The following is a 109,518-nucleotide window of genomic DNA, read 5'->3' as shown; positions in this document are numbered from 1 at the left end:
TGTACCAGCCGAGCCTGGTCGCCTCGCGCTGCAGTTCGGCGTACCGCTGCTCCAGCGCCTTCACCGACTCGCCTTCCAGCCGGGTGCGCTGGATGGTGCGCTGGACGTGCCGCATCTCGTTGATGTGCTTGGCCAGCACCGGATCCTCGATCACCGGCAGCGGTTCGTACCGGTAAACCTGCGCCCGGGTGCGTTCGAGCCAGGCGAACATCCGGCGTGCGCCGGCCGCGTTCCGCCGCGCGCGCCGCAGCACGAGCCGCATCGCCAGCCTGCCGAGTTCCTCGCCGTGCACGGCCGTGCCGCACAGCAGGTCGAGCCCGCCCATCCGGTCGCGGATCGTGCCGAGTTCGCGCAGTCCGGCGCGGGCCTGCGCGAGCGCGGCGCGCGGCCGGTCTTCGGCCACAGCCAGTTCCGCCCTGCACAACCGGAACAGCATCCGGTGGTCGACCGGCGACGTCGCGCGCGGGGCGGGCACGTGGGTGAGGACAAGCGAAGCTTCGGCGATTTCCTTGCGGCGGATCAGCAATCGCACCGCGAAGAGTCGCGCGACCGCCGCCTCGTCCCGCAGTCCAAGCGCGGCCAGGCGTTCGGCGATCGAGACGAGTTCAGCGGGCAACCGCGAGGTAGAGCGCCCTTCGCGGTCTGACAGGACCTGCTGCGCTTCCGCCCGGAACCGCGCCAGACCGGCGATCTCGGCCCACGTTCGATTGCCGCGACGGAGAAATCGGCGCCGCGCGTCCGACGCGGACTTTCGCGCCAACGCGAAATCGCCCTCCAGCAACGCGGCCGCGGCCCGCGCGACCTCGGCTTCCGCGATGTGCTGGCCGGATCCGTTGGCGCGCAACTCCGGCAGCGCCTCGTCGAGGTGCCTGCCCGCCTCGTCGGCGAGACCCGCGGTGAGCAGCGCGCGGGCCTGGTCGAGCCGGATCAGCGGGATCGAACCGGGCGATTCGGTGACGAGGATCCGCGCGGCTTGTTCATAGCTGGACAGGGCTTGCGGGACGTCGCCGATGAGCTGTGCGTGGTCGCCGAGGTTTTGCCGGATCTTGCCTTCGAGCAGGGTGTGCCCGTTTTCGCGGGCGAAGCCGAGCGCGCGCTCCAGGTCGGCTTGCGCGGCGTTCGGATGGTTGAGCGCCATCTGCACGAGCGCGCGGTTCAAGAGCATGACGACCAGCGTGCGGCGGCTGTCGTCGAACTCGGCCTCGATTCCGGGGATGACGGCGTCGTACACCGACAGCGATTCGCTGAACCGGCCGCCGCGCATCAGCACCACCGCGCGTTGGCCGGTGACCAACAAGCCGAGCTGGCGGGCGACCTTGCTCTCCGGGAGCTGGTCGCGAAGCTGCCGCGCGGTTTCGAGGTGCACGAGACCGGCGTCGGTGGAGGCGACCTCGGCTTCGGCCGCGCCGAGGCTCACCAGGACGCGGACCTGCAGTTCCCGGTGTTCGGGCAGCGGATCGGCGACGCGCGCCAGCCGCGTGAGCGCGCTGCGGAACAACCGCACCGCGATGCCGGGCCGCTGGTCGGACGCGGCGGCCCGGCCGCGCGCGTACAGATCGGACGCCGCCGCGATCGTTCGATCATGGACGGGCGCGGACACGGACTCTATGGGAGCACACCTCCGCCACTCTCCATAACGCCCGTCCGGGTTTCTCAGAGCACGACGGTCGGCGTGACGACGGTGCGGCGGTGCGGGCCCGCGCCGAGGTGCACGAGGATTTGCGTGGTTCCGCAGGGGACGCGTTCGAGCACGAACCGGCCGCCCTCGTCGGTCGCCGTCGCGAACGTGCCGTGATCGGCGACGCGGACCTCCACGTCGTACTCGCCCGCGGGCGCGAGCCAGCCGTCGATCCGGTGCACCTTCCCGATTTTGGTCAGGTTGATCATCACGGTCAGGTCGCTGACGGTGAACGTGATGGTGCCGGTCGCCGTGCTGCGCACGCCGGCCAGTTCGTCGAGCCGTTCCCAGCGCGCGACCTCGACGTCGAGGTTCTCGAGCTCGAGCGCGAACTGGACCCGCTGCACCAGATCGTCCGGCGGCGGGTCGAGTTCGTCGAGGAACCGGCCGATGTCTGCCAGGATGGCCTCGTCGTCCGGAACCGCGTGGCCGTGTCCCGGCCTGCCGATGTTGTCGCTCACCGGGCACCCCCTTCTCCTGCGAGCAGATCGCGCATCGAGTCGAGGCAGCGGCCCCTGGTGGGCCCGACGCTGCCGCGCGGCATCTGCATAGCCTCGGCCACCGCCCGGTACTCGGCGCGGCCGGCGAGAACGGTCAGCCGCAGCAGCTCCTGGCAGCGTGCGGGCAGCCGGAGGAAGGCGCGCCAGACCCGGCGGTCCCGGTCGGCGCGGACGGCTTCCTCCTCAGGCGCGGGATGATCGCTTTCCAGCGTCGCGGCGACCTCGTCCGACAGCGGCACCGGCTGGGCGCGCCTGCCGTAAGGACGGGTTGCCTCCCGGCGAGTCGTGGTGATCAGCCAGGCAGCGAGCGCACGGGGGTCGCGCAGCTTCGCGAGCTGGCTGAACAGAGCGAGCCACACGGTCTGGACCACGTCCTCGGCCACTTGCCGGTCGAGCCCGTTGGCGCGCGCGACGTGCCACACGAGCGGCGTCAGCTCGTCGACGAGTTTCGCCATGGCGCGCCGATCGCCGCCCCGCGCCGCTTCCATGCACGCGGCGTGCAAGTCGGCGCCGGTCAAGCCTTCCCAGGGCGGGTCTACCTCGGTGGTGTGCACGTCGGTCACCGTAGCTGCCTCACTCCGGAGGTGGGCCGACCTGGGCGAGCAAGCCTCCGGTCGTGTCGGCACGTCCGGGCCCGTCGCGGGTCGCCTCTCCGGTCGGGTACCGGATCGATCGTGAATGGTGCGCGCTCTTTCGGTGGTGCGGATGGTGTCCAGGGGCACGGTGTGTGCCCCGTGGGTGGGCTCTTGGTTGAGGAGCAAACAGCTGGCTCTGGGATACATCAATCTCTGACTTTTTCCGGGTGAGTTTTTTTCACGAAGCCGATCGGGCGGCTGGTGGTGCGGTTTTGGTGCTGTTCGGTTGTGGGTTTGCGCAGGTCAAGCGGTACCCAGTTCGGCGGGGTGCCGGGACACGACCGGCCGGGCTCCCCCTCCAGCACGGCCGTGTCCCGACAGCTCCACCGGACCCGATGAGTCCCCCAACGACCCATCGCGCCCCGCCGGACCGGTGCGGCCAGACGGATCCCTCCCCTGAATCCGCCCGTCCGCACCCAGCCCGGAAGCTGTTTTGTCAGTCCGGACGCGATCCCTCCCCTGGATCCGTCCGGTCCGTCTTGCCTGTCGATCGAGCGGATCCCTCCCCGCCCAGCCGATTCAGGCCAGCTCACCGGTTCGGTCCGGTCAGGCGGGTTCCTCCCCGAACCCGTCTGACCGGACCGAACCGCGAGCCGACCCCCAGCCGGACCAGCTCGCACACCCGCCGACCTCGCGAACCCCTCCCCGAAGTCCGCTCAGCCGGACAGGCAAGCCAATCCGTCAGTCCCACTCCAGCCCGTGGAGCCAGCCAGCCGGAGAAGTCCTCCCGGACCGTCCCGCCGCGCCAATCCGCCGGTCCCGCCGGACCGCGAACCCGCCAACCGGGCAATCCATCCGGACCTGTCCGGCCTCGCCAATCCGCCGGTCCCGCCCGAACCAACTCGCGCAACCCGCTAGCCGGACAGGCCCTCCCCGAACCCGTCTAACCGCGCCAGCTCGCGAGCCGGTTCGCTCAGAGCTGGTCGTTGCCGCTGGTCCGGTGGGCTCGGCGGCTGGTCGGGTCCCCTCCGAACCCGTCCGGCCGGGGCCGGGTCCCCCAGACCCGGGCCGAGCTGAACCGGACCGGCGGTGTGACCAGTCCCTGTCGTCACGTGCGTCAGTCGCTTCGCACTCGTCGGCGGCCTGCTCGCCCCCTTGTGCCGAGCAGGTCGCCGGGCGCGTGCGTTCGTGCGGGTGCGCACCGGCCGGCGTGAGCTGTTCGCCTGCGCCGACCGGTGCTTCCCGCCCCCAGGGGAGCCCGCTCCCCCTTTCGGGCTCCGCCAGAGGGGATTCCTCCCCGAACCCCTCCGGCCGACGACGTCCGGCAGCCCCCTCGGCTCCCGGGCGCCGCCCGTTTGGCTACTTGGCAGTGCCGGTGTCGTCGAGCGGTTCGTGGTTGCCGTCCGGCTGCACTCCCCGGTTCGCCCCCGGCGCGGGGCTCGTCTTGACGGGCGGAACGGTGGTTCCCGGCTGCCGCTCGTCCTTCTGATCCGCAGGCATGTGGCCCTCCCTTTCCTTGGTTCGCCCCATAGGACGCATCCAGGGTGCGCCTAGATACACGGAGCGCCAAAGTTTTTGGGATTTTTGTGAACCTGCCGGTCAGGATGGCCGTCCCACCTCCCCCGGATGCCAACCGTCAGTGACGATCGGTAACCCCTCCGAGAGCGCGGCGGCCCAGGCGCGGTAACCGATCGGGCCAGGGTGGAAACGGTCAGCAGCGAACATTCCCGGACGGAGCAATCCCGGCGCCAACGGGATGTGCGTGACCCCGGGAAGCCGGGTCAGCCCTCGCGCCGCCTGGTCGAGCGCGACCGACCGCGCGCCCAGCAAGTCCCGGAGCGGCCGGGGCAAGGACGGGAAACTCGCCAGCGGGGGCACGCCCGCGAGAACGACCGGGATGTCGCCGACCCTTCGCCGCACCTCGACGATGATCGACAGCAGATCCCGCCGGTACCGCGCGGCCGAGTGCAGCTCCAGGGTGTCGTTCACGCCGAGGACGACCACCACGACGTCCGCCTCCTGCACGCGCGGAACCAGCTCGTCGAGCACTACCCGCGCCGACGCGCCGGTGATGCCCAGCGCGTGCCACAGCACCTCCCGGTCCGGGTACGCGCGGGCGAGCCCCACCGCGAGCTGGCCGGTGAGCGCGTCGGCGTGGGTGAGCGCGCCGACGCCGTCCACCGTCGATTCGCCGATGACGGTGAGCCGCAACGGACGCCCGGTGCCGAGAGCGCCCTCGATCGGACCCGTGGCCCCGGGAAGCCGCGGAGTCGCCCGACGCACCCGCACCGCCTGCGCGACAAGCACGGGTGCCATCAGGAAAAGGAGGAACAGCCGAAGAACTGCCATGCCTCCGACAGTAACGAGGGGCTACGACAGATCCGGGTGCGCGAGGGGAGTTGTCCACAGGGGATGTGAGTTGTGGACAACCCTGGGGATAGTTTGGGGAAACCCTCCGCCAGCAGCATGTCTGCACCTGCAGACAGAACCATCAGACACGGGGCGGCAAGGGCTTCGGGAAATTCCGCCGCGGGGCCGCAGGGGTGGCGGACAACCCTTTCGCGGGCGGCAGGGCCGAGGACAAGCCCGCCATGCACGGCAGCATCTGCGAGCGAGCCCGCCGCAGGTGTCGGCAACTGCAGACAGGCCCGTCACTGCGCGATAGACACCGTCTTCCCCACCAGAGCGTCATCCTCAGCCGCGTCCAGCAAGAAGCGCGCCACGTTCGCTCGCGGGATCTGGAACCGCCTCCGCACGTCCCGGCCCACCTCGCTGCGCACCTGCTCCCGGGCGGGCTTGTTCGTCAGCCTCGTCGGGCGCACGATCGTCCATCGCACGTCTGGGGCACCGTGCAGGATCGACTCCATTCGTTGCAGGTCGGCGTATCCGTTGCGCAGCACCGCACCCAGCAGCGGCTTCACCAGCAGCTTCGAGAACAGGCTGTCGCCGTCCCCGGGCAGGCCGGATGCGCTCACCACCACGAACCTCGTCTGGGAGCCGCGCAGGGCGGTGACCACGGAGCGGGTGCCGTCGGAGTTGACGGTTGTCGGCTTGAGGTCTGCGGGGCCTAGGGCCAGGACGACGGCGTCACGGCCGGTTACCGCGTCGGCCAGGCTGGGGTCGGTCAGGGAGTGAACCGCGACGTCCAATCGGGGGTGTGCGGGGACGGTCAACCGCGCGGGGTCGCGGACGACGGCGGTGACGTGCCATCCGCGGGCCAGCGCTTCCCGCACCGTCAGGCCGCCGATTCGGCCGCTCGCGCCCAGGACGGTGATCTTCATAAGAGGCCTCCAAGGAGGGGGGTGAGTAAACACTTACCGGCTAGGGTAAGTGAACACCCACCACACTGAGAAGACCCTCAGGGAGCACGCATGGGAAGCCGCGAGGAGATCGTCGCCGCGGCAGCGACGGTCATGCGGGAGCAGGGGTACGCGCACGCCACGACCAAGGCGATCGCGCAGGCCTCTGGCTACTCGGAAGCCTTGCTGTACAAGCACTTCCGCGACAAGACGGCGCTCTTCCTCGCGGTGCTGAAAGAGGAGTTGCCCGACCTGGTCACCACGGCGGCGAGGCTCACCGAACATCCGGAGAAGGCCGATCTCAGCGACAATCTCGCCGAGTTGACCACCACGGCACTGGCCTTCTACTGCGCGAGCTTCCCGATCTCCATCTCGATCTTCTCCTCGCGCGACCTGCTCCGCGCCCACCGGGACAGCCTCGAAAACGGCCCCGACCTGCCGACCCAGCACGTCGCCGGCTATCTCGCCGCCGAGGTCAAGCTGGGCAGGCTGCGCGCCGATCTCGACGTCGAGGCCGCGGCCCGGCTGCTGCTCGGGGCTTGTTTCCAGGAGGCGTTCCTCGCGTCCTTCGAGGAACGCCCGCCGCGGCCAGACCTCGCCCAGCGGCTCGCCGCGACCCTGGAGAAGCTCGGCTAGTCGCGGTTCTTCCGCAGTTCGTGCCACCGGTCGTACAGGTTGTTGACCTCGACCAGCATGAACGCCAGGAAGTCCCGCATCTCGGCCAGCCGTTTGCCAGCGGGAGTGTCCGGGCCTAGCGCGTCGATGCCTTCGGTGGCCGCGTCGCGCCACATGATCAGGAAGCGGTCGCGTTTGAGGAAAGTCGCGTACCAGAGGTCGTCGTAAAGCTGGTAGTGGTCGCGGCGCTCGCCGGGCTCGCGCACTTTCCGCACCAGGCCGATCTGGTCCAGATACCGCACCGCACCGGAGATCGCGGCCGGGCTCACCGACAGCTGCTCCGCCAGTTCGGCAGCCGTCAGCTGCCCCGAGTCGGTCGTCATCAGCGCCGCGAACACTCGCGCTGGCATGCGCTGCATGCCGATCTGGGACATCACCAGCCCGAGGCTTTCGACGTATCGGCGGACGGCGTCTTCGTCTCTCTTCGTCTCAGGCGTCGTCATCCGTCCATCCTCTCCCACGAGTGCCTGGACGATCACTCGGTCCAGACGTTTTCTTAACTTCACAACTTCATGAAAAGAGTGTAGCTTCCCGACCATGGGAAACGCCATTGCGATCTCCGGCCTGCACAAGGCATTCGGCCGGGTGAAGGCCCTTGACGGCCTTGATCTTCAGGTTCCCGCGGGGGAAGTACACGGATTCCTCGGCCCGAACGGCGCCGGGAAGTCCACCACGATCCGGGTCCTGCTCGGACTGCTGCGCGCCGACGCCGGCGAGGTCCGGCTGCTCGGCGGCGACCCGTGGCGCGACGCGGCGAGCCTGCACCACCGGCTCGCCTACGTGCCCGGCGACGTCAACCTCTGGCCCAACCTGTCCGGCGGCGAGGTCATCGACCTCCTCGGCAGGCTGCGCGGCGGGCTCGACCAGAAGCGCCGCGAGGAACTCGTCGAGCGCTTCGACCTCGACCCGCGCAAGAAGGGCCGCACGTACTCGAAGGGCAACCGGCAGAAGGTCGCCATCGTCGCCGCGCTCGCGTCCACTGTGGACTTGCTGCTGCTCGACGAGCCGACCTCGGGCCTCGACCCGTTGATGGAGGCTACCTTCCAGGAGGTCATCCAGGAGGAACGCGCGCAAGGCCGCACCGTTTTGCTGTCCAGCCACATCCTCGCCGAGGTGGAAGCCTTGTGCGACAAGGTGAGCATCATCCGCAACGGGCGCACGGTCGAGTCCGGCACGCTCGCCGAACTGCGCCATCTCACCCGCACGTCGATCACCGCGGAGCTGTGCGGACCGCCGAACGGCCTGGCCAGGCTTTCCGACGTGCATGACTTGAAGGTCGAAGGCAACCGCGTCCGCTTCGACGTCGAGACGCGCTCGCTCGAGGACGCACTGCGCCAGATGACCGAGGTCGGCGTGCGCAGCCTGGAGAGCAGGCCGCCGACCCTCGAGGAACTCTTCCTGCGCCACTACGCGGACGAACTCGAGGCCGGGAAATGAGCGGCGCGCTCAACGGCACCGGGCCGCTGATCCGGCTCGCCCTGCGCCGCGACCGGATCATCCTGCCGATCTGGATCGTCCTGCTCAGCCTCATCCCGGTGGCCACGATCAGCAGCTACGACCAGTTCTATCCGACCGCCGCGAGCCGGGCCGGACTCGTCGCGTCGGCCGCCGCGAACCCGTCGTTCGCGCTGCTCTACGGCCCAGCGTTCAACCTCGGCACGGCGGGCGGGTTCATCGCCTGGCGGATGGGCGGGTTCCTGGCGCTGCTGACCGCCCTGATGGCGGTCTTCACGCTGACCCGGCACACCCGCGCGGAGGAGGACACCGGCCGCGCCGAACTGCTCGCGTCCACTGTGGTCGGTCGGTACGCGCCGCTCACCGCCGCGCTCGCGGTGACCGGCGGGGCGAGCGTGCTGATCGGGGTGCTGCAAGCGGTCACGCTGGCGGCGAAGGTTCCCGCGGCGGGTTCCGTCGCGCTCGGCGCGAGCACTGCGCTTGCTGGGCTGGTTTTCACCGGCGTCGCCGCGGTCGCCGCGCAGCTCGGCGAGTACTCGCGCACCGCGAATGGCATCGGTACGGCCGTGCTCGGCGTCGCGTTTCTGTTGCGTGGCGCGGGTGATTCGACCACCGACGCGCATTGGCTGTCATGGCTGTCGCCGCTCGGCTGGGCGCAGCAGATCCGGCCGTTCGCCGAAGAACGTTGGTGGGTCTTGATTTTGCCGGTCGCGACCACGCTCGTGCTGTTTGTCGTGGCCTACGCGCTGCTGCCGCGTCGTGACGTCGGCGTCGGTCTGCTTCCGCCTCGGCTTGGGCCGAGCGAGGCCGCGCCGTCGCTGCGGTCGCCGTTTTCGCTGGCCTGGCGGCTGCAACGGGGTCCGTTGTTCGGCTGGCTGGTCGGGCTCGCGGTCGGCGGTGCGTTGTTCGGGACGATCGCGCAGGGCATTTCCGGACTTGTCGGCGGCACCGAGCAGAGCAGGCAGATCTTCGAACGGCTCGGCGGATCGCACGGACTGGTCGACGCTTTCCTCGCGACGATGGTGAGCCTGTTCGCGATGCTCGCCTCGCTCTACGGCGTGCAGGCGACGCTGCGGATGCGCACCGAGGAAACCTCGATCCGGCTCGAACCGCTGCTGGCCACGCGGGTCGGACGGCTGCGCTGGGCCGCGAGCCACCTCGTGTTCGCGTTCCTCGGCAGCGCGTTGCTCGTGCTCGTCGGCGGCGTGCTGCTCGGGCTGTCGAACGGGCTGCGCGGCGGTGACGTCGGCCGCTCGGTCGGGAACATGGTCGCGGCCGTCGCGGTGCAGGTGCCCGCGGCGTGGGTGATCGTCGCGGTGGCCGCGCTGATCTTCGGGCTGCTGCCGAAACTGGCGACCGCCGCGTGGGGCGTGGCGGCGCTGGCGTTGCTGATCAGCATGTTCGGGCCGGTCGTCAACGCGCCGCAGGTGCTGCTGGACGTCTCGCCGTTCCAGCATCCGCCGAAGGTGCCCGGCGCGGTGTTCACCGCGGTACCGCTGGTGGTGTTGCTGGCGGTCTCGGCGGTGGTGCTCGCGGTGGGGCTGACCGGCTGGCGACGGCGCGACGTCGGCTGAGGTCAGCGTTCGTCGCGGACGAACCCGCTGGTCGGGCCCAGCGTGGTCGGCGGGGGTGCCGACGGGCTCGACGGGGTCGGGGTAACCGACACCGTCGCCGTGGTCGTGCGCGGTGGCGGGGCCGGGGGTGCCGGCGGGCGGTGGGTCACGGTGATCGGCGGCAGAGGGAGGCCGGTCACCGTGACCGTCACCTGCTGCACGGGCGGCGGGGTGGGCGGCGACGACTCTCCGGCCGGACGCGGAGTGCGACCGGCGACCAGCAGCGCGGCGACCAGCAGTCCGCCTGCCAGTCCGGCGAGACCGGTCACGACGACATAACCCCAGGTGGGAGCGGTGTCCGACATCCGGCACCTCCTCGCCGCACGGTCACTCGGCTACGAGGGTTCGTCGCGTTGATCATAGGTGCCGTTACGCAGTGTGCAACTTGATATATCTCGACTCAACTTATGTCACACTGGCCTTATGAGGGGGATTCTCCGCTCGCCGGACTTCCGGCGGCTCTGGCTCGCCGACGGCCTCAGCCAGGTCGGCAACCGCATCGACTTCCTCGTGATCCCTCTATTGGCGACCACCACGCTCGCCGCGTCCGTGGCCCAGGTTTCGCTGCTGCGGACGCTGAGCACGCTCCCGTACCTGCTGCTCGGACTGCAGGCGGGCGCGTGGTGCGACCGGATGCGCAACCGGCCGGTGCTGATCACCGCCGACCTCGCCCGCGCGGTGCTCATCGGCTCGGTGCCGCTTGCCGCGGTGTTCGGGTCGCTGACGCTGGGCCATCTGTACGTCGTCGTGCTGCTGGCCGGCGGGTTCACGGTTTTCTTCAACGTCGCGCACCAGACCTACCTGCCGAACCTCGTCGAACGCCGCGAACTGCCCGCCGCGAACGCCCGGCTGCAGACGAACCTGTCCGTCGCCGCGATCGCCGGGCCGGGGCTCGGCGGGATGATCGTGCAGTTCATCGGCGGCGCGGGCGCGATGGCGGTCGACGCCGTGACTTACCTGTGGTCCGCCGCGTGGCTGCGCCGAATTCGCACACCGGATGTGCGGCCCGAGCCCGCTGAGCGGAACCTTCGCCGCGAAATCGGCGAAGGGCTGCGGACAGTTCTGCGCAATCCGCTCCTGCGGGCGATCGCCCTGCACGGTGCCGCGTCGAGCCTGTTCCAGTCGATGTTCATGGCGGTGTCGATGGTGTTCATGGTCCGCGACCTGCGCGTCGCACCGTTCATGATCGGCTTGCTCGGCACGATCTCTCTGTTCGGTGCCCTGTTCGCGAGCGGAGTCGCGCGACGGCTCGGCGCTCGCTTCGGTGCCGCGCGGGCGTTGTATTTCGGTGCCGCGGTGTACAGCGTTTCGTTCCTGTGCAACGCTTTCGCGACCCAAGGCTGGGGCCTCGCCTGGTGGGTGGCGGGCGGTTTCGGGTCAAGTTTCGGGATCATCGTGCTCGGCGTGTTCGAGACGAGCTTCCGGCAGGCGATCACCCCGCACGAACTGCTGGGCCGGGTCTCGTCGGTGTCGCAGACGGTCGTTTTCGGCATCGCCCCGCTCGGCAGTCTGCTCGGCGGCTTGATCGCGGAACTCACCACAACCCGGGTCACGCTGTACGTGTGCGGCATCGGAATCCTTGCCGCGTCAGCGATTCTCATTGCTTCGCCGCTTCGCAAGATGCGCGATCTGCCGATCGCCGAGAGTGCGGTCAAGAACGATTAGCGGGACAGCAAGCGCGGCTAGCACGGCTCCGATGAGGCTGACCCACGTGAGGGCCGTGCCTTGGGTCAGCGCGGCGGCCGCCAGGATCGGAGTAGCACTGATCCCCAGTTGGAAAGCCGAAACCGTGGTCGCCCCAGCGAGTGTCGGGGCGTCGGCGGCGATCGCGAAGACCCGGCCGTAGATCGCGGGATTCAGCACGAAAGCCGCTATCCCGAGCAGGAAAACAGTGGGCAGCACCGCCCACGTGTGATGGATCGCGAAGATCAGGACGACCGAAAGCAGCACGATCGCGACGGCTCCGGCGAGAAGCGCGGCGTGGGGTCGCCGGTCGGAGATGCGTCCGCCGATGGAGAGGCCGACGAAGGCACCGATGCCGAAAAGCGCGAGCACCGCGGGAATCCAGACCGTGGGGACGCCGGTGATCTCGGCGAGCATGGCGGAGAGGTAGTTGAACGTGATCATGTACGCCGCCGTCGTCAGGATCGTGATCCCGAAAATGCCCCAGAGCCGCGGTTTACGGATCGTGGCGAGCTCTCGCGACACGCTTGGTCGTGCCGTCGACCGGGTCGCCGCGGGGATCCCGAGCGAGCACGCGACGACTCCGGCGAGCGTCTGTGCCACGACAGCCCAGAATCCGCCGCGCCACTGGGTGAAGTGGCTGAGCAAGGTGCCTGCCGGTCCGCCCGCGACCATGGCCACGCTCAGGCCGCTGACCACGACGCCGGAGGCGCGGGCGTTGCGGTCCGGGGTGACGAGGCTGATCGCGGTCACCGACGCGACGGCGAAGAAGCCCGCGTACGCGACGCCCGAGACGACCCGGCTCACCAGCAAAACCTGGTAGTCGCCCAGCAATCCGGCGGCGACGCTCACCGCGAACACCCCTTGGGTCGCGATCAGCGCGGCGCGACGGGGCCAGCGCAGGCTGAGCACGGCGAACGGCGGCCCGCCGAGGACGACCCCCAGCGCGAACGCGGTGATGAGAAATCCGGCGGAGGACAGCGAAACCTGGAGATCGTCAGCCACCGCGGGCAGCACGCCCGCCAGGAGAAACTCCGCGCTGCCCATCGCGAACAGACTGAAGGCGAGCAGGTACACGCCGACAGGAAGTCGGCTGCCGCTCGAGTCGGCGCGCACACTGTCGGCGGTGGCAGAGGTTGTCGGATCCATGGGGACAACTTCCGCGACCAGGATCGGAAGCGGCAAGAAACGTTGCTGTTTCCGGGACGCATTGGTTGACTGCGCCGCATGAGCGACCAGCCCACCGTCGACAGCGTGCTCGAGCAGATCGCGCCACGGCTGCGACAGGCTCGGGACAAACAGGGCGTCAGCCTCGCCGACCTCGCGCGAGCCACCGGCATCTCGACCAGCACGTTGTCCCGACTGGAATCCGGGCAGCGCAAACCGAGTCTCGAACTGCTGTTGCCGATCACCGCTGCGCTGGGCGTTCCGTTCGACGAGATCGTCACCGCGCCGCGGATCGTCGACCCGCGCGTGCCGCAGCAACCCGCGAAGAAGGACGGGCGCGTGCTGATCGCGTTGTCCCGGCACCAGGGAGAAATCCGCGCCTACAAACAGCTCATCCCGGCGCACGACGAAGAACCCCACCTGCGCACCCACGACGGGCACGAATGGCTCTACGTTCTGCGCGGACGCCTACGCGTGCGCTTGAGCGATCACGACTTCATCATGGGTCCCGGCGAAGCAGCCGAATTCGACTGCCACATCCCGCATTGGTTCGGCGCCGCCGGCAAGGGCGACGTCGAAATCCTCAGCCTCTTCAGCAAGTCCGGCGAGCGCATCCACCTGCGCACCGGTCGCCGCTAGACCTTGCGCAGACCGTCCAGCAGTACGCGCACCAGGTGTCGGCTGTCTGGCGTAAACCGCTCCACCGCGAGCGCGCCGACGATGAGCGCGCGCAGGTCTTCGCCGTCGATGTCCGTGCGTACAGCGCCCGCGGCTTGCGCGCGTTCCAGAAGCGCAGTGAGGTTCACGCGAAACCGCTCCGCTGCTTCGGCCTTGTACGCGGAACCGCTGGTCTCACCGAGCGCTTCGCAGATCGCGCGGTTACGCGACGCCTGCTCGATGACGCGCGTGAAGTAGTCGTAGAACGCTTCGCCGGGCGCGTCGGAGTCGATCAACTCCTGCGCCTCGACGCCGTACTGCTCCAGCCGTTCCACGACGACGGCCTGGAACAGCGCTTCCTTGCTGGGGAAATGCCGGTAGACAGTGCCCGCGCCGACGCCAGCCAGCCGCGCGATGTCGTCGAGGGGCACCGAAAGCCCGTCGACGGCGAACGCTGCTTCGGCGGCAGCCAGCACACGGGCGCGGTTCCGGCGCGCGTCCGCGCGGAGCGCAGGCTTCTCCACCGGCTGTCTCCTCTGCTCTCAAAGTGGTGCGGTCGTCCGATTCTTCCTTGGAACGATCTGCGCCGCTGCCGACCGTGTCTCAGATCTCCAGCCCCTCGTTGACAACCGGAGTATCGGCTCCGTATCGTCGTAAGCGGGTGCCCCGTTCCGATTATCCCCCGTCTTCCCGAGTGAGGTTTCCGATGCCCCGCACCGTGTCCGAAGTGGCCGAGATCGTCGCGAACGCGCTGAGCGCCTTCGACGCCGCGCCGCTCGCCGACGTTCTCGCCGAGGACGCCGTCTACGAAATCCCGTTCACCGGCCACCGCTCGGCCGGACGGGACGCAGTGCTGGCCACGCTCGGCGCGGGCAGCGCCGTCGCGGCCCGGATCGGCCTGGAGAAAGTCGAGGTCACGACCACGGAGACGGCGGACGGGTTCGCCGTCGAGCTCGTCGCCGAGGGCCGCAACCCGCACACCGGGCACAGCTACCGGCTCCCGTCGTCCGCCGGGCTGCTGACCGTGCGGGACGGCGAGGTCACCCGGTACCGCGACTATCCGAACCACGGCGCGGCGACCGCGTTGCACGGGACGAAGGAGGTCTTCCAGCGTTTCCTCGACGCGGCTGTCGACAACCGCTGGGACGATCTCGCCGACCTGTACTCCGACGACGTCGTGATCGAAATCCCGTTCGCGCCGGCCGGGGTGCCGAAGGTGACGCGCGACCGGGAGGAGTTGCGCAAACGCTTTCACGAGGCAGGAGAGCGCCGCCGGATCACTAAGGCGGACCGGGTCGTGGTGCACGAGACCAGCGATCCGGAGGTGCTGCTGGCGGAGTACGACCTGCACGGCGAGTACGAGGGCAAGCCGTATGTGTCGACGTACGCGATGGTGCTGACGGTGCGCGACGGCCGGATCGTGCACTCCCGCGACTACTCGGGCGCACCTAGGTTCGAGGAGTAATCCCGCGGACGTCGTGGTCCGCGTCAGGAGCCGCGAACTTCAGCAGGAGCGAACCTTCGGTCTCGACCTCGGTGCGTTCGGCGGCGGTCAGCGGCCGGAACGGCTCGATCTCCAGCGTCGCGGACGTCTTGTCCTGCCGGAGCTTCCACGCTCCGGCGACCTGACCGTCCACCAGGAAAGTGGCGCGCATCCCGTTGCCGGTCATGACGCGTTTGCGGTCTTCGGCGGAGATCACCCGGGTGCGGTCGGCGTGCGAGGCCAGCAGGTTGTCGTACTCCGGCAGGAAGCGGACCGGCGCCGGAGCGTCGGCGGCGGGGCGGGGTGCGTCCGGCAGGTCGAACAGCTCCGTCCCGCCTTCGTCCCGGAAGACCGCCAGCCGCGGCCGCAAGCTTTCCAGGACCGGACGCAGCCGGGTTCGGCCTGCCCAGGTCTGCACGTCGGCGGCCGAGGCCGGGCCGAAGGCGGCGAGGTAGCGCAGCACGATCTGTTCGGCATCGGCGGCGGAGGCCGGTTCGGTTCCGGTCCAGTCGGCCGCCGCCGCGTACCGGGTGGCGCCGCCGATGCCCCAGACCGCCCGCGGCGGCACTTGCACCAGCGGCACGAGGTTGCGCACGACGGTGGCGAGCGCGTGCGGCTCGCGGTCAGGCCACTGTTCGTGCAATGCCGCCCGGAGTTCCTTGGGGGTAAGCGGCCGGGCGCGAAGCAACGCCCGGCCCGACTCCGCCACGGCCGCGCGGTCCACCCCTGCCAGCGGCGCCTTGAACGCGGTGTCGAGTTCGCGGTCGAGCGCGTCTTGCGACCACGGACGCAAGGCGCGATAGTCCGCCACAGTGACCAGGTGAACGGTGCTGCGCATCAGGGCCACCCGCACCAGCCGGCGTTCGGTCAGCGCGTCCGCCAGGTCGGCGGTGCGGAACGCCCGGATCCGGCTCCAGAGCCCGAAGTAAGGCGCGTACGGCGCCTGCGCTTGCATGCCGACCAGCCGCGCGACCGCCTCCTCGACGGTCGCGTCGGCCCGTTCCAGCAGCCACTGACGAGCCAGCAGAGCGCGTCCCAGCGTTCGCCGCCCGAGCGTCATGGTGCGGTCCTTCCGGTTGTCGATCAGTTGCTGAAGTCGGCTCGGTGATCCGCGGCCCACTGGGCGTAGGTGCGGGCCGGGTGCCCGGTGATCTGCTCGACGATGTCGTTGACCGGTGCGGGTTTGCCGACCGTCTGTGCCATGAGGTCGAACAGGGCGGCCAGGAATTCCGGGTCCATGAACTGGCTCATCTGCTCCCGGACTGGTTCCGGGTCGAGGTCTTCGACAACGAGCGGACGCCCCAGCGCCTCGCCGAGGACGCGAACCTGGTCCGCCTGGGTCAGCGAGTCCGGGCCGGTCAGATCGTAGGCCTGCCCGGCGTGCCCGCCGCCGGTCAGGATCCGCGCGGCGACCTCCGCGACGTCCCGTTCGTGCACGGCGCTGAACGCCGCTTCGGCATACGGCACGCGGATGACGTCGCCGTGCGGAAGCTGCATCGCGAACGTCAGCGAGTTGATGGCGGGGAACAACAGCCGCAGGAACGTCCACTCGATGCCGGTCTCCTCGACGGCCCGCTCCACGTCACGGTGGTACTGGGCGATCACGTCAGGCTGGTGTTCGGCGCCGGGAACGACCGCTCCGGAGGACAGCAGCACCAGCCGCCGCACCCCGGCCTTGACCGCGGCCGCGAGCAGCGGAGCGACGTCCATCCCGTACTGGAGGACCAGGAACGCGGCTTCCACCCCGGCCAGCGCCGGCGGCAGAGTCTCGGGCTTGGTCAGATCTGCGCGGACCACGTCGACCCCTTCCGGGAGTCCGGCCCGCTCCGGGGCGCGGGTCAGCGCCCGCACCGGCGCACCCGCGGCGACCAGTTCTTCCACTGCCTGACGTCCGAAGTGGGCGGTGGCTCCGATGACGAGATACATGCGTGGTTCCTCCGTGCGGTTCCGTTTTCCGACTTGTCCCCACCGTAGGAGCCGATTAGGCAAGCTACGTTCCTATTCGCGAGGGATACTGAAAAAATGCTGGAAACCTCGGCGCGGTTGCTGCGCTTGCTCTCGCTGCTCCAGACGCCCCGCGAATGGACCGGAGGCGAACTGGCCGAACGGCTGTCGGTCAGTCCCCGCACCATCCGCAACGACGTGGAACGCCTGCGCACCCTCGGCTATCCGGTGCACGGCAGCCGCGGTTCGGTCGGCGGCTACCGGCTCGGGGCCGGGGCCGCGCTGCCGCCGCTGCTGCTCGACGACGAGGAAGCGGTCGCGGTGGCGATCGGGCTGCGCACCGCTGCCGGAGGCACGATCACCGGCGTCGAGGAGACTTCGCTGCGCGCGCTGGCCAAGCTGGAGAAAGTCCTGCCCGCCCGGCTTCGGCGGCGCGTCGACGCCATCCAGCGCTACGCCGTCGCGGTGCCCCGGGACGACCTCGGCCCGCGGGTGGACGCGGGCGTCCTCAGCACCCTCACCGCCGCCTGCCGCGACCACGAACGCGTGCGCTTCGACTACCTCGGCCACGACGGCACCGAGAGCAGGCGAGACGTGGAGCCGTACCGGCTGGTCAACTGGGGCCGCCGGTGGTACCTCGTCGCGTTCGACACCGCACGGGACGACTGGCGGACCTTCCGGGTGGACCGGATCAGCCCGCGCACCCCGGCCGGGCCCCGGTTCCCGCCCCGCGACCTCCCCGAAGAGGCCGTCGACCAAGTCCGCCGGGGCGTGTCCTCAGCCGCGTGGCGGTACCGGGCGCGAGTCGTGGCGCAGGTGTCCGCGGACACGCTGGCCGAGCGGATCAATCCCGCGATCGGCGCTGTCACGCCGCTTGACGACAACCGTTGCGTGCTGGATACGGGTGCGGACAGCGTCGAGACTCTTGCGGTTCATCTCGGTTCGCTCGGGGTCGACTTCACGGTGACGGAACCGCCCGAACTCGTCGAGGCCGTGCGTGCGCTCGGGGATCGGTATCAGCGCGCCGTCCGGTGAGTCTTACTGAGTCGCGGTCTGCGAAGCCGATGGCGTGAACAGGTGCTCCACCGTGGCGACCGTCCAGTCCCACACCCCCGGCACCAGCAAGATCCCCACCAGCGCGAACACCGGGAACACCAGCCGCGTCTCCACCTTCTTCCCGGTGTGCAGCCGCAGCGGTTTCGGCGGGCGGAGTTCGTACCAGGTCTCCCCCGCGATCGGCAGCGGGAACAGGAACGGGCAGCCCGACTCGGTGAGCGAATCGCCGAGACAGTGCACGAAACAGCCGGCCGCGACGGCCACGCCGAGCCAGCCGGAGATGTCAGCCAGCTGAGCTACCCGGTCATCCGGCGCGGTGAAGTACCACCAGGCCACCGCTCCGCCATAGGGCAGCAGCAGCCAATCGCCCAGAGCCGCGACCGCGAGCAGCAAGCCGAAGAGCAAGACGCCCAGCACGGCCCAAGCCCCGCCGGCGGTACAGCCGGCGGAGGTAGCCGCGCCGAGGGCGACAGCGAACAAGAGGGTGTGCGACAGGTGCCGGTGCGTGCCGGTCACCTTTTCGTCGCGAGGGCCCTTCGTCAGGGCGTATACAGCTGCAGACACCCGGCGCAGCAGCCACGACAGCGCGCCGGTCAGCCAGCCGAACAGCCGGGTCGCGCTGGCGCTGGGATGGTCCAGGTCCGGCAGCAACGCGAAGCCGGCCGTGGTGGCCGCGAAGACCACCGCCTGGTGCACCGAGCCGACGCCGACCGCGGGCGCGAGGGCGAGCCCCGCGCACCAGCCGGTCAGGGCGTGTGTGCGCCCCATCATGATGGTTATCCCCCAGGTCGCGGACCATTTCAGAGTCCGCGCGACCGTATCGGGAGATCAGGCCGGAGGTTCCTCCGACACGCTCAGGTGTTCGGCCACGCCGGTGAGCTCGATCACCCGGCTGACCGCCGGGCTCGGCACGACCTCGAGTTCGACGTCCTGCTCCCCGGCCTGCCGCTGGGCGTGCAGGACGACGTTCAGCGCCGATGAGTCGAAGAAGGTCACCCCGGTGAGGTCGGCCACCACGCGACGGGAATTCTTGTCCGCGATCAATCCGGCAAGAGCTTCCTGCAGCTGCGGGCTGGTGAGCAGATCGAGCTCACCCGTGACCACGACCCTCGGCTCGGCGGCCGCGGTGTCCAGCGTGATGCCGAATCCGGGCGGAGTGGCGTTCTGGTCGGCTGCGGGCATGCAGTTTCTCCTCGTCAGGCGCTGCTCCTGCGCCGGTACGCGCCTGTTGTCTCAAGAGGCAACCGTGTCACGGTCCCAAGCATCTGGAGACCCAACCCTAACCCAGTGGGTGACTGAGTCCGCGTCGGCACATGGCAACACCCTTGGCGCGCGGGCGACGGCGGACGCACAGCACCCCGCGCGCCGCAGGTGGGCGCGCGGGTCGCGGGGGTCGGTCAGCTCAGGCGGACACCGTCTTGCGCTTCGCTCGCCGTTCGCGCATGAAGAGCTCGCGGCGCTCGATCTCGCCGAGCCCGCCCCAGATCCCGTACGGCTCTTCGACGGTCATCGCGTGCTTGCGGCACTGGGCCAGCACCGGGCAGGTGTGGCAGATCGCCTTGGCACGGGACTCGCGGCGCTCGCGCGCGGAACCGCGCTCATTGTCGGTATGGAAGAACAGGCTGCTGTCCGCTCCGCGGCACGAGCCTTGAAGCTGCCACTCCCACTCCTCGGCCACCACGTTGGGCAGTCGGCTCACGTCAGCCATGTCGTCCCCACCTTTCCCGGGATCAGCACACTCGACGGCTACATGCCCGCCGGTCGCGGCGGTCAAACGCGGGTTTGGTTTGCTCACCCCCCGGGCATGTGGCAGATCGGGCACGAAAGACTGGCGTGGCACGCCGGAGAGAGGACAGCACGTGGAGGAGAACGCCCCGCTCGAGCGCGAGGACGCACAGCTCATCGAGGTGCGGACGGCGGCTATCCCGCACGTGGTGCCCACCCTGCGCACCATCGTCGCCGACATCGCGATGCGCCAGGACTTCGACCTGGACGCGGTCGAGGACCTGCGGATGGCCGTGGACGAGGCCTGTTCGATGCTGTTGCCCTCGGCCGCCGACGGCAAGCTGACCTGCGTGTTCTCCTGGCTCGAGGGCCGGATCGAGGTCACTGTGTCGGTGGTCTCCGACCGGGCCGAGCACGGCGACGAGACCGGTCTGTCCTGGCAGCTGCTGACCGCGCTCGCGACCTCCGCGCGGCGCACCGTGACCCCGGCCGACGGCCGGTACCTCTCCCGGGTGCAACTGGTCCGGGAGAGTGAGGCGGCCAGCTCGTGACGAACCCCGCCGGCGGCGACAAGCCCACCGACGTGGCAGCACTGTTCCACGAGCTGACGCAGCTGCCCGAGCACGCGCCGCGCCGCGAGGAGATCCGGGACCAGCTGGTGCGCGAGCATCTCGAACTGGCGCGCAATCTCGCCCGGAAATTCCGCAACCGCGACGAGGCGATGGACGACCTCGTGCAGATCGCGACCGTCGGGCTGATCCACGCCGTGGACCGCTACGACCCGGCGCAGGGCACCGATTTCCTCGCCTTCGCGGTGCCGACGATCTCCGGCGAACTGCGCCACCACTTCCGCGACAACAGCTGGTCGGTCCGGGTGCCGAGACGGCTCAAGGAACTCAACGCGACGATCTCGGCCGCCCGCGAGGAATTGACCGTGCGGCTTTCGCGCGCGCCGAAGCCCAGTGAGATCGCGCGGCATCTCGGCGTGCCGATCGAGGACGTCTACGAAGGCCTGCGGGCCGGTCAAGGCCGTTACGGGGCCTCGCTGGACAACCTGCTGGAGAACTCCGCGCACACGCGCTTCGGCGCGCCGGACGCGAACCTCGGCCAAGCCGAACTGCGCGAGGCGCTGCGGCCGATGCTGGACAGTCTGCCCGAGCGCGAGCGCAAGATCGTGGCATTGCGGTTCGGGTCCGGGATGAGCCAGTCGGACATCGCGCGCCGTGTCGGGGTTTCCCAGATGCAGGTGTCGCGGCTGCTCGCGGCGACGCTGAAAAAGCTCCGTACCGGACTGGCCGAGACTGACATCACCGAGGGCACCTGATTCGCTTTCGGCCGGGTTGGGTAAACACCACATGCGAGCACAGCGGCCGGGAGGTGCAGAAGCCATGACGACGTCGAGGATGCCGACCAGGAGCACCGGGGCGACTGCCGCCACCGTGCTTCTGGAGCTTCCGGACGACGTCACCGCGCCCGCCATCGCGCGGGCCCAGGTTCGCGCCGCGCTCGCCCAGCTCGACGTTCCCGCCCAGCTGCGCGACGACGTGCTGCTGGCGACCTCCGAGCTGGTCACCAATGCCTTCGAGCACGGCGACCGGCCGGACCGGCTGGAACTGCGGCTCGAACACGGCGAACTGATGGTGCGGGTCTTCGACACCTCTGCCTCCATTCCGCAGCTGAAGGAACCGGTCGCCCCGTCCGCGGCGCGCAGCCGGGGGCTGCAGCTGGTACGCGCGTTGTCCCGGCGCTGGGGTTACGACCCGGCTGAGGGCGGCAAGTGCGTCTGGGCGGCGTTCGGCCTCAGCTGACGGCGGCCGCCCACCACGAGTCCGGCCGCGCCGAGCACCCCTAGCCCGACTCCCAGCCAGCCCACGATCATGCGCGGCCGTTCGGCGGCCGCACAGCCTTCCGCGCCGTGCGCCTCGGCGATCAGCCAGCTCTCCGGGGTGCTGAGCGCCGTGCCGCAGCCGATCCGGACGCTCGTGGTGTCCGTCGGCGGATCGCCCTGGCCGAACATATTCGCCGGAAGCCCCAGCATCTGGTCGCTTCGCGTGCCGTAGATCGCCCGGACGTCGGTCGGGTTACCGGCGTCGTCGAGGTAATAAAGGGCAGTCACCGGCAGCAGGAAGAACACGATCCCGGTGATGAAGCAGGCCGCGGACGCGAGTCCGATCCACAGCGCCGGACGCCGGGCGAGCGGTTTGCGCGATCTTCCCGGGAAGGCCTGGTCATCCGGGCCGGGAGAAGTCGCGGGGCGGGGATCGTCGGTCATCGTCGAGCCTCCTGATCGGGGACGGCAGGCTCGGTTGTAGTCCGGTTCGCCGGGACTGGTCCCCGGCGGGCGCTGTCCGGTTTTGTCTCGTTCGCTCCCGTTGCCGGTGCCTTACGCTCGCCGGATGCTGGACGCAATCGGGGTGACTGGGGAGGAAGAGCGGGTCTACCGGCTCCTCGTGGGGATGTTCGACGCCGGACCGCGGCAGGTCGCCGAGCAGTTGGGGCTGAGCGCGGCGCAGGTGTCGGCGATCCTGCGTTCGCTGCACGCCAAGGGGCTGGTCAGCCTGGTCGCCGGAGACGAGCCGCGGTACGCGCCGTCGCCGCCGGACGTCGCGTTCGGGCCGTTGCTGATGCGCGGGCAGGAATCCCTGGAATGGGCGCGCACCGCGGTGAGCCGGATGGCCGAGGAGTACCGCGGCGGTGCGCGGCGGCGGGACGCGACGCAGCTGGTCGAGGTGATCACCGGGAGCGCGGCGATCCGGCAGCAGCTGACGAACATCCAGGTCGGCGCCCGGCACGAATTGCTGTGGTTCTGCCGGGCCGGGCACATCGCGATGGCGTCGGGCGAGAACGCCGACGAATACGACGCGCTGGCTCGCGGCGTGCGGTACCGGGTCGTTTACGAGCGGGCGATGCTGGAAGAGCCCGGCATGATCGAGAACGTCGCGCACGGGATCCGGCACGGCGAGGAGGCGCGGTCGTCCACCGTGGTTCCGGTGCGGCTGGCGATCGCCGACGGCACCATCGCGTTGTGCCCGCTGGTGCAGAATCTCGACGGCTCCGGCGAACCGACCGCCGCGTTGATCCGCGAGAGCAGTCTGCTGGCCGCGCTGATCGCGTTGTTCGAAAGCTATTGGGAACGCGCGTGGCCGCTGCGCGCGGACGGGACTCCGCAGGACGCTCCCGGCGGCGCCGGTCCGGACCGCGACGAACTGCACCTGCTGTCGCTGCTGGTCGCCGGGGTGACCGACAAGGCGATCGCGACGCGGCTCGCGGTGAGCCAGCGGACCGTGCAGCGGCGGATCCACGACCTGATGACCCGGATGAACGTGCAGACCCGGATGCAGCTGGCGTGGGAGGTCAGCAGGCAGGGCTGGCTCGACGAGCCTGCGGCAGCCGGATAACCGCGGGGGTTATCCGGCTGCCTCTTTCTCAGGAGAGCCCGTAGGCCCGGATCACCGTCTGCTGCACTGCGTTCCCGTCTCCGTCGGATCCGTGCACGCGCAGCGCGACGAACCCGTTGGTGCGGTCCAGCCGCGGATGGTCGACCACGGCGCGGAAGCGGCCGCCGCCGAGGCTGTCCATCCGCTTGACGTTCGTCCACGTGCGACCGTCGTCATAGGACACTTCGACGGTCAGCCGCGGATTCTTCGGCGCGGCCATGCCGTCCTGGTTGCGGACGGTGAACTCGACCGGCAGCGAACGCCCGGCGCGTGCCTGCTGCGCCAGATCGGTCTGCACGCCGTAATCCACCTGCAGCAACGGAAGCAGGTCCGTTTTGCCTTCGGCGGGCCGCTTCGACCCGAAGGTCCACGACGTTTCGGTGTGCGTTCCGTAGGCCCAGTCCGGAGTGGACTTGGTCAGCGCCAGGTCGAGCCGGTACTTCGCCGGGTCCGCCGAAGCGGGGAACTTGCCCCACGCCGCCGGGCCTTCCTTGACGAGTTTTCCGTCCTGGTAAAGCTTCGCGCTCACCTGGTCCGGCTGCTCATCGCCCAATTCCGCTTCGGAGAACGCGTAGTGCGAGGTTTCCGGGTCGGCGAACTCCGGGACGCGGAAGGCGAAAGTGTCGCCGGTGCGCGAAGTTTCCAGCCCGGCTCCGCGCGGGATCGCCGGGCGGACCACCGGCGCGTACCAGTTTTCCGTCGTCCGTTGCCCAGGGCTCAGCGTATGCGGCTGTTCGAGCATGCCGACCCCCAGCGGCTGGAAAGTGTCCCAGCTGAGCTTGTTGTTCACCCGGTGCTGCCAGATCGTCTCGTCGGTCGAAACGATTTCCTCGCGGGCGGTTCCGGTGTGCGCGTACCGCTGATACTGGTTGATCGCGGTCTTTTCCCACGGCCGCCAGCCGAACCGCTGCTCGGAAAGCCACTCGTCCTTGCCGGTCGCGTGGTAATTCGCGGTGACCGTCGCGGTGTTGCGCTCGCTGACCTGGTAGACGATCTTGTCCGGAATCTGGTCGTGCGTCACCTGCATGATGTCGTACAGGTACGGGCTCACCGGCGTGCCGTGCAGGAGCATGCTCGTGAAACCGAATTTCGCCCGGTCGGCCAGTTTCATGCCTTGTTCGTTCGTGACTCGCACGGCGGGAATCGGCAACCGCTTGCCGCGCGGCTGCCAGTGCGCGTACGTGTGCTCGTCGGGCAGGCTGACGACCATCACCATCGCGGCTCCCGCGGCGGCGGCCAGCTTCGCCGCCTCTTCCGGGTTGGTGCCGTCCTTCGCGGGGGTCACCACCGCGATTTTCCCGCGTGCCTTGGCGTATTGCTCCGGCTTGTTCGCGTCGACCGGGACGACGTCGAGCCATTTCATCCCGGAAATCGTCGGGGACGAGGCGTAGTAGAACAGTTCGGTCTTGACGCCGAGCCACGGCAACGTGGTCGCGGTCAGCATCGGCGCGGTGAGCTGCCACCGGGAGCCGAATTCGAACGTTCCGTTCTTCACCTTCTGCGTCGGCGTCACGTAGATGTGCCGGACGCCGGGGAATTCCATGACGTAGTTCGAGATCTTGCGCGAGCCGAATTCGCGGTGCGCGTAGCTGCTGATGATGTTTTCCAGCGTCGACGGCCGCGGCGTCTTGATCTCGACCGGCACCGCGTTCCGCGCGTCCAGCACCAGGTTCAGGTCCTTGGTGATGGTGAACTCGGGCTTGAGCACGATCGCGAGTTCCTCGTCCGGAGCCAGCCCGGTGTGGAACATCCCGCGGGCGTAGTAGGTGCCCTCCGGGAGTTCGGTGACGAACGGGTGGTCGCTTTGGATGGTCCGGACGATGTCGTACCGCATGTCGTCGCCGAAGAGCTGCAGATCCATCGGGTACGCCTTGCCGTCGCGCCCGATGCCGGTGATGCTCACCTTGTGCTTCGGCGGTTCCTTCACCAGGCCGACCGTCGTGTGCACGGCACCGACGAGAACGCTGCCGGTGTAGTTGCCGGGCACCAGCGCGGCCGAGTCGACGGTGATCGCGACTGTCGCGGTCCCGTTGGCCGGAACCTCCACAGTGGACTTGTCGAGCTTCACCGCGTCGCCAGGAGTGGCCCCGTCACCGCGGCGCAGGTCGAGCTTCGGCGTGAGAGTGACCGGCGCGGAAGTCGTGTTGGTGTAAGTGATTTCCTTGCGCACCGGACCGCTGTCGTTGGTGACCGGGCCGAGGTTCAGCGTGCCGGTCGCGAAGACTCCGGGACGCACCGCCGCGGCCGCGACGTCCACTCGTCCGCCGCCCTGCTGGAACGCGTTCAGCCCCGCAGAAGGCTTCGACGTGCTGGCCAAGCCGTCCTTGAGCTGCTGAGCGGTCCACTGTGGATACCGCTGCGCCAGAATCGCCGCCGCACCAGCGACATGCGGAGTCGCCATCGACGTGCCGGACGCCGCGGTGTAGTACTGATCCACCACCTCGCCGAGCGAAGTGCCGGCCGCGCGCGCCGCGACAATTCCCACGCCGGGCGCGGTGATGTCCGGCTTCACGGCCTGGTCGCCCTGCCGCGGGCCCATGCTGGAGAACGGAGCCAGCTCGTCCTTGCGGTCCACCGCGCCGACGGTCAGCGCGGAATCCGCGGTGCCCGGCGTGCCGATGGTCGACGCGCCTTCCTGGCCGTCGTTGCCCGCGGCGACCACGAACAGCGCGCCAGTGCGGGCGGTGAGTTCGTTGAGGCCGACGCTGAGGTCGTCGGTGCCGTCGGTCGCGCCGCCGCCGAGGCTCATGTTGATCACCTTGGCACCGGAGTTCGCGGCCCACTCCATCCCTTGCAGGACTTCGGAAGACGAGGCCGTGCCGTCGTCTCCGAGCACCTTGCCGACATACAGCTTCGCGCCGGGCGCCGCGCCCTTGCGCGTGCCGCCCGCGGCCGCGCCGGTGCCCGCGATGGTCGCCGCGACGTGCGTGCCGTGGCCGAACCGGTCGACGACGTCCGGGCTGGTCGAGAAGTTGGCCGACTTGGCGACCTTGCCCGCGAGGTCCGGGTGGTTGGGGTCGTAGCCGGTGTCGAGCACGGCGACCGCGACGCCGGATCCGTCGAATCCGGCCGCCCACGCCTCCGGTGCCCCGATCTGCGGGACACTGCGGTCGAGCGACGCGTGCACCTTGCGGTCCAGCGTAATCCGTTCCACCGCACCGGAAGCCGCGTGAGGACCGGTGAAGGACTTCCAGAACTCGCCGGCGCGCTTCTTGTCTTCCCGCACCGCACGGCCGTTCACGCTGGGCAGTTCGGCGCCCTGCGTGGTGGCGGCGAGCGCCGGCGCGGCAGCGATCGAGACGCCCTTGGCGTAGTGCGCGATCATCGGCACCGTCGGGCTCGACTCGTCGGCGTACCCCTGCGCGATCAGGTCGGTGACGTTGAACAGGGCTTTGTCGAGGCGCTTGTCCGCGACGAGCGATACCGCGTCGGCCGGGATGACCTGCAGTTTTCCGTCCACTTCGGACTGCGTGAAGCGGATGTTCTCCCGCCCCTTGCCCGGCCGGACCGTCGCGATCTGCCTGCCGCCTTGGACGCTTTCGACTTGCACGACGTCACCGGTGAGCAAGGTGACCGTGTGCCGTTCACCGGGACCAGGCGCCGGTGAACCGCTCGTGGGCTCGGCCGCCGCGGGCGCCGCGTGGCCGAGTGCCGCGACCAGTGCGCCCGTGCAGCCGAGAGTGATGGCTCGTGATCTCCACGTCATCGCACAAGATTCGGGGCGAGCCGGGGTTCACGTCACTACCTCGCGGTGTCGCCGTTGCGACATGTCGCAACTGGGACAGCGCCTGGTTAGCCAGCCACCGTCGCGTAATACGCCATTAGGCGGTCCGCCAGTTCGTCCGGACGGCTCAGCAGCGCGAGATGGGAGCCGGCCATCTCGTCCGCGTCCACTCCCAACCGCTCGCGCGCGACCCGACGCAGCAGATCCGCGGCGAAGAACTGGTCGTCGCTGAACAGCAAGACCTTCGTCGGCACGTCCGGCAGCCGCTCGCCCGGCCACGGAACGCTGTACTCGGCGCTGTTCTGATCCCGGCCGCGCCGCTCGTTTTCCTCCGCCAGCTCGGCCGGGACGTCTGCCATGAACTGCTCGGTGACGCTCAACCCCTCGGTCGATTCGAAGCCGACGTTGCCCCACCACTCCCCCGGAGCTTCGCCCGGCGCGGGCACCATCCCGGCGACGAACACGAGAAGCCGCGCGCCGACTCGTTCCGCCACGAGCGGCGCGGTGAACCCGCCGTAGGAATGGCCGACCACGACGACGTCCTGCGCGTCGCCGATCGCCGAGACGACGGTGTCGGTGAACTCGGTCAACGTCGCTTGCGGGTTCTCGATGGGCAAGTCCGGTGCCACGACCTCGTGGCCGGACGCCTCGAGCCGCGCGGCGACCAGGTGCCAGTCCCAGCCGCTGCCGCCGCCCCCGTGGATCAGTGCGAAGGTCGCCATGGGGCCCAGCTTGTCACGCTGGACAGCGCTTCAGCATGTCCTGCAGCGCGTTCTTCTCCATGTCGGTGATCGTCAGCCCGTAGTAGTGCTTCACCGTGACCCAGTCGGTCGCGTAGGTGCACCAGAACGACACCAGCGGCGGCTTCCACTCGTCGGGAGCCTTGTCGCTCTTCTGCCGGTTCACGCTCGCCGTCACCGCGAACAGCTGCGGCCGGGTGAGGTCGTTCGCGAACTGCTCGCGCTTCTCCTGCGTCCAGTCGCGCGCGCCGCTCACCCAGGCCTGGCCGAGCGGGACCATGTGGTCGATGTCGAGCTGGGTCGCCTTGGTCCAGGTCTGGCCGTCGTACACGCTGAGCCAGGTGCCCGACGTCGGCTTGCAGTCGCTGCCCGCCTTGACGTCCTTGCCCGCGCGCTTGAGGACAGCCTCGCGGGTGTCGCAGTTGTCGCCCTGGCTGTCCCAGTGCTTGAACTTGTCGCGCGAATAGCCGGTCATGGTGCCGCGCGCGCCGATCTTCAGCTCGGACAGCTGCTTCGTCGCGTCCGCGGCGGACGCGGGCGCCGCCTCGGACTGGGTGTTGCCGACTTCGCGCTGGCCGTACCAAAACCCGACGACAGCGATGAGCAGCACGACCGCGAGCAGCACGGTGCGCTTGGTGGGGAACGGCCGGGCCATGGTGCGCGGGATCCTCTCGGGCGGGGACTTCGGGGAGCCGGAGTATGCCTGTCGCCGGGCCGGTAATCGCGCAGACACTCTCGGCAGCGCTCGAGCCGTGGCAAGGACCACGTCGGGCCAGTTGTTGCCGGTCAACGAAAAAGCCCAGATCAGCGGGGGTGGATAACGCTCGCGAAGGTGTCACGCGGGCGCGTCGCGAAACGATTGACTTGAGTGGGGAGCCGGAAAGGAGCGGGTGCGAGATGCCCGGGCGGCTGCGGAAGTGGAACACACGAGTCGATGACTACCTGCGCCGGAAGGCGGCGGAGGGCGGCAACGTCGTAGCGATGACGCGGGTCGCTGCTGACCTGCGCGAACGCGGCGATGCGGCGGAAGCCGAGGAGTGGTACCGGCGGGCCGCGAACGGCGGCGACCGGATCGCCATGACCGCGCTGGCCCACCTGCTCGCCGAACGCGGCGCAGACGAAGAAGCCGCCCGCTGGTACCACGAAGCCGCGCAGGCCGGCGAACCGCACGGGATGGTCGGATACGCCCGTACCTGCGAAAACCAGGGTCGTCTCGGCGACGCCGAGCACTGGTACGCCGCCGCGTTCCAGGCCGGCGCGACCGAGGCGGCCGGACTGCTGGGCCACCTGCTGGTCCAAGACGGCCGGTACTCCGACGCCGAGGGCTGGTGCCGCGCGGCCGCCGAGGACGGTGACGCGACCGCGATGCTGGACCTCGGCGCTGTCCTGCGAGAACTCGGCGCGCCCGAGGAGATGGCGCACTGGTGGCGAGCCGCGGCGGACGCGGGCGAACTCTCCGCGACCTGCTTGCTGGGCCGGGAAGCGGAACGGGCCAACCGGGAGGGCGACGCCGAGCGATGGTTCCGTCGCGGCGCGAAGGGCGGGCACGTCGAGGCGAAGGTGCGGCTGGGGCTGTTGCTGCACCGCCGGGGCGACCTCGAAGAAGCGGAGACCTGGTACCTCGAAGCCGCCGAGGCGGGCGACGCGGCGGCGATGACCAACCTCGGCGTCCTCGCCCGCAATCGCCGAGACGACGGCGAGGCCGCGGCCTGGTACCGCAAGGCCGCCGAGCACGGCAGCATCCCCGCGCTCACCAACCTGGGGCATCTCGCCGAGGCCCGCAGCGACCTGGCACAGGCCGAACGCTGCTTCCGGGTCGCCGCGGAAACCGGCGACGTCCAGGGCATGCTGAGCCTGACCCGGATGCTGCGCGCCCGCGGCGCGACCGCCGAGGCCGACCACTGGCAGGCCCTCGCCGCCGACCGTCCACAGTAGACGCTTTCTCGGGGTCGATCTCCGGGAACTTCCCCGATGTTCCCAGGCGCCGGCGCGGCTAGCGTCGATCGAGTGTTCCGACGCGTGCTTCTCGCCATCCTCGCCGGTATCGCGGTGTTCCTGGTGCCGTGGACCGTCTACCTCGGGCTGACCCTGCCCGAGCACTTCGACACGAGCCAGTGGCGGGTCGCCTGGGTCGGCTTCGACATCGTTCTGCTGTTGTGTTTCGCCGCCTCCGTGCTGCTCGGGATGCGCCGCAGCCGCGCCTCGGTGCCGATGCTGGCCGCGACCGCCGCGCTGCTGTGCTGCGACGCGTGGTTCGACGTCGTCCTCGACTGGGGCGGCCCCGACCAGTGGGCCAGCCTCGGCACCGCGTTGCTCGCGGAGGTGCCGATCGCGGTGTTCCTGATGCTGCGTGCGCGTGCGCTGCTCGCCGGCAACGCGCGACCGCGGCCGTTGACCATGCGCGACATCGCCGTGCACACGAACCCGAACTACCAGCGGTTGCTCCGGTTGCTGCCCGCCACGTCGGCCGAACTGCGCACGCAAATCCCGTCGATCGACGTCCCGGCCGCGCTGCTGACCCTCACCCACGCCGGATACACGCGCCGCGCCCGCGACGGCCGCTGGCACTCCGTCCCGCAGAGCACGAACGAAGCCAGGCCGGAGGACTTCCCCGAGGAGGACCGGCCGAAGCTGGCCGCCTACCTGGACGCGAAGTACGACCGCGAGGTGCGCCTGATGGCCTGGGCCGCCGAACGCCGCGACACCTTCGACGGCTGGACCGCCGGGAGCCGCGCCGGCATCCGGCTGAGCCACAAGGACTTGAAGGAGTTCGAAGCGGAGTACCTGGAACTGGTGCACCGCTACGCCGCGCGCAAACCCGGTCCGTCCGACGAGGCGCGTGATCTGGCCGTGCGGTTCTACGCTTTCCCGGAGCCGAAACCCGCTGAGCTGGCGTAGGTTTCGAGGCATGATCCATCACGTGCAGGTCGCCTGCCCGGCGGGCGCGGAGGACGACGAACGCGCGTTCTACACCGGTGTGCTCGGCTGGCCGGAACTGCCGAAACCGCCGCTGCTGGCGGCACGCGGCGGCTGCTGGTTCCAAGTGCCCGGCGTCGGCGGGCCGGACGGCGAACTGCACGTCGGCGTCGAGGCGGACTTCCGTCCGGCGCTCAAGGCGCACCCGGCGTTCGTGGTCGACGTGGATGCGGTCGCCGCCGCGATCGAAGCCTCCGGCCGGTCCGTGACGTGGGCCGACCCCGCGGAAATCCCCGGCAGGCGGCGGTTCCACACCTTCGATGCGGTCGGCAACCGGCTGGAGTTCCTCGAGGGCTGAGCCGCTTACAGTGGGGGGATGAGCCAGGAGGCGGAAGAAGCCGAGCAGCGGATCACGCGACGATTGCGCGAGCTTCGCCTGGAACGCGGCCTCACCTTGGACAAGGTCGCCGCCGCCGCGGACCTCACGCCGGGCTATCTGTCCCGGGTCGAGAGCGGCCAGCGGGTGCCCAGCCTCGGCACGCTGGTGGTTCTCGCGCGGGCGCTGGACGTCAGCGTCGCCGATCTCGTCGCCGCCGAGGAACGCCGCTCGCCGATCGTCAAGCGCGAGGACGCCGTCACGTACGGCACTCGCGGCGCTTCCATGACCCACCTGTCCCCGCCGTCGTCCGCGCTTGAGGCGACGCTCGTGACGCTGCGGGGCAAGTCCGTCCCACCTCGTCCGACCCGGCATCGCGGCGAAGAGTGGCTGCACGTCGTCAGCGGTCAGCTCGAACTGACCCTGGCCGGCGAAACCCATCTCCTGGCCGCGGGCGACTCCGCGCAGTTCCCCGGCAGCACCGACCACACCCTGCGCGGCGCCCCGGACGCGGAAGTCCTCGTCGTCATCGCTTGACTCCCGTTGTGCCTCCGAGGCACTCTTGTTGCCAGACAGGCAACATTGGGAGATGCTGATGACCGACGCCCCGGTAGCCGAACTCGACCTCGACACCCTGCCCGAACGCCTGGATTCCGTTGCCGCCGAACGCGCGCACCGCAAACGCCAGCTCGCCGTCGCCTTCCGGCTGTTCGCCCGGTACGGCTTCGACGAGGGCATCGCCGGGCACCTCACCGCGCGCGACCCCGAGTTCCCGAACCGGTTCTGGGTCAACCCGTACGCGGTGCACTTCTCCCGGATCAAGGTCAGCGACCTGATTCTCCTTGACGAGAACGGCAAAGTGGTCGAGGGAACGCGGCGCACGAACAAGGCCGCCTTCGCCATCCACTCGACCATCCACGAAGCCCGCGAGGACGTCGTCGCCGTCGCACACGCGCACACGATCCACGGCCGCGCGTGGTCGGCATTGAATCGTTTGCTGGACCCGATTATCCAGGAATCCTGTGCCTTCTACGAAAACCACGTGCTTTTCGACGAGTACAAAGGCTTGGTCCTGGAACGTGACGAGGGCGTGCGCATCGCCGCCCGGCTCGGCTCGAAACGCGCGGCAATCCTTCGCCATCACGGATTGCTGACCGTCGGCCGAAGCGTCGGCGAGGCGGCGTGGTGGTTCATCACGATGGAACGCGCCTGCCAGATGCAACTCCTCGCCGAAGCCGCCGGTACGCCTCGCGTGATGACCGCCGAGGAAGCCACGCTCGCCGCCCGGCAATTCGGCAGCGCGAACATGGCGCGCAACAACTTCCGCCTGCTGGAGGACCTGATTGTCGAGGAGGAACCCGACGTGCTGGACTGACGAGATTCAGTCGCCGACCGCGTCCCGCCCGCGCTTCACGATCAGCGGATCCGGTTCCCCGACGATCTTTTCGTCCTTGCCCTCGTAGTCGAACCGGGACAGGAAGTAGCGCATCGCGTTGATCCGGGCGCGCTTCTTGTCGTTGCTCTTGATCGTGATCCACGGCGCGTGATCGTTGTCCGTGCGGAGGAACATCGCCTCCTTGGCCGCGGTGTAGTCGTCCCATTTGTCGAGCGACTGCAGGTCCATCGGGGACAGTTTCCACTGCCGCACCGGATCGACCTGCCGGATGATGAACCGGGTGCGCTGTTCGGCCTGGGTCACCGAAAACCAGAACTTCGTGACCGTGATCCCGCTCTCCACGAGCATTTCCTCGAACAGCGGCACCTGGTGCATGAACTGCTCGTACTGGTCGGGCGAGCAAAACCCCATCACCTGCTCGACCCCGGCCCGGTTGTACCAGGACCGGTCGAACAACACCATTTCGCCGGCGGTCGGCAAATGCTGGACGTAGCGCTGGAAGTACCACTGGTGCGCTTCCCGGTCGCTGGGCTTGGCGAGCGCGACCGTACGAGCGTGGCGCGGGTTGAGGTGCTCCATGAACCGCTTGATGGTGCCGCCCTTGCCCGCGGCGTCGCGCCCCTCGAAGAGAATGACGTGCCGGCTGCCGGTCTCGCTGATCGAGTTCTGCAGCTTGAGCAGTTCGACCTGGAGGAGATACTTGGTCTCGTCGTACTCTTCGCGCGGCATGCGCTCGTCGTACGGATAGTTCTCCCGCCAGGTGTCGACAGCCTTGCCGAACGCGTCGATCAACACCGGATCGTCGTCGTGATCCTCGGCGACCGAATGCCCGTCGATCCCGAGCCGATCGATGTACTCCCGCACGTCCCGCAACATGCGGCCGACCTTAAGCAGGGCAGGTGAACGGGAGGTGTCTCCGGCTTCGCGCTTCCGGTGCGGGAGCCATGGCCGTGGTTAGCGCGCCTTGACCAGGTACAACTCCGCGCGCCCGTAGAGCGGCGCGGAAATCGTCCAGTGCGCAAGGTAATCCGGCGGCGGCGGACCCCAAACCCGCTCCAACGCGAGGTCCAGCTTTCGCGGCCGCGCGGTGTAGTCGAAGAAGGCGAAGTTCACCCGGAGCAGCCCACGCGACAGATGCCCGGCCCGCGCCTCCAGTTCGGCGATCGCCCCCGGCATGCGGCCGCGGTCAGAGAAGACGTCGATGATCGCGCAGTCGCAGGTGTAGGCCAACACGCCGATCTCGTCGGCGGTGCCGACCGTTCTCCCAGCTGCCAGCCTGCCCACTTCACGGCCGATCTCGGCATACTGCGCGCTCGTGGTGTAGTTGGACGTGAACGGAGCGAAATCCCGCGGCAGACCGGCCCCGGCATAGCCGACCACACTGGCACCGACCAAAGCCACGACGATAGCTGTCCCGGCTACGCGCTCGATTCGGTGGGCGGAGCGAGCCACGACCGCACAGACGAACAGCGTCGCCGCGACGATTCCGGGGCCGTAATACCAATGGTACGGCGGCACTTTCAGCTGAACGTACGCCAGGCTGTGCCCCGCTCCGGCCACCGCGAGCGCGGCGAACGGGAGCAGTCGACGGCAGGCCGCGTCACCGCGCAACGCCAGGACCAGCCAGCGCAACCCGGCCAGCGCCGCCAACCCGACGCACAAGAACGCGAGCACCGTTTGTCCCGGCAGGTTCTGCCAGTACAGTCCGACACCGTTGCCGAATTCCCATTTCCCCCAAGCTTTTCGCGCGCCCTGCAGGGTCTTGATGACCAGCGTGTCCGGAACGGCGGCTCCCAAGACGACCCAACTGAACGCGAACCAGGGCACCGCGACGAGCGCCGCGCCTTGCACGCTGCGCAGGCCGTCGACCCAGAATCGCCGCCGGAACAGGAAAATAACTCCGGCGAAGAGCAGCAGATCGACCCTGACGAGGCTCAGCGCACCAGCCACCAGCCCGAACGCGAACGGCCGCCGCTCCGCTGAAAAGACCAGCAGCCAGCCAAGTCCGGCCGCGCCGAGTTGCACTTCCATGCCGATCGACGACACCAGCAGCGGATTCACCGTCAACGCGGCGGTCGCGAGAACCGGGAACCAGCGAGGCAACCCGGTTATCGTGCCCAGCCTCCGCAGCGCCAGCACCAGCAGCACCTGACACGCCACATACAACACGCCCGCAGCGAGAACCGCGTCCCGCAGCACGAACGTCAACGCCGCCAGGGAAAGCACATTCAGCGGCGAGGTTGCCGTATTCGAGGTGCTGTCGGCGAGCAATCCCCAATTTCCATGGAAAGCGAGATTGCGAGCGTAGCTCAAGGTGATATAGGTGTCGTCGATCAGATGACCGTGCACCACAATAAAGACCAACGTCGACGCGGCCGCCACGCCGAGAAGCAGCCAATCCACCCGTCTTCGGACAGAAACCGGCCGCGCCTGACCTGATCGAGGCGTCGTCAAACCCAGTGCCATTATTACGTTTCCCCCAGCAGTCTTCGCGCGAAGACAGGTCCGGTGCTATCTCCCCGGAACGTCGCGGACTTGCCCGTCGCGCATAGTCACCCGGAATTTTCGGCTGTAATCGTCATGCGGAGAATCGCCCTCGACGAATTTCACGACGAAAGTGCCGTCCTTCAGCAAGGCGGGCGTCATCGCGTCGTCCGGCCCGTACAGCTCCACTTTGGCCACGTCGGGGCTGGCGACCCCGAACACGACGCTCGGCTGGCGGGGATTGACGACGCTGCTGAATCCGCAGATCGGGCGGGCGGCGCTGAGGAAGGCGTAGCTCTCGCGCCCGTGCACCCAGTCCCTGTTGTCGGTGACCATCAGGCCCGCGTTGCTGTCGGAACGCTGGCCGTGGTCGAGAACGCAGACCGCCGCGAGCGAAGCATTGCGGATGACGAGGTAACCCCGATTCGCGTCCTGATCGACCCTGAGCGTCGAGCGCCAACTTCCCGGGTCAGACAACGCGACTCCGAAAGAGGGTGAGCTGTCGAGACAGGCCTTGAGAACTCGCGCGTCGCTGGCGGCCGGCTTGGCGCCGACCGGAACCCGCGTCACGCCCGGACTGGCATCGTGCACCGGCGAGAACACCAGCGTCGCGCCCAAAGCCAGCCCGCCGACTCCCGCGGCGACCGCCAGTGGCAGGCCCAGTTTCCGCCGCCGCCGTGCGCGCAGTTCCGGAACGAGCCGGTTCCACATGGATTCCTTCAGGAGATCCGGCATCGGCCGTTCGGGCGGCAGGTTGAGATCGTCGGCCATCAGAACTCCTCCCCAGCCAATACGTCGTTGTCTCGCAGGAGCTCCCGCAACCGGGCGCGCGCCCGCGAAATCCGCGCCCGCACGCTCGGTTCGGCGATCCCGAGCACCGCGGCGCCCTCCGCGGTCGACAAACCGCCAAGCAGGCAAAGCTCGACAGCCCGTCGTTCGGCCCGAGGCAGCTTCGCGACCGCGGTCAGCACGACCTTCAGCCGTCGGTCCGCGTCGATCTGACCGGCCACGTCCTCCGCGTGATCGCGCACGACGGTGGTGCGTGTCAGCCGCGGCAGCGCAGCCGCGAACCGGCCGAGGCGGCGCTGTTCCCGGCGAGCCAGGTTGGCGGTCACCGTGAACAGCCACGGCCGGGCGCTGTCGTTCACCAACGTCACCTCGCCGAGGCGACGCCACGCGGTGAGGAAGGTCAGCGAAGCCAGGTCCTCGGCGGTGGCCCAGGACCCGGTCAACCGGTACGCGTAGTTCCACACCGCGCTGACGTGCCGGTCGAACAACTCCGAGAACGCCGCGACGTCGCCCGCCGCGGCTCGCGCCCACAGCTCCTGGTCGCCACCGGGGGTGTCCGGGACGTCGTCCTCGGCCGACATCCCCCACCCCCGCCCCTGATCCGAAACTGTCGTCACAACCCCATGTCCCCGCTCGCCACGACAGCGTTGCATCGGACCCGGGACGAGAGTGATCAGTGTCTCGCCTCGGCGGAAGCGGATGGATATAGTCGGGCCGAGCCAGGCTGGGTCGCCCGGTTCGCTGGGCGGAGGGCTGCGGGGGATGACCGACAACGGGCGCGAAGAGCCGCCGACGAATCCTTTCGCCGCCGTCGGTTACGGATACCCGCCGCCTCCTCCGAAACCCCGGCGGACCGGCTGGATCATCGGCGGGATCGCCGCGCTGGTGGTCGTGCTGGGTGCCGGGATCGCCGTCGGAGTCGTGGCCGGGCAGTCTTCCGATCCGCCGCCGAAGCCGGTCGCCGCGCCGGGTTATTCGATGAACAACGTCGCCAATGCTTGCGATCTCGTCGATCCCGCCGCGTTGAAGAAGTGGTCGCCCACGCCCAAGGGCCAGCCCGAGCATAAGGAAGTCCGCCCGAGCGAGCACGACGCCGGCAGTCTGAGCTGCCAGCTCCGCTACACCAGTGACGATCTCCTGAACTCCGCCGAAATCCTCCTCGACGTCGATTTCACCGAGGGCACCGCGCCGTCGTCATATGAGAGCTGGAAACGCGGCACCCTGGCCAAGACTGGCGAAGGCAAGGCATCCGGGCCGATCACCGGAGTCGGCACCGAGGGCTTCTGGCACTCCGAGGTCTACGGCGAACTGGTCGCGAACACGCGCTACGTCCTCTGCGCAGTGGACCAGAACGTCTCGGTCCGCGTCCGGCTCAACTTCAGCCGTACCCGGGAGGTCGCGCAGATGCACCGCGCCGAGGTCCAGCCGATCGCCGAAGCACAGGCCCGGAAGGCGTTGAACGGGCTGAAAGGGATTCGATGACCCACTCGCCTGGCAATCATCCCGTTGCCGGACAACCATATCCGCCGCCCGGCCAGGGATTCGGTTATCCCCCGCCGACGAAACCGCCGGGCGCCAAGCCGGGAGTGATCGTGGCGGGCGCGATCGGACTGGTCGTGATCCTGGGCGTCGGAATCGCGATCGGCCTGTCCCTCAGCGGCGGCTCGCCCGCTCCGGAAGCCAAGCCGACCCCGTCCGCCGCCCCGACCCCGTCCACCACCGCCTCGCCCACCGCGCCGCCGGGCAAGTACTCGATGAGCGGGATCTCCAACGCCTGCGATCTGCTGGACCCCAAGCCGCTGGCGAAATGGTCCGCCACCCCGATCCCGCCGGTCCACCGGGAAGGCCAGCCAAGCGACGGCTACGGCGGCGACCTGAGCTGCAGCCTCCGCTACACCAGCACGTCCAAGACCGACGGCGTCGCCACGAACGAGGCAGGGATCGCCGTCCGCGCCGAGTTCGCTTCGCTGGACCGGCCGCCGGCGTACGAGCAGTGGAACACCAAACCGTCGCAGGGCTGGACCTCCGGCACGATCGCCGGACTCGGCACGCGCAGCTATTGGCGCGCGGGCAGCACCACGGAAACCGGCCCGGGCGCGAGTTACATCGTGGGAGTGGAGGACAGCAACGTGACGGTGGAAATCCAGGTCGCCGTCCACCGGGCTCCTGGCGAGGCCCCGCTGAAGATGGATGATCTGTCGTCGATCGCGCAGACCCAGACGCGTGCGGTGCTGGCTCGGCTGAAGAAGCCGTAAGCCGTTTCGGGCTCACTCGCCCTCCGGCACCCCGCTGTCCACCAGCTCCTCCGCTTCGAACTGCGCCGAATCCTCTTCCGCGAATCCTTGGTCGATGTCTCGCTGGACTGCTTTCCCGATCGCCGCCTCGACCATCTTGCACAGCGATTCCCGGCGAGCCGCGAAGTAGGCGTCGAAGTCATCCGCACGGAGATACCCGGCCGGCACCACGTGCGTGGCCAGCCGTTCGTCAAGACGGGCAGCGTCTATCTGCGCCCTGGACTCGATGGTCGCCAGGTACCGGGAAGGCGCCACCCCACCGATGACCCGGTTCGTCCGGGCGCTGATCGTGGTCTTGTTGACGATGCTTTCCCGATGCTCGTCGTCGATGCCGTTCTCGTTGCACCATTTCTGGGGGAAGATGTGGTGGATGTCGACGGCGAGGTCCGCGTGCTGGATCTTGTCGAGCGCCTTGTCTTCCATCCAGTCCCGGGCACCGCCTGCCAGGATCAGCGCGGCGATGCCCTTGTAGGCGGCTGCGTTCCGGGTGCGAAGCGAGTGCAGCCGGGATTCCGTGAAGTTCGCGTCCAGCACGGTGCGCGGTGTCGGATTCGCGTCGTCCACCGCCCACGTCGGCACCATCTCGATGTCCCGTGCGAACCGGCTTTCGATGGCGGAGCCGTACAGCTCGCCCAACACCCCGCACCAGTACCAGCGGATCAGCCGGTCGCTGACGCCGACCAGGTCCGCGTCTTTGCCCAGCACCACCTTGATCGCCGCCAGCGGCACCAACTGCTTGGGGTAGGGCACATCGCGTGGCGCGAAGATGTGCCGGTCAGCGAGGAAGGTCGCGGCCCACACGAAGGCTTCGCGGAGGGGTTCGCGCCACTCCATGTAGTCCTTGAGGGTCAGCTTGAGCACATCCTCGCGCTTCGCCGAGATCGCCGGCGGCCGATCCGAGGCGTCGGCCAGATTCCGTTTGCGAGTGGCCAGCATGGTCACGGCCTGCAGGAAATCGGTGTTCTCCACCGCGGCGAGGACCGGATGCGGCGACCATTTCAGCTGCGTTTCCTTCCAGTCGTCGTTCAACCGGAAGTCCTCGCCGGTCCGCTCGTAGTAGTCGGCGTCGCCCGCGAAGACGGCCGTGAGCAGTTCGAACACGTTGAGCGGCAGACCGCCGATGTTGACCTTCTCGAAAACAGTCGCGACCGCAGCCTTGTCGGTGCTCTCGTCAAGGACGATCGCCGGGATGTCGTAGGTGGCCGCAGGCTTGATGTACCGCTCGTGGAACTGTTTGCCCAGGTCCCGGTCGCCCAGTTCGAGCAGCCAGCTCATGTAGTCGCCGTACAGCAGGTGCAGCGGGAAGAAGCCCTGGTCGCGCTGTTTGTCGTGATCGCTCAGGTCGAGGACGACGTCCTTGCCGAAGTTCGAGCGGATCACGCCGTCGACCGGAATGCTGACAATGGCCTCGTCGACCCGATTGCTGTCGCTCAACGCGGTCGCCATGTGGACCAGGTAGCGCCGGTTCAACAGTTTCCCGCGGCTGTCCTTGGTGGCCACGGCACCGTCACCGCTCAGCGCCTGGGTCAGCGAGGTCAACCGCTGCTGGCCGTCCAGCAACAGGAATTTCGCCTCGGTGCCCGGCGGCAGGTCGACCCCCTCGATCGCCCGCGGCTTGAACCGGACCAAGGCGTTCCCGGTCTTGAGCAGCATCACCGCGCCGAGCGGATGCCCGCGCAGCACGGTCACCAGCAGTTGCCGGATCCGTTCGTCTTCCCATTTGTAGCCGCGCTGGAAGTCCGGCAACTGGATCTCGCCGGTCCGCGTCCAGGTGAGGTACTCGCCCAGCTCGTACATCGGTGTCAGAAAGCCCACGGCCGTCCCTCCGCGAATGCGTTGCGGCGGCAAGCGTATCGAACCGGGCGAGCTGGACTGCCGCGGCGGAATCCGGGAGTCCGGGAGTGAGAAATTGTGAAACGCCCTGTCGCGAGAAACAGGTCAGGGGCCTCGCTCCACGAGTGGAACAAGGCCCCTGACCTGGTTTTACTGTCTCGACCAGACAGTGCGCCCGAAGGGATTCGAACCCCTGACCTTCTGATCCGTAGTCAGATGCTCTATCCAGCTGAGCTACGGGCGCGTGTTCAGTTGTTAACCTAGCACCTGCCGAAACAGGCACCAGCGGAGGCTCCGGGATTTGAACCCGGGAGGGGGGGTTACCCCCAACCGCATTAGCAGTGCGGCGCCATAGACCAGACTAGGCGAAGCCTCCTGGGTCCTAACGACCACTGCTCAGATAGGTTACACACCCCTCCAGCCCCTCCGGAAGGCACCCCCCTCAACGCTGCAGCACCCGCCGCAACCAGGGAGAACGGCCGCCGAGGCCCTCGGCTTCGAAGGTGGCGATGCCGACGCGCGGGAGGGATCCGACGCCGGGGTAGACGAGATACCGCGGGACCCACCGGGGCTGGAACTTGGCGTTGAACCGGTAGAGGCTTTCGATCTGGATCCAGCGCGAGAAGAAGTGCAGGACTTTCGCCGAAAGGCGCGCGACCGGGCCCGCGCCGATGCGCTGGCCCTGTTCCATCAGGGCGCGGAAGGCGGCGAAGTTCAGCGACACGTGGTCGATGTCGTGCTCGCGGGAGTACAGCAGCAGCTCCGAGATCATCAGCTCGTTCACGCCGTTGTCGACGGTGCGGTCGCGGCGCATCACGTCCAGCGACAGGCCTCGCTCGCCCCACGGCACGAACTGCAGCACGCCTCGGACGCGTCCGCCCTGTTCCGCGGTGACGATCACCGAACCCGGGTCGCCCATGCGGCCCAGCGCCATCGAGAACCCGCGTTCGGTTTCGGTGCCGCGCCAGGTGGCGGCCAGGTGCACCAGTTCGGGCAGCTCGCCCGGACGCAGGTCTTCGGCCCGGCGCACCAGGACCTTGTAACCGGCCCGCTTCGTCCGCGACGCCGCCTGCCGTACGCCGCGCATCACGCGGCCTTCCAGTGTGAACGTCTGGGTGTCGACGACCGCCTCGTCGCCGATTTCCAGTACCTCCAGGCCGAACCGGGCCCACACCGTCGCGCCCAGTTCGGACGCGCCCATCGCGGCGGGCACCCAGGCGTTGCGCTGGCAGATGTCCAGGTACTCCTCGATCGCGCCGGGCCAGGCCTCGTGGTCGCCGAGCGGATCGGCCGAGGTCAGCGCGACGCCGGCGATCACGCGGAACGTGACGGCCGCCTTGCCGGTCTTGGAGAAGACCGCGAACTTGTCGCGGCGCAGCGCGAAGTAGCCGAGCGAATCCCGTTCCCCGTGCTGCTTCAGCAACTCGTGCAGCCGCGCGAGTTCGTCGTCGGACAGCTCCGGCGCGGGTTCGGCCGAGCGCAGCAGGAAGTACGCCGACACCAGCACGCCGGTGATGCTGAAGATCAGCCCGATCGACGCGGACAGGTCCTCGAACCACATCTCGTGGAACACCGCGGGCCCGCTGACGCCGGTGAGCGCGAGCGCGGACTGGGACAGCCGGTCGGCGAAGCTCAGCGGGTCGAGCATCCGGGCGGGCGCGACCGACAGCAGCGCGAAGTTGAGCACGAACCCGGCCAGCACCAGTTGCAGCAGGACCCGCAGCGCGCGCCAGCGGCCGACGGTCGGGTCCGGGCGGGCGATGAAGTACCGCCGCGTGCCGAGAAGCCCGGCGAGCAGCACCATCGACACCACGCCGGCGCCGAAAACGTGCCGCAGCCCGAGGTGGGACAGCGCCAGCAGCGCGGCGAAGCCGACCGCCAGCTGCCAAGCGCGGCGTTTGCGGCGCCGGAGCCCGGCCGCGAGCATGATCAGCAACACACCGGTGACCAGTGCCACAGCGGCCGCCGCGGTGGTCGCTTCGCTCGGCAGTTCCAGCCATTTGGCGACGTGCCCGCGCACGTCGCGGCCCACGGGGACGACCGTGGACACGATCGCCAGCAGCCCGGCCAGCCTGGTCACCCACGTGATCGCGACGACCGACGTGACGCCTGCCGCCTGCCAAGTGTGCTGCGCGCGTGTCCCCGTCACCACGCGTGCAACACGCACGGCCCTGCCATGCTTCCCCCCGTTGGCGCGTTCACTCCGCGGCGAGCTCCACAAAGGGGGCCAGCGCGGCCGGGTTGGCCAGCGCGTCCGTGCTCACCGCCCTCTCCGGCGCGACTCCGGAGAGAATCCGCTTCACTGGTACTTCGCACTTCTTACCGTTCAACGTACGGGGAATCTCGGAAACGACCAGGAACCGATCGGGTACGTGTCGTGGCGACAGCGCACCGCGAATCTCTTTCCGCAGGTCAGGCTCTACCTCTTCGAGCTTCGCGCCCGGCGCGAGTACCAGAAAACACAGCAGCTGCCCGTCGTCGTTGCCCGCCGCCGACGTGTCGATGACGAGCGAGTCGGCGACCGTGGCGAACCCTTCCGCGACCCGGTAGAACTCGGCGGTGCCCATCCGGACGCCGCCGCGGTTGAGCGTCGAATCGCTGCGGCCGTAGACCACCGCCGAACCGCGGCGCGTGATCTTGACCCAGTCGCCATGCCTCCAGATACCCGGGTATGTGTCGAAGTACGCCTCGCGCAGCCGGGAACCGTCCGGGTCGTTCCAGAACGAGACCGGCATCGACGGCATCGGTTCGGTGATCACCAGCTCGCCGACCTCCTCGACCACCGGCTCGCCGTGGTCGTCGAACGCCGCCGCGGCCACGCCGAGCGCGCGGCAGGACAGTTCGCCGAGCCACACCGGCACGTCCGGCGCGGCCGCGACGATCGCCGCGCACAGGTCGGTGCCGCCGGAGACCGAGCAGATCTGCACATCCCGGCCGATCGCGTCGGCGATCCAGCGGAAACCCTCGGAGGACAACGGCGAACCGGTCGAGCCGACCACGCGCAGCGCGCTGAGGTCGTAGCGTTCGGCCGGGGCGAGACCCGCCTTGAGGCAGCTCTGGATGAACGGCGCGGACGTGCCGAAATACGTGACGCGGTGCTGTTCGGCCAGATGCCACAGCGCGTTCAGGTCCGGATGGCCGGGACTGCCGTCGTACAGCACGATCGTGGCCCCGACGAGAAGCCCGGAGGCGATGAAGTTCCACATCATCCAGCCGGTGGTGGTGAACCAGAAGAACCGGTCCCCCGGCTCGAGCCCGCTCTGCAGGCCCAGCGCCTTGAAGTGTTCGACAACGATGCCGCCGTGGCCTTGCACGATCCCCTTCGGGAGCCCGGTCGTGCCCGAGGAATACAGGATCCACAAGGGATGCGCGAAGTCCACCGGCTCGTACGCCAGCTCGCCGCCCGCGTGCTCGGCGAGCATCGCGTTCCAGTCGATGACGCCGTCCAGCGTCCCGTCGCCCAGGTATTTCACCAAAACGGTGGCTTCGATCGACGGAATCTGGTCGCGCAGCTGCTGAACGGTGTCCCGGATGTCGAATTTCCGTCCGTTGTAAGCATATCCGTTCACCGCGATGAGCACCTTCGGCTCGATCTGGGTGAACCGGTCGGCGATCGCGCGGATCCCGAAGTCCGGGGAACACGACGACCAGATCGCGCCGAGGCTGGCGGTGGCGAGGAAAGCGATGAGCGTCTGCGGGCAGTTCGGCGCGAGCGCGACGACGCGATCTCCTTTGCCGACACCGAAAGCACGCAACGCGGCGCGCGCGGCGGCGACGTGCGCGCGGAGGTCGCCGTAGGTGAATTGCTCGGCGAGCCCGTCCTCGCGATGGAAAATCACCGCGAGTTCGTCGTCGCCCTTCGTGGCCCCGCCGGTGCCCGGGCTCAGCGAGTGCTCGGCGTAGTTGAGCGTGCCGCCGTCGAACCATTTCGCGTCCGGCATCGCGCCGGACAGGATTTCCCGCGGCTGTTCGTGCCAGCGCACGCCGAAGAACTCCGCCACCGCGGTCCAGAACTCCGGAACGTGCTCGACCGAGTAATGCCACAGGTCGGCGTAATCGGCCAGGTCGGCGCCGCGCTGCTCGCGCAGCCATCGGCGGAAGGCCTCGATCTTCGAGTCAGCGACCCGGTTCGGGTCGGGTCGCCAAAGCACCTCGGGAACAGCGGCGTTCTCGGTCACTCGCCGATGCTAACCCCGGCATGCGCGCAAAGTCCTTTTTCGACCGTGCCCACCCCGGACAGCAGCGCGCGGACGACGTCAAGGACGAACTCGCGGGTCAGGTCCTGGTGCCCGAACAGCGCGCGGAACACGACAGGGGCGGCGAACAGGTCCAGCAGCAGGTCGACGTCCTGGCCGGGCCGGAGGTCCCCGCGCTCCTCGGCCTTGCGCAGGGAAACGACGCAGGCCTCCCGGCGCGGGGCCCAGAACGAGGTCAGGAAGTCCTCCCGCAGCTCCGGGTCGTCCGCCAGGTCGACGGCCAGCGCCGGGAGGACGCGGCCGAAGACCGGGTCCTCCAGGCCGATCCGGAGTGCGTCGAGGTGGCCGACGAGATCGCAGCAGGTGCACCCGGTGTCGATCTCCGCGACTCCGGTGCGCGCCTCCGCCAGCGCGGCGACCACCACGTGCTTCTGGCTCTTCCACCGACGCCGGATGGCGGGTTTGGTGGTGCCCGCGCGCTGGGCGATGGCCTCCATGGTCAGCGCCGAATAGCCGGATTCCCGGACCAGTTCGCACACCGCGACCAGCACGGCGTGGTCGATCCGCTCGTCGCGTTGGCGCGCCATGAATTCTCCCGCTATCCGTTGAGCAGCACGACCTTACCGAACGATTTCCCCTGCTCCACGTGCTGGAGGGCAGCCGCGGCATCGGCGAGCGGGAACGTTTGGTCGCGCACGGCGGCGAGCTGACCGTCTTCCACGAGCTCGAGGACGCGGTCCCACGACTTCCGACGGTCTGCCGACGACACCGAGGTCAGGCTGAACGCGAACAACGTCGGCGACTTGTGGAAATCGCGCATCAGCGGCTCGAACGCTTCCGGTTCCGGGACACCCGCGGTTCCTCCACAAAGGACATAGCGACCGTTGGGGCGCAACAGTTCCAGATGCTCCCGGACCTGCGGGCCAGCCGCGGTGTCGATGATGAGGTCGTAAGTCTCCTCAGGACGCTCGCGGGTGCGGTCGACGATTTTCGCGGCACCGAGAGTACGGAGCCGTTCGCCGTACTCCGCCGAGGACGTCACTGCGGTGACCTCGGCACCGCGAGCGTGGGCGATCTGGGTCGCGAGCACGCCGATCCCGCCGCTCGCGCCGCGGACGAGCACCCGTTCGCCAGGTGCCACCCCAGCCCGATGCACCGCGCTCTCGGCGACCATCGCGTTCACGCCGAGAGCGACCGCGTCGGCCGGATCGAGGTTTTCGGGCACGGGGTACAGCTGGTCCGCGTCGGCGACGACCTGCTCGGCGTAGCCGCCGGAAAGGACCAGCGCCAGCACTCTCCGCCCGTCCCGCACCCGGCCGACGACCTCGACACCCGGCACTGAGGTGGCGCCATTCCGCAGATTCATGATGTCGAAGTAGCCGACGCCGATGGCCTCGACCTCGACGGCGGCTTGCCCTGGGCCAGGAGCCGGGTCAGGGGTATCGGCCAGGACGAGTCGCTGCTGGGGTTCGACAAGCACCGCTTTCACAGGTGGTTCCTCTCGCGTTAACGTTTCGATCCGGATCGGAACGTTATGCGAGTGCGCAGCGACCCGTCAAGGGTGCTGCCGAAGATCAGCGGAGGTGCGCGTTGAACCAGTCGAGGGTGCGCTGCCAAGCCTCTTCCGCCGCGCTGGGATCGGCGTCGAAGCGGTGGTTGGCACCCGGATAGTGCACGACGTTCGTCGCGACTTTGGCCGACGCCGCGGCCTCGCGCAGCTGCTCCACCTCGGCCTCGCCCGCCTCGTCCCCGGCATCGCCGTACATGCCGAGCCACGGACTGGTCACGCGTCCGGCAATTTCCAGCAGCTTCGGCAGTTCCGCCACCGCCTGGCCGCCGACGCTCACCGCCGCGCCGAACTTGCGGTGCGAGGCGACTACCAGCGCCGCCGTGCCGCCGAGGTCGAAGCCGACGACGCCGCGCAGGTCAGCCTCGACGCCGCGGTCGGTGAGCCACTCGAGCGTGCGGTCGGTGGCGTCGAGCAGGTCGCGCTGGGTGAGCTTTTCGCCGGATTCGATGTGCGGGGTGACGGTGAGCCAGCCTTCGCCGGCAAGGCTTTTGACCAGCAGCAGGACGCCGTCGGTGACCCCGTCGCCCTCGTGCAGGACCACCAGGCCGCCGCGAAGAGCGCCGTCGGGTTCGGCGAAGGTGAGGCGGAGGGTGCTGCCGTCGGTACGCTGGTGATCCACGGTGGTCGTCGACGTCATCGCCTCATGCAATCACCTCTGGGTGAACATTGGGAACCTTTCCGGATCCGCCGGGGCGAGATACGGTGACCCCGTCGTCCCGTGAAAACCGAGGAGTTCCGACGATGCCGTCCCTCGCCCCCCGCCCTGACCTCGATTCGTTGCCGAAGTACGTCCCTGGCCGGACGATCGAAGGGGCCGTCAAGCTCGCGAGCAATGAGGTGCCCGGCGGTCCGCTGCCGAGCGTCCAGGCGGCGATCACGGCTGCGGTCACCGGAGTGAACCGCTACCCGGACAACGGTTCCCAGGCTTTGCGCGAGCGGCTTTCGCGGCGGCTGGACGTGCCTGCCGAACGCCTCGCGATCGGCTGCGGTTCGGTTTCGCTGTGCCAGCAGATGATCCAGGCGCTGTGCGGTCCCGGCGACGAGGTGCTGTTCGGCTGGCGGTCGTTCGAGGCCTACCCGATCGTGGTCCAGGTGGCGCTCGCGACGGGCGTGAAGGTTCCGCTGACGCCGGAGCACGGGCTGGACCTCGACGCGATGCTGGCGCGGATCACCGACCGCACGAAGCTGGTGTTCGTCTGCAACCCCAACAACCCGACCGGCACCGTGCTGCACCGGAACGAGATCGAGCGGTTCCTCGAAGCGGTGCCGCCGCACGTGCTCGTGGTGCTGGACGAGGCATACAAGGAATTCGTCACCGACCCCGAGGTGCCGGACGGCGTCGAGTTCACGCGGACGCACAGCAATGTGGCGGTGCTGCGCACGTTCTCGAAGGCGTACGGGCTCGCCGGGCTGCGGGTCGGTTACGCGGTGGCTCCGGAGCCGATCGCGCAGGCGCTGCAGCAGGTGTACGTGGCGTTCTCGGTGAACAGCATCGCGCAGGTGGCCGCGATCGCGTCGCTCGACGCGGAGGACGAACTGCTCGCCCGGTGCCAGGAAATCATCTCCGAACGCACCCGCGTGCGGGACGCGTTGCTGGAGATGGGCTACGAGATCCCGCCGACCCAGGCGAACTTCGTGTGGTTCCCGCTCGGCGACGCCACCGCGGCCTTCGCGGAGCACATGCTGGACCGGAAACTGGTCGTGCGCCCGTTCCCCGGCGAGGGCGCGCGCGTGACGATCGGGACGCCGGAGGAGAACGACCTGTTCCTGGCCGCGGCCAAGGAATTCCGCGCTATTTGAGCACCAGCTGCACGACCGCGGCGAGCCCGATCACGACGATCACGCCGCGCAACACGGTGGGCGGCAGCTTGCGGCCGATCCTGGCCCCGAGCTGCCCGCCGATCGTGGACCCGAGCGCGAGCAGCCCGATCACCGGCCAGCTCACCGGGGCGACGAACGCGTAAATCGTGCCGGCGACGATGTTCACGACCGCGGACAGCACGTTCTTGACGCCGTTGAGCCGCTGCAGCGGTTCGGACAGCAGCATGCCCATGACGGCCATCATCATCACGCCCTGCGCGGCGGTGAAGTAACCGCCGTAGATGCCGATGACGAACAGCAGCCCGAACAACAACGGCCCGGCGTGATGCTCGCGCCCGTTGGCCTCGCGGCGCTTCTGCACCCACTTCGACACCTTCGGCTGAACGATCACGAGCACGACGGCGAGCCCGACGAGCACCGGAACGATCTTCTCGAAGGCGTCCTTGGGCAGCGTCAGCAGGAGAATGGTGCCGCCGATAGCCCCGAAGAACGAGGCGACCGCGAACCGCACCACCTGCGGCCAGTAGCCGACCAGCTCATGCCGGTAGCCATAGGCCCCGCTGATCGTCCCCGGCGCGAGCCCGACCGCGTTGGACGTCGTAGCCGTCACCGGCGGATACCCCAGCGCGACGAGCACCGGAAAGGTCACGAGCGTCCCGGAACCGACGACGGTGTTGATCGTCCCGGCCCACATCCCGGCAATGAAGATGACGACGGCATGCCACCAGGTCATAAAGCACTCACCCGCTGACCCTAAGCAGCACCCCCGACACCCGGCGACGCGATGTGTCCGGTCAGACACTTGACGGGACCGCCGAAAGCCACCTTGGCTGCCTCACCGATGAGCGACGACAAAGCGGACCAAACACGCTGCACCAGCGCATTGATGGGGCGTGCCGGCCCTCACGAGCAGCGATTCGCCCACCTGCCGCGCAGACGATCAAACTCGCATCCACCCGACCGCGAGCTAGGAGACGTGGCTTCCTCGCGAAGCCAAGGCGTGAGCCCGAGCGCACGACATGTCAACTCGACACGCCTGTCCCACTGAAAACGTCAAGGCACGAGACTTTTTAATAGCGGTGTCGCGCGAGAGCTGCGCCGCTATACACGCTGCGAGCAAGGTGCTGAGAAGTTGGAAGAGATTGGGTCTCTCATGGAACCCAGCCGACGCAGCAGCGACTGCCCCCAGTGCCGCGATAATCGCGGGCAAGAGTCGACGGAAGCCTTCGCTCTTCACCCTCTTTGCCACCAGGCAGATACTGCCATAAAACGGCTCTGGAGAGCGGTATGCTCCAGACGCAAGTATGTCCGTTGCTGCTCCCGTCTGCTGAGGATCGGCTACCAGGTTGACGCCAGAAGAGCTATGACCGAGCCGGTGACCCCTTCTAAGCCCGGCGATCGTCAGGCCGCTCAAAAACGCAAAACTCATTCCCCTCCGGATCCGCCATCACCCACCACTCCCGGTCCTCGCCTCGCTCCGCCACCATCCGTGCTCCGGCGGCACTCAGCTCGGCCGGATCTCCCCACACGTCCAGGTGCATCCGGTTCTTCACCGTCTTGCGCTCCGGCACCGGGTTCAGCCAGAGCAACGGCCCCTCCCCGGCCGGGGCAACGATCGCGACCGGCCAGTCCGGCGGGCTCTCTCCGGGCGGGCTTCGGCGGACGTAGCCGAGCGTCGAACACCACCAGTCGGCTTGTGCCTGGTGGTCGAGTGCGTCCAGTGCCAGATCCTTGAACTTCGCGGTCATGGTCCCTCCCTTTCCCGCCAAAGATCGTGACACCCGCCACCGACAATTTCGCGCGGCTCGGGTCGTCAGCTGCCAGGATGGGCGGCGTGGCCCACGAATCCGAGCAGGTCTGGAGCGCCACGGTCGACCATCTGCGCACGATGATCGACTCGGGCGAGCTCCCGCCGGGCTCGCGCCTGCCCGCGGAACGCGCGCTGTGCGAGCAGCTCGGCATCAGCCGCGGGTCGTTGCGGCAGGCGTTGCGGGTCCTGGATTCGATCGGGTATGTCCAGATCCGCGCCGGGTCAGGCACTTACGTCCGCGAGCAGGGCACTGCGGAAAGCCCGCTGAGCAGCTGGTTTTCCGAGCACGAGCAGCTGGTGGAGAAGTTGTTCGACCTCCGCGCGACCGTCGAACCCACCCTCGCCGAGCGGCTCGCGACGCAGCACACGCCGCGCGTCGTGCAGCGGCTCGCGGACAACGTCGCGGAGATGGAGGAGGCCGCGGCGGCTGGGGACATGCTGCGTGTCATCGCGACGGACGCCGAGTTCCATCGGGTGATCGCGGGCAATGCGGGCAATGACGACGTCGCGGACCTGCTCCGTTCGGTGCTCGCGCTGGTCGGCGAGGAACGCCGGGCCGCTCTGCGGCTTCCTGGGCAGATCCGCAAGGCCGTGGCCGAGCACCGCGCGATCCTCGACGCCATCAGCCGGTCGGACGCGGCCGCGGCGCGCGAGATCACGCTCAAACACCTGCTGGACGCGAAAACCTACGCCCACGACTACGCGTCTTCCTGAATCAGCACCCGCGCAGCACGGCGCGATCAGCGCTACAGTATTCACAAGTTTATAAAAAGATTGATATCAAGGGGGCCCGGCCGTGGAGAAAGTGCACTTCACCGAGGAGAAGGCGACCAACCTGGGCACGCTGTACGGCCGCGCCCTCGACGCTCGCCGCAAAGACCCGATTCTCGGTGACACCGCGGCGGACGAAGCGGTCAAGAAGATCGACTACGACTTCAGCAAGCTCGGTGTCAACGAAAACTCCTCGGTCTCCGTCGCGATCCGGGCGCGCGCGATCGACGCGATGGCCGCCGAGTGGCTCGTCGAGCACCCGGACGCGATCGTCGTGCACCTCGGCTGCGGGATGGACACCCGCGTGTACCGGCTCGACCCGCCGCCCTCGGTCGCCTGGTTCGATGTGGACTATCCCGAGGTCGTGGACGTCCGCGGCCGGATCTACCCGGAACGGCCGGGGTACGCCATGATCGGTTCGTCGGTCACCGATTTCGGCTGGCTCGACCAGGTTCCCGGCGACCGCGAGGCGTTGATCGTGGCCGAGGGGCTCACCATGTACCTCACCGCGGAGTCCGGGACCGAACTGGTCCGCAGGCTCGTCGGCAGGTTCCCGTCCGGCCGGATCGTGGCCGATTTCTTCAGCTCGCTCGGCGTCAAGGCGCAGATGATCAACCCGGTGGTCCGCCGCTCGGGCGCGACTTTGCATTGGGGCATCGACGATCCGCACGAACTCGAGCGCTACGGCCTGCGCCTGGTGTCCTGTTTGGACGCGACCGAGTGGGCGAGCGACGAAGTCCTCGCGAAGATCCCGGCCGGGTCCCGGCTGGCCTTGCGCGCGTCGGCGCTGTTCCCGGTGATCCGGAAAATGGGCCGGATCGCCGAATGGGATTTCTGAATCCCTGACCGGAACCGCGGCAACGGCGGTTACCGGGTTTCCAGCACCCGTGCCACGAACCGGCTGATCTTCTCGTTCATCCGCTCGACGGCTTCTTCCTGCGTGAGCGTCTCCTTCGGCTGCGGCACCGCGGGCTTGAGTTCGCCGCGCAGGTACGCGCTGCACTCCAGGTCGGCGCACAAATACGTGCCGACCGTATTGCCGTCGCGGCCGGCTTTCCCGGCGAGCCGCGCGCTGAACAGCGTGATGTCGGCGAGCGGATGCGTCGTGGTGCAGAACGCGCAGATGTTGCTGCGCACCCGTGATTTCGCCGGCGGCGCGGCGCGCAGCGACAGGCCGATCAGCTCGTCGCCGTGCGGTACGACGAGGTACGCCCGGCCGGGAGCCTTCACGTCGCGCCAGCCGAGGAAGTCGCGCTTCTCCCACGGGACGTCCGCGGGCAGCGTGACGGACTTGGCTTCCCCGCGAGAACAGTTGACGAACGAGGCGCGGATCTCCGCGGGGTCGAGCGGTTGCATACGGCCACGCTAACCATCGCGCCACCGCGGCGGCGACAGCTTTTTTCGCTCCCGGCCCCGCCACCCCATACGATCTGCGGGTGCGCACGATGATCGCGGGGAGGTTCCGGCTGGTTCTGCGCACCAGTCTGGGCTTCGCCGCGCTCGGCGTCGGATCGAGTGTCGCCGGTGCCGGAGTCGTCGCGTTGCTGCTGCTCCTGCAGGGGTTGCCGGAGGACGTCGACGACCGCGGCTGGGTGCTCGGCGTCACCGCGGCCGGGGTGGTCGCGCTCGCCCTGATCGTCGGCACGCTCTGGACCGCCTACCTGCAGCGCCGCACCGTGGTGTGGTTCACGATCGGCCGCCCGCCGACCGCGGACGAGGCGAAACGCGCGCTGCGGCTGCCGTTCGACATGGCTGTGGTGAGCGGCACGCTCTGGCTGATCGGGGCGCTCGCGCTGGGCATTCTGGCCGGCGTTCTCGGTTCGCTCGGCGACGCGGCGGGCATCGCACTCACCATCGGCCTCGGCGGGCTGACCACAGTCGGGCTCACCTACCTGGCCGCGGAATGGGTCGCGCGTCCGGTGATGACGATGGCGCTCGACGTGCTGCCGCCGCGCGGTTCGCTGCCGGTCACGGTGCTGACCCGGCTGGTCGTCACCTGGGTGCTGGCGAGCGGCGTGCCGCTGATCGGCGTGCTGCTCGTGACCACGCCGCCCGATCTCGGCCGCAACGGGAACCCGACGGCGAGCCTGATCGTGCTGTCGGTGACCGGCCTGACGACCGGCGCGATCGGCACCGCGCTCCTGTCCCGCGCCGTCGCCGCGCCGCTGCACCGGCTGCGGATCGCGCTGGACGGCATCGCGCGCGGACGCAAGGACGTGCACGTCGACGTGGACGACTCCAGCGAGATCGGGATGCTGCAGACGTCGGTCAACGACCTCGCCGCCGGCCTGCGCGAACAGGACCGGATGCGCGATCTCTTCGGCCGCCACGTCGGCACCGACGTCGCCCGGCACGCGCTCGAATACGGCGCTTCGCTCTCCGGCGACGTCCGCGAGGTCACCGCGTTGTTCGTGGACGTCGTGGACTCGACAGCGCTCGCGTCGCGCACTCCGCCGCAGGAACTGGTCGAGAAGCTGAACCGGTTTTTCGCGAGCGTGGTGTCCGCGGTGGACGCTCGGGGCGGGCTGGTCAACAAGTTCCAGGGCGACGCCGCGCTGTGCGTTTTCGGCGCGCCGACCCGGCTGTCCGACGGCCCGACGATGGCGCTCGCCGCGGCCCGCGCGATCCGCGACGCGGTGCTGGCGGAAGGCGAGCTCGACCTGGGGATCGGCGTCGCGACCGGACAGGTGTTCGCCGGGCAGCTCGGTGCGTCGAGCCGCCTGGAGTACACCGTGATCGGCGACGCGGTGAACGAGGCCGCGCGGCTCACCGAACACGCGAAAGCAGTTCCGTCGCGGGTGCTCGCCAGCGAAACGACGGTGAAAGCCGCGCTGGGCGGCGAACGGGAACACTGGCGGCTGCACGGCGAACTCCACCTCCGCGGCCGCCACCGCGAGACCCGGACCTGGACGACCTAGAGTTCCCGTCCTTCGTTCATCGCCTCCGTGATCCGGGCCAGAAAGTCCCGCACCACAGCGCTTTCCGCCGCGTTGAGCGTGCGCGACACCGCGTCCAGCTTCTCGATCGGCGGCCGCCACACCGCCGCCGCGATCTCCCGGGCGGCATCGGTGACCGTGACCGCCACCCGCCGCCGGTCGGTGTCGCTGCGGACGCGCGCCAGGTAACCGGCCTCTTCCATCCGGTCCACGAGCGTGGTCGCCGACGGTCCGCTGATCCCGAGGCGGCGGCCCAGTTCCACCGGCCCCATCGGCCCGTGGTGGTTGAGGATCGCGATCGCGGTGAGGTCGTTCGCGTTCATCTCGACGCTCTTCGCCATCCGCGCCATCAGGTCACGGCTGGCCTCGATGACGTCGCGCACGGCGAAGGTCGTCTCGTTCATGTTCGCGAGCGCTGCCTGGTTCTCGTCCACGCGACCCTCCTTGTCAGTAGAGAAACTAATAGATAGATTATCTATGTAAATGAGCAACGGCAAGGAGGAGCACCATGACCCGTCGCAGTCTTCTCGTCTCCGGAGCCAGCATCGCCGGTCCCGCGCTCGCTTCCCGGCTCGCACGCTCCGGCTGGGACGTCACCATCGTCGAACGGTTCGATCATCTGCGCGAGGAGGGCCAGAACGTCGACATCCGCGGCGTCGGCCGCCAGGTGCTGCGCAAAATGGGGCTCGAAGAGGCGGTCCGCGCCGCGCACACCGGCGAGGTCGGCACGCAGTTCGTGGACGGACACGGCCGCGTGGTCGCCGAATTCCGCGCCGGCGAGGGCGATTCCGGAGGCGGGACGGCCGAGATCGAAATCCTGCGCGGCCAGCTGTCGAGACTGCTGTACGAGCAGTCAGCCGGCGAGACGACCTATCGATTCGGCGACCAGATCCAGGCGTTGCGCGACGACGGCACCGGCGTGGACGTCGACTTCCAAAGCGGTCAAACCCAGCGCTTCGACGCCGTCGTCATCGCCGAAGGCCTGCGCTCCCGCACCCGCGCGATGCTGATGCCGGACGCGCGTCCGCACGAACTCGGCCTCTACACCGCACACCTCGCGATTCCGCGCATCGCCACCGACAACGCTTGGTGGCGCACGATGTTCTGCGGCCGCGGCCGGATGTTGTTCCTGCGCCCGGACAACGTCGGCACGATGCGCGCCGGACTGTTCTTCCTGTCCGACGTGCGCGGACTGGACCGGCTGACCCCCGAAGACACCGTGTCCGTGCTGCGCAAGACGTACGCCGACGTCGGCTGGGAAGGGCCGCGCGTACTGGCTGAAATGGACAACGGCTCGCTTTACCTGGAGGGCGTCGGCCAGACGAAACTGCCGACGTGGCACCAAGGCCGGGTCGTCTTGCTCGGCGACGCCGCGTACTGCGTTCACCGATCAGCGGCATGGGCACGACGCTCGCCCTGACCGGCGCGTACATCCTGGCCGGAGAACTCATGGCGCACGAAGACCCGCAGGCGGCGTTCGGTCAGTACGAACACCGGATGCGGCCGCTGGTCGCCGAGGCGCAACGGCTTTTCCCCGGTGCGCCGCAGGTGACGATGCCGAGGTCGCGGGCGCATCGGACCGCGCTCCACGCCGCGCTGCGGATGGCGAGCACGCCGTTGGCGCAGCGGCTGGGCAAGGTCGCGGGACGGTTCGAGAAGCCACGTTCGGAAGCGATCGCGCTGCCGGAGTACGCGTAGCTCAGGGCAGCTCGGGCCAGGTCAGCACCGTGGAACCCCAGGTCAGCCCGGCTCCGAACGCGGTAAGCAGCACCCGGTGGCCCGGCGTCAGCGTCCCGTCGGCGACCGCGTCCGCGAGCGCCAACGGGATCGACGCCGCGCTGGTGTTGCCGACCCGCTCGATGTTCGACACCACCGCGTCCGCGGGCATGCCGAGCTGTTTCGCGGTCGCCTGGAGGATGCGGATGTTCGCCTGGTGCCCCACGAACCGGTCGACGTCCCCGACCATCCAGCCGGCCTCTTCCAGCACCGCGCGCGAGGATTCCGCCATCCGCGCGCACGCCTGCCGGAACACGGCCGTGCCCTGCATGACCATGAACCGGTCCTTCGGGTTCTCCGGCACCCGCTGCGCGGCACCGCCCGCCTCGACCCACAGCAGTTTGGCCAGTTCGCCCTCGCTGTGCAGGTCGAACGGGCCGAGCGCGCCGCGTTCGCCGGGCTCGCCCGCGCGCAGCAGCACCGCGCCGCCGCCGTCGCCGAAGATCGGCACCGTGGTGCGGTCGTCCGGGTCGACCAGCGAGGTGAAGACGTCCGCGCCGATCACCAGCACCCGCTCGGCCATCCCGCCCGCGATGAAGCCGGCGGCGGTGGCGAGCGCGTAGATGAAGCCGCTGCACACCGCGTTGACGTCGAGGGCCAGCACCGTGCCGAGGCCGAGCCGGGCCGCCACCTGCGGCGCGGTGGCCGGGCACAGCTGGTCGGCGGTGGAGGTGGCGAGCACGACGGCGTCCGCGTGCCCGTCCGGGCCGAGCGCCGCCCGTCCCGCCTCCTCGGCGAGATCCACTGTGGACTGGCCGGGGGCGACGCGGCGGCGCTCGCGGATCCCTGTGCGGGTGCGGATCCACTCGTCGCTGGTGTCCAGGCGGGCCGCGATCTCGTCGTTCGTCACCACGTGCTCGGGCAGCGCGCCGCCGATCCCGGCGACGACTGCGGCACGGTGGCGCGACCGGACAGCGCTCATGGCGGAACCTCCCAGACCGGCTTGTTGGCGGACGTCGCCGGTTGCCTCCCTTGTATGGCCTACCCCTGGGTAGACCGGTCAGTTGTGTTCCACATCACTAAGAGACCTCTTCCACATTCGCTCGATAGGAGGTATTGCGACCAGCGTCTCGGCGGCGTGATAAACCCGAGGCTTTTTGTCGGTCCGCCCGGTTAGCCTGAAGTGTGCGCACTCCCGACCTGGACCAGCTTGACCTCGCCATCCTCTCCTGCCTGCAGACCGACGCCCGCACGATCGCCGAGGTCATCGGGTCCAAAGTCGGCCTGTCCGCCGCGGCCGTGCAGCGGCGGATCAAGCGGCTGCGCGAAGCCGGAGTGATCGAGAGGGAGGTCGCGGTGCTGTCCCCGGCCGCGCTCGGACTGGACATGACGTTCGTCGTCATGGTCGAGATGGAGCGCGAGAGCCTGGCGGTGCTCGACGGCTTCCGCGCCCAGGTCCTCGCCGACGACTGCGTGCAGCAGTGCTACTACGTCACCGGCACCGCGGACTTCGTCCTCGTGGTCACCTGCCCGGACATGGCGGCGTTCGAGAATTTCGCGCGGCGGATGTTCTTCGACAACCCCAACGTCCGGCATTTCACCACGAGCGTGGCCATGGACCGGGTCAAAGTGGGCCTCACGCTGCCGCTTTCCTGACCTGCGCGGAAACGCAAGGGTTCTGTGTCCGGCGTTACGTGTTCGCGGCCTGATGCAACCGATCGCGTGAACGTCGGCGGAACGACGTCATGTGCTCCCGAGTCGATCATCTCCCTGCCGACCAGTTCGCGAGGCGCGAACGACCGGAGGACTCCAGGAGCAGCCGTGCACACCACCGACGCCGTACACCAGACCCAGTTCGTACTGCTGAACGAGAGCACTACGCCGGTGCTGTCCCGCCTCTCCTTCCACGTGGCGGAGCCCTACGCGGTCACCGTGGCGTTCCGGACCGAACGCGGCCGGTGGATCGAGTGGACGTTCGCCCGCGACCTGCTCGTGACCGGGCTGGACGAGCCGACCGGGATCGGCGACGTGCGGATCCGGCCGGACCTGTCCGAGGACGAGGCCTTGCTGACGCTGGAAATCGAGTCGCCCGACGGCTACGCGTCGTTCGAACTGGAACGCGCCGACCTCGAGGCGTTCCTCGAATCCTCCTACGAACTGGTGCCGCTCGGAGCCGAGAGCGAGCACTTCGACATCGACGGGCTGATCGAGGAGATCAGCAACGTCTGACCGAAGACCTGCCGATCCCGCGGCAATGCGGACAAGGGCGGTTCGAGTGCGCTGGAGGCACTCGAGCCGCCCTTGTCGCGTTTGGACTCAGCCGCGGACGAGCGTCGTGCCGGTCGCCGACAGCGCGACGTTCACCGGGTAGTAGTAGCTGTTGACGGTGTCACCGCCGGAAACCATGCCCTGTGCCTGGTTTCCGCTGATGAACGAACCGCCGGAGTCGCCGTGGTCGGACCGGGCGTTGGTGAGCACCATGCCGGTCACGGTGCCTTCCTGGTAGCGCACGGTCTGGTTCTTGGCGCGGATCGTGCCGCAGGTCCAGCCGGTGGTGGAACCGGACTTGCACACCGAAGCGCCGACGGCGGCCTCGGTGGAACCGGCGACGCGGGTGCCGTTGTTGATCTGGCCGACCGGGGTCCAGTTGCTGTTGACCCGCGCGGCCGCGTAGTCCGCGCCGGGGAAGCGGTACGTGGTGAACTGGCCCATCGCGACCCGGTTGTAGCCGGACAGCGCGCCGCCGCCGGTGAGTGCGGCGCAGTGGCCAGCGGTCAGGAAGCCGCCGTTCACCGAGAATCCGACGGAGCAGCGGGACGAGCTGCCGATGTAGTACGCGTCCCCGCCGAGGACGTTGTAGTGCGCCTTGGGCACTGCCGAGGTCTCCGTCACGGTCACCGCCGAACTGTCCACACCGGACTGGCGGACGAACTGCTCCGCCGCGGCGCGCTGTCCCTTGAGGACAGTCAGGCTGATCCGGTTGCTCGCGGTGTCGATGCCCCAGCCGGTGACCGACTTCGGCGCCGCCTTCTCGTGGGCGTTGAGCGTCTGCACGGTCGAGTCGAGCTGCCGGGCGCTGAACCGGACCACCTGTGCCTCGGCGCCGGCCGCGCGCACCTGGTCGACCAGCGCCGCGTCGGTCACCGAGACCACGGCTTTGCCGGTCGACGCGTTGAAGCTCGTGCCGCTGAAGCGTTCGCCGAGAGACTTCTCCAGTGCCGCGCCGACCTTGTTCGCGGCCTCCTCGTTCGCGAGCCGGGCGAGTGCCTGGCCGTGGGTGAGGCCGAGGTCGCGCTGCATCGCCGGGACCATGTCGGGGTTGAGCGGGGCGGCGCTGGCGGCCGGGACGCCGGCGAAGATCGCCGTCACCGCCGCGGCAGCGGTTGCGGCGCCGAGGAATCTGATGGCTTTCATGCTTCTCCCTCGCGTTCGGTTCCCCCCGGCCTCGAAGGGTGCGGCGGTGGTCCAATCCACTGCAATAAGGGGGCGCGAGAATAGGTAGCGGAGCAATCCTTAAGTAGGGACTTGTGCGACTACCGAGCGTTCGCCGCGACGGCGGGCGTCCGTGGGTTGTTCCGCTGAACCGGCGAACTCCACGAGGTTTCGCACTCTTTGTGACCGCGCGCCGGGTTTTCTTCTGCCATTTGGTTACCGTGCGGAGGCAGACGTGTGAGGAGCGTGCGCATACTCCCGTCAAGAGTCGGTTTACCCCGCCCCGCGCACTGCTTAAGCTCCGGGCGAAACGGACAAGATGCTCGCTGGGGAGGTCGTGATGTGGCCGGCCGTTCCGACGGTGGTGTCCGTGCGTCCGCGTCCGGCGGCTTTCGCCGGGCGGGACCGCGAACTCGCCGCCGTCGCCGAAGTTCTCGGACACCGGCCCGCCGCGGTGCTGGTGGAGGGCGCGCCGGGAATGGGCAAAACCCGGCTGCTCGCCGAACTCGCCGCGCGCCCGGAGTTTTCCCGCGTCCGCGTGCTGCGCGGCGCGTGCCCGCGATTGGCCGAGCCGTTTCCCTACGGTCCGGTGCTGGAAGCGTTGCGCTGCGCCGGAGATCGGCTCGGACCGCTGAGCCCGGTTGCCGGTGCGCTGCAACCACTTCTGCCGGAACTCGCCGACGTCCTGCCACCCGCGCCTGAACCGCTGCCGGACGCCAGCGCCGGGCGGCATCGCGTGTTCCGCGCGTTCCGGGAACTGCTGATCGCCTGCGGTCCGACCATCCTGCTCATCGACGATCTGCATCGCGCCGACCCGGGGACCGGCGACCTGCTGCGCTTCCTCGCCGTCGACTGGCCGCCGGAACTGGGCGTGGTCGCCACTTGCCGCGCTGGGAACTCTCGCGTTCGCACCGCGCCAGAAGTACACAGCGCGCAGGTGACGCTCGGTCCGTTGGACGCCGCGGCGGTCACCGCGATGGCTTGCGACCTCCTGGGGTTGCCCCGGATCAACGCCGAGTTCGCCGCGAAGCTGCACGAGTACACGGCCGGGATTCCTTTTGTCGCTGAAGAAACTCTCCGCGCGTTGCGGGGCGTTGAACTGACTGAGTCGGCGTTGGATCGGCTGGAAGTTCCTGCCGCGCTTCAGGAATCGGTGTCCAGGAAGCTGTCCGCGCTGACTGAGGCCGCGGTCCAGCGCACCAAAGCCGCCGCCGTGCTCAACATGCCCGCGGAGTTGTCGGTGCTGAACGAACTGGCCGGGTTGGCCGAGGACGAGAGCGCGTTGTCGGACGGGCTCTTGGACGAGGTCGACGACAATCGCTACGGCTTCAGACATCCGTTCGCGCGCAAAGCCGTGTACGATGGTCTCAGCGCGTCCGAGCGGAAATTGTTGCACACCAAGGCAATGCACCTTCCTGGTCAACCGTTGTCGCTGCTCGCCGCCCATGCGCAGGCCGCCGGACGCGTCGAGGAATGGCAGTACTACGCGGAAGAAGCGGCTGACGAAGCGATCGCGCACGGCGATACCGCACGCGCCATCGATCTGCTGCAGGCGATCGTCGCGAAGGCCGACGAGGACGCGGTCGGCCGGTTGGCGAAGAAACTCAGCGATGTGTCGCTGCGTGTCTTCCGCCCCGATGTCCATCTGACGCTGGAAAAGGTGCTCGAAGACCGGCCGCTGCCGCCAGCCGTGCACGGGACGATCCGGCTCGCGCTGGGCATGCTGCTGGTCCGCGTCGCCGGACGGCTGGAGCAGGGGCGTGCGGCAGTGGAACGCGCCGTCGCCGAGCTGGCGGACCGGCCGGAACTGGCCGCGCGCGGGATCAACCTGCTCGCGCTGCCGTTCGACGGGCTCACCCCGCTGTCCTGGCACGAGCAGTGGATGCGCCGCGCCCGGGAAGTCCACTCCGGACTGACCGATCCCGAGCTGCGGCTCGCGCTCACCGGCGACCGGATCGCGACCGCCGCGCACATCGGCGACGGTTCGGCGTGGGCGGAGTTCCAGGCGATGCCGGACACCGCGCCGAGCGTTGCCGAGCGCGTCCAGCTGGCCCGGTTGTGGTGCAATCTCGCCGACGCGCAGTCGTGGTCCGGCCACCTCGACCGGACCGAAAAGCTGGTCGCCGAAGGCCTGCGCCGGGCTTCCGAAGCCGGCGCGCTGTACCCGAAAGGCCTGATCGAAGGCACCGAAGTGCGCCTCGCCTGGTTCCGCGGCAATTGGGACGGCCTGGCCGAGGCGACCGAAGACGTCCGTACCCGGCACCCGACGCTGGGCGCGATCGTCATGGAGACGTCGCTGGTGCTGGGCGGGCTGGCCGCGGTGCGCGGCGAGTTCGCGGCAGCCCGAAGACACTTGGCCGACGCCTCGGCACACCGTCCGGGCGAAGGCCCTATCCCCGTTGTGTTGTGCGCGGCTTCGGTGTTGATCGGCGTGCACCTGTCGACCGACGACGTCGCCGCGGCCTGCGAAGCCGCCGATGTAGCTGTCGACGCCGCACGTCGCAAAGGCGTGTGGGTCTGGGCAGCGTCGCTCGTCCCAGCCGCCGCGGAGGCGTACACGCGCGCAGACCGTTGGCACGACGCCGACGCTTTCGTCGAAGAGTTCGCGCGCGGCATCGAAGACCGCGACGCACCTCTCGCCACTGCCGCCCTGCACGCTGGCCGCGCCGTCCTGACAAACGCCCGCGCGAAACACCTAGCGGCCGCGACGCTCTTCGACACCGCAGCCGACGCGTACGCAGAGCTGCCGATGCCGTACCTCGCCACCGGCATGCGTGAACGCGCGGCACGCTGTCGTCTCGAAGCAGGACAAGGCGGTGCGACAGCTGCGCTCAGTCAGGCCGCAGCTGCGTACGTACAGCTGGGTGCCACGCGCGACGCTGGCCGCTGTCATCACGTGCTTCGCGAACACGGTGCTTGGGCACCGTCACAGCGCGGCCGTCGCGGTTACGGTCGTGAGCTGTCGCCGCGAGAGCGCGAAGTCGCCGAGATGCTCGCGGAAGGCCGGACAAACCGTCAGATTGCCGACGGCCTGTTCCTGTCTCCGCGAACGGTGGAGCAGCACGTGGCGAAGGTGCTTCGCAAGCTAGGCGCGCGAAGCCGCACGGACGTCGCGAGGAAACTGCCGTCACCGGAAACCGCGCGGTAACGTGCACACCGTCCTACCGTGTGCACGTGGCTGATAAACCAGTGCCTGCCTGGCGGCGGGCGACCAAAGGCGAAACCCGGTGGCCCGCGGCGGCCGTCGTCATCGGAACCCTCGCCCTGCAGCTCGCCTTGCCCGACGAAATGGTGCTGCACCCGTGGTGGCTGCTGCCCTCGCTGACCGCGGTGCTGATCATCGCGCTGCTGTTGCTGAACCCGGGCCGGCTCACCGAGTTCAACATCGTCGAGCGCATGGTCGCGCTGACCGCGCTCGCCGTCGTCAGCGTGCTCAACGGCGCGTCCGCGGTGCAACTGGTGATCGGGATCGCACAGGGCGCGCAACGCGGGCACGCGGTGCAGGTGCTGATCAGCGGCGTGGTCATCTACTGGACCAACATCGTCGTCTTCTCGCTCTGGTACTGGGAGTTCGACCGCGGCGGCCCGGCCCGGCGCGCGGCGGGCCGGGCCGACTTCCCCGACCTGCAGTTTCCGCAGATGAGCGACCCGTCGATGGCCAAGGCCGAATGGGAACCGCGGTACCTGGACTACCTCTACACGTCGTTCACCAACGCCACCGCGTTCAGCCCGACCGACGTCATGCCGCTGCGGATCTGGGCGAAAATGACCATGATGGTCCAGGCCGGGATCTCGCTGCTGCTCGCGCTGATGGTGTTCGCCTGGGCGGTCAACGGCCTCCAAGGCTGAAACCCGCTGGCCTCGCCCGCGTCCGACAGGTATATCTCCGGCCATGGAGCTTCCCGAACCGCCGTACTACGCGGTGATCTTCACGTCCCGGCGCACCGACGGCGACCGCGGTTACGCCGAGCGTGCCGCCTACCTGGCCGAACTCGCCGCGAAACAGCCCGGCTACCTCGGCATCAACTCCGTCCGCGACGAGTCCGGGCTCGGCATCACCGTGTCGTACTGGCAGGACGAGGAATCCATCGCCGGATGGCGCACCAACCTGGAGCACACCGAAACCCGCAACCAGGGCCGCGCCGAGTGGTATCGCGAGTTCGACGTCCAGGTCTCCCGGGTCGAACGCGCCTACCGCTTCGAACGTCCGTGAAAGGGCCCCTGAGGGAATTGGATTCCCTCAGGGGCTTTGCTTTTTACTGACGGGTCATGGTGAAGCTCTGGCCGTCCGAGCCGATCGCACCGGGGGTCCAGGTCGCGCTGCCGCCGTCGTCCGCGTTGAGGCCCTGCGGGCTGGTGTCGGCGAGGTTCTTGCCGTCGAACTTGACGCCGTCGAACTTCACGCCGCCGTTGATCGCCGGGTACGAATCGGACGGCGATTCGATGATCGCCTCCGCCGACGAGTGCTTCGCGTTCAACGACTGCGTGGTCGTCTTCGTCCAGCCTTGGGTGTCGTTCTTCAGGTCGAGTTTGTAGCTGTTGTTGCTGCGCGTGACCGTCGCGGTGATGTGGTCGCCCGCCTTTACCGGTGCCTCGCTAGCCGAGTAGTAAACCGGTGCGGCCGGGTACATTTCGTACCACGCCTGGTACTGCGGGCTGCCGCTGGAGCAGTCGGTCGCGACGCCGGTCTGCTCCACAGAGGACGATCCGTCGCCGTCGATGCCGACCCACGGCGCGAACAGGTCGTTGCTGGAATTGCAGGTCGCCGCCGGTTCGGTCCAGCCCGCGGTCGCGGTGGTGAAACTGCCGAAACTGACGTAGCCGCCCCAGTTTCCGCCGGAGTAGTGGTTTCCGTGGAAGTGCTTGCCGAACGTCACGGGCCCGGCTCCCGCGCCTGCCACGAGGGTCGCGGCCGCGAACGCGCCGACCGCCAGCAATCCGAGGGGACGACGGAAAGATCGTGAACTCATGGGCATCCAATCTGGTCACGGGAGTGCCTGCGCGTACCAGTGTTGAATTTCGCTCGCCCGGGTTGGTAGCTACTTTCGAAGGGTATTCACATCTCGGGAAATCTTCACCAAATGTCCCGATTCTCCTTTGTGTACACGGAAGTCCGTGCCCGCCCGCCTGGGGAGGCAGCGGGCCGGCACGGACTCCTTCCGAAGTGGACTACCGCGCCGTACGGGCGTGCGCGGCGTCCACGAACTGGGTGGTGTACGTCTTGGACAAATCGATCTTGTCCTTTTTGGGCTTCACGTTGCTGGAAGACGCACCCAGCACCTTCAGCACGTTCTGCGCGCCGGACGGGTCCATCCGGCCGTCCTTGGTGAACATCGGCAGACTGTCCTTGAGCGACTTGATGTACAACGCCTTGTCCCCGCCCGCGAACGACGGCGGCATCAGATCCGCCACCTGTTCCGCGGTGTGCGTGGAAAGCCACTTCAGCGAATTCACATACGCGTTGGCGAGTTTCTGCACGACGTCCGGATAGCGTTTCACGATTTCGCAGCTCATGTACAGCGAACTCGCCGGGTAAAGCCCGCCCAGCGCCGCGCGCGTGCCTTCCGGCGTGCGCATGTCGTAGAGCACCTTGGCCTGTCCGGTGTTGGTCAACTGCGCGATGGTCGGGTCGGTCGTCATGCCCGCGTCGATCGAACCTTGTTGCATGGCAGAGATAAACGTCTGCCCGGCCCCGACCTTCACCGGCGTGTAGTCCTTGCTGCCGACGCCGCCGCGGCTGGCGAGCGCCTTGGTGAGGAAGTCGGTCGACGACCCCAGCGACGTCACGCCGAGATTCTTTCCGCGGAAGTCCGCGCCGGACTTGATGTGCCCGGCCTTCGGGGTCGCGACCATTTCCGCTTCCCCCGGCACATTCGCGAACTGCACCACGCTGGTGATGCATTGGTCCTTGGCCTGCAGGTCGATCGTGTGGTCGTAGAACCCGACTACGCCCTGCACTTCCCCGGCCAGCAGCGAGGTTTCCGCGTTGGCCCCGGACGGCTGGTCGAACAGTTCGACGTCAAGGCCCTGCTTCTGGTACTCGCCAAGCTGCTTCGCGAGCTGCCCCGGCAGATAGATCACTTTGGACAGCCCGCCGACCATGATCTTGATGTGCGGCCGTCCGCCGTTGCCGAGGTCGATCTCCCGGGAATCCCGGCAGGCGCTCACCCCGGCCACGGTCACCAGCGCGGCCGCCGCGACCGCGAGTGTCCTTTTCAGCCGCATGTCAGATCCCCTGGCTCGCCTGGGCCGAAACCTGCGGACGCCAACGCAGCAGTTTGCGCTCGGCCGAACTGATCAGCCATTCCGCGAACAGCGCGACGACCATGATCACGATCATCCCGGCGTAAACCCCGGCGGTGTCGAACGTGCCCTGCGCGTTGGCGATCAGGAAGCCCATGCCCGCCTTGGCGCCGGTGTACTCACCGACGACCGCACCGATCAGCGCGAAACCGAACGCGACGTGCAGCGACGAAAGAATCCACGACGTCGCACTGGGCAGCACGATCGATTGCAGCACCTGCCAGCGCGTCGCACCGAGAATGCGGGCGTTGTCGATCAAGTTCCGGTCCACCTCGCGGGCACCGGTGAAGGCGTTGAAGAACACCGCGAAGAACACGAGCACGAACACCGTCGCGACCTTCGAGGACAGCCCGAGTCCGAACCAGATCACGAACAGCGCGGCGAGCACGATACGCGGCATCGCGTTGGCTGCCTTGATGAACGGGGCCAGCACCTCGGCGAGATACGCGCTGCGGCCGAGAATGACGCCGCAGATCACGCCCGCGACCGCGCCGAGCACGAACCCGATCACGGCTTCCTCGACGGTCACCAGGATCTGGTACCAAATGGTCCCGAAATCGGTCCCGGTCGTGAACCATTCGGTGAGCCGTTCCCAGATCTTCGACGGCATCGAATAGAAGAACGGGTCGATCCAGAACCGGCCCGCGATCTCCCACAGTCCAAGCCACGCAACGAGAATCGCCAGCCGCAGCAGCCAGACGTTGCGTCGGCGCGCGGCGGTGCGCGTCTTCTGCCGCGCAATAATGCTCGCCTCGTCCTCGATCCGCGGGTTCGGGTTGGACGGGCCGACAGTCAGATCAAGCGACACCGGTCGCTCCCTTCTGGCGGGCCTTGTCGACCTCGCCGCGCAGCGATTCCCAGATGTCGGAGTAGAGCTTGCGGAATTCCTCGGTCAGCCGCAGGTCTTCCACCTTGCGCGGCCGCTCGAGCGGAATCTCGAAGACGTCCTTGACCGTCGCCGGGCTGGTGGTCAGCACGACCACCTTGTCCGCCAACGCGATCGCCTCGTCGAGGTCGTGCGTCACGAAGATCACCGCGGCTCCGGTACCGGACCACAGCCGGAGCAACTCGTCCTGCATCAGCGCGCGAGTCTGGACGTCGAGCGCGGAGAACGGCTCGTCCATCAGCAGGATTTTCGGCTCGGTGACCAGCGTCTGCGCCAACGCGACGCGCTTGCGCATCCCGCCGGAAAGCTGGTGCGGGTAGTACTTCTCGAACCCGGCCAGCCCGACGCGGCCGATCCAGTCGGCGGCTTTCTTCCGAGCGTCCTCTTTGGACGCACCGCGGAACCGCGGCCCGGACGCGACGTTGTCCAGCACCGAACGCCACGGCATCACCGCGTCGGTCTGGAACATGTAGCCGACGCCGTCCGGAATGGACTTCACGTCGGAGCCGTGCACGACGACCCGGCCCGCCGACGGCGGCTGCAACCCGGAGACCAGGGACAACGTGGTGGATTTACCGCACCCGGTCGGCCCGACCACGGCGACGAACTCCCCCGGTTCGACGGTCATGGTCAGCTCGCGGACAGCGGTGTGGACAGAACCTGATCCGCTCGGGAACCTTTTGGTGGCGCCGATCAGTTCGATGAGTGGGGCCATCGAGGTGACTCCTTCGTCACGGTGGGGACTCGCTCGAGGCAGGTTAAGTTCGGGTTTCGCGGCGGAGAAGCTTGTCGACGTTCTGCGTGCGCTCTGCGCGTTCTCCACGTTTTGCTCGTTTAGCGCACAGCGCTGAGCTGGGGGTATGTTCCCTGGCATGCCGAAGTGGGCGCTCTTTCCGCGGATGCGGTTCACCCGTCAGGTGCTGCTGTTGCAGATCGGCGTGGTGGTCCTCGTCGTGGGCCTCGGCGTCGCCTTGATCAGCTGGCTCCTGCGCACGACGCTGACCGAACAGTACGGCCAACGCGCCTTGGCGATCGCGAAATCAGTGGCCACGGAACCCGTGGTGATCGCCGGTGCGGCCTCCCGGAAACCCAATCCGGACCTGCAGCAGCGAGTCGAGGCGGAGACCCAGACCGACGATGCGCTGCTGTTCGTGGTCATCACGGACGATCACGGCATCCGGCTTGCCCACCCCACGTTGTCCGAGGTCGGCAAGCAGGTGAGCACGCCGTGGGAGGAAGTGATCGCGGGCAATGACGTGGTGAGCGAGTTCAACGCGGGCACCTTGGGACCGTCCGTGCGCAGCAAGACCCCGATCAAACAAGGCTCGCGGGTCGTCGGCGAGGTGAGCGTCGGCTACCGCGTCGGCGAGCTGACCGGCGACTTCAACCGGCTCTTCATCCTGACCATGGTCTTCGGCGGCGGCGCGCTCCTGATCGGCGCGGGTGCATCGGCGCTGCTCAATCGCCGTCTGCGCCGCGTCACCCACGGCCTCGAACCCCACGAACTGACCGAACTGCTCTACGAACACGAAGCCGTCCTGCACGGCATCGGCGAAGGCGTGCTGGCCGTCGACGCGGAACACCGGGTGACCGTCCGCAACGACGAAGCCGAACGCCTCCTCGGCACCCCGCTCCCGGTCGGCGCACCGCTGGAGGACCTGGACCTGTCCCCGCGAGTGCACAAAGCCGTCGCCGAAGGACGGCCAGTGGACAACCTCCTGGCGGTAGCCGGAAACCGGGTCCTGGTGATCAATTCCCGTGCCGTGCAACGGGATGAACGCGCGCTGGGCACCGTCCTGACCTTCCGCGACCGCACCGACCTCGACACCCTCACCCGAGAACTCGACGGCATCCGCTCGCTGTCCGACGGCCTCCGCGCGCAACGGCACGAGTTCGCGAACCGCCTGCACACCCTGTCCGGCCTGCTGCAGCTAGGCCACCACGCCGAAGCCGAGGAATACCTGCAAACCCTCACCGAAACCACCGCCTCGCGCGCGGAACCACTCGACGACCGGGTGACCGATCCGTACCTGCAAGCTCTGCTGGTCGCGAAAACCGAGCAGGCGCAGGAAAAAGGCATGGAACTGCGGCTGGCCGACGACGCCTGGGTCCCTGCCTCGGTGACCGACCCGATCGCCGCGGGAACCGTGATCGGCAACCTGGTCGACAACGCCCTGCACGCCGCCCGCATGGGCCCGCGCCGCCCCGCGTGGGTCGAGGTCGGCCTGCTCGCCGATGGCTCCACTTTGCACGTGTCCGTTGTGGACAGCGGGCCAGGAATCGACGATGCGTTAAGGGGCAAGCTTTTCGACGAGGGAGTGTCCACAAAGCTCAGTCCTGGACACGGCCTCGGACTGGCCTTGGCCCGCCAAGCCGCCCGGGCCCGCGACGGCGACGTATGGCTCGCCGACCCCGGCGGCGCGACGACCGGCGCGTTGTTCGTCGCCAAACTTCCCGGCCTGCTGGACCGACCCGAGGAGACCGACGCATGATCCGCACCCTGATCGTGGACGACGATTTCCGCGTCGCCGGCGTGCACGCGGGATTCGTGTCGGAGGTACCGGGCTTCGCCGTCGCCGGGGTCGCGCACACCGCCGCCGAAGCCCGCGCCCGCGTACGCGAACTGGCCCCGGACCTGGTGCTGCTGGACGTCTACCTGCCGGACGAGCCCGGCCTTTCCGTCCTGCCCGACCTGAAAACGGACACCATCGTGCTGTCCGCCGCCACCGACGCCGCGTCCATCTCCGCCGCGATCCGCGCAGGGGCCCTGAACTACCTGATCAAACCGTTCACGACGCGCCAGTTGTCGGAACGCCTCACTTCGTACGCCCGATACCGCGGCCTGGTCACGACCGAACGCCCGATGTCCCAAGACGACGTGGACCGCGCCTTCCGAGCCCTCCACGACCAGGACCGCGCGGCGACGCCAAAGGGCCAGTCAAGCGCGACGGCCCGCCTGGTGTCAGAGCGCCTGCGCGGTTCGCCGACCCCGCTCTCGGCCGCCGAAGTAGCCCGCGAACTCGGCATGGCCCGTGCCACCGCGCAGCGCTATCTGACCGCGCTGGCAGAGTCGGGAGCAGTGGAAATGCGGCTTCGCTACGGCGCGACCGGACGCCCAGAACACGAATACGACTGGATCGGCTGACCCCGACGCCCCGCGGCTGCCCTCGCAACCAACGCACGCCTGCCGACCGCCGAGGGGTCGCGGCTGACCCCGGCGGGTCCGCAAGCCAGCAGCGAATCAGCTGACCGGACAACCGCAGCCAGCCCGCTTGCTGATCTCGGCCCACCCGGCAACCGCAGCCAACCCGCTCGCCAACCTCAACCCGCCCAGCAACCACAACCAGCCCGCCTGCCGACCTCAGCTCACCCGACAACCGCAGCCAACCTGCTCGCCAACCTCAGCCCGCCCAGCAGCCACAGCCAACCCGCCTGCCGATCTCAACCCGCCCAGCAACCGCAGTCAACAGCCCCATGCTCTTGCAGCAGCCGTCAACCCGAGCCAGCGTCCGCTCGCTGATTCTCAGCGACCGCCAGCCATCCGCTGCGCCGCGTCGAGCCACGGTTTCCAGTCGAGGAACTGGTCGATGCCCGTCCGCGCCGGGGTCTTGCTCGGCGCGGGCGTCGCGAGGTCCGCGCGCGGATCGGCCTGCTCCGAAGAATCCGGAGCCGACGTCGCGCGCGGCGTGGTCGAGTGGACCGGGTTGTGCCGCCGCACCGGGGTGTCGTGTGAGGGCACCGGGACGTACACCGTGACCGGCGGCGCGGTCTGCGTCACCGGCGGCGTGATCGTCGACGGCACGGGAATCTGCTGCTCCGCGATCGGAACGCGCTGTTCAGCCTGCACGACGGCGTCATCCGCGGGCTGCCCGGGCAGCGCACCGGTGAAGAATCCTCCGGCGAGCCAGCCGAGTCCGACCAGGACCACAGCCAGCCCGGCGCCGACCCACACCCGGGCCCGGCGCCGCGACGCGACTGCGCGCGGGCGTTCCTCGGCGGGCGCGCACCCGGCGATCACCGGGATCTGCTGGGTCGATTCGCAGCTCGTCTCCGGCGCGGCCTCGTCCGGCAGCCGGGGCCCGCGCGGCAGGCTCGCGGCGATAATGCCGGTGCGGTCGACCAGTTCCCCGGCGGCGCGGTCGGCGGGCGCGGCCAATCGGCGCTCGGCAAGGCGCAGCATCGAGGGCTACCTCCGGGGTGCGGACACACGAGTGGACTGGCAGCATTCTGCGACATTCCCGAGGGTTTCGGTGAAAATGCAACTCCATCGGGTGATCAAGAATGCGGACAGTCGCGACGAGTTATCCGTTCCGCTCGATGCGTTTGAGTCCCTGGCGCGCCAAAACCGCGAGCGGACGCTGGTATGCCGAACCGAGGACACGCGGGATCGCGTCGATCACGTACGCGTCCGGTCCGATGAGGATCCGCGCGGACCGCCTGCGTACGCCGCGCAGGATGGTCTCGGCCGCTTTCTTCGGTGTGGTAAGGGCGATTTTGTCGAATCCGGCCGCCGCTTTGGCTTGGTCGCCGGCTGCTCCGCCGCGCGCGTTGCGGGCGATGTTGGTCTTGATCCCGCCCGGGTGCACGCAGCTGACGCCGACCGGATGCCGCGCCGCGAGCATTTCTTCGCGCAGCGACTCGGTGAATCCGCGAACGGCGAACTTCGCCGCGTTGTAGGCACTCTGCGTAGGCACTCCGACGAATCCGAACACGCTGGAGATATTGACGACGTACCCGTCGCCGGAGTCGATGAGGTGCGGCAGGAATGCCTTGGTGCCGTTGACGACGCCGCCGAGGTTGACGCCGAGCAGCCAGTCGAAATCCTCGAACGTCATGTCCTCGACCGTCGCGCCGAGCGCCACGCCCGCGTTGTTGACGACGAGGTTGACCCGGCCGTGCTCCCGCGCGACGTCCTCGGCATGGGCGAGAACCGCGGCCCGGTCGGCCACGTCGAGGGAATGCCCCCGCACCTCGGCCCCGCGTTCGCGGGCTTCGCGCACGGTTCCGTCGAGCCCTTCGGCGTCGACATCGGACAGTTCGAGAAGCGCGCCGTGCAACGCGAGTTCGAGCGCCAGCGCCCGCCCGATGCCCGAGCCCGCTCCGGTGATCACTGCGACTTTGTTCGAGAAGTCCTTCATCGTCTCCCCACCCTGGTCTCACCGCGTTCTCTGATACTAGTGACGAGGACCAGTACTGGAGGTGGCATGCGGCGCACGGTGATCGGGCTGTTCGCACTAATGAGTGCGAGCGGGACCATCGTGGCTTGTGCTGAGCACGCAGCGGAACCAGCGGTCGCCCCGTCGACCCCGGCGAAGCCGATCCAAGCGTCCATCGGCGCACTGTTCGTCGACGGCTCGCATTACTGCACAGCGAGCGTCGTGCACAGCCCCCGAGGCGACGAACTGCTCACCGCCGCACACTGCCTCCACGACGGCGAAGGCGGCGGTTACCTGGCCAATGTCACCTTCGCCCCGGGTTTCCACGACGGCGTCGCGCCCTACGGCTACTGGCAGGTCGGGAACGAACTGGTCGCACAGAGCTGGATCGACTCGTCCGATCCCAACCTCGATGTCGGTTTCGCAACCGCCCGCCAAGACGGTTCCCCCGAGCCCTTGGAAGCGGTAACGGGAGCCAACCAACTAGGCACGAACGGCCCCTTCGCGCGCCCCGTGACGGTCGCCGGCTACCCGGACGGCGTCGACGAGGTCGCCACCTGCGAAACGCACACCCAGCAGCAAGACGAACACCAGATCAGAGTCGACTGCCCAGGCTTCGCCACCGGCACGAGCGGCAGCCCCCTGGTAGCCGACCCGTCCCCCGACACGAAAACCGGCACCGTAGTAGGCGTAATCGGCGGCTACGAAGCAGGCGGCTACACCGACGACATCTCGTACTCGAGCTACTTCGACGACCAGATCGCCGATCTGTACAACCGAGCGACGACGATGCCGTGACATGATGCGTCCCATGAGCACGCGCGACGTCCCGATCACCGGAGAGCCGATCCGGCTGGGCCAATTCCTGAAACTGGCCGACCTCGCGGACAACGGCTCGCACGCAAAAGACCTGATCGACGCAGAAGAAGTAACGGTCAACGGCGAAGTAGAAACCCGCCGAGGCCGCCAACTAGCAGACGGCGACGTAGTCACGGTAGGCACCGAAAACGCACGGGTCTCCCTGGAACACTAAGCAAACCGCAGCGAGCACACCAAACGAGCGAGGCACCCACACCTCCCCCGCACCCCGATACGAAGCTCTCCTGCGGTCTGGGGGTGCTTGTCAAGGCATCTTTCCCGCCTTGACAAGCACCCCCAGACCGTCAGCACAATCAAGCTTCGGGGTGCCCCACGCGACCACAAGCGAGGTCGCCGCCAGGCGACGAGCAGTCACCCGACCGTAGACAACGGCGCCCTCCCCAACTTCAACGCCAACGAATCCAGCTGCCTCCGCACCGCCCCAGGCAACGGCACCCCCAACGCCCGGCACTGCTCCAAATACTGAGCCTCCCGCCACCCCGGATACCGCACCGGCGCACCCCCTTCCCACCCGAGCATGCTCCCGAACACCGCACTGGCCGCCCGATAAAACCCATCGGCACTACGCAACGTCGTAGGCGCGATCGCGAGCACCAGCAACCCAGTGTCATGCTCATGATCAGCAACCCCGGACAACACCCCAGCCAGCACATCCACCATGAGGGCGAACCCAGCGAACTGCGGATTCCGAGCAGCATCAGCAAGATCGATATCGAACACAAACTCCGGATAAGCCCCCGCAGGAGCCGCCATCCCCAACGGATGCACCGGCTGATCCGCATACCCCCCGGCAGCCATCACAATCCCGATCATCCCGTGCGGCAACGCTCGAGCAGCATGATGCCCGACCCGCCCGAACGGCCCCACCCCACGCACCGACAGCAGTCCGACCCCGAACCGCCCGGCCCGCTGCACCGCGCGATCCATCGCGTCACCCACCGCCCAAAGCCCGGACGCCCGCCGGTAATCAATGAGCGCCGCGGCCCCACGATCGGCGATCAGCAACGGCTGAGCACCAGGACTGACCAATCCGTTTTCGATCGCGGGCAGATGCACCCGCGTCAACTCACCGACGCCCGTTTCCGGCGCGCCGGTGAGATCGCCATGGCACAACGCTTCCGAGGCCGGACGCGCACGCTCTTCGGGAAAGCCTTGTGCCATCAGGACAACGGAAACGAGCGTGACCAGTTCGTCGGCGGGAACGCGGTGCCAGGCCTGCTCGGGAATCGGGGTGTCGGCGGGAACTTCCGGGACGGGGCGGCTGAGCCGGGGAGCACGCGGTCTGAGGGGCACTTCATCAAGGTTGCCGGGCGATCTCGGACCCCGTCAACGAGGTTGGCCCTAGAGTGTGATGCGGTCAGCCGCAGAGACGTACCCTGAAGCGCATGTGCCGAAACATCACGACGCTCCGCGGCCTGCAGCCCGCCGCCACCACGGACGAGATCGAAGCCGCGGCACGCCAGTACGTGCGCAAAGTGACCGGGGTGCAGTCCCTTTCGGACGCGACGCGCGAACCGTTCGAGGCGGCGGTCGCCGAAATCGCCCAGATCACCGCGCGACTGCTGGAGGAACTCCCGCAGCGCCGCCAGCCGCCCGCGACCGTGCCGCCGCTGCGCCGCCCGGAGGTCCAGGCGCGGATCGCCCAGCGCGAGGCCAAGAAAGCCTGACGCCGCAATCACTCCGCCTCTTGCCCGGGAAACCTCGGCTTGATCTCCTGGTTGAGGTAGCGCCCCGGGCTCTCGGCGGCCATCAGCTCGCGATGCACTCGCGCGGGCACGAGGTGGTAGCGGTAGACGCTGCCGTTGCGGAACCCGATTTCCAGCACCGACTTCGCGGCGTCGTAGCCGACGTCGCGAATGACGGAAGACTCCACGGGAACCCGGCGCACAGCACGGTCAGGGTACCCGCGCGGACGCGGGACCGGCAGCCGGAGAAAAACGGCCCCGTCTCCCGCGGGATGCGCGGAATCCGGGGCCGGACACTCGAGGCGTCAAGCGGAAGCGGAGGGATTTGAACCCCCGGTAGGTTTCCCTACGGACGCTTTCAAGGCGTCTGCATTCGGCCGCTCTGCCACGCTTCCTTCTAGGTCAGGGTATCGCGCCGTCCTTCGACGTCGTCCAGGTGTTCGAGGACCCGGGTGAACGCCGTGGCCATCGCCGTCTGCTCGTCGGGCGTCAGCAGGTCGACGAGGTGCTCGCGGGCGCCGCGCACGTGCGTCGGCGCGGCTTTGTCCAGTACGTGCTGGCCGGCGTCGGTCAGCTCCGTCAGCACCCCGCGTTTGTCTTCCGGGTCCGGGCGGCGGGTGACCAGCCCGGCGACCTCCAGTTTGCCGATCTGGTGCGACAGCCTGCTCTTCGTCGAGCCCAGCTGCGCCGCCAGTTCGGTCATCCTGGTGCACCGGTCCGGGGCCAGGTTCAGGCACACCAGGACCTCGTAGTCGGCGAGCGAGATGCCGTGGCCTTCGGACAGTTCGCGGTGCAGCCGCTGGCGCAGCCGCAGCGACGCGACGATGTAGGCCCGCCAGGCGCGCTGTTCTGCCGGGTCGAGCCAGCGCACGTCCTGGTCATCGCTCATATCGGGCAGCCTAGAAGGCCGGTTTTGCCCCGCCGCTTCGGCCCGCCGTGAAATTTCCGGCCGAACTTCCCCCAATGGAGGGTTACGAAAAGGTTGAGACTCGGCGCGAAGAAGCGCATCCTCGGGAGACAGCGGAGGGATGACGAGGATCCCGGAGCGCGCCGAAGGGCACGCCGGCCCCGATGTCCCCCCGGGAGAGGCCAGGTGGTGGCATGGCAGGTAGTTCCCGCGGTTGACCGCCCGCTGTGTCCCCGCGATCGGCACGGCCCCGTTCCGGTTCGGTCGCGATTGCGAACAGCACGAGCACCCCGTGCGCTCCGGCATCGGCCACGCGCACCGGCGTCGTTATGCCGCTGCTTCTCTTCGCGGCCTCGGCACCGCGAAGGCAGCGCCGGACGCCAGCCCGGCCGGTGGCCAACCGCTGTCAACGAAACCTCGGTAGTACCTGGGTGCGGCCCCCAGCGCAGGGGCCGCACCCAGCCTTGTTTCCAGGTTTGCGGCTACCCTTTCCGCGTGCGATTCGACGACAACGCGGATCTGGACGCCTCTGAGATCCAGGACATGCGCGGCAGCGGCGGGGGCGGCGGCATCGGCGGCCGCGTGGCCATCGGCGGCGGCGGGCTCGGCCTCGTCGGCCTGGTCATCTACTTCCTGTTTTCCCAGTTCGGCGGCATTCCCAGCACCGGGACCTCGCCCGCGGCGGGCGGGATCGGGCTCAGCGACGTCCAGTCCGGGCAGCAATTGGACGCCGGCACGCTCGCGAAGAAGTGCAAGACCGGAGCCGACGCGAACCGCGACCACGACTGCGCGATCGTCGCGATCGTCAACTCCATCCAGGACTACTGGACCCAGGAGTTCTCCCGTTCCGGCCAGACCTACCGCAAGGCGACGACCCGCTTCTTCACCGGCGGCGTGCGCACCGGCTGCGGCGGCGCGACGTCGGACACCGGCCCGTTCTACTGCCCGGCCGACTCGTACGTGTACATCGACCTGTCGTTCTTCAACGAGCTGAAGACCCGCTTCGGCGCGAAGGGCGGGCTGTTTACCGAGGCGTACGTGCTGGCCCACGAATACGGCCACCACGTGCAGAACCTCACCGGCACGTCCAAGCGCGGCACCGGCACCGGGCCGACGTCCGGTTCGGTCCGGCTGGAACTGCAGGCCGACTGCTACGCGGGCGTCTGGGCCAACCACGCCAGCACGACCCCGACCAGCTCCGGGAAACCACTGGTCCAGGACGTCACCCAGGACGACATCTCGCGCGCGCTCGACACCGCGTCCCGGATCGGCGACGACTACATCCAGAAGAACCTCGGCAACGGCCACGTCGACAAGTCGAGCTTCTCGCACGGCACCTCGGCGCAGCGCGAGAAGTGGTTCACCACCGGCTACCGCACCGGCCAGCCCGCGAGCTGCAACACCTTCAGCACCAACGATCTCGGCTGACCCGGGATACAGTCGGGCGCATGCACGCGATCACGATCCGCGAACCCGGTGCCCCTGACGTGCTCGAATGGACCGAGGTCCCCGATCCGGAACCCGGGCCCGGCGAGGTGCTGCTGGACGTCACGGCCAGTGCGGTCAACCGCGCCGACCTGCTGCAGCGGCAAGGCAACTACCCGCCGCCGCCCGGGGCGAGCGACATCCTCGGCCTGGAATGCTCCGGCACGATCGCCGAACTCGGCGAGGGCGTCGAGGGCTGGCAGGTCGGCGACGAGGTGTGCGCGCTGCTCGCCGGCGGCGGGTACGCCGAACGCGTCGCGGTCCCGGCCGGGCAGCTGCTGCCGGTGCCCGCCGAGATCGAGACGGTCGCCGCGGCCGGGATGCCCGAGGTGGCCTGCACGGTGTGGGCGAACGTCGTGATGCACGCCGGTCTCGGCGAGGGCCAGGTCCTGCTGGTGCACGGCGGGGCGGGCGGCATCGGCACGCACGCGATCCAGGTGGGCAAGGCGCTCGGCGCGACCGTCGCGGTCACCGCGGGTTCGCCCGAACGGCTCGAACGCTGCCGCCAGCTCGGCGCGGACCTCACGATCAACTACAAGGAAGAGGACTTCGTCGAGGTGCTGCGCGCCGAGACGAAGGGCGCCGACGTCATCCTCGACAACATGGGCGCGAAGTACCTTGGCCGCAACGTCGACGCGCTCGCCGTCGACGGCCGCCTGGTCATCATCGGCATGCAGGGCGGGGTCAAGGGCGAGCTGAACATCGGCAAGCTGCTGGGCAAACGCGCGAGCGTGTTCGCGGCCGGGCTGCGTGCCCGCCCGCTCGACCAGAAAGCGGCGATCGTCGCGGATGTCCGGAATCGCTTGTGGCCCTTGGTGGAACAGGGTTCGGTGCAGCCGATCGTCGGCGACGTGGTGCCGATGGCCGAGGCCGCGTCCGCGCACCGGATGCTCGAGGAGGGCAGCATCTTCGGGAAGGTCCTGCTGGCCGCGAAGTCGTGATGCGGCGCCTCAACGCAGTTCTTCGAGCACCCGCACCAGCTGGTTGATCTCGAACACGTTGGAGTAGTGCGCGAGCCCGATCCGCACCGCTCCGCCGACCTCGCCGACGCCCAGCGACGCGAACACGCCGCTGGTGCCGTCGTCGGCGAACGCGCAGAGTCCTTGCGACGCCAGGTATTCGGCGACCTGGGACGCTTTGGCGCCGGCCACGGCGAACGCGAGGGCGGGGATCCGGCGCATCGCGTCGCCGATCACCATCACGTGCCGCAGCGAGCGCAGTTCCGTGGACAGCTGCGCGAGCAGGCCCGCGTGGTACGACTTGGCCGAGCCGAGCGACGTCACGAGCCGTTCGCGGCGGGAACCGGTCGCGGCGTCGTCGAGGCCGGCGAGGTAGTCGATGGACGCGACGACCCCGGCCAGCAGCGGGTACGCGTGCGGGCCGAGTTCGAGCCGCGCGGGACCGGTCGCTGCCGGGTCAAGCGACACCGACGAGATGCGTTCCAGCAGCTCCGGATCGCGGAACACGAGCGCGCCGACCGCCGGGCCACCCCAGGACGGAGCGGAGACGACCATGACGTCGGCGCCGAGTTCTTGCAGGTCAAGCGGCACGAACGGGGCGGCGTAGGTCGCGTCGACCACGACGAGCGCCCCGACGCGCTTGGCGAATTCGATCACCGTCGGCACGTCCGGCCGGGTCCCGACGGACCCGGACGCCAGCGTCACCGACACCGCTTTCGTCCGCGCGGACACGAGGTTCTCGTACTGCCACGCGGGCAGTTCGCACGTCTCGATGTCGATCTCGCTCCAGCGCACGACCGCGCCGACGCGTTTCGCGGCACGCCGCCACGGCGCGATGTTGGCCTCTTCGTCGAGCCGCGAGACGACGATCTCGTCGCCGATCGTCCAGCGTTCGGCGAGCGCGTCGACGAGACGGCGCAACAGGACCGGCGCGCTCGGCCCGAGCACGACGGCGGCCGGGTCCGCCCCGACCAGATCGGCCACGGCCCGGCGGGCCGCGGTGACGATGCTTTCCGCCCGCTGGGAGGCCGGAAACGCTCCGCCCGGGCCGGACACCGGAGCCCGCATAGCTGTCGAAACGGCCGAAGCGACCTGTTCGGGCACGAGCATTCCGGCGGCGCCGTCGAAGTGAATCCAGCCGTCGCCAAGCGCGGGGAAGAGCCCACGGATACGAGCGACGTCGAACGCCATGGGGACACCGTACGGACGTGCGGTTTCGCGGTTGCCGCGGGGTTGGGCAGAACTGCCCGAACGGCCGCTAGGCTCGGGTCAGGACCGCCAACCGACGGGGATGGAGCATATGAGCGAGCCGAACTTCGGGGGAACGGGCGCAGCCGGGGACGCGGACGCGCCGCGCGTGGTCGTCGTCGGACCGGACGGCGTCCCGGTCGGCACCGCGCAGGCGGCACCCGAGGGCGAGGAAAACGAGTCCGTCGGCGACCTGGTCGAGGAACCGGCCAAGGTGATGCGCATCGGGACCATGATCAAGCAGCTGCTGGAGGAGGTCCGCGCCGCACCGCTGGACGACGCCAGCCGCAACCGGGTCCGCGAGATCCACCAGACGTCGGTGCGCGAGCTGGAGGAGGCCCTCGCCCCTGAGCTGCGCGAGGAACTGGAGCGCCTGGTGCGCCCGTTCACCGACAACGAAACCCCCTCGGACGCCGAACTGCGGATCGCGCAGGCCCAGCTGGTCGGCTGGCTGGAGGGGCTGTTCCACGGCATCCAGACCGCGCTGTTCGCCCAGCAGATGGCCGCGCGGGTGCAACTGGAGCAGATGCGCCGCGGCCTGCCCGCGGGGTCGTCCGGTTCCGGCGGCCACCCGGGCGAGGGGCACGGGCACGGCATCACCGGAACCGGGCAGTACCTCTAGCTTTCCGGGCTCTCCGGGCTTTCCGCGGCGAAGAACGCTCGAAGATCCCCGATCAGCAGGTCGGGTTCTTCGAGCGCCGGGAAGTGCCCGCCGCGCGGGAGTTCGGTCCACCGCACGATCCGGTCGGTGCGCTCGGCCAGGTGCCGCAGCGGAAGCCCGATATCGTCCGGGAACACCGCGACGGCGGTCGGCACGGTCGACTTCGGCAGCGGTGCGCCCCACTGGACGTCTTGGTAGGCGTAGATCCGCGAGGACGACGCGGCGGTGCGGGTGAACCAGTAGAGCGAGACGTTGGCGAGCAGATCGTCGCGGTCGATCAGGTCGTGGTCGGTGTTCGAGAAAGCCCGGAACTTCTCGGCGATCCAGGCCAGCTGCCCGGCCGGGGAGTCAGTCAGGCCGTAGGCAAGCGTTTGCGGCTTGGTGGACTGGATCATCGCGTAGCCGACGCCGGTTTGCTGGAAGGCCCGCGCTTTCTCCAGTGACCGCTGCCCTTTCGCCAGCTCTGCCCCGCTGAGCCCTTCCAGGTCGGCCTCGCTGCGCGCTACCGCGGACGGCAGCATCGTCACGTGCGCCCCGATGATCCGCTCGGGGAATTGGACGGCGAGTTCGCGGGAGATCAACGCACCCCAGTCGCCGCCGTGAGTGCCGAAGCTTTGATACCCGAGGCGGGACATCAACTCCGCCCACGCACGCGCCGTCCGAGCCGGTCCCCAGCCGCGGTCAGGCGTCGGCCCGGAAAAGGCGAACCCGGGCACAGAGGGAACGACGACGTGGAACGCCACGGCCGGATCGCCGCCGTACGCGCGGGGGTCGGCGAGGGGGCCGATGAGGTCGAGGAATTCGACGATCGAACCGGGCCAGCCGTGGGTGAGGATGAGCGGGATGGCGTTCGGTTCGGGGGATTTGAGGTGCAGGAAGTGGATGTTGGCGCCGTCGACGGTGGTGGTGAACTGGGGGAAGCCGTTGAGGCGTTCTTCCTGGGCGCGCCAGTCGAAGCCCAGGCGCCAGTAGTCGGCGAGGTCTTGGACTTCGGGCACCGGAATGCCCAGCTCCCACGCCGGGTCGTCGAAGGGGTCCGGCCAGCGCGCGTCGGCGAGACGACGGTGGAGGTCGTCCAGGTCGGACTGCGGGATGTGGATCCGGAACGGGGTCTCGGTCATGGCGACGACGTTAGGGAGGATTGCGGACTGTTCCGGTCCTCGATCAGAATCCGGCCAAGACGTCCAGCACGCGGTCCACTCCCCGACCGTCTACAGCGGACCGGCTAGCCTCCGAAAGCCGCGATCGCAGCGAAGCGTCCGACAGCAGCTTCCGCAGCGTCTCCGTCACCTCCGGCAGCCGCGAGCCCAGTGTGTCCGCCGAGCCCAGGCCGCACGCCAAGCCACGTTCCAGCGCCGCTCGGTATCCGGCCGCTTGATTCTCCACCAGCCGCACCGCCGCCGTCGGCACCCCAAGACAACACAGCTCCAAGAACGTCACCCCGGACGCGCTGATCGCGACATCCGTCCCGGCGAGCAGGTCCAGCAGTCCGGCATGCGGTGCGGCGACCCGGATCGCCTGCCCCTCCACTGTGGGCGGCAACGTCGGCGTGCCGCGGACCAGAGCGTCCGCCGCGAACGGAAGTCCCGTGTCGGCAAGCGCCTGGAGCAACAGCGAAACCGTCGAAGCCCACTCCGCACCGCCGCCCAGCACCACCGTCACCTGCAACGGCGAGGAGGTGCTCCGGCGAGAACGCGCGCGCAGGACGACGTCTCGAAGCGGCGTGTACTCCGCGCCCCGCAGCACCAAGCCCGAACCGTCCTCGGGACGTGGGCCCGGCGCAAAGCCCGAATCCACCACCACGTCCGCCGGGCGACGACCGAATACGTCGTCCTCAATGGACACCAACCGAGCGCCCGAGGCGTTGACCTCGGCACGGACATCACCGATTCCGTAATGGTCCACGAGCACCGCGTCGAAGCCGGAAGCCAAGCCAGCCAAGGAGGAAACCGGCAAACGCGGCACCGCCAGCTCGTCGAATCGCGCGGCCAGCCACTCCGCGTTAGTCGTGGAGCCAGCGAAGTGCACGTCCCAGCCCCGCGCGACCGCGCGCTCGGCGTAGGCGACCACCCGGGAAATGTGCCCGGCCCCGATGGTCGGCGAAGCGTCCGCCCGGAGCAGCAGCTTCACTGGCCGACCTTCTTCTGCTCGACGTGCGCGTTCAACGCGACCAAATCCGGCCGCGACCGCAGCAGCGACACCACCGACCGCCACGAACCCGGCACGTCGCCGAGCTCAGCCACGAGCGCCGAGATCAGCTCCCAGTCCTCCGCGGTGTCCAAAGTGACGCGCAAGTCGTCGGCGGCCGGGCTGACCACGACGCCAGTGCACGAGTATCGGTCGGGCTGGCGGTAGATCGCCGACGTCACGTGCTCGCGGTCCGCCCCGGAAGCGGTCGCCACCTGTTCGGCCAGCACCTCCGCGCGCACCAGCTCCGCGTCGAAGCCGCGCGGCAGGGTACGGACGAGCGTGGTGGAGACGTAGTCCAGCGACGGTTCGGCCCGCCACACCGCGACCAGCCGGCCGATCAGGGCTGGATCAAGCAGCGGGCAGTCCGCCGTGAGGCGGATCACTGCCTCCGCCGGGTGTTCCGACAGCGCGAGCCCGAACCTGGCCACGACGTCGTCCAGAGGCCCCCGGACGACGTGCGCGCCGCAGCGTTCCGCTTCGGCGGCGACAGCGTCGTCGGACGCATCGTCCGAGGTCGCGACCACTACCTTGGCAACGCCGGGGGCGGCGGAAGCAGCCCGGACGACCCAGCCCAGCACGCTCTGCCCGGCGAGCGGCCGCAGCACCTTCCCCGGCAGCCGGGTGGACGACGACCGGGCCTGTATCACGGCGTTGACGCCAGGGCCTGCACGCATGGGTGACATGATGGCCTGCGGCGCCCCGCGCCGATCCACGAACCCCGATCGCGGAGGTCATCGATGTCCGAGCTGGATGGCTCCAGCATCCTGCTCACCGGTGGGACCGGCTCCTTCGGCAAGGCGTTCATCGCCTACGCGCTGGCCGAGCTGAACCCCAGCCGGCTCGTGGTGCTTTCCCGCGACGAGCTGAAGCAGTACGAAGCCCGGCAGTTGTTCAACGACGACCCGCGGCTGCGCTGGTTCATCGGCGACGTGCGCGACCGCCGACGCCTCGAGCGGGCCATGCACGGCGTCGATTACGTCGTGCACGCCGCGGCGCTCAAGCAGGTCGACACCGGCGAGTACAACCCGTTCGAGTTCGTCCAGACGAACGTCACGGGCTCGCAGAACGTGATCGAAGCGGCGATCGACACCGGCGTGAAGAAGGTCGTCGCGTTGTCGACCGACAAGGCGTCCAGCCCGATCAACCTCTACGGCGCGACGAAGCTGTGCGCGGACCGGATGTTCATCAGCGGCAACCACTACGCGGCCGCGCACCCGACGCGGTTCTCCGTAGTGCGCTACGGCAACGTGATGGGTTCGCGAGGCAGCGTCATCCCGTTCTTCCGCAAGCTCGCCGAACAAGGCGAGTCGCTGCCGATCACGCACAAGGAGATGACCCGCTTCTGGATCACGCTCCCGCAGGCCGTGCAGTTCGTGGTCGACTCGTTCGACCAGATGTCCGGCGGCGAGCTTTACGTACCGCGGATCCCGAGCATGCGGCTGGTCGACCTCGCACAGGCCATCGCGCCGGGTTCCCCGATGCACGAGGTCGGCGTGCGCCCGGGCGAGAAGCTGCACGAGGAAATGATCGCGCCGGACGACGCGCGGCGGACTCTCCGGCTGCCTGACCGCTACGTCGTGCAGCCGCACCTCGCCGGCTGGGGTTACGAATCGCCGACCGCCGGGGAGCAGGTGCCGGAAGGTTTTGCGTACCGCTCGGACACCAACGACCTCTGGCTCGAGGCCGACGAACTCCGCGAACTGGTCGAGCAATATGCCTGAGTCCAATGCCGCTTCCGCGGGAAAAAGCACGTCAGCGGAGTTCCTGCCATACGGCCGCCAGTCCATCAGCGAAGCAGACATCGAAGCCGTCGTCTCGGTCCTGCGCGGTGATTGGCTTACCACCGGTCCCGCGGTCGCGAAGTTCGAGGCAGACCTCGCGGAACACACCGGCGGCACCCCCGCCGTAGCCGTCACGTCCGGTACCGCGGCCTTGCACGTCGCATACGCCGCGGCTGGAATCGGCGAGGGCGACGAAGTCGTGGCGTCGCCGATGACTTTCGTCGCCACCGCGGCGACTGCGGCGTTGCACGGCGCGAAGGTGGTGTTCGCCGATGTCGAGCCAGACACCGGCAATCTGTCCGTCGACGCCGCCTCGGCCGCGATTACCAGCCGTACCAAGGTGGTCGCCGCCGTCGACTACGCCGGGCACCCGGTCGAGTCGGACGCGTTGGCGAAGATCGCGCACGACGCTGGCGCTCTGCTGCTGGAGGACGCCGCGCACTCCGTCGGCGGTTCCTGGCAGGGGCGGCGAGTGGGTTCTCTTGCCGACTTGACCACGTTTTCCTTCTTTCCCACCAAAAACCTGACCACCGCTGAAGGTGGCGCGGTCGTCACCGGGTCTGAGGAGTTGTTGCGGCGCGCGCAAGCGTTCCGCAACCATGGTCTGGTTCGGGACAAGTCGCGTCAGCGCTATCCGGATGAAGGTGCTTGGCACCAGGAAGTGCACGAGTTCGGCCTGAATTACCGGCTGCCGGACGTCCTGTGTGCGCTGGGGAGCAGCCAGCTCAAGCGGCTGACGGAGTTCAAGCTGCGGCGTGCTGAGATTCATTCTCGCTATAACGCGGCCTTCGCGGATGTCGCGGGCGTCCTGACGCCGCCGCGTCGTGAGGGCGCGGACCCGGTATGGCATCTGTACCCGCTGCGAGTGCTGGACGGCCGTCGGCGCGCGCTGTTCGACCACTTGCGAGGACTGGGAATCGGGGTGCAGGTGAACTACATCCCGGCCTACTGGCATCCGGTGTTCGAGGATCTCGGCTATCGGCGCGGGTTGTGCCCGAATGCCGAGGCGTATTACGAGCAGGAGCTATCGCTGCCGCTGTTCCCGTCGTTGAGTGATGCCGACGTGGACCGGGTGATCGACGGAGTGCGCGAGTTCTTCGGGCTCTGCTGACCCGTGCTGTGTCACGACGTCTCACAGCGGGTTCTTCGAGATCTGAGGTAAATCCGAAGACGCTAGTGAGGTTCGACGTAGCCACCAATGTCTTTAACGACCCCGTTCGGACCGATCAGCAATCGCCAGACATGAAAAGTCCCGGTGAGCGGAAATCGGATCCGGGCACCAGTAGTAACGACCGTCTTACCGTCGTCTCCAGGCAACCATCGGAGATTCCCCACAATGCCGTGGGCGTCTTGCACGACCCAGCGACCGCCGAGCCGCCGCACCTGAAGCTGGTCCCCGATCTTGACCTCAGAGATCCGGGACGCCGGGGGCGGATTCTTAGCAAGGCCCCACACCGGCGGCGTACCAGCACTGTACAGATCTTCGGCCAACGGCCCCGCGATGCCGATCAAGCGATCGCCGTTCTTCCGCCGAGAAATTTCCGGGTATTCCTGACTTCTCACATGCGTGAGATCGCAGGTTGGCCCGCAGACGCAACAGGATCTGAGCGGAGGTGATCAGTCAGCCTTCGCCGTTTGGCCGTCTCGAATCACCTTGGCATGCCACAACAACACCCCTGGCACTACAGCCAGTTCCAACACCGTCGCAGCCCGAAACACTGGATGCGGCGCCCCAGCCCGCCGAGCCGAAAGAAGCCTTGGTAACCCGCCCGCGGCAGCAGTCCCCAGCACAGCCCGGGTAGTCGCCGCCCGCTTCTCCGGTCGGAGGATCGACCACCACAACGCGAACCCGGCCGCGGTCCAGAACGTGTTCACGAACCGGTACTCGCTGTCGACGCTGGACGTCGTCGCGGCCCCGCCCGGCGCGCGAGACGGCCCGCCGAGGATGCCAGTCAGACCCGAAGCGACCGGTATGGCCCCGAGCACGCCGAGCGTAGCCAGCAACGCCTTGCGGGACTTCTCGCCTGCCATGCCACCGAGCCTAGATCAAATCCCACGTCAACGCGGTCCCCTTGGCAGCGTCGACTCGGAACGTCCGCCCCAGCACGTTCACGATCTCCGCCGGGGCAAGACCTCCAGCCGGGCGGATCGAGCGGACATTCTGCGCCGTAACCGGATCCCCGGCCCGGACGTCCTCCACCACGTACAGCGAACGCCGGAGCCGCAGCCCCTCCTTCTCGCTCTCGCGCGGACCCAGCACCGGCTCTCCAAGCGCTTCCCAGGCACGATGGGTTTCCGTGACCAACGCGGCCAATTCCGCTGGTTCCAACGAAAACTCCGAGTCAACGCCGCCGTCGCTGCGCGCGAGCGTGACGTGCTTCTCGATCGCCACCGCGCCCAGTGCCACCGCGGCGACCGGCGCGCCAAGACCCGGCGTGTGGTCCGACAGCCCGACCAGCGTTCCGGTGAGCCCGGCCAGCAACGGCAATCCCCGCAGGTTGCTTTCCGTCGGTGACGCCGGGTAACTCGCCGTGCACCCGAGCACGATCAGCTGGTCGTTGCCGACCGAGCGGGCAGTGCGCACGGCCGCGTCGATCTCGGCGACGTTCGCCATTCCGGTCGAGATCACCAGTGGTTTGCCGGTGCGGGCGCACAGCTCGATCAGCGGCAGGTCGACGATCTCCGACGAGGCGATTTTGTACGCAGGCGCGTCCAGCGATTCCAGCAGCTCGACCGCGGTCGGGTCGAACGGGCTCGAGAACACTTCCAGACCGCGTTCGCGAGCGCGAGCGAAGATCGGTTCGTGCCATTCCCAAGGGGTGTGCGCCTTTTCGTACAGTTTGTACAGATTTTCCCCGCCCCACAGAGAATGTCCGTCACCGATCCGGAACGCCGGGCCGTCGACGTCGACGGTGATCGTGTCCGGACGGTAGGTCTGCAGCTTCACCGCGTGCGCGCCGGCGTCGGCGATCGCGTCCACGATGGCCAGCGCGCGGTCCAGGTCGCCATTGTGGTTGCCGGACATCTCCGCGATCACGAACGGCGGCCGCGCCGGGCCGAGCAGGTGCTTGCCGATGCGGACTTCGGACATGGGTGGCGTCCTTCCGGTGGGGTTCAGTGCAGAGTCTTGCGCAGCCGGCGATAGCCGTCGGCAGGGGGCGCGACCTCCAGGTAACCAGCCCGCTCGAACAACGCCGCCGACGCCGCGTTCTCCACGTGCACCGCGGCCAGCACGGCCGCCGCGTCCGTTCGGGCGGCCAAGGTCCGCTCTCCCGCGTCGAGCACCGGCCGCGCCAGTCCGCGGCCGCGGCTTTCCGGCGCGAGCGTGATGCTTACCTCCCACTCGCGGCCGCCCTCGTCGTCGAACCGCACCGTGCCCACCGGTTTCCCGGACTCCTCCAGCACGAGCAGGATCCGGTCAGACGCCGTGAGCACCCCGCGCAGCCAACGCAGGTGACGGTCCAGATCGATCACGTCGCCGGACCGCGACGCCCTCCGGGTCACCGGGTCGTTACGCCAAGCCAATAGCAGCTCAGCATCGGCCTCGGTCGCGTCGCGTGCGATGAGCGACCTCACTGCGCAGGCGTGAGCTTCGCGTTCTCGAGCCGGCTCAGCCGCTCCTCGTACCGGGCCATCCCGGACAGCCGGACGCGGATCTGGGCGTGCTGCCGCTGGATCTCCTCGACCAGCGAACGCGCTTCGAGAGCCTCGGCGTCGTCCGCGCGCGGAGTCATCGCGATCTTCTCCCGGAGCGTCTCCAGCTGCTCTTCCTGCGCGGCGACGTGCGGGATCATCCGGTCCAGCTCGCCGCGGATCCAGCGCAGGTCGCCGAGCGCCGCCTCCAGCTTCTCGTCGGTTTCGGCGAGACGACGGCGGTGGTCGACCGTGCAGTGTTCAAGCTCGTCGATCCGGGTCTCGAAGTCCTGGAACACGCCGCGCGTGCGCTCTTCGAAGCGGTGGTCGACGATCCGGGCGATCCGGGAGCCGAAGAGGTTTCTGAACTTGATGAAGGGCATGGCGGGAGTTCCTTCGACGAGTGCGAGCGAGCTTCAGCGGAGCAAAGTGGTGGTGCCGGTGCGGGTCCACGACTCCAGCAGCCTGCCCTCGGCGGCGATCTGGTGCTCCGGCCCCACGATGCACGAGTCGCCCGCCGCGTGTTCCCACGAGGTCTGCTCCGGGTTGTCGATGAACGAAAACCCGGTCAGGACCAGCTGCGCCTCGGGGAACGAGGTACGGGCGATCCAGGCCGCGAGCGTACCCGTTGTCGACCAGGTGGGTTCGGTGCGCGTGGGCAGGCCGAGCGCGTCCGACAGGGGCAGCACGACCTCGCGGTTCGACACCGGGACGAACCCCAGGTCCGAAGGCCACCAGCCGGGCAGCGCCTCCGGTTCCCAATGCAGGCGTCCCGGCTCGACCAGCAGATACAGCCGGGAGCGGTAGTCGCGGAACACGTGCCGGGTGGCGCGCACCGCCCGGTTGAAGACGACCGTGTGCACCTTGCGACCGGTGATGTCCGGTCCATCCGGTTCGTCGGTGACGAACCCGTTCACCCGAATGACCAGGTCACAGTCGTCGACCGCCTTGGCGCGGGCCGGGTCCGGCTGCAGCGGCTGGTTGCCGACCACGGCGATCGAACGCGGGTCCGGCCGGTCCGCGTACGCCGAGAGGAGGTCGACCATGAGGCTCGCCGCACCGAGAGCAGCAGTCATAAGGGAAGAAACTACCAGGACGCTGGGAACGTCCCGGTCCGTATCGCCGTATCCGCGCAGTGCTCTCCGCCCGGACGGACCGGGGCGAGCCGAGGCCGCCCTGCCCCATCGGTACCCTCGTCCACGTGCATGCCACCAGCACGGTTCACGCAGCCGAACCCGATGTCTCGACTCCGGTTCCACCGTCGTCGGACAGCAAGACGTTCGGGCGTGCGATCGACGACATCAAGACCGGTTTGGCCTCCCGCGAGCTGTGGACCCATCTCGGCTGGCAGGACATCAAGCAGCGGTACCGGCGGTCCATCATCGGGCCGTTCTGGATCACCATCAGCCAGGGTGTCATCGCGCTCGGTCTCGGCCTGCTGTACTCGCAGCTGTTCCGGACGCCGATCGAGGTGTTCCTGCCCTACCTCTCCACCGGCTTCATCATCTGGGGCTTCATCCAGGGCTGCCTCACCGAAGGCATGGAGACGTTCATCGCGAACGAGGGCCTGATCAAACAGGTCCCCGCGCCGCTCAGCGTGTACGTGCTGCGCACGATCTGGCGGCAGACGCTGCTGCTGGCGCACAACATGATCGTCTACGTCGTGCTGCTGATCATTTTCTTCTCGGCACTCGATTCCCCGTATTCGCTGGGGTCGAAGGACGGCGTCTGCACTCCGGACAAGTACTGCCACCCGGGCCTGAGCTGGAACATTTTCCTCGCCATTCCCGGGTTCGTGCTGCTCGCCCTCACCGCGGGCTGGGCGGCGCTGCTGCTCGGCATCATCTCGACCCGGTTCCGCGACATTCCGCAGCTGATCAACTCGCTGATCCAGCTGATGTTCTACGGCACCCCGATCGTCTGGCCGGTCGACCAGCTGCTGTCCGGCGGCGCGCGGGACGGTGCGTCGTGGGCGTTGCCGATCATCAAGCTGAACCCGCTTTACCACTACATGCAGGTGGTGCGGTCGCCGCTCATCGGGCAGGCGGTGAGCTGGACCAGCTGGGTCGTGGTCGGCGGCATCACCGTCGTCGGATGGGCGCTCGCGCTCGTCGCTATGCGCAATTACCGGTCTCGCGTCTCGTATTGGGTGTGACAGATGGTCAGCATTGACGTCCACAACGCGTACGTGGACTTCCCGATTTTCGACGCGAAGACGCGTTCGATGAAAAAGCGCGTGCTCGGCAAGGTCGGCGGCAAGATCGGCACCGAGCAGAAGGTGCCGATCATCGAGGCGCTGCACGACGTGTCGGTCAGCCTCCGCGAGGGCGACCGGGTCGGTCTCGTCGGGCACAACGGCGCGGGCAAGTCCACGCTGCTGCGGCTGCTCGCCGGGATCTACGAGCCGACCCGCGGTTCCTCGCGGATCGTCGGCAAGATCGCGCCGGTGTTCGACCTCGGCATCGGCATGGACCCGGAGATCTCCGGCGAGGAGAACATCATCATCCGCGGCCTGTTCCTCGGCATGAGCGCCAAGGAAATGGAGAAGCGGGTCGACGACATCGCGGAGTTCACCGAGCTCGGCGACTACCTGCAGATGCCGCTGCGGACGTACTCCACCGGCATGCGGGTGCGGCTCGCGCTCGGCGTGGTGACCTCGATCGACCCGGAGATCCTGATCCTGGACGAGGGCATCGGCGCGGTCGACGCGGCGTTCCTCAACAAGGCCCGCGACCGGCTCAAGGACCTGGTCAAGCGGTCCGGCATCCTGGTGTTCGCGAGCCACTCCGACGAGTTCCTCTTCGAGCTGTGCGATTCGGCGATCTGGATGGACGAGGGACATCTGAAGAAGCAGGGTTCGCTGCGCGAGGTGCTCACCGAGTACAAGGGCCGCGACCCGTTCGAGAACATGAGCCAGGAAGGTCTCGAGCGCCTCGGCATCGAGCCCGCGACCACAACGAACGGCGGGGAATGATGGCCGGCGAGACGCGAGAGCTGCCCGAGGGCGCCGTCGTCGGCGTGGTGGTCACGCGGCACCGGCGCGAGCTGCTCGCGGACTCGCTGAAGATCATCGCCGCCCAGACCCGGCCGGTCGACCACCTCGTGGTGGTCGACAACGGCCCGGACAAGTCCGCGCGGGACGTCGTGGAAGCCTTCCCGCTGCCGTACACGTACCTCCCGTCGCACCGGAACCTCGGCGGTGCGGGCGGTTTCGCGCTCGGCATGCTGCACGCACTGTCGCTCGGCGCGGACTGGGTATGGCTCGCCGACGACGACGGCCGCCCGGCGGACGAGCACGTGCTCGAAATCCTGCTGGAGGAAGCCGAAAAGCGCGGCCTCGCCGAGATTTCCCCCGTGGTGGCCAACATCGACGCCCCGGCGAAACTCGCGTTCCCGCTGCGCCGCGGCCTCACCTGGAAGCGCTCGTCGGCCGAACTGGGCACGGATTTCCTGCCGGGCATCGCGTCGTTGATGAACGGCGCGTTGTTCCGTGCGTCCACTTTGGACGTCACCGGGGTACCCGACCTGCGCCTGTTCTTCCGCGGCGACGAGGTGGAACTGCACCGCCGCCTGGTGCGGTCCGGCCTGCCGTTCGGCACGTCGCTGCGCACGACCTACCTGCACCCCGACGGCTCGGACGAATTCAAGCCGATGCTGGGCGGGAAATTCCACGCACAGGACCCGGAGAACGAGGTCAAGCGGTATTACACGTACCGCAACCGCGGGTATTTGCTGTCGCAGCCGGGAATGCGGAAGATCGGAGCGCTGGAAGTGCTGCGCTTCGGGTTGTACTTCGTGGGCGTGAAGCGGGACCCGAAGGCGTTCGTGCAGTGGCTGAAGCTGGTGCGGCAGGGACGCGCGGAGAAGTTTTACCGGTACTGACCCTGGTCAGTCCGTTGTGGACGATGCGCTAACCCCACCGTCCACAACGGACTCCCCAGCTATTCCCCGATCACCGGCGGCGCGGACCGATGTCCGCTGCCGAATACCTCGTCGTCCTCGATTTCCATGACGAACGCGGGCTGGTCGTTGCCGTCGTCGTACGGGCGGGCTCCGAAGCCCATGCCCGGGCGGGCCGGGGCGCCGCCCATTCCTCCGGCGGCTACGTCCGCTGCGCCCGCTCCGTCGCCGGGGCCGAACGAGCCGGCGCCGCCGCCGCGGCCGACCTTGGTTTCGTGTTCTTCGTCGGCGCCGAAACCTCCGCCGCCACCGCCCATCATGCCGCCCATCGGCATCGCGCCCATGCCCATTCCGGCCGCTCCGGCGTTGCCGCCGCCGGGGGACGCCTGGGCCGCGGGCGGTGCGTAACCGGCCGCGGTGGTCGCGCTGTCCGGCATCGGCTGGTGAACCGCGCCGGTGAACTGGCTCGGGCCGCTCACGGTCGGCGCGCTCGTGTGCCCAGCCACTGCGGCACCTCCACCGGCAGCGGCACCCGAGGAGGCCGAGCCAGCGTCAGCCACAGCCGGAGCCGGAGCGGGCGCAGGGGCAGGAGCAGGAGCGGCGTCGTGGTGCTCCGGACCAGTCGGCATCGCCACCGCGGCACCGCCACCAGCGGCGACCCCGAACTTCGGCGGATGCGCGAAAGTCGGCTGCTTCGAACCCGACGAGTACAGCGACGAGTCGTACTTCGACATCGTCTCCGCGGCCTGCTCGTGCGCGGAACGGCTGTCCTGCTGCTTCTTCAGCGTCGCGTCGATCTCATTGCTCATTTCGAGCGGGCTCGCGTGCGACCATTTGTCGAATTCCTCGGACCAGTCGAACGGGACCGCGTCCGGCATCGAGTGCTTCGCCGCCTGCGCGGCGGACGCCTGTTCCTCGACGATCTGCGCGGCCAGCTTCGCGTTCTGGCCATTCGCTTCGGCCCATTCGGCAAGGCTCACGAAATACGCCTGCGCACCGGCCGCCGCCTCGCCGCTCCACGCGTGCGCGGCCTTCTTCACGGCCTCGCCCAGCTGCGTCGCGAACTCCTCGAACGCCTTCTGCACCTCGGTGTACGCGTGCGACACCGAGGAAACCTGCTCCACGTCGAGATTCGACTCGACGTACGACTTCAGCTGCTGGTGCGGGTGCCCGAGGTAGTCGGCGTCCGACGGCGCGAGCCCCGGCTGCGGCGTGCTCATTCGGTGCCCTTCACGGTGCGGTGGGAGTCGATGGCCTGGTTCTCGTTCTCGGTGTAGACCCCGCCGGCGCGCGCGAGCGCCTCGTCGGCTTCCTTCAGGATCCGGCCGAACTGGTCCAGGACGTCCAGCGCCGACCCGGGCGCGTCGGCTCCGCTCTTGCGGTCGTGTTCGGCCACGGTGTGCCCGTACGGGTGGCTGCCGAGCTTCGGCGCGGTGGTCAGCGCCTGGGTCTGCGGCTTGAGCCGTTCCAGGCGCGTGACCATGTCGGTGAGCGCTTTGCGCAGGTCACCGAGTGCGTCGCCGTCGATGCTGAACCCGCCGGCTTTCGCGGTGCCGGCCAGCTTGTGCGTTTCGGCCGCGGCTTCGGCGATGCCCTTGGCGTTCAGCCCGCCTGCCGCCAGCGGATCAGTGCTCATGCGCCGGAGTTTACCGACGCGAGCCGCTCCGGTCAGGCGTTTGCCGAATAGCCTTCAAGCTGGGTGAACAGTTGTTGGGCCAGACGGGCATTGTCGGCGGGCGCGTAGGTGAGCCAGCGGTTGCCGTCGCTGGAATCGCGCGTGCTGAGCAGGTAGCGGCCGAGTTCGGTGTCGAACCACACGAGCGACGGCAGCGCCTTCTCGTGGCCGTTGCCGTCGCCCACGTACGGCGTGAACTCGCCGACCGCCAACCGCGGCTTCTCGAAGATCCGCTGGACGGACCGCAGTTGCGGATTGTGCGTGCGCGGGCCGCTGACCCCGGCGAACGGGTCGTACGCGTCTCCCCGGACCGGCTGCTTCGCCGGCCGCGCGACGGTCACCGACTGCCCCGGCGCGGCGGGCGTGAGCGGCAGCAGGTCGACGATCGCCGGGACGATGCCGGTCGGGCGGACCTCCTCGAAGGTGAACATCCCGTCCCGCTGGCAGACCAGCACCGCGAACGTGCCGTTGGACGCCACGCGCGCGAACAGCTGCTCGTCGCCGAGTTTGGCCGCCGCGGACACCGCGAGGCCGGGCCGGGCGAACGTGGCGAGCGCGATCTGGACGTCGTCGTCGACGGTCCCGCGCCGCAGCAGGCCGCGGCTGTCGAGGTCGCGGAAGACGGCGTCGCGCACCGCCGCGCGTTCCTCGCCGGTGATGCCGATGTGCGGCACCTCGAACGGCAGCGGCGCGCGGCCGAGCCCGAGTTCGGCCAGCAGGAGATCCACCGCTGCCGGTGACAGCGTCAACGTGTACGGCACGACCCACCCCTAAATCCGGTCTCTCCCCGGCGAAACCGTAGTCCACTCCGCACCGTCGCGGCCATCGGCTCCGCAGCCGGGACGAGATCCGCTTCCGCTGTGAGCGGATCCGCTGTCGGCGAACCGCTCTTGCCGCCGGTGATCACCCGCTGCTGCCATGGATTCATGGCAGATCCCAAACCAGCACTCGTCCTGCACCTCTCGGCCGGCGGAGAACCGTTGATCTTCCCGCTCACCGCCGACAGTTCCTCGACCGTTCAGGAAAAGCTCCCGGACCTCCTGAAACACGGCGGCGTCCACTCAGTGGAAACCCGGGACGGCAACACTGTTTCGGTAAATTTCGTCCACGTGGCCGCCGCTTATGTGGACGACCTGAGCCGAAAGGGCAAATTCGGCCTGTCCGTTTAGCGACGGGCGAGGGCGAGCAATCCGGCGCGGATCTCCGGTCTGCTCGCGGCCACGAGCAGGAACGTCGCCTCGCGCACCAACCGGCCGGCGTGCGCTCCGGCCAGCACCGCGCGGCTGCCCGTCGCCGCGGCGAGCGCGCCTGCCGACCGATACGCCAGTTCGGCACCGGCCGCGCGGGCCGCCGGGAGCGTGGCCGGATCGGCGAGACCGGCGTTGAGCCGACGGCGGATTTCGTCCTGTTCGGACCGCAGCGCCGTCGCCGTTTCCTCCTCGCCCGCCGCCTCGATCAAGCAGGCGCAGCGTTCGGCTAGGCCAAGCGGCGCACATCCGTTGAGCCGCGCGGCAAACGTATTGCCAGCCACGAATTTGTCGTAGCTGACCTGGGCGAAAACCGATTCGTCGGGAATGAAGTGGTTGTCGAGTTTCAGCCGCACGGTCGCGGTTCCTTGCGCGGCCATGAGCGTCAACGGCTCGGCGACCAGACTGTGCCCGACGATCGGCGACACCAGCGCGTTGACCACCGTGTCGCCGTCGCGCCCGGACAACTGCAGCAGATCGATCGCGTCCCAGCCGCTCACGAACGGCGCTTCGCCGTCGAACCGGTAGCCGCCGTCGACGCGCTGGACCCGCACTTTCGGCGGCGTCGGAATCACGCCCGCGTACGCGACGCCCGCGCGCAGCCGTCCGCTGATCAGGTCCGGCAGATAGCGTTCGCGCAGGTCCGCCCGGTCCGTCGCGGCCAGCCCGGCGACGAGCCCGTGGTGCTGCAGCCAGGTGAAAGCGGTGCTCAGGCAGCCGCCGGCCAGCGCTTCGAGCACCCCGACCAGCTGCTCGAGGTCGACTCCGGAATCCGGCGCGGCGAGACCGTAGAACCCCTCCTCGGCGAGCGCGTCGAAATGCGACCGCGGCACCACGCCTAGCCGGTCCACCTCAGCTGCCGCCGGAAACAACAGATCGTCGGCAAGAGCCCGCGCGCGGGAAACCAGGTCGGCCATGAAACCAAGCTACCCAAAAAGACAAAAAGGGCGTCCCGCCGAACGCGAGACGCCCTTTTCGGACCAGCTCAGGCAATCACAGCTCGTACAGCCGCTTCCAGTTCTCCCGCGAGGTGAGTTCCGGCATCGCGCGCTTGTACTGCTCCTGCACGCCGGCGCCTTCCTTGCGCAGCCGGTTGATCACCTTCGCGCCGCGCTTGGCGAGGTCGAACATCTTGACCTTGTCGTAGCTGCGCACGCGCACGCCTTCCTGCGACGCGTCGGTGACCACGGCGGTGTCGAACAGCGCGATGTGCCACCAGTGCGCCTCGTCGATCGGCACCGCGCCGAGCCCGAAGCGGCTGCGGCCGAGCACCTTGTCGAGGATGCGCTTGATCAGCACGAGCCGCTGCATGCTCGGCCGCGGCGCGCTGTTGATGATGCCGATGTCGTTGGACGCGATGCCCGGCACGTCAGTGGCCTTGTGCCGCTTGGTCTCCGGGTACGCGTCGCGGATCCGGCGGATCTCCTTCATCGCCTCGACGCCGCCGTCGCGCAGGATTTCCGGACCCTCCAGGAAGTCCTCGACCGCCTTGATCAGCGTCGCGGACAGGCCGTACTGCATGCCGAGCAGGTAGCGCACCAGCTGCGCCATCAGCACGCGGGAGAGCAGGTTCAGGTTGAACGGCGAGTGCAGCGCGGCGGTGATGATCGAGTTGCGCAGGTTGAAGTACCGGTGCCACTCGTCCCAGTCCTTCCAGTGGAAGTCCGCGTGCCACACGCCGGCGCCCGGCAGGGTCACCGTGGGGAAGCCGTATTCGCGGGCCCGGTAGGAGTACTCCGCGTCGTCCCACTGGAAGAAGAACGGCAGCGGGTAGCCGATGGCCTTGACGACCTCGTACGGGATCAGGCACGACCACCAGCCGTTGTACCCGGCGTCGAGGCGGCGTTCCTGGCGGTTCGGGGCCCCGGTCTCCTCGTCGACGCCGAGCAGGTCCGCGGTGGACAGCGAGTGCTGCACCGGCTGCCCCGGCTCCAGCGTGTTCAGCCGGGCGTACTCGGCGCCGACGTGCAGCTGGTTCGGGTGCAGCAGGTTGAGCATCTGGCCGCCGACGATGATCGGGTTGGCCGAGCGGTTGGAGAAGGCCGTGACGCGCACGACGAGGTCCGGCTCGAGCAGCACGTCGTCGTCCATGAACAGCACGTTCGCGTGCTCGGTCGCGGTGTGCCCGGCCACCTCGTACAGGCCGCGGGTGAAGCCGCCGGCCCCGCCGAGGTTCGGCTGCTTGATGTAGTGCAGCTTCTCGCCGAGGTCCTTCGCGACCTGCTCGAAGCCTTCGCGCGATTCGACCAGGTCGGTGCCCTGGTCGGCGACGTAGATGGCGTCGAGGGTGTCGAGCGAGGACACGTCCGCGGCGAGCGCCTGGAGGTTCTTCAGGCAGTCGTCGGCGCGGTTCATGGTGCAGATGGTGACCGCGGTGGGGCGGATCGACTCCGGCGCGTCGACGGTCCAGCGGACCTGCTCGACCCGCAGCGTCTGGCCGCCCTCGGTCTCGAGGTCGAGCCACAGCGCGCCGCCGTCGTAGAACTTGTCCAGCTTGCCGGTGAGCTCGACCTTGGCGCCCTTCACGCCGGCCACCTGCTTGGCGTCGACCACGCGCGGGTCGCCGAGCATGTCGGACGCGCCGAGCGACAGCAGCCCGTCGCCGGTGACGACGGCTTCCAGCTTGACCTCGGTCGCGGTGGTCCAGCGCTGCCAGTAGCTGGCCGGGAAGCGGCCGAAGTAGGTGTTGCCGGTGACCTTCGCGGACGGCTCGAGCACGACGCTGCCGCGCTCGCGCTGGGCGTTGCCCTGCACGACCTCGGCGTACATGTCCTTGCTGACGATCGGAGCCGGCCCGGCGTACAGCCCGCGCTGGGCCGTGAGCCTGCCTTCGGGGGCGTGTTCGGCGAACCGCGTCTGGCCTGCGGGGGCCGCCTCCGCGACCGGGGCTGCTTTACCGGGCATCGAACTCAGTTCTCCTTTACCGGCCGTACACGGAACACGACCCACTTGAGCATCACGAAATTGATCACGGTGGCCGTCCCCTGGGACACGACCCAGGCGAGGGTGGCCTTCCACGCCATCTCCGGCAGGACGTTCAGCATGAGCCGATTCACGCCGATCGTCACGAAGAAGGTCACCGCGTACAGCAGAACGAACCCGCCGATCTGGGCGTTCCCGTCGCGCTTGCCCTCGGCGAAGGTGAACCGCCGGTTCAGGAAGAACGCGGTCGTCGTGCCCACGACGAAGCTGATCGCGCGAGCGACGTCCGCCCACGGGGCCCCGTCCATGCCGACTGCTCGCAGCAGCGAGTACGTGCCCAGGTCGAGCAGGGCGCAGAAGCCGCCGATCACGCCGAACCGGATCAGCTGGCCCAGCAGACCGGGGCCCGCGGGCACCGGCTGCGCTTGGTCACTCTGCGGTTCTGTAGCCACCACTTGGAATACCTTCTCGGCCTATTGCGTCAGTGTCCGTATTACCCACTTCGACGCTCGGACGCTTGTGCCTTGATGCGCAAAGTGTAGAAGCGAGCACTTCAGGGTCACGTTCCGGGCGGTGTTCGGCGTGGCTACCCTGGTCCGCGTGACCCAAGCACCCGAGACACAGCGCCGCACGCTCACCGGCTGGGGCCGCACCGCTGGCACCGTCGCCGACGTGCTGAGCACCCGCGACGTCGACGCGATCGCCCGCGCCGTCGCCTCCGCAGGCCCGCGCGGGGTCATCGCTCGCGGGCTCGGCCGCTCCTACGGCGACCCGGCGCAGAACGCGGGCGGCCTGGTCGTCGACATGACCGTGCTCGACCGCATCCACTCGATCGACCCGGACTCCGGCCTCGTCGACCTCGACGCGGGCGTCAGCCTCGACAAGCTGATGCGCGAGGCGCTGCCGTACGGCCTGTGGGTCCCGGTCCTGCCGGGCACCCGCCAGGTGACCATCGGCGGCGCGATCGCCAACGACATCCACGGCAAGAACCACCACTCGGCGGGCAGCTTCGGCAACCACGTCGTGTCGATGGACCTGCTCACCGCCGACGGATCTGTGCGCACGCTCACCCCGGAGGGCCCGGATTCGGAGCTGTTCTGGGCGACCGTGGCGGGGATCGGGCTCACCGGGATCATCGTCCGCGCCACGGTGCGGATGAAGAAGACGGAAACGGCGTACTTCTACGTGGACGCCGACCGCACCTCGAACCTCGACGAGACCCTCGGGCTCTTCACCGATGGTTCAGACCTCAATTACGACTACTCGATGTCGGTGCCGGACCTGATCTCGTCCGACAGCCGCCTCGGCCGCGCCACGTTCTCGCGCGGTTCGCTCGCGAAGCTCGACCAGCTGCCGCCGAAGCTGCGCAGCAACCCGTTGAAGTTCGACGCGCCGCAGCTGCTGACACTGCCGGACGTGTTCCCGAACGGGCTCGGCAACAAGCTCACCTTCGGCTTGATCAACGAGCTGTGGCAGAAGACCGTGCCCAAGAAGGGCGCGCGCGGCAAGATCCAGAACCTGACGCAGTTCTACCACCCCCTCGACATGCTGAGCGAGTGGAACCGCGCGTACGGCAGCAAGGGTTTCCTGCAGTACCAGTTCTCCGTGCCGTTCGGCGCGGAAGACCAGCTCAAGGGCATCTGCCGGGCCATCTCGCGGTCCGGGCACTACTCGTTCCTGAACGTGTTCAAGCGCATGGGCGACTCGAACCCGGCCCCGATGTCCTGGCCCGCGCCGGGCTGGATGCTGAGCGTCGATTTCCCGATCAAGAACGGGCTCAGCCGGTTCTGCGAGGAAATGGACGAGATGGTCCTGGACGCGAACGGCCGCCTGTACACCGCGAAGGACTCGCGCACCTCGCCCGAGACGTTCGCGAAGATGTACCCGCGGCTGGAGGAGTGGCGCAAGGTGCGCGCTTCCGTTGACCCCGAAGGCGTTTTCGCCTCTGACATGAGCCGGAGGCTCGCACTGTGATCGACGCGGTCGGTAACCCCCAGTCCCTGCTGCTGCTCGGCGGCACGTCCGACATCGCGCTGGCGATCGCGGAGAAGTACCTCGCGGAGAAGCCGCTGCGGGTCGTGCTGGCCGGTCGTCCTTCGCCGCGGCTGGAGGAAGCCGCGCAGCGTCTGAAGGATCGCGGCGCCGAGGTGTCCACTGTGGCCTTTGACGCCAAAGACCTCGCGTCCCACCCGAAGGTGCTGGACGAGGCGTTCGCCGGCGGCGACATCGACGTCACGGTGGTCGCGTTCGGCCTGCTCGGCGAAGCCGAGGAGCTGTGGCAGGACCACGGCAAGGCGGTCGAGCTGGCGACGGTCAACTACACCGCCGCGGTGTCGGTCGGCGTGGCGCTGTCGGAGAAGCTCAAGACGCAGGGCCACGGCAAGATCATCGCGCTGTCGTCGGTGGCGGGCGAGCGGGTCCGCCGGTCGAACTTCGTGTACGGCTCGAGCAAGGCCGGTTTCGACGGCTTCTACCTCGGTCTCGGCGAGGCGCTCGCGCCGCACGGCGTGCAGGTGACCGTCGTCCGGTCGGGGCAGGTCAAGACCAAGATGACCGCGGGCATGAAGGACGCTCCGCTGACCCGGACCGCCGAGCAGGTCGCCGACGTCGCGGTCGAGGCCGCGCGCAAGGGCAAGGACCTCGTGTGGTCGCCGTCGGAGTTCCGGCTGGTGATGTCGATCCTGCGGCACGTGCCGCGGCCGATCTTCCGCAAGCTGCCGGTCTGACGTTCTTCCGGCCCGGCCTCCACCGAACGGTGGATGCCGGGCTGACCGGCTCGACGATGTCCTGAGGCGCCCGCCGCGCCGAAACTCGGGGCATGGGAAACGAATTCCGCTCGTCGCTGGCCGCGCTGCTGATCGACCTCGGCGCGCCAGTCGGCGGCTATTACCTGCTCCGGGCCTTCGCCGTCCCGCCCGTGTGGGCGCTGCTGCTGAGCGGTCTGCCGCCCGCGCTGCGCGTGCTGTACACACTGGTCACCCGGCGTCGCGTGGACGGGATCGGCCTGCTCGTCCTGATGTTCCTGGCCGTCGGCCTGGCCACCACCCTGATGACCGGCGACGCCCGGCTGATGCTGGTGCGCGGAGCCTGGTTCAGCACGCTGGCGGGCGTCTGGCTGCTGGCGAGCCTGGTCGTCGGCCAGTACCCGACGACCTACCAGGCGGCCCGCGCTCTGCTGCCCGGCCGAGGCTCCCGGCTGGACGCGGCGTGGGAGGCCAGCCCGTCGTTCCGTCGGGTGTGGCGGACGCTGACCGTGGCGTGGGGCGTCGGCAGCTTGGTCCACAGTGGACTGAGCATCGGGATGGCGTACACCCTGCCGGTCGACGAGGTCCCCGCGCTCGACGCCGGGCTGTCAGTCGCGTTTTTCGTCGGACTGCAGGTGATTACGCAGATTCTGCTGCTCCGGGAAGGCACATTCCGCCAGGTGATGCGTCCGTCTACAGTGGACTCCGTCCAGGGCTAATCCGGGTCCGGCGGCGGACGCAACCCGTCGACGAGCTTCGCCGGGTTCACCCCGAGCCCGTCGGCGAACTTGAGCAGGTTGTGCAGGTTGATGTTGCGCAGGCCGCGCTCGACCTGGCTGACGAACGTCCAGTGCACTCCAGCCGCCTCGGCCAGCTGCTCCTGATTGAGGCCAGCCTTGTGCCGGAACTCGCGCACGCGCTCGCCGATAATGCGCGCGGCAGCGGAGATCGGAGGCTTGGCCATGGTCGACTAATCACACACGTCTAGCGCCAGCAAAACCAGAGCACAAATGACTAGAGCAGTTATGTCTATAGCGTTTATGTCTAGTCGTCGAGCACCTTTCAGAATCGCGTCCACCGCGGGTGACTGATCGGCTACCGTGCTACCTGTAACCAATTGCCGACACCAGCGTCGAGGGGGCACAGGTGTGGGAGGACACGGCGTTCATCGTCGCGAGCGGGCAGGCCAAGACGACCGCGCCGGACGGCTTCGTCCTGGAACCCGATGAGGCGAAACAGCTGCTCAGCAAGCTGAAGGGCATCAAAGAGACGCTGACGGAGATGCACCGGAAGGCGGTCAACCTGTGCGGGATGAAGACTCCGTCGCAGGATCCGTCGACGCTCGCCGCGCACGTGGCAATGGTTGGCGACGGCGCCGCAAAAATGGGGGCCTACTCTTACGGCGGGGGCCACATCGACCTTCAGATCACCTACGTCGATGAATTCATCCAGCGCATCGCGGAAGCGCTCGGCATGACAAAATCAAGCGATCAGCAGCAAGCTGGCCGACTCAACAGTTTCAACAACCGGGGAACTACGGAATGAAATTCCGCATGCCGATCGTCCTGCTCAGCTCGGCGGCCCTGCTCGCCGCTTGTTCGGGCACCACCGGCGGGCACCCGACTCCGGTGGCGAGCAGCAGCTCGCTGCCGGGCGGAGAGGTACCGCCCTACGGTGGTGCTCCGAAGGTCGAGAACCCGCTTCCCGACTCCGTTCTCTCCGGAAGCGCGTGCGATGCACTCGACGCGCAGCAGATCCGCGTCAACTTCGGCGCAGACCTCGTCGGCAAACCCGAGGACGGACCGCTCGGCCCCAAATGCACCTGGTCTGACCACCAGGGCGGCTCAATGCTGACGATCTTCTACACGACCAAGCAACGCGAAGGCTTGAGCATCATCTACAAGCAGGTCAAGCCGCAGATGAAGCGTTTCGAGGTGCTTCCGCCCATCCAGGGCTACCCCGCCGTCGCGTACGACCCGAAGCCGGGCCCGCGTACAGATGGGTGCCAAGTAGCGGTCGGGCTCTCCGACACTCTCGAATTCGAGGTCGGACTCGACCTCGGCGACTCCAACAGCGGCAAAGCTGACGCCTGCGGCCTCGCGGCCGAGGTCACCGGGGACGTGGTGACCACGCTCAAGAAGAAAGCGGGGCGGTGACATGGGCTGGGTGGAGTCCACCAAGGCGCTGCTCGACAAATACCAGGAAATGACGGTGCCGATCGAGGAGATCGTCCCGCAGGTCCAGGCAGCGCAGCCCGGCGTGTGGCATGAAGGAAGCGACATCGCCAAGGGACTCGCGCGGGATCAGGAAGCGGTCAGCCAGGACGTCTCAGAGATTCTCGGCGGTCTCGAATCCGTCTGGAGCGGCGCTTCGGCGGACAAGGTCTCGCAGCGGCTGCGAACGGTGCGTTCCTCGATGACTGGTGCGCAGCAAACGTTCCACGACAACAGCGGCACGCACGCTTCCGCGGCGGCGATGCTCGACAATCTGCGCAACCAGATGGCCCCCATGTCGGCGGAACCGCTCACGAACGCGCTGAAGAGCGGGAAGAACCTGTTCGACTCCGACGTGCTGTCCGAGATGCGCAGCCACAACGAGGCTTCGGCCAAGAATCTGCAGCTCTACCAGGAATTCACCCACCAGACCCAGTCCAATTCGGGGCAGTTGAAGTACGACTACGGCAAGCTCGGCGCGTACGACGGCGGCGTCACGGTCAACCAGCAACCGAGCGCCCCTGGTCCGGGCCATCCGCCAGCAGGCCCGCCCGGCCCCGGCGGTTGGCGGCCGGGAGGTCCCCACCCACGCACGCCCGGACCAGGCGGCCAACCTCCCGGAGCGAGCGGGGCGGGCAGCCAGGGCGGCCCCGGTGTCAGCGGAGGCCACAACCGCGACAGCGGGCCGTACAGCGGCAGCCCGGGCAGCTACCCGCATTCGCCGAATCCGGCCGACGCGACCAGCACCTCCGGCTACGTCGAGCCGACCGGTTCCGGTCAGTCCCGGTTCACCCCTCCGGGGATCGGCGGGTACCAGCCCGGCGGGTCCGGCCCGAGTTCCGGCGGGTCTGGTCTCGGCTACACCCCGGGCATCGGGTTCGGCTCGACCGGCGGAGAGAGCGGCGGCACCGCGATCACGCCCCGCGGTCCGGGCGGCGGTTCCCGGGTCGGAGCCGGAGAGTTCGGCCCGCGAGGCAGTGGCGGCGCGGGTACGGGTGCGCTGCGCGGGGGTGCGGCCGGCGAGCGCGGTATGCCCGGGGCCGGGATGAGCGGCGGCCGCGGCGGCAAGAAAGAAGACGACGCCGAGCACAACCGCAAGTACGTCCTCGACACCGACGACATTTTCTCCGACGAGGAAGCCACCATCGATCCCGTCACCGGCCTCCGGTCGACGCCGCCCACTCTCGGCGCATGACCGGACTGGATTCCACGGTGCGGCTGCCGACCGCGGTGTTGTCCCTGGTGTGGGACATGCTCGATCTCGGCGAAATGCACCCGCTGCTCAGCGGCAAGCGGCTTTGGGTGAAGGACGGCGCGGACCGTCGGCTGCACGCCGAGACCATCGAGTACCTCACGCAACTCGGGCTCGCGCGCGACGAGGCGCCGACACCGCACCTACGGTCGACCTTGCAGGTGATCGCCTACGCCGAGGGCGAATACTTCGCGCACTCGCAATTCAGCACCGGGACCGATCGCAGCGCATTGGTCGCCCAGCGCGGGGCGGACGCGGTACGGGTGTCCGTGCAGGACGACGTGGTCGAGATCCGGCAGATCGCCCCGAACCGGCTGGCCACCGCGCTTTTCGACGCGCTTCCGCAGATCCCCGGCGCGCCGGTGCGCTCGGTGTCGGTCGCGTCCGACGAGGCGCCGGACCCGTTCGACGAAAGCACCAGCGCCGAGTACCTCAATTCAGTCCTGGACCAGCCCCGCCAAGCGGTGCATCAGCTGTACGTCGGCCGCCGGGCCGGTGGCAGGCACCTCACCGGCGGTCCGATTTTCGCCCTGGACCTGGAAGCCGGCCGAGTCCTGACGTACCGGACCACCGACGACCGGACCGAGCTGATCCCCGGCGACCCGCGTGCGATCGTCAAGACCCTGAACGACACCTCCGCCGCCCTTTAGTCCAGCACGACCGGGCAATGCGGATTCGGCGTCTCCGCCAACGCGATCATCTTTTCCAGCCGCTCGCGAGTGCGTTCGAGACCGGAGATGTATTCGTCGAGCCGGGCCTTTTCCTCGCGCAGCCGAACGCGCGATTCCGGCGTGCTGACGCCCGCGTGCAGGCACGGCATCAGCTCGCGGATAGTCGCGCTGGACAGCCCCGCCGCGTAGAGCTGCTGGATCAGCCCGACCCACGACACCGCGTCCTCGCCGTAGCGGCGCTGCCCGCCCGAGGTGCGCGTCGACTCGATCAGCCCCTGCTGCTCGTAGTAGCGCAGTGAACGCACGCTGACCCCGGCGCGCTCCGCCACCTCGCCGATCCGCATCCGAGCCTCCGTGATCCGCACCACAAACACGAGAACCTGACATTGACGTCAGGATCCAGGATAGCCGTTGTCCCCTTCCGACGGCTTTTCCCAGGAGAACCTCATGCAGATCGCAGGCTCGACCGCGCTGGTCACCGGTGCCGGACGCGGACTCGGCACGCACTTCGTCCGCGCCCTGCTGGACCGCGGCGCGGCCAAGGTCTACGCCACCGCTCGCCGTCCCGTCGACCTCGACGGCGCGGTGCCGCTGCCGCTGGACGTCACCGACCCCGATTCGATCGCGGCCGCCGCTGCCGCCGCCCCGGACGTCACCTTGCTGATCAACAACGCCGGAATCGCCTCCTTCACCGACCTGGTGACCGGCGACCTGGACTCGATCCGGCGGGAAATGGAGACCAATTTCTTCGGCCCGCTGCGGGTAATCCGAGCATTCGCGCCAGGGTTGAAGAATGGCGCGATTCTGAACGTTCTGTCCGCCCTGTCCTGGGCGACCTATCCAGGCTCCGCGGGATACGCCGCGTCCAAATCGGCGGCGTGGAGCATGACCAACTCGGTGCGGCTGGAACTGCTGGCGCAGCACACGCTGGTGAGCGGCCTGGTCATGGCCAGTACCGACACCGACATGATGGCCAGCTTCGACATCCCGAAAAACGACCCCGCCGACGTCGTCCGCACCGCGTTGGACGGGCTGGAAGCGGGAGAAATCGAAATCATCGCGGACGCGGACAGCGCGACGGCGAAAGCCGGGCTGTCCGCGCATCCGACGGTGTTGTACCCGGCGCTGCTGGGCGACTGAGGTCGAGCGGGCAGGGATTCTGCGCGAATACGCCGTTCGCTCAGTTGCCTGTTCCGGAGCCGGTGCCGCCGCCGTTGCCGAACCCGGGGCCGTTGTTGCCGCTGCCGCCGTTCTGGCCGTCCGGGACGCGGTGGCGCTGGCCGGGACCGCCGTCGTTGAAGCGGTGGCCGCCCTGGTGCTGGCTCATGCCGGGCCGGCCGGGATGGTGCGTCGCGGCCATGACGCCGCCGACGATCCCGCCGCCGACCACCAGTCCCAGCACGCCCACCGCGACCAGTTGCGTGGCCCGGTGGGCGACGAACCGGCGGAAACCGCTCTGCTTCGGCGGCGGCAGGGGCATGCCCCACGGACCGGGCTGAGCGAACTGACCGGGCTGATTCGGCTGCTGAGCGGCCGGACCGGCATGCTGGCCCGCTTCCGAGGAAGACGCGGCTTGGCGCGCCTGCTCAGCAGACGGCCCGGGTTGACCCCCTTGGCCCGCCTGCTCGGCAGACGATCCGGGCTGACCCAGCTGGCTGGTCTGCTCGGCAGACGGTCCCGGCTGGCCCAGCTGGCTGGTCTGCTCGGCGGACGGCACCGGCTGGCTCGGCTGAGTAGCGTCCCCCGCCGATCCCGCCTGGCCACCCGCGGCAGCCGGGCCCGCATCAGCCGGAGCCCCGCCCAGGTCCCCGGTCCGGCCGAACTGCTCAGTCGGTTCCTGCCCGGCAGGCTCGCCAGGCGAGGGGTTCTTTTCGTCGTTCATCGTCGGTCCTCCGGGCTGCGCGGGCGGGAGGCGGGGTGTCCCGGCTCCCACCCCCGAGGGTGACCGTCGATGCTGTGGAGAAGCTGAATCCCAGCTGTGTACTAATCCGGCCAAAAGTAGGCCGCCCCCCGCCCGGCACGTAACCGTTGCTACGAAGTCATTAGGCCGTGGCTGTGGTCGGATTAGTACCGATCGGCACAGTAATCCGCGCGCCGTTCACAGGTAGAACGACAGGAACAAGGTCACGACCCAGGTCGCGCCGAGCACCTGCAGCACGCGGTCCTTCAAGGCGATCTCGTCGGGCGCGCCGGCGTTGCCGCCGTCCACGTCGACCGCGTACCGGAGCACCGCGATCACGAACGGGACCATCGACACGACTGCCCACACCGAGTTGTGCTCGGCCTGGCGGATCTCGAACGCCCACAGGCAGTAGGACATGATCAGGATCGCCGCGGACGTCGCCCACACGAAGCGCAGGTAGCTCGCCGAGTACTTCTTCAGCGAGGACCGGATCTTCGCGCCGGTGCGCTCGAACAGCATGATCTCCGCGTACCGCTTGCCGGCCACCATGAACAGCGAGCCGAACGCCGTGACCAGCAGGAACCACTGCGACATCGCAATGCCGCCCGCGACGCCGCCGGCCACCGAGCGCATCAGGAAGCCCGAGCCGACGATCGCCAGGTCCACCACCGGCTGGTGCTTCAGGCCGAAGCAGTAGCCGAGCTGCACGGCCTCGTAGACCGCCAGCACGATCGCCAGCCGCCAGTCCGCCGCGAACGACACGGCGAGGCCGGCGAGGAAGAACACCACGGCCGCCGCGTAGGCCACCGGGACCGGGACGATGGCCGCCGCGATCGGGCGGTTGCGCTTCGTCGGGTGGGCCCGGTCGGCCTCGACGTCGACGGCGTCGTTGATCAGGTAGACCGACGAGGCGGTGAGCGAGAACGCCACGAACGCGATCAGCGCGTCGATGACCAGCTCGGTCCGGTTCGTCGCCTTGGAGAACGCGAAGAACGGCGCCGCGAAGACGAGGACGTTCTTCACCCACTGCTTCGGCCGCGCGGTCTTGATCACCCCGAGCACGAGGCCCACGGGGCTCGTGCCGGAGGTCGGGGTCGGGGCGGCCGGGGATTCAGGCTTCTCGACCTTCTCGGTCTTCTCGACCTTCTCGGTCGCCTCGGCCGCGTCGGTCTTCTCGGCGGCCGCCTCTGTCGCTTCTGCGGATTCGGCCGTACCGGACGCGTTTTCGGTTCGCTCGTCGGTCGTTTCGCTCATCGCTTCTTGGTCAGCTTCCGTCGGATCAGACCGCCGACGACGCCTCCCAGGGCGGCTCCGGCCAGAACGTCTGTCGGATAGTGAACGCCGAGCAGCAGCCTCGAGGCGAGCATCGGCGGTACCAGGGCGGGGACCAGGTTACGCCCGGTCAATCCGGAGTAGAGCACCGCCGCCGCTGTCGTCGACGTCGCGTGCGACGACGGGAAGCTCAGCTTGCTCGGCGTGCCGACCAGAACCTCCACGCTGGGATGGTCCGGACGGCGCCGCCGCACGACGCGTTTCACGGCGATCGACGCGGCGTGCGCGCCCACCACTCCGGCCGAGGCGACCAGCCAGTCTTTGCGCCGGTCGCGGTCCACCGCCGCTCCGAGCAAGCCCAGCGCGAACCATCCCGCGCTGTGCTCCCCGAACAGCGACATTCCCCGCGCGACCTGCACGGCGCCCGGCTTCTTCAGCACCTTCTGGGTGCTGGAGAGCACGGCCACCTCACCGCGCGGGGTGTCCTTCTCAAGCATCGATCGACCCGTCCAACGGCGCACCGTCGGTCAGATGCGGGGCGATCTTGTTGTCGAACATCGACAGCGCCGACCCGATGGCCATGTGCATGTCGAGGTACTTGTACGTGCCGAGCCGCCCGCCGAACAGCACGTTCTTCTCGCGTGCCTCGGTCTTCGCCAGCTCGCGGTAGCTTTCCAGCTTCTCGCGGTTCTCGGCGGTGTTGATCGGGTAGTACGGCTCGTCGTCTTCCTTCGCGAACCGGGAGTACTCGCGGAAGATGACCGTCTTGTCCTTCGGGTAATCCCGCTCCGGGTGGAAGTGGCGGAACTCGATGATGCGGGTGTAGGGGACCTCTTCGTCGTTGTAGTTGACGACGGAGGTGCCCTGGAAGTCGCCTGTCTGGGCGACCTCGGACTCGAAGTCGACGGTGCGCCAGGTGAACCGGCCCGCCGAATAGTCGAAGTAGCGGTCCAGCGGCCCGGTGTAGACGGTCGGGGTGCCCGCCGGGATGTGCTCGCGGACGTCGAAGTAGTCGACGTTCAGCCGGATCTCGATGTTCTCGTGCTCGGCCATCTTCTCGAGCCACGCGGTGTAGCCGTTGACCGGCAGACCCTCGTAGGTGTCGTTGAAGTACCGGTTGTCGAAGGTGTAGCGGACCGGCAGCCGGTTGATGATGTTCGTGCCGAGGTTCTTCGGGTCGTTCTCCCACTGCTTCGCGGTGTACCCGCGGATGAACGCCTCGTAGAGGGGACGGCCGATCAGGGAGATCGCCTTCTCCTCGAGGTTCTGCGCGTCCTCGGTGCGGAACTCGGCGGCCTGCTTCGCGATGAGCTCGCGCGCCTCGTCCGGCGTGTGCGACTTGCCGAAGAACTGGTTGATCAGGCCGAGGTTCATCGGGAACGAGTAGACCTGGTCCTTCACCCGCGCGAAGACCCGGTGCTGATAGCCGGTGAACTCGGTGAAGCGGTTGACGTACTCCCACACCCGCTTGTTGGACGTGTGGAAGAGGTGCGCGCCGTAGCGGTGCACCTCGATGCCCGTTTCGGGCTCGACCTCGGAGTAGGCGTTGCCCCCGAGGTGGTGGCGGCGCTCGAGGACCAGGACCTTCTTGCCCAGCTCGGCCGCGGCCCGTTCGGCGATGGTCAGGCCGAAGAAACCGGACCCGACGACGACGAGGTCGTAACCGCGAAAGTCGTCTTCAGTAATCTTGGCGGAGTTCGTGTGCTCGCTCACGGGCGCTCAGGGTACGCAGTCGCGCGACCGCGTCCCGAACCGACCTCGGCATCCCGCCAGGTTTTACCGGCACTACACACGTGAGAAGCATGCCTGCACCAGACACCTTCTGGACCTATCTAGGCGCGGTCGCCAGCTACGTGGCCGTGCTGGCAGTCCCTGGCGGCCTCATCGGCCGGGCCGCGGGAGTGCGCGGGTGGGCCCTCGCCGGGCTCGCGCCGCTGCTCAGCTATGCCGTCACCGGCCTGGCTGGGCCCTGGTTGTCGACTGTCGGTCTCCCGTACAACGTCTTCACCGCCGCGGCCTGCACGCTGCTGCTGGCGGGGGTCGCGTGGGGAATCCGGCGGCTCTGCCTCGTCCGCGGCTGGATCACCCCGGGCGCGGAGGAGCCTCCGGTCGTCTGGAGCACGCGCGCGCAGTGGTCGGTCGCCGCGTGCGTCGCGGTGGCGACGGCGCTGTCGATCGCCGTGGTGCTGTCCGCGCGCGGCGGGACGACGGCGGTCTTCCAGCGCTGGGACACCGTCTTCCACGCGAACGGCATCCGCTACATCGCCGACACCGGCGACGGCTCGCTCATCGGCATGGGCAAGATCAACTGGTACCCGGACGGATCGTTCTATCCGAACGGTTATCACCTGGTCGGCGCGCTGGTTTACCAGATCTCCGGGACGAGCATCCCGGTCACGCTGAACGCCATCACCATGCCGGTCGCGGGCATCTTCGCGCTGTCGATGGTCGCCCTGGTCCGCCAGATGGGCGGCCGTGCGGTCTTCGCGGGCTGCACGGCCCTGATCGCCGCTGCCGCGACGACGGGCGCGTACGAGTCGGTGTCGAGCGGCCTGCTGCCGTACGCGCTGGGGATAGTCCTCACGCCGCTCACGGTGGTCGCGCTGCAACGCTTCCTCGTACGCCCGGGCGTCGACACCGGCCTGGTCTTCGCGCTGTCCGCGGACGGTCTGCTCACCGCGCACTCGAGCGCGCTGTTCGGCGGCGTCCTCTTCGCGGCGCCGCTGGTGCTGCAGCGTTGGTACCGCTCGCTTCGCGGGCTTCGGGTGGACGGTGTGCCTGAAGGGCGCAACGGGCTGCGCGTGATCGGCGGCGACATCGTGCGCACAGTGCCGGTCATGGCGGCCGCAGTCGTCTTCGCCGCGCCGCAGATCCTGGGCGCGATCAAGTTCACCTCCGGCTCGTACCCGTACCAGCCGTGGAATTCGGACCTGCCGGTCCTGTCGGCGCTGAACATGCTCGGCACGTTCCAGCAGGTGCTGCACACGCCGCAGCTCTGGCTCACCGTGCTGCTCGTGGTCGGCGTGCTGGCCTTCCGCACCCTCGACCGGATGCGCTGGCTGGTCCTGTCCGCGATCGGGCTCTCCGGGCTGTTCGTGCTGGTCACGTCCTACGGCGCCTCGCCGCTGGTCATCTCGCTGTCGCGGCCGTGGTGGAACGACCGGTTCCGGCTGATGGCGCTCGCCGCGATCCCGCTGTGCCTGCTCGCCGGGCACGGCATGGCGGAGCTGCAGCGCTGGACGGCGCAGCGGATCCGCTCGATCAGCTGGGCGAAGGCGCGGCCGAGGGTGGTCTCCCGGCTCGGGATCGCGGCGGCGGCCGTCGTCGTGGCCGTGACCGCGGTGCTGACCGGCGGGTTCTACCGCACCGCGAACGCCACCGCGGTGTCGTTCCTGTACTACAACGGGCCGGAGGGCGAGGTCACGCCGCCGGTCAGCCCGGACGAGATCGCGGCCATGGAGTTCCTCGGCCGGATGCACATCCCGCCGGACGAGAAGGTGCTGAACGACCGGCTCGACGGCACCGCGTGGATGTACGCGCTGACCGGCGTGCACCCGGTGGCGGGCCACTACGACGGCGGCGGCCCGGTCTCGCCGGACGCGACCTACCTGGCGCTGCACTTCCGCGATTACGACCTCGACGTGCGCGTGCGCGAGGCGATCCAGCGGCTGAAGGTGCGCCACGTGCTGGTGGGCAGTGGTTCGATCGCCAAGGGCGCGCCGATCTCCCCTGGCCTGCGCGACCTCATGGGCAGCGATTTCCTGCAGCTCGTCTACCGCAACCCGGGCGCGCAGATCTACACGATCATCAGGTGACTCTCGTGACCGCGGCCTCCCCCGGCCGCGGTCACGAGAGGCTACTCGGCCTTGAGGCCCGGCAGCACTTCTTCGACGACCTTTTCCAGCACCGATTCGTGCCCCTCGTACGGCCCGCTCGAGCGCGGCCAGTGCGCGATGACGTCGGTGAAGCCCAGCTCGCGGGCCCGTTCGGTGGCCTCGCGGAACGCCGCGACGCTGCTGAGCGAGAACACCGGCGCCGCGTCGAGGCTCAGGTACCGCTGGATGCCCGCCAGGTCCCGGCCGGCCGCTTCGGCCCGCTGTTCGAACGTGGCGACCAGCTCGGCGATGCCGGTCCACCATTCGTCGAGGGTGTCCCCGCCGCGGCCGGTGGTGACCCAGCCCGCGCCGAACCGCGC

118 protein-coding genes and 3 tRNA genes (2 of these 121 only partly in view) are annotated in these 109,518 nt (G+C 68.7%); 52 read left to right on the top strand and 69 right to left on the bottom strand.

Annotated elements, in window-relative coordinates; genetic code table 11:
- From PUT80_RS04810 to PUT80_RS04785, 6 genes are all read right to left on the bottom strand, one after another.
- Positions 1–1,600: the 5' portion of a CHAT domain-containing protein gene (locus PUT80_RS04810; RefSeq protein WP_238603557.1), read on the bottom strand. 989 nt of this gene lie to the left of the window's left edge; 1,600 of the gene's 2,589 nt are visible here — the first part of the coding sequence; it begins with the start codon at positions 1,598–1,600; its stop codon lies off the left edge, out of view.
- 53 nt (positions 1,601–1,653) lie between these two features.
- Complete coding sequence (locus PUT80_RS04805; RefSeq protein ID WP_037807307.1) at positions 1,654–2,139, bottom strand: hypothetical protein; 486 nt, start codon at positions 2,137–2,139, stop codon at positions 1,654–1,656.
- The gene (locus PUT80_RS04800) at positions 2,136–2,741 is read right to left on the bottom strand and encodes a sigma-70 family RNA polymerase sigma factor (RefSeq protein WP_009071544.1); all 606 of its coding nucleotides are present in this window, start codon (positions 2,739–2,741) and stop codon (positions 2,136–2,138) included. The genes PUT80_RS04805 and PUT80_RS04800 overlap by 4 nt, the downstream gene beginning before the upstream one ends.
- Positions 2,742–4,112: 1,371 nt before the next feature.
- Positions 4,113–4,253 (bottom strand): hypothetical protein, encoded by a 141-nt coding sequence (locus tag PUT80_RS04795; RefSeq protein ID WP_158242475.1) that lies wholly within the window; start codon positions 4,251–4,253, stop codon positions 4,113–4,115.
- A gap of 99 nt (positions 4,254–4,352) precedes the next feature.
- The gene (locus PUT80_RS04790) at positions 4,353–5,102 is read right to left on the bottom strand and encodes an SGNH/GDSL hydrolase family protein (protein ID WP_051728596.1); all 750 of its coding nucleotides are present in this window, start codon (positions 5,100–5,102) and stop codon (positions 4,353–4,355) included.
- Between the two features lie 302 nt (positions 5,103–5,404).
- The gene (locus PUT80_RS04785) at positions 5,405–6,034 is read right to left on the bottom strand and encodes an NAD(P)H-binding protein (protein ID WP_275291210.1); all 630 of its coding nucleotides are present in this window, start codon (positions 6,032–6,034) and stop codon (positions 5,405–5,407) included.
- Between the two features lie 90 nt (positions 6,035–6,124).
- On the opposite strand from PUT80_RS04785, the gene PUT80_RS04780 reads away from it, so the two are divergent.
- Positions 6,125–6,688: a TetR/AcrR family transcriptional regulator gene (locus PUT80_RS04780; protein WP_275291209.1), complete on the top strand. Its 564-nt coding sequence runs from the start codon at positions 6,125–6,127 to the stop codon at positions 6,686–6,688.
- Here the strand turns inward: PUT80_RS04780 and PUT80_RS04775 are convergent.
- Positions 6,685–7,170, bottom strand: a complete 486-nt coding sequence (locus PUT80_RS04775; RefSeq protein WP_275291208.1) for a MarR family transcriptional regulator — start codon at positions 7,168–7,170, stop codon at positions 6,685–6,687. The two genes, PUT80_RS04780 and PUT80_RS04775, sit on opposite strands and share 4 nt — an antisense overlap.
- Positions 7,171–7,264: 94 nt before the next feature.
- Here PUT80_RS04775 and PUT80_RS04770 point away from each other — a divergent pair, with 94 nt between their 5' ends.
- Entirely contained in the window at positions 7,265–8,164 is a 900-nt protein-coding gene (locus PUT80_RS04770) for an ABC transporter ATP-binding protein (protein ID WP_043837696.1), read from the top strand.
- Entirely contained in the window at positions 8,161–9,756 is a 1,596-nt protein-coding gene (locus PUT80_RS04765; protein WP_275291207.1) for an ABC transporter permease, read from the top strand. The genes PUT80_RS04770 and PUT80_RS04765 overlap by 4 nt, the downstream gene beginning before the upstream one ends.
- 2 nt (positions 9,757–9,758) lie before the next feature.
- On the opposite strand, the gene PUT80_RS04760 is transcribed toward PUT80_RS04765, so the two are convergent.
- A complete protein-coding gene (locus PUT80_RS04760) occupies positions 9,759–10,100 on the bottom strand; it encodes a hypothetical protein (protein ID WP_037807288.1) in 342 nt (113 codons plus the stop codon).
- 118 nt (positions 10,101–10,218) lie between these two features.
- On the opposite strand from PUT80_RS04760, the gene PUT80_RS04755 reads away from it, so the two are divergent.
- The gene (locus PUT80_RS04755) at positions 10,219–11,460 is read left to right on the top strand and encodes an MFS transporter (protein ID WP_275291206.1); all 1,242 of its coding nucleotides are present in this window, start codon (positions 10,219–10,221) and stop codon (positions 11,458–11,460) included.
- Here PUT80_RS04755 and PUT80_RS04750 read toward each other — a convergent pair.
- Positions 11,383–12,627 carry an MFS transporter gene (locus PUT80_RS04750; protein ID WP_275291205.1) on the bottom strand — a complete coding sequence of 415 codons (1,245 nt, stop codon included), beginning with the start codon at positions 12,625–12,627 and terminating at the stop codon, positions 11,383–11,385. The two genes, PUT80_RS04755 and PUT80_RS04750, sit on opposite strands and share 78 nt — an antisense overlap.
- A 78-nt stretch (positions 12,628–12,705) precedes the next feature.
- On the opposite strand from PUT80_RS04750, the gene PUT80_RS04745 reads away from it, so the two are divergent.
- On the top strand, positions 12,706–13,284 hold the full coding sequence (locus PUT80_RS04745; protein ID WP_037807286.1) for an XRE family transcriptional regulator: 579 nt from the start codon (positions 12,706–12,708) through the stop codon (positions 13,282–13,284).
- On the opposite strand, the gene PUT80_RS04740 is transcribed toward PUT80_RS04745, so the two are convergent.
- The gene (locus PUT80_RS04740) at positions 13,281–13,826 is read right to left on the bottom strand and encodes a TetR/AcrR family transcriptional regulator (protein WP_037807285.1); all 546 of its coding nucleotides are present in this window, start codon (positions 13,824–13,826) and stop codon (positions 13,281–13,283) included. The two genes, PUT80_RS04745 and PUT80_RS04740, sit on opposite strands and share 4 nt — an antisense overlap.
- A gap of 182 nt (positions 13,827–14,008) precedes the next feature.
- On the opposite strand from PUT80_RS04740, the gene PUT80_RS04735 reads away from it, so the two are divergent.
- Entirely contained in the window at positions 14,009–14,767 is a 759-nt protein-coding gene (locus PUT80_RS04735; RefSeq protein WP_037807283.1) for a nuclear transport factor 2 family protein, read from the top strand.
- On the opposite strand, the gene PUT80_RS04730 is transcribed toward PUT80_RS04735, so the two are convergent.
- Together PUT80_RS04730 and PUT80_RS04725 are read right to left on the bottom strand one after the other, a co-directional pair.
- The gene (locus PUT80_RS04730; protein ID WP_275291204.1) at positions 14,751–15,845 is read right to left on the bottom strand and encodes a winged helix DNA-binding domain-containing protein; all 1,095 of its coding nucleotides are present in this window, start codon (positions 15,843–15,845) and stop codon (positions 14,751–14,753) included. The two genes, PUT80_RS04735 and PUT80_RS04730, sit on opposite strands and share 17 nt — an antisense overlap.
- A 23-nt stretch (positions 15,846–15,868) precedes the next feature.
- Positions 15,869–16,711 carry an NAD(P)H-binding protein gene (locus PUT80_RS04725; RefSeq protein WP_037807280.1) on the bottom strand — a complete coding sequence of 281 codons (843 nt, stop codon included), beginning with the start codon at positions 16,709–16,711 and terminating at the stop codon, positions 15,869–15,871.
- A gap of 96 nt (positions 16,712–16,807) precedes the next feature.
- Here PUT80_RS04725 and PUT80_RS04720 point away from each other — a divergent pair, with 96 nt between their 5' ends.
- A complete protein-coding gene (locus tag PUT80_RS04720; protein ID WP_037807278.1) occupies positions 16,808–17,764 on the top strand; it encodes a YafY family protein in 957 nt (318 codons plus the stop codon).
- A 3-nt stretch (positions 17,765–17,767) separates the two neighbouring features.
- Here the strand turns inward: PUT80_RS04720 and PUT80_RS04715 are convergent, their stop codons facing one another.
- The 3 genes from PUT80_RS04715 to PUT80_RS04705 form a co-directional block, all read right to left on the bottom strand.
- Positions 17,768–18,553, bottom strand: coding sequence for a metal-dependent hydrolase (locus tag PUT80_RS04715; protein WP_037807679.1), 786 nt, complete (start codon positions 18,551–18,553; stop codon positions 17,768–17,770).
- A 60-nt stretch (positions 18,554–18,613) separates the two neighbouring features.
- Positions 18,614–18,967, bottom strand: coding sequence for an STAS domain-containing protein (locus PUT80_RS04710; RefSeq protein ID WP_009086015.1), 354 nt, complete (start codon positions 18,965–18,967; stop codon positions 18,614–18,616).
- Positions 18,968–19,187: 220 nt separating this feature from the next.
- Positions 19,188–19,493, bottom strand: coding sequence for a WhiB family transcriptional regulator (locus PUT80_RS04705; RefSeq protein WP_009086013.1), 306 nt, complete (start codon positions 19,491–19,493; stop codon positions 19,188–19,190).
- Positions 19,494–19,644: 151 nt separating this feature from the next.
- Here PUT80_RS04705 and PUT80_RS04700 point away from each other — a divergent pair, with 151 nt between their 5' ends.
- The 3 genes from PUT80_RS04700 (at position 19,645) to PUT80_RS04690 (ending at position 21,318) form a co-directional block, all read left to right on the top strand.
- A complete protein-coding gene (locus PUT80_RS04700; protein WP_037807276.1) occupies positions 19,645–20,061 on the top strand; it encodes an anti-sigma factor in 417 nt (138 codons plus the stop codon).
- Entirely contained in the window at positions 20,058–20,834 is a 777-nt protein-coding gene (locus tag PUT80_RS04695) for a SigB/SigF/SigG family RNA polymerase sigma factor (RefSeq protein ID WP_037807274.1), read from the top strand. Before PUT80_RS04700 ends, PUT80_RS04695 begins: the two co-directional genes overlap by 4 nt.
- A gap of 64 nt (positions 20,835–20,898) precedes the next feature.
- Positions 20,899–21,318 carry an ATP-binding protein gene (locus tag PUT80_RS04690; RefSeq protein WP_037807271.1) on the top strand — a complete coding sequence of 140 codons (420 nt, stop codon included), beginning with the start codon at positions 20,899–20,901 and terminating at the stop codon, positions 21,316–21,318.
- Here the strand turns inward: PUT80_RS04690 and PUT80_RS04685 are convergent.
- Positions 21,264–21,782, bottom strand: coding sequence for a hypothetical protein (locus tag PUT80_RS04685; protein ID WP_275291203.1), 519 nt, complete (start codon positions 21,780–21,782; stop codon positions 21,264–21,266). The two genes, PUT80_RS04690 and PUT80_RS04685, sit on opposite strands and share 55 nt — an antisense overlap.
- Before the next feature lie 124 nt (positions 21,783–21,906).
- Between PUT80_RS04685 and PUT80_RS04680 the strand changes: the two genes are divergently transcribed.
- Positions 21,907–22,908 (top strand): LuxR family transcriptional regulator, encoded by a 1,002-nt coding sequence (locus tag PUT80_RS04680; RefSeq protein ID WP_037807267.1) that lies wholly within the window; start codon positions 21,907–21,909, stop codon positions 22,906–22,908.
- Between the two features lie 28 nt (positions 22,909–22,936).
- On the opposite strand, the gene PUT80_RS04675 is transcribed toward PUT80_RS04680, so the two are convergent.
- From PUT80_RS04675 to PUT80_RS04665, 3 genes are all read right to left on the bottom strand, one after another.
- Positions 22,937–26,653, bottom strand: a complete 3,717-nt coding sequence (locus PUT80_RS04675; protein ID WP_275291202.1) for a S8 family serine peptidase — start codon at positions 26,651–26,653, stop codon at positions 22,937–22,939.
- Between the two features lie 86 nt (positions 26,654–26,739).
- Positions 26,740–27,393, bottom strand: a complete 654-nt coding sequence (locus PUT80_RS04670; RefSeq protein ID WP_275291201.1) for an alpha/beta hydrolase — start codon at positions 27,391–27,393, stop codon at positions 26,740–26,742.
- A 13-nt stretch (positions 27,394–27,406) separates the two neighbouring features.
- Positions 27,407–28,066, bottom strand: a complete 660-nt coding sequence (locus PUT80_RS04665) for an HNH endonuclease family protein (RefSeq protein ID WP_134663874.1) — start codon at positions 28,064–28,066, stop codon at positions 27,407–27,409.
- Positions 28,067–28,308: 242 nt separating this feature from the next.
- On the opposite strand from PUT80_RS04665, the gene PUT80_RS04660 reads away from it, so the two are divergent.
- From PUT80_RS04660 to PUT80_RS04640, 5 genes are all read left to right on the top strand, one after another.
- Complete coding sequence (locus tag PUT80_RS04660) at positions 28,309–29,346, top strand: tetratricopeptide repeat protein (RefSeq protein ID WP_037807259.1); 1,038 nt, start codon at positions 28,309–28,311, stop codon at positions 29,344–29,346.
- 72 nt (positions 29,347–29,418) lie between these two features.
- Positions 29,419–30,309 carry a hypothetical protein gene (locus PUT80_RS04655; RefSeq protein WP_238603573.1) on the top strand — a complete coding sequence of 297 codons (891 nt, stop codon included), beginning with the start codon at positions 29,419–29,421 and terminating at the stop codon, positions 30,307–30,309.
- A gap of 10 nt (positions 30,310–30,319) precedes the next feature.
- Positions 30,320–30,685, top strand: a complete 366-nt coding sequence (locus tag PUT80_RS04650; RefSeq protein ID WP_134732652.1) for a glyoxalase — start codon at positions 30,320–30,322, stop codon at positions 30,683–30,685.
- An 18-nt stretch (positions 30,686–30,703) separates the two neighbouring features.
- Positions 30,704–31,240, top strand: a complete 537-nt coding sequence (locus PUT80_RS04645) for an XRE family transcriptional regulator (RefSeq protein ID WP_275291199.1) — start codon at positions 30,704–30,706, stop codon at positions 31,238–31,240.
- Positions 31,241–31,298: 58 nt separating this feature from the next.
- Entirely contained in the window at positions 31,299–32,078 is a 780-nt protein-coding gene (locus PUT80_RS04640; protein WP_275291198.1) for a class II aldolase/adducin family protein, read from the top strand.
- A gap of 6 nt (positions 32,079–32,084) precedes the next feature.
- Here the strand turns inward: PUT80_RS04640 and ppk2 are convergent, their stop codons facing one another.
- The 4 genes from ppk2 to PUT80_RS04620 form a co-directional block, all read right to left on the bottom strand.
- Complete coding sequence (gene ppk2, locus PUT80_RS04635; RefSeq protein WP_043837720.1) at positions 32,085–32,975, bottom strand: polyphosphate kinase 2; 891 nt, start codon at positions 32,973–32,975, stop codon at positions 32,085–32,087.
- A gap of 78 nt (positions 32,976–33,053) precedes the next feature.
- A complete protein-coding gene (locus tag PUT80_RS04630; RefSeq protein ID WP_238603575.1) occupies positions 33,054–34,502 on the bottom strand; it encodes a hypothetical protein in 1,449 nt (482 codons plus the stop codon).
- A 108-nt stretch (positions 34,503–34,610) separates the two neighbouring features.
- Positions 34,611–35,354 (bottom strand): hypothetical protein, encoded by a 744-nt coding sequence (locus tag PUT80_RS04625; RefSeq protein WP_275291197.1) that lies wholly within the window; start codon positions 35,352–35,354, stop codon positions 34,611–34,613.
- Positions 35,354–35,953, bottom strand: coding sequence for an RNA polymerase sigma factor (locus PUT80_RS04620; protein WP_275291196.1), 600 nt, complete (start codon positions 35,951–35,953; stop codon positions 35,354–35,356). The genes PUT80_RS04625 and PUT80_RS04620 overlap by 1 nt, the downstream gene beginning before the upstream one ends.
- A 181-nt stretch (positions 35,954–36,134) precedes the next feature.
- Here PUT80_RS04620 and PUT80_RS04615 point away from each other — a divergent pair, with 181 nt between their 5' ends.
- On the top strand, positions 36,135–36,854 hold the full coding sequence (locus tag PUT80_RS04615; RefSeq protein WP_043837725.1) for a hypothetical protein: 720 nt from the start codon (positions 36,135–36,137) through the stop codon (positions 36,852–36,854).
- Complete coding sequence (locus tag PUT80_RS04610) at positions 36,851–37,627, top strand: hypothetical protein (RefSeq protein ID WP_275291195.1); 777 nt, start codon at positions 36,851–36,853, stop codon at positions 37,625–37,627. The genes PUT80_RS04615 and PUT80_RS04610 overlap by 4 nt, the downstream gene beginning before the upstream one ends.
- 12 nt (positions 37,628–37,639) lie before the next feature.
- Here PUT80_RS04610 and PUT80_RS04605 read toward each other — a convergent pair whose 3' ends face one another.
- The 8 genes from PUT80_RS04605 to PUT80_RS04570 form a co-directional block, all read right to left on the bottom strand.
- Positions 37,640–39,481 (bottom strand): DUF262 domain-containing protein, encoded by a 1,842-nt coding sequence (locus PUT80_RS04605; protein ID WP_275291194.1) that lies wholly within the window; start codon positions 39,479–39,481, stop codon positions 37,640–37,642.
- Between the two features lie 188 nt (positions 39,482–39,669).
- Positions 39,670–39,743, bottom strand: a tRNA-Arg gene (locus PUT80_RS04600).
- A gap of 42 nt (positions 39,744–39,785) precedes the next feature.
- Positions 39,786–39,875, bottom strand: a tRNA-Ser gene (locus tag PUT80_RS04595).
- Between the two features lie 66 nt (positions 39,876–39,941).
- Complete coding sequence (locus tag PUT80_RS04590; protein ID WP_037807237.1) at positions 39,942–41,651, bottom strand: phosphatidylglycerol lysyltransferase domain-containing protein; 1,710 nt, start codon at positions 41,649–41,651, stop codon at positions 39,942–39,944.
- Between the two features lie 46 nt (positions 41,652–41,697).
- Positions 41,698–43,677: an acetoacetate--CoA ligase gene (locus tag PUT80_RS04585; protein WP_275291193.1), complete on the bottom strand. Its 1,980-nt coding sequence runs from the start codon at positions 43,675–43,677 to the stop codon at positions 41,698–41,700.
- Positions 43,674–44,282: a TetR/AcrR family transcriptional regulator gene (locus tag PUT80_RS04580; RefSeq protein WP_275291192.1), complete on the bottom strand. Its 609-nt coding sequence runs from the start codon at positions 44,280–44,282 to the stop codon at positions 43,674–43,676. Before PUT80_RS04580 ends, PUT80_RS04585 begins: the two co-directional genes overlap by 4 nt.
- Positions 44,283–44,293: 11 nt before the next feature.
- Positions 44,294–45,184: a zinc-binding dehydrogenase gene (locus PUT80_RS04575; protein ID WP_275291191.1), complete on the bottom strand. Its 891-nt coding sequence runs from the start codon at positions 45,182–45,184 to the stop codon at positions 44,294–44,296.
- Between the two features lie 85 nt (positions 45,185–45,269).
- Positions 45,270–45,902 (bottom strand): dienelactone hydrolase family protein, encoded by a 633-nt coding sequence (locus PUT80_RS04570; protein ID WP_037807230.1) that lies wholly within the window; start codon positions 45,900–45,902, stop codon positions 45,270–45,272.
- A gap of 104 nt (positions 45,903–46,006) precedes the next feature.
- On the opposite strand from PUT80_RS04570, the gene hisC reads away from it, so the two are divergent.
- On the top strand, positions 46,007–47,065 hold the full coding sequence (gene hisC / locus PUT80_RS04565) for a histidinol-phosphate transaminase (RefSeq protein ID WP_275291190.1): 1,059 nt from the start codon (positions 46,007–46,009) through the stop codon (positions 47,063–47,065).
- Here hisC and PUT80_RS04560 read toward each other — a convergent pair.
- Together PUT80_RS04560 and PUT80_RS04555 are read right to left on the bottom strand one after the other, a co-directional pair.
- Positions 47,058–47,819, bottom strand: a complete 762-nt coding sequence (locus PUT80_RS04560) for a sulfite exporter TauE/SafE family protein (protein WP_134663931.1) — start codon at positions 47,817–47,819, stop codon at positions 47,058–47,060. The genes hisC and PUT80_RS04560 overlap by 8 nt on opposite strands.
- Positions 47,820–48,471: 652 nt before the next feature.
- Positions 48,472–48,834 (bottom strand): VOC family protein, encoded by a 363-nt coding sequence (locus PUT80_RS04555; protein WP_275291189.1) that lies wholly within the window; start codon positions 48,832–48,834, stop codon positions 48,472–48,474.
- 77 nt (positions 48,835–48,911) lie between these two features.
- Between PUT80_RS04555 and PUT80_RS04550 the strand changes: the two genes are divergently transcribed.
- Both PUT80_RS04550 and PUT80_RS04545 read left to right on the top strand, forming a co-directional pair.
- A complete protein-coding gene (locus PUT80_RS04550; protein WP_037807218.1) occupies positions 48,912–49,610 on the top strand; it encodes an FCD domain-containing protein in 699 nt (232 codons plus the stop codon).
- A gap of 82 nt (positions 49,611–49,692) precedes the next feature.
- Positions 49,693–50,505, top strand: coding sequence for a class I SAM-dependent methyltransferase (locus tag PUT80_RS04545; RefSeq protein WP_238603581.1), 813 nt, complete (start codon positions 49,693–49,695; stop codon positions 50,503–50,505).
- 29 nt (positions 50,506–50,534) lie between these two features.
- Here PUT80_RS04545 and PUT80_RS04540 read toward each other — a convergent pair whose 3' ends face one another.
- The gene (locus PUT80_RS04540) at positions 50,535–51,023 is read right to left on the bottom strand and encodes an FBP domain-containing protein (RefSeq protein ID WP_037807213.1); all 489 of its coding nucleotides are present in this window, start codon (positions 51,021–51,023) and stop codon (positions 50,535–50,537) included.
- A gap of 89 nt (positions 51,024–51,112) precedes the next feature.
- On the opposite strand from PUT80_RS04540, the gene PUT80_RS04535 reads away from it, so the two are divergent.
- Entirely contained in the window at positions 51,113–52,585 is a 1,473-nt protein-coding gene (locus PUT80_RS04535; RefSeq protein WP_037807674.1) for an adenylate/guanylate cyclase domain-containing protein, read from the top strand.
- Here the strand turns inward: PUT80_RS04535 and PUT80_RS04530 are convergent.
- Positions 52,582–53,037 carry a MarR family transcriptional regulator gene (locus PUT80_RS04530; protein ID WP_051728591.1) on the bottom strand — a complete coding sequence of 152 codons (456 nt, stop codon included), beginning with the start codon at positions 53,035–53,037 and terminating at the stop codon, positions 52,582–52,584. The genes PUT80_RS04535 and PUT80_RS04530 overlap by 4 nt on opposite strands.
- A 74-nt stretch (positions 53,038–53,111) precedes the next feature.
- Here PUT80_RS04530 and PUT80_RS04525 point away from each other — a divergent pair, with 74 nt between their 5' ends.
- Together PUT80_RS04525 and PUT80_RS04520 are read left to right on the top strand one after the other, a co-directional pair.
- Complete coding sequence (locus PUT80_RS04525; protein ID WP_275291188.1) at positions 53,112–54,023, top strand: FAD-dependent monooxygenase; 912 nt, start codon at positions 53,112–53,114, stop codon at positions 54,021–54,023.
- A complete protein-coding gene (locus PUT80_RS04520; RefSeq protein ID WP_275291187.1) occupies positions 54,002–54,301 on the top strand; it encodes a hypothetical protein in 300 nt (99 codons plus the stop codon). Before PUT80_RS04525 ends, PUT80_RS04520 begins: the two co-directional genes overlap by 22 nt.
- 1 nt (position 54,302) lies before the next feature.
- Here the strand turns inward: PUT80_RS04520 and PUT80_RS04515 are convergent, their stop codons facing one another.
- The gene (locus PUT80_RS04515; RefSeq protein ID WP_037807209.1) at positions 54,303–55,301 is read right to left on the bottom strand and encodes a beta-ketoacyl-ACP synthase III; all 999 of its coding nucleotides are present in this window, start codon (positions 55,299–55,301) and stop codon (positions 54,303–54,305) included.
- A gap of 203 nt (positions 55,302–55,504) precedes the next feature.
- Here PUT80_RS04515 and PUT80_RS04510 point away from each other — a divergent pair, with 203 nt between their 5' ends.
- Positions 55,505–55,975: an Lrp/AsnC family transcriptional regulator gene (locus PUT80_RS04510; RefSeq protein ID WP_238603582.1), complete on the top strand. Its 471-nt coding sequence runs from the start codon at positions 55,505–55,507 to the stop codon at positions 55,973–55,975.
- Between the two features lie 165 nt (positions 55,976–56,140).
- The gene (locus tag PUT80_RS04505; RefSeq protein WP_043837742.1) at positions 56,141–56,548 is read left to right on the top strand and encodes an SsgA family sporulation/cell division regulator; all 408 of its coding nucleotides are present in this window, start codon (positions 56,141–56,143) and stop codon (positions 56,546–56,548) included.
- A gap of 87 nt (positions 56,549–56,635) precedes the next feature.
- On the opposite strand, the gene PUT80_RS04500 is transcribed toward PUT80_RS04505, so the two are convergent.
- Positions 56,636–57,733: a S1 family peptidase gene (locus tag PUT80_RS04500; protein ID WP_275291186.1), complete on the bottom strand. Its 1,098-nt coding sequence runs from the start codon at positions 57,731–57,733 to the stop codon at positions 56,636–56,638.
- A gap of 358 nt (positions 57,734–58,091) precedes the next feature.
- Between PUT80_RS04500 and PUT80_RS04495 the strand changes: the two genes are divergently transcribed.
- The 3 genes from PUT80_RS04495 to PUT80_RS04485 are packed head-to-tail and all read left to right on the top strand — an operon-like array spanning position 58,092 to position 61,964.
- The gene (locus tag PUT80_RS04495) at positions 58,092–60,899 is read left to right on the top strand and encodes an AAA family ATPase (protein WP_275291185.1); all 2,808 of its coding nucleotides are present in this window, start codon (positions 58,092–58,094) and stop codon (positions 60,897–60,899) included.
- A gap of 26 nt (positions 60,900–60,925) precedes the next feature.
- Positions 60,926–61,600: a DUF1345 domain-containing protein gene (locus PUT80_RS04490; RefSeq protein WP_106961501.1), complete on the top strand. Its 675-nt coding sequence runs from the start codon at positions 60,926–60,928 to the stop codon at positions 61,598–61,600.
- A gap of 43 nt (positions 61,601–61,643) precedes the next feature.
- Positions 61,644–61,964, top strand: coding sequence for an antibiotic biosynthesis monooxygenase (locus PUT80_RS04485; RefSeq protein ID WP_275291184.1), 321 nt, complete (start codon positions 61,644–61,646; stop codon positions 61,962–61,964).
- A gap of 43 nt (positions 61,965–62,007) precedes the next feature.
- Here the strand turns inward: PUT80_RS04485 and PUT80_RS04480 are convergent, their stop codons facing one another.
- The 4 genes from PUT80_RS04480 to PUT80_RS04465 form a co-directional block, all read right to left on the bottom strand.
- The gene (locus tag PUT80_RS04480) at positions 62,008–62,721 is read right to left on the bottom strand and encodes a G1 family glutamic endopeptidase (RefSeq protein WP_043837749.1); all 714 of its coding nucleotides are present in this window, start codon (positions 62,719–62,721) and stop codon (positions 62,008–62,010) included.
- 199 nt (positions 62,722–62,920) lie between these two features.
- Positions 62,921–63,976, bottom strand: a complete 1,056-nt coding sequence (locus PUT80_RS04475; RefSeq protein ID WP_037807201.1) for an ABC transporter substrate-binding protein — start codon at positions 63,974–63,976, stop codon at positions 62,921–62,923.
- 1 nt (position 63,977) lies between these two features.
- A complete protein-coding gene (locus tag PUT80_RS04470) occupies positions 63,978–64,862 on the bottom strand; it encodes an ABC transporter permease (protein ID WP_134727929.1) in 885 nt (294 codons plus the stop codon).
- Complete coding sequence (locus tag PUT80_RS04465) at positions 64,852–65,655, bottom strand: ABC transporter ATP-binding protein (protein ID WP_037807196.1); 804 nt, start codon at positions 65,653–65,655, stop codon at positions 64,852–64,854. Before PUT80_RS04465 ends, PUT80_RS04470 begins: the two co-directional genes overlap by 11 nt.
- Positions 65,656–65,839: 184 nt before the next feature.
- On the opposite strand from PUT80_RS04465, the gene PUT80_RS04460 reads away from it, so the two are divergent.
- Positions 65,840–67,432, top strand: coding sequence for a sensor histidine kinase (locus PUT80_RS04460; protein ID WP_275291259.1), 1,593 nt, complete (start codon positions 65,840–65,842; stop codon positions 67,430–67,432).
- A complete protein-coding gene (locus tag PUT80_RS04455; protein ID WP_275291183.1) occupies positions 67,429–68,085 on the top strand; it encodes a response regulator in 657 nt (218 codons plus the stop codon). The genes PUT80_RS04460 and PUT80_RS04455 overlap by 4 nt, the downstream gene beginning before the upstream one ends.
- A gap of 378 nt (positions 68,086–68,463) precedes the next feature.
- Here PUT80_RS04455 and PUT80_RS04450 read toward each other — a convergent pair whose 3' ends face one another.
- Positions 68,464–69,120, bottom strand: coding sequence for a hypothetical protein (locus PUT80_RS04450; protein WP_275291182.1), 657 nt, complete (start codon positions 69,118–69,120; stop codon positions 68,464–68,466).
- Between the two features lie 121 nt (positions 69,121–69,241).
- Complete coding sequence (locus tag PUT80_RS04445; protein WP_134727931.1) at positions 69,242–70,078, bottom strand: SDR family NAD(P)-dependent oxidoreductase; 837 nt, start codon at positions 70,076–70,078, stop codon at positions 69,242–69,244.
- Between the two features lie 66 nt (positions 70,079–70,144).
- Here PUT80_RS04445 and PUT80_RS04440 point away from each other — a divergent pair, with 66 nt between their 5' ends.
- The gene (locus PUT80_RS04440; RefSeq protein WP_134664081.1) at positions 70,145–70,894 is read left to right on the top strand and encodes a trypsin-like peptidase domain-containing protein; all 750 of its coding nucleotides are present in this window, start codon (positions 70,145–70,147) and stop codon (positions 70,892–70,894) included.
- A 13-nt stretch (positions 70,895–70,907) separates the two neighbouring features.
- A complete protein-coding gene (locus PUT80_RS04435; protein WP_037807659.1) occupies positions 70,908–71,129 on the top strand; it encodes an RNA-binding S4 domain-containing protein in 222 nt (73 codons plus the stop codon).
- Between the two features lie 197 nt (positions 71,130–71,326).
- Here the strand turns inward: PUT80_RS04435 and PUT80_RS04430 are convergent, their stop codons facing one another.
- Positions 71,327–72,268, bottom strand: a complete 942-nt coding sequence (locus tag PUT80_RS04430; protein WP_275291181.1) for an Ldh family oxidoreductase — start codon at positions 72,266–72,268, stop codon at positions 71,327–71,329.
- 92 nt (positions 72,269–72,360) lie between these two features.
- Here PUT80_RS04430 and PUT80_RS04425 point away from each other — a divergent pair, with 92 nt between their 5' ends.
- Positions 72,361–72,642 carry a DUF2277 domain-containing protein gene (locus tag PUT80_RS04425; protein WP_037807183.1) on the top strand — a complete coding sequence of 94 codons (282 nt, stop codon included), beginning with the start codon at positions 72,361–72,363 and terminating at the stop codon, positions 72,640–72,642.
- An 8-nt stretch (positions 72,643–72,650) separates the two neighbouring features.
- Here PUT80_RS04425 and PUT80_RS04420 read toward each other — a convergent pair whose 3' ends face one another.
- The 3 genes from PUT80_RS04420 to PUT80_RS04410 form a co-directional block, all read right to left on the bottom strand.
- Complete coding sequence (locus tag PUT80_RS04420; RefSeq protein ID WP_200864486.1) at positions 72,651–72,848, bottom strand: KTSC domain-containing protein; 198 nt, start codon at positions 72,846–72,848, stop codon at positions 72,651–72,653.
- A gap of 122 nt (positions 72,849–72,970) precedes the next feature.
- Positions 72,971–73,055: transfer RNA gene (locus PUT80_RS04415), tRNA-Ser, on the bottom strand.
- 2 nt (positions 73,056–73,057) lie between these two features.
- Positions 73,058–73,549 carry a MarR family transcriptional regulator gene (locus tag PUT80_RS04410; protein WP_275291180.1) on the bottom strand — a complete coding sequence of 164 codons (492 nt, stop codon included), beginning with the start codon at positions 73,547–73,549 and terminating at the stop codon, positions 73,058–73,060.
- A 513-nt stretch (positions 73,550–74,062) separates the two neighbouring features.
- Between PUT80_RS04410 and PUT80_RS04405 the strand changes: the two genes are divergently transcribed.
- Positions 74,063–74,995, top strand: coding sequence for a neutral zinc metallopeptidase (locus PUT80_RS04405; RefSeq protein ID WP_043837760.1), 933 nt, complete (start codon positions 74,063–74,065; stop codon positions 74,993–74,995).
- A 20-nt stretch (positions 74,996–75,015) separates the two neighbouring features.
- Complete coding sequence (locus tag PUT80_RS04400) at positions 75,016–75,993, top strand: NAD(P)H-quinone oxidoreductase (protein ID WP_134664085.1); 978 nt, start codon at positions 75,016–75,018, stop codon at positions 75,991–75,993.
- Between the two features lie 9 nt (positions 75,994–76,002).
- Here PUT80_RS04400 and PUT80_RS04395 read toward each other — a convergent pair whose 3' ends face one another.
- A complete protein-coding gene (locus PUT80_RS04395) occupies positions 76,003–77,202 on the bottom strand; it encodes a cysteine desulfurase-like protein (protein ID WP_037807172.1) in 1,200 nt (399 codons plus the stop codon).
- A gap of 100 nt (positions 77,203–77,302) precedes the next feature.
- Between PUT80_RS04395 and PUT80_RS04390 the strand changes: the two genes are divergently transcribed.
- Positions 77,303–77,881, top strand: a complete 579-nt coding sequence (locus PUT80_RS04390; RefSeq protein WP_037807169.1) for a bacterial proteasome activator family protein — start codon at positions 77,303–77,305, stop codon at positions 77,879–77,881.
- On the opposite strand, the gene PUT80_RS04385 is transcribed toward PUT80_RS04390, so the two are convergent.
- The 3 genes from PUT80_RS04385 to PUT80_RS04375 are packed head-to-tail and all read right to left on the bottom strand — an operon-like array spanning position 77,878 to position 80,784.
- Positions 77,878–79,041, bottom strand: a complete 1,164-nt coding sequence (locus PUT80_RS04385) for an epoxide hydrolase family protein (RefSeq protein WP_275291179.1) — start codon at positions 79,039–79,041, stop codon at positions 77,878–77,880. The two genes, PUT80_RS04390 and PUT80_RS04385, sit on opposite strands and share 4 nt — an antisense overlap.
- Before the next feature lie 43 nt (positions 79,042–79,084).
- Positions 79,085–80,050 (bottom strand): spore coat protein, encoded by a 966-nt coding sequence (locus PUT80_RS04380; protein WP_275291178.1) that lies wholly within the window; start codon positions 80,048–80,050, stop codon positions 79,085–79,087.
- The gene (locus PUT80_RS04375) at positions 80,047–80,784 is read right to left on the bottom strand and encodes an NTP transferase domain-containing protein (RefSeq protein WP_275291177.1); all 738 of its coding nucleotides are present in this window, start codon (positions 80,782–80,784) and stop codon (positions 80,047–80,049) included. The genes PUT80_RS04380 and PUT80_RS04375 overlap by 4 nt, the downstream gene beginning before the upstream one ends.
- Before the next feature lie 63 nt (positions 80,785–80,847).
- Here PUT80_RS04375 and pseB point away from each other — a divergent pair, with 63 nt between their 5' ends.
- Positions 80,848–81,831, top strand: coding sequence for a UDP-N-acetylglucosamine 4,6-dehydratase (inverting) (gene pseB, locus PUT80_RS04370; RefSeq protein WP_134727936.1), 984 nt, complete (start codon positions 80,848–80,850; stop codon positions 81,829–81,831).
- On the top strand, positions 81,824–83,002 hold the full coding sequence (locus PUT80_RS04365) for an aminotransferase class V-fold PLP-dependent enzyme (protein WP_275291176.1): 1,179 nt from the start codon (positions 81,824–81,826) through the stop codon (positions 83,000–83,002). The genes pseB and PUT80_RS04365 overlap by 8 nt, the downstream gene beginning before the upstream one ends.
- 506 nt (positions 83,003–83,508) lie before the next feature.
- On the opposite strand, the gene PUT80_RS04360 is transcribed toward PUT80_RS04365, so the two are convergent.
- The 5 genes from PUT80_RS04360 to PUT80_RS04340 are packed head-to-tail and all read right to left on the bottom strand — an operon-like array spanning position 83,509 to position 86,570.
- Positions 83,509–83,922, bottom strand: coding sequence for a DUF4345 domain-containing protein (locus PUT80_RS04360; protein ID WP_275291175.1), 414 nt, complete (start codon positions 83,920–83,922; stop codon positions 83,509–83,511).
- A 10-nt stretch (positions 83,923–83,932) separates the two neighbouring features.
- Positions 83,933–84,982 (bottom strand): pseudaminic acid synthase, encoded by a 1,050-nt coding sequence (pseI, locus tag PUT80_RS04355; RefSeq protein WP_275291173.1) that lies wholly within the window; start codon positions 84,980–84,982, stop codon positions 83,933–83,935.
- A 23-nt stretch (positions 84,983–85,005) separates the two neighbouring features.
- On the bottom strand, positions 85,006–85,467 hold the full coding sequence (locus PUT80_RS04350; protein ID WP_134727940.1) for a GNAT family N-acetyltransferase: 462 nt from the start codon (positions 85,465–85,467) through the stop codon (positions 85,006–85,008).
- A complete protein-coding gene (locus PUT80_RS04345; protein ID WP_134727941.1) occupies positions 85,464–85,907 on the bottom strand; it encodes a hypothetical protein in 444 nt (147 codons plus the stop codon). The genes PUT80_RS04350 and PUT80_RS04345 overlap by 4 nt, the downstream gene beginning before the upstream one ends.
- Positions 85,908–85,940: 33 nt before the next feature.
- The gene (locus PUT80_RS04340; RefSeq protein WP_134728054.1) at positions 85,941–86,570 is read right to left on the bottom strand and encodes a hypothetical protein; all 630 of its coding nucleotides are present in this window, start codon (positions 86,568–86,570) and stop codon (positions 85,941–85,943) included.
- Positions 86,571–86,725: 155 nt separating this feature from the next.
- On the opposite strand from PUT80_RS04340, the gene PUT80_RS04335 reads away from it, so the two are divergent.
- The 3 genes from PUT80_RS04335 to PUT80_RS04325 are packed head-to-tail and all read left to right on the top strand — an operon-like array spanning position 86,726 to position 89,406.
- Positions 86,726–87,679: an ABC transporter permease gene (locus tag PUT80_RS04335; RefSeq protein ID WP_134664093.1), complete on the top strand. Its 954-nt coding sequence runs from the start codon at positions 86,726–86,728 to the stop codon at positions 87,677–87,679.
- A 3-nt stretch (positions 87,680–87,682) separates the two neighbouring features.
- A complete protein-coding gene (locus PUT80_RS04330; protein ID WP_037369048.1) occupies positions 87,683–88,498 on the top strand; it encodes an ABC transporter ATP-binding protein in 816 nt (271 codons plus the stop codon).
- Complete coding sequence (locus PUT80_RS04325; protein WP_037807159.1) at positions 88,498–89,406, top strand: glycosyltransferase family 2 protein; 909 nt, start codon at positions 88,498–88,500, stop codon at positions 89,404–89,406. The genes PUT80_RS04330 and PUT80_RS04325 overlap by 1 nt, the downstream gene beginning before the upstream one ends.
- A 59-nt stretch (positions 89,407–89,465) precedes the next feature.
- Here the strand turns inward: PUT80_RS04325 and PUT80_RS04320 are convergent, their stop codons facing one another.
- From PUT80_RS04320 to PUT80_RS04310, 3 genes are read right to left on the bottom strand one after another with little or no spacing between them, the layout of a single operon-like run.
- Complete coding sequence (locus PUT80_RS04320; protein WP_275291170.1) at positions 89,466–90,644, bottom strand: hypothetical protein; 1,179 nt, start codon at positions 90,642–90,644, stop codon at positions 89,466–89,468.
- On the bottom strand, positions 90,641–91,060 hold the full coding sequence (locus tag PUT80_RS04315; protein ID WP_043837773.1) for a hypothetical protein: 420 nt from the start codon (positions 91,058–91,060) through the stop codon (positions 90,641–90,643). The genes PUT80_RS04320 and PUT80_RS04315 overlap by 4 nt, the downstream gene beginning before the upstream one ends.
- Before the next feature lie 32 nt (positions 91,061–91,092).
- Positions 91,093–91,860, bottom strand: coding sequence for an ESX secretion-associated protein EspG (locus PUT80_RS04310; protein ID WP_238603593.1), 768 nt, complete (start codon positions 91,858–91,860; stop codon positions 91,093–91,095).
- Positions 91,861–92,025: 165 nt separating this feature from the next.
- Between PUT80_RS04310 and PUT80_RS04305 the strand changes: the two genes are divergently transcribed.
- The gene (locus tag PUT80_RS04305) at positions 92,026–92,268 is read left to right on the top strand and encodes a hypothetical protein (protein ID WP_037807649.1); all 243 of its coding nucleotides are present in this window, start codon (positions 92,026–92,028) and stop codon (positions 92,266–92,268) included.
- On the opposite strand, the gene PUT80_RS04300 is transcribed toward PUT80_RS04305, so the two are convergent.
- From PUT80_RS04300 to PUT80_RS04290, 3 genes are all read right to left on the bottom strand, one after another.
- A complete protein-coding gene (locus PUT80_RS04300; RefSeq protein WP_037807147.1) occupies positions 92,265–93,263 on the bottom strand; it encodes an acyl-CoA dehydrogenase family protein in 999 nt (332 codons plus the stop codon). The genes PUT80_RS04305 and PUT80_RS04300 overlap by 4 nt on opposite strands.
- Positions 93,264–93,339: 76 nt before the next feature.
- Entirely contained in the window at positions 93,340–95,250 is a 1,911-nt protein-coding gene (locus tag PUT80_RS04295) for a glycosyltransferase (RefSeq protein WP_134727943.1), read from the bottom strand.
- A gap of 5 nt (positions 95,251–95,255) precedes the next feature.
- Positions 95,256–95,723, bottom strand: a complete 468-nt coding sequence (locus PUT80_RS04290) for a GtrA family protein (RefSeq protein WP_037807142.1) — start codon at positions 95,721–95,723, stop codon at positions 95,256–95,258.
- A gap of 145 nt (positions 95,724–95,868) precedes the next feature.
- Between PUT80_RS04290 and PUT80_RS04285 the strand changes: the two genes are divergently transcribed.
- The 3 genes from PUT80_RS04285 to PUT80_RS04275 all read left to right on the top strand — a co-directional run bounded on the left by PUT80_RS04285 (position 95,869) and on the right by PUT80_RS04275 (position 98,731).
- Positions 95,869–97,242, top strand: a complete 1,374-nt coding sequence (locus tag PUT80_RS04285; protein WP_134664099.1) for an FAD-binding oxidoreductase — start codon at positions 95,869–95,871, stop codon at positions 97,240–97,242.
- Positions 97,239–97,994: a decaprenylphospho-beta-D-erythro-pentofuranosid-2-ulose 2-reductase gene (locus PUT80_RS04280; RefSeq protein WP_275291168.1), complete on the top strand. Its 756-nt coding sequence runs from the start codon at positions 97,239–97,241 to the stop codon at positions 97,992–97,994. The genes PUT80_RS04285 and PUT80_RS04280 overlap by 4 nt, the downstream gene beginning before the upstream one ends.
- A gap of 92 nt (positions 97,995–98,086) precedes the next feature.
- On the top strand, positions 98,087–98,731 hold the full coding sequence (locus PUT80_RS04275) for a VC0807 family protein (protein WP_275291167.1): 645 nt from the start codon (positions 98,087–98,089) through the stop codon (positions 98,729–98,731).
- On the opposite strand, the gene PUT80_RS04270 is transcribed toward PUT80_RS04275, so the two are convergent.
- A complete protein-coding gene (locus PUT80_RS04270; RefSeq protein ID WP_134727947.1) occupies positions 98,728–98,976 on the bottom strand; it encodes a helix-turn-helix transcriptional regulator in 249 nt (82 codons plus the stop codon). The two genes, PUT80_RS04275 and PUT80_RS04270, sit on opposite strands and share 4 nt — an antisense overlap.
- Positions 98,977–99,158: 182 nt before the next feature.
- On the opposite strand from PUT80_RS04270, the gene PUT80_RS04265 reads away from it, so the two are divergent.
- Genes PUT80_RS04265 through PUT80_RS04250 form a run of 4 tightly spaced genes read left to right on the top strand, consistent with a single transcriptional unit; the run spans position 99,159 to position 102,127 of the window.
- Positions 99,159–99,557, top strand: coding sequence for a hypothetical protein (locus PUT80_RS04265; protein WP_275291166.1), 399 nt, complete (start codon positions 99,159–99,161; stop codon positions 99,555–99,557).
- A gap of 8 nt (positions 99,558–99,565) precedes the next feature.
- Positions 99,566–100,168, top strand: coding sequence for a DUF3558 domain-containing protein (locus PUT80_RS04260; protein WP_275291164.1), 603 nt, complete (start codon positions 99,566–99,568; stop codon positions 100,166–100,168).
- Positions 100,169–100,178: 10 nt separating this feature from the next.
- The gene (locus tag PUT80_RS04255; RefSeq protein ID WP_275291163.1) at positions 100,179–101,420 is read left to right on the top strand and encodes a hypothetical protein; all 1,242 of its coding nucleotides are present in this window, start codon (positions 100,179–100,181) and stop codon (positions 101,418–101,420) included.
- Complete coding sequence (locus PUT80_RS04250) at positions 101,417–102,127, top strand: ESX secretion-associated protein EspG (protein WP_275291162.1); 711 nt, start codon at positions 101,417–101,419, stop codon at positions 102,125–102,127. The genes PUT80_RS04255 and PUT80_RS04250 overlap by 4 nt, the downstream gene beginning before the upstream one ends.
- Here PUT80_RS04250 and PUT80_RS04245 read toward each other — a convergent pair.
- Positions 102,124–102,492 (bottom strand): MerR family transcriptional regulator, encoded by a 369-nt coding sequence (locus PUT80_RS04245; RefSeq protein WP_037807132.1) that lies wholly within the window; start codon positions 102,490–102,492, stop codon positions 102,124–102,126. The genes PUT80_RS04250 and PUT80_RS04245 overlap by 4 nt on opposite strands.
- 103 nt (positions 102,493–102,595) lie before the next feature.
- Between PUT80_RS04245 and PUT80_RS04240 the strand changes: the two genes are divergently transcribed.
- On the top strand, positions 102,596–103,288 hold the full coding sequence (locus PUT80_RS04240; RefSeq protein WP_275291161.1) for an SDR family oxidoreductase: 693 nt from the start codon (positions 102,596–102,598) through the stop codon (positions 103,286–103,288).
- A 40-nt stretch (positions 103,289–103,328) separates the two neighbouring features.
- Here the strand turns inward: PUT80_RS04240 and PUT80_RS04235 are convergent, their stop codons facing one another.
- From PUT80_RS04235 to glf, 4 genes are all read right to left on the bottom strand, one after another.
- On the bottom strand, positions 103,329–104,030 hold the full coding sequence (locus tag PUT80_RS04235) for a hypothetical protein (RefSeq protein WP_275291160.1): 702 nt from the start codon (positions 104,028–104,030) through the stop codon (positions 103,329–103,331).
- Between the two features lie 216 nt (positions 104,031–104,246).
- Positions 104,247–105,305, bottom strand: coding sequence for a decaprenyl-phosphate phosphoribosyltransferase (locus tag PUT80_RS04230; RefSeq protein WP_275291159.1), 1,059 nt, complete (start codon positions 105,303–105,305; stop codon positions 104,247–104,249).
- Positions 105,302–105,820 (bottom strand): phosphatase PAP2 family protein, encoded by a 519-nt coding sequence (locus tag PUT80_RS04225; protein ID WP_037807124.1) that lies wholly within the window; start codon positions 105,818–105,820, stop codon positions 105,302–105,304. Before PUT80_RS04225 ends, PUT80_RS04230 begins: the two co-directional genes overlap by 4 nt.
- Positions 105,813–107,036, bottom strand: coding sequence for a UDP-galactopyranose mutase (gene glf / locus PUT80_RS04220; RefSeq protein WP_037807122.1), 1,224 nt, complete (start codon positions 107,034–107,036; stop codon positions 105,813–105,815). The genes PUT80_RS04225 and glf overlap by 8 nt, the downstream gene beginning before the upstream one ends.
- Positions 107,037–107,125: 89 nt before the next feature.
- On the opposite strand from glf, the gene PUT80_RS04215 reads away from it, so the two are divergent.
- Positions 107,126–109,138 (top strand): DUF6541 family protein, encoded by a 2,013-nt coding sequence (locus PUT80_RS04215; protein WP_037807120.1) that lies wholly within the window; start codon positions 107,126–107,128, stop codon positions 109,136–109,138.
- Positions 109,139–109,179: 41 nt separating this feature from the next.
- On the opposite strand, the gene PUT80_RS04210 is transcribed toward PUT80_RS04215, so the two are convergent.
- Positions 109,180–109,518, bottom strand: partial view of an LLM class flavin-dependent oxidoreductase gene (locus tag PUT80_RS04210; protein ID WP_037807638.1) — the 3' end only. 549 nt of this gene lie beyond the right edge of the window; only the last 339 of its 888 coding nucleotides appear in the window; the start codon falls outside the window, past its right edge; its stop codon occupies positions 109,180–109,182.

The sequence above is a fragment of the Amycolatopsis sp. La24 genome (assembly GCF_029087445.1).
GTDB classification, from domain to species: Bacteria; Actinomycetota; Actinomycetes; order Mycobacteriales; family Pseudonocardiaceae; genus Amycolatopsis; species Amycolatopsis nivea.
Note: the sequence above shows the minus strand (reverse complement) of the source record. Positions and strands in the feature narration are given on the sequence as shown.

Bases quoted from the DNA above. Each gene is read 5' to 3' on its own strand.
- PUT80_RS04795 (WP_158242475.1), bottom strand. From the start codon at position 4,253: ATGCCTGCGGATCAGAAGGACGAGCGGCAGCCGGGAACCACCGTTCCG.
- PUT80_RS04790 (WP_051728596.1), bottom strand. From the start codon at position 5,102: ATGGCAGTTCTTCGGCTGTTCCTCCTTTTCCTGATGGCACCCGTGCTT.
- PUT80_RS04785 (WP_275291210.1), bottom strand. From the start codon at position 6,034: ATGAAGATCACCGTCCTGGGCGCGAGCGGCCGAATCGGCGGCCTGACG.
- PUT80_RS04780 (WP_275291209.1), top strand. From the start codon at position 6,125: ATGGGAAGCCGCGAGGAGATCGTCGCCGCGGCAGCGACGGTCATGCGG.
- PUT80_RS04775 (WP_275291208.1), bottom strand. From the start codon at position 7,170: ATGACGACGCCTGAGACGAAGAGAGACGAAGACGCCGTCCGCCGATAC.
- PUT80_RS04770 (WP_043837696.1), top strand. From the start codon at position 7,265: ATGGGAAACGCCATTGCGATCTCCGGCCTGCACAAGGCATTCGGCCGG.
- PUT80_RS04765 (WP_275291207.1), top strand. From the start codon at position 8,161: ATGAGCGGCGCGCTCAACGGCACCGGGCCGCTGATCCGGCTCGCCCTG.
- PUT80_RS04760 (WP_037807288.1), bottom strand. From the start codon at position 10,100: ATGTCGGACACCGCTCCCACCTGGGGTTATGTCGTCGTGACCGGTCTC.
- PUT80_RS04755 (WP_275291206.1), top strand. From the start codon at position 10,219: ATGAGGGGGATTCTCCGCTCGCCGGACTTCCGGCGGCTCTGGCTCGCC.
- PUT80_RS04750 (WP_275291205.1), bottom strand. From the start codon at position 12,627: ATGGATCCGACAACCTCTGCCACCGCCGACAGTGTGCGCGCCGACTCG.
- PUT80_RS04745 (WP_037807286.1), top strand. From the start codon at position 12,706: ATGAGCGACCAGCCCACCGTCGACAGCGTGCTCGAGCAGATCGCGCCA.
- PUT80_RS04735 (WP_037807283.1), top strand. From the start codon at position 14,009: ATGCCCCGCACCGTGTCCGAAGTGGCCGAGATCGTCGCGAACGCGCTG.
- PUT80_RS04730 (WP_275291204.1), bottom strand. From the start codon at position 15,845: ATGACGCTCGGGCGGCGAACGCTGGGACGCGCTCTGCTGGCTCGTCAG.
- PUT80_RS04725 (WP_037807280.1), bottom strand. From the start codon at position 16,711: ATGTATCTCGTCATCGGAGCCACCGCCCACTTCGGACGTCAGGCAGTG.
- PUT80_RS04720 (WP_037807278.1), top strand. From the start codon at position 16,808: ATGCTGGAAACCTCGGCGCGGTTGCTGCGCTTGCTCTCGCTGCTCCAG.
- PUT80_RS04715 (WP_037807679.1), bottom strand. From the start codon at position 18,553: ATGGGGCGCACACACGCCCTGACCGGCTGGTGCGCGGGGCTCGCCCTC.
- PUT80_RS04710 (WP_009086015.1), bottom strand. From the start codon at position 18,967: ATGCCCGCAGCCGACCAGAACGCCACTCCGCCCGGATTCGGCATCACG.
- PUT80_RS04705 (WP_009086013.1), bottom strand. From the start codon at position 19,493: ATGGCTGACGTGAGCCGACTGCCCAACGTGGTGGCCGAGGAGTGGGAG.
- PUT80_RS04690 (WP_037807271.1), top strand. From the start codon at position 20,899: ATGACGACGTCGAGGATGCCGACCAGGAGCACCGGGGCGACTGCCGCC.
- PUT80_RS04685 (WP_275291203.1), bottom strand. From the start codon at position 21,782: ATGACCGACGATCCCCGCCCCGCGACTTCTCCCGGCCCGGATGACCAG.
- PUT80_RS04680 (WP_037807267.1), top strand. From the start codon at position 21,907: ATGCTGGACGCAATCGGGGTGACTGGGGAGGAAGAGCGGGTCTACCGG.
- PUT80_RS04675 (WP_275291202.1), bottom strand. From the start codon at position 26,653: ATGACGTGGAGATCACGAGCCATCACTCTCGGCTGCACGGGCGCACTG.
- PUT80_RS04670 (WP_275291201.1), bottom strand. From the start codon at position 27,393: ATGGCGACCTTCGCACTGATCCACGGGGGCGGCGGCAGCGGCTGGGAC.
- PUT80_RS04665 (WP_134663874.1), bottom strand. From the start codon at position 28,066: ATGGCCCGGCCGTTCCCCACCAAGCGCACCGTGCTGCTCGCGGTCGTG.
- PUT80_RS04660 (WP_037807259.1), top strand. From the start codon at position 28,309: ATGCCCGGGCGGCTGCGGAAGTGGAACACACGAGTCGATGACTACCTG.
- PUT80_RS04650 (WP_134732652.1), top strand. From the start codon at position 30,320: ATGATCCATCACGTGCAGGTCGCCTGCCCGGCGGGCGCGGAGGACGAC.
- PUT80_RS04645 (WP_275291199.1), top strand. From the start codon at position 30,704: ATGAGCCAGGAGGCGGAAGAAGCCGAGCAGCGGATCACGCGACGATTG.
- PUT80_RS04640 (WP_275291198.1), top strand. From the start codon at position 31,299: ATGACCGACGCCCCGGTAGCCGAACTCGACCTCGACACCCTGCCCGAA.
- ppk2 (WP_043837720.1), bottom strand. From the start codon at position 32,975: ATGTTGCGGGACGTGCGGGAGTACATCGATCGGCTCGGGATCGACGGG.
- PUT80_RS04625 (WP_275291197.1), bottom strand. From the start codon at position 35,354: ATGGCCGACGATCTCAACCTGCCGCCCGAACGGCCGATGCCGGATCTC.
- PUT80_RS04620 (WP_275291196.1), bottom strand. From the start codon at position 35,953: ATGTCGGCCGAGGACGACGTCCCGGACACCCCCGGTGGCGACCAGGAG.
- PUT80_RS04615 (WP_043837725.1), top strand. From the start codon at position 36,135: ATGACCGACAACGGGCGCGAAGAGCCGCCGACGAATCCTTTCGCCGCC.
- PUT80_RS04610 (WP_275291195.1), top strand. From the start codon at position 36,851: ATGACCCACTCGCCTGGCAATCATCCCGTTGCCGGACAACCATATCCG.
- PUT80_RS04580 (WP_275291192.1), bottom strand. From the start codon at position 44,282: ATGGCGCGCCAACGCGACGAGCGGATCGACCACGCCGTGCTGGTCGCG.
- PUT80_RS04570 (WP_037807230.1), bottom strand. From the start codon at position 45,902: ATGACGTCGACGACCACCGTGGATCACCAGCGTACCGACGGCAGCACC.
- hisC (WP_275291190.1), top strand. From the start codon at position 46,007: ATGCCGTCCCTCGCCCCCCGCCCTGACCTCGATTCGTTGCCGAAGTAC.
- PUT80_RS04560 (WP_134663931.1), bottom strand. From the start codon at position 47,819: ATGACCTGGTGGCATGCCGTCGTCATCTTCATTGCCGGGATGTGGGCC.
- PUT80_RS04555 (WP_275291189.1), bottom strand. From the start codon at position 48,834: ATGACCGCGAAGTTCAAGGATCTGGCACTGGACGCACTCGACCACCAG.
- PUT80_RS04550 (WP_037807218.1), top strand. From the start codon at position 48,912: ATGGGCGGCGTGGCCCACGAATCCGAGCAGGTCTGGAGCGCCACGGTC.
- PUT80_RS04540 (WP_037807213.1), bottom strand. From the start codon at position 51,023: ATGCAACCGCTCGACCCCGCGGAGATCCGCGCCTCGTTCGTCAACTGT.
- PUT80_RS04535 (WP_037807674.1), top strand. From the start codon at position 51,113: ATGATCGCGGGGAGGTTCCGGCTGGTTCTGCGCACCAGTCTGGGCTTC.
- PUT80_RS04525 (WP_275291188.1), top strand. From the start codon at position 53,112: ATGACCCGTCGCAGTCTTCTCGTCTCCGGAGCCAGCATCGCCGGTCCC.
- PUT80_RS04520 (WP_275291187.1), top strand. From the start codon at position 54,002: ATGGGCACGACGCTCGCCCTGACCGGCGCGTACATCCTGGCCGGAGAA.
- PUT80_RS04515 (WP_037807209.1), bottom strand. From the start codon at position 55,301: ATGAGCGCTGTCCGGTCGCGCCACCGTGCCGCAGTCGTCGCCGGGATC.
- PUT80_RS04500 (WP_275291186.1), bottom strand. From the start codon at position 57,733: ATGAAAGCCATCAGATTCCTCGGCGCCGCAACCGCTGCCGCGGCGGTG.
- PUT80_RS04495 (WP_275291185.1), top strand. From the start codon at position 58,092: ATGTGGCCGGCCGTTCCGACGGTGGTGTCCGTGCGTCCGCGTCCGGCG.
- PUT80_RS04485 (WP_275291184.1), top strand. From the start codon at position 61,644: ATGGAGCTTCCCGAACCGCCGTACTACGCGGTGATCTTCACGTCCCGG.
- PUT80_RS04480 (WP_043837749.1), bottom strand. From the start codon at position 62,721: ATGAGTTCACGATCTTTCCGTCGTCCCCTCGGATTGCTGGCGGTCGGC.
- PUT80_RS04475 (WP_037807201.1), bottom strand. From the start codon at position 63,976: ATGCGGCTGAAAAGGACACTCGCGGTCGCGGCGGCCGCGCTGGTGACC.
- PUT80_RS04465 (WP_037807196.1), bottom strand. From the start codon at position 65,655: ATGGCCCCACTCATCGAACTGATCGGCGCCACCAAAAGGTTCCCGAGC.
- PUT80_RS04460 (WP_275291259.1), top strand. From the start codon at position 65,840: ATGCGGTTCACCCGTCAGGTGCTGCTGTTGCAGATCGGCGTGGTGGTC.
- PUT80_RS04455 (WP_275291183.1), top strand. From the start codon at position 67,429: ATGATCCGCACCCTGATCGTGGACGACGATTTCCGCGTCGCCGGCGTG.
- PUT80_RS04450 (WP_275291182.1), bottom strand. From the start codon at position 69,120: ATGCTGCGCCTTGCCGAGCGCCGATTGGCCGCGCCCGCCGACCGCGCC.
- PUT80_RS04445 (WP_134727931.1), bottom strand. From the start codon at position 70,078: ATGAAGGACTTCTCGAACAAAGTCGCAGTGATCACCGGAGCGGGCTCG.
- PUT80_RS04440 (WP_134664081.1), top strand. From the start codon at position 70,145: ATGCGGCGCACGGTGATCGGGCTGTTCGCACTAATGAGTGCGAGCGGG.
- PUT80_RS04435 (WP_037807659.1), top strand. From the start codon at position 70,908: ATGAGCACGCGCGACGTCCCGATCACCGGAGAGCCGATCCGGCTGGGC.
- PUT80_RS04425 (WP_037807183.1), top strand. From the start codon at position 72,361: ATGTGCCGAAACATCACGACGCTCCGCGGCCTGCAGCCCGCCGCCACC.
- PUT80_RS04410 (WP_275291180.1), bottom strand. From the start codon at position 73,549: ATGAGCGATGACCAGGACGTGCGCTGGCTCGACCCGGCAGAACAGCGC.
- PUT80_RS04400 (WP_134664085.1), top strand. From the start codon at position 75,016: ATGCACGCGATCACGATCCGCGAACCCGGTGCCCCTGACGTGCTCGAA.
- PUT80_RS04395 (WP_037807172.1), bottom strand. From the start codon at position 77,202: ATGGCGTTCGACGTCGCTCGTATCCGTGGGCTCTTCCCCGCGCTTGGC.
- PUT80_RS04390 (WP_037807169.1), top strand. From the start codon at position 77,303: ATGGAGCATATGAGCGAGCCGAACTTCGGGGGAACGGGCGCAGCCGGG.
- PUT80_RS04385 (WP_275291179.1), bottom strand. From the start codon at position 79,041: ATGACCGAGACCCCGTTCCGGATCCACATCCCGCAGTCCGACCTGGAC.
- PUT80_RS04375 (WP_275291177.1), bottom strand. From the start codon at position 80,784: ATGCGTGCAGGCCCTGGCGTCAACGCCGTGATACAGGCCCGGTCGTCG.
- pseB (WP_134727936.1), top strand. From the start codon at position 80,848: ATGTCCGAGCTGGATGGCTCCAGCATCCTGCTCACCGGTGGGACCGGC.
- PUT80_RS04365 (WP_275291176.1), top strand. From the start codon at position 81,824: ATGCCTGAGTCCAATGCCGCTTCCGCGGGAAAAAGCACGTCAGCGGAG.
- PUT80_RS04360 (WP_275291175.1), bottom strand. From the start codon at position 83,922: ATGGCAGGCGAGAAGTCCCGCAAGGCGTTGCTGGCTACGCTCGGCGTG.
- pseI (WP_275291173.1), bottom strand. From the start codon at position 84,982: ATGTCCGAAGTCCGCATCGGCAAGCACCTGCTCGGCCCGGCGCGGCCG.
- PUT80_RS04345 (WP_134727941.1), bottom strand. From the start codon at position 85,907: ATGCCCTTCATCAAGTTCAGAAACCTCTTCGGCTCCCGGATCGCCCGG.
- PUT80_RS04340 (WP_134728054.1), bottom strand. From the start codon at position 86,570: ATGGTCGACCTCCTCTCGGCGTACGCGGACCGGCCGGACCCGCGTTCG.
- PUT80_RS04330 (WP_037369048.1), top strand. From the start codon at position 87,683: ATGGTCAGCATTGACGTCCACAACGCGTACGTGGACTTCCCGATTTTC.
- PUT80_RS04325 (WP_037807159.1), top strand. From the start codon at position 88,498: ATGGCCGGCGAGACGCGAGAGCTGCCCGAGGGCGCCGTCGTCGGCGTG.
- PUT80_RS04320 (WP_275291170.1), bottom strand. From the start codon at position 90,644: ATGAGCACGCCGCAGCCGGGGCTCGCGCCGTCGGACGCCGACTACCTC.
- PUT80_RS04315 (WP_043837773.1), bottom strand. From the start codon at position 91,060: ATGAGCACTGATCCGCTGGCGGCAGGCGGGCTGAACGCCAAGGGCATC.
- PUT80_RS04305 (WP_037807649.1), top strand. From the start codon at position 92,026: ATGGCAGATCCCAAACCAGCACTCGTCCTGCACCTCTCGGCCGGCGGA.
- PUT80_RS04300 (WP_037807147.1), bottom strand. From the start codon at position 93,263: ATGGCCGACCTGGTTTCCCGCGCGCGGGCTCTTGCCGACGATCTGTTG.
- PUT80_RS04295 (WP_134727943.1), bottom strand. From the start codon at position 95,250: ATGCCCGGTAAAGCAGCCCCGGTCGCGGAGGCGGCCCCCGCAGGCCAG.
- PUT80_RS04275 (WP_275291167.1), top strand. From the start codon at position 98,087: ATGGGAAACGAATTCCGCTCGTCGCTGGCCGCGCTGCTGATCGACCTC.
- PUT80_RS04270 (WP_134727947.1), bottom strand. From the start codon at position 98,976: ATGGCCAAGCCTCCGATCTCCGCTGCCGCGCGCATTATCGGCGAGCGC.
- PUT80_RS04260 (WP_275291164.1), top strand. From the start codon at position 99,566: ATGCCGATCGTCCTGCTCAGCTCGGCGGCCCTGCTCGCCGCTTGTTCG.
- PUT80_RS04250 (WP_275291162.1), top strand. From the start codon at position 101,417: ATGACCGGACTGGATTCCACGGTGCGGCTGCCGACCGCGGTGTTGTCC.
- PUT80_RS04245 (WP_037807132.1), bottom strand. From the start codon at position 102,492: ATGCGGATCGGCGAGGTGGCGGAGCGCGCCGGGGTCAGCGTGCGTTCA.
- PUT80_RS04240 (WP_275291161.1), top strand. From the start codon at position 102,596: ATGCAGATCGCAGGCTCGACCGCGCTGGTCACCGGTGCCGGACGCGGA.
- PUT80_RS04235 (WP_275291160.1), bottom strand. From the start codon at position 104,030: ATGAACGACGAAAAGAACCCCTCGCCTGGCGAGCCTGCCGGGCAGGAA.
- PUT80_RS04230 (WP_275291159.1), bottom strand. From the start codon at position 105,305: ATGAGCGAAACGACCGACGAGCGAACCGAAAACGCGTCCGGTACGGCC.
- PUT80_RS04225 (WP_037807124.1), bottom strand. From the start codon at position 105,820: ATGCTTGAGAAGGACACCCCGCGCGGTGAGGTGGCCGTGCTCTCCAGC.
- PUT80_RS04215 (WP_037807120.1), top strand. From the start codon at position 107,126: ATGCCTGCACCAGACACCTTCTGGACCTATCTAGGCGCGGTCGCCAGC.